The sequence below is a fragment of the Rhodococcus sp. 06-418-5 genome (genome assembly GCF_002258285.1).
Taxonomy (GTDB): Bacteria; Actinomycetota; Actinomycetes; order Mycobacteriales; family Mycobacteriaceae; genus Rhodococcoides.
In genome coordinates this window covers 285,885-399,150 of the sequence record NZ_NOYE01000037.1, presented here as the reverse complement: position 1 = coordinate 399,150, position 113,266 = coordinate 285,885, and the positions used below count along the sequence as shown (strand labels likewise).

Genomic DNA, 113,266 nt, shown 5'->3' with positions numbered 1-113,266 from the left:
CGGCAACCGCAGCGCCCCGGTTGTCGAGACCCCGGCCCCCGACGAGCCCGAGCCCGAGACGTCCGACGTCGCTCCGGCAGCGCCGCAGAGCAACGATGCGGCCGAGGACGCTGCACCCGCCGCCGTCTCCTCGCGGCCACAGCCGGCTCGGCCGCAGAGCACTCGCCCCACCCCGTTCCAACCGGCAGGCAAGCGCGAGAAACAGCAGCCGGAGCCGGAACTGTTGTCCGGTTCCACCACGGTTGCCGGTGACCTGCTGAACCGCTCGCACGACGACACCGAACGCGCCAGGCACCCGGTGGCACCGACGGCGGCTGCGACGCCGACGTCGGATCGGCTTCCGTACGGATCCACCCCGGCCGAGCAGAGTCGGACCCGCAAGCCGGTTGGCTTCCGCGCACCGCGGCAGGTCGAGGTGGCCGAGCCGAACACCGATGTCGCTCCGCGAGCAGCGGTCGTCGACGTCGACGACCTGACCAAGACCGTGGTGTCTCCGCGCCTCGCGCGCGTCGAGGACACCACAGCTGAGTCGGCGGGGGTCGAGACGTCCGCCGCCACCGAGGTCGTCGATCTCGTGAAGCCGGGGATCGACGACGAGCCGAAGACCGCGACCGACGTCGAAACCGACACGGCAACCGACGACGCACCGGACGCGGAGGCCGACAGCGCGACTGCGGCCTCGCGCACCGATCGACGGGCAGCGGCGGTCAAGGGCAAGGGCGGTGCCGTCCGGCAATGGCTGGTGCTGATCGGTCAGGCCGTGGTGTCGATCGCCGTCGGTGCGCTGCTGTTCAAGGGCTTCGAGCAACTGTGGGACGTGCTGCCGTGGGTCGCGCTGGTGCTGTCGGTGCTGGTCATCGTCGGGCTCGTCGCAGTGGTGAGAATTCTGCGGCGCACCGACGATCTGATGTCGATCGTCATCGCGATCGCCGTCGGCGTCTTCGTCACGCTCGGTCCGCTCGCCTTCCAGCTCAGTACCGGCTGAGCCGGCACGCCGATGGGTGCGCAGCGAATTCGGGTGGGACTGTCCACGGCCTCGGTCTACCCGCAGAACACCGAGGCGGCGTTCCGGTACGCAGCGGAGCTCGGGTACGACGGCATCGAGCTGATGGTGTGGGCCGAGTCGGTCAGCCAGGACGTCGACGCGGTGGCCGCGCTCTCGCGGGAGTACTCGATGCCGGTGCAGGCCATCCACGCGCCGTGCCTGCTGATCTCGCAGCGAGTGTGGGGATCGGATCCGGTCGCCAAACTCGCCCGGTCGGTCGAGGCGGCCGAGAAGCTGGACTCGGCGACGGTCGTGGTGCACCCACCGTTCCGGTGGCAGCGCAAGTACAGCGACGGCTTCGCCGATCAGGTCGCCGAACTCGAAGCGAACTCCCACGTGGTGGTCGCCGTCGAGAACATGTTCCCGATGCGGGCCGACCGCTTCTTCGGGCGCAAGGAGAAATCCGCACAGCGACTCGAACGACGCGGTGGTCCGGGCGCAGCCCTGTCGGCGTTCTCGCCGTCGTACGACCCGACCGACGTCGGCCACGATCACTACACGCTCGACCTCTCGCACACCGCCACCGCAGGCTCGGACGCGCTCGAGATGCTCGACCGGATGGGCGAGGGCATCGCGCACCTGCATCTGGCCGACGGCCGGGGCGCATCGGTCGACGAGCATCTGATCCCCGGTCACGGCAGCCAGCCGTGTGTCGAGGTATGCACCGAACTGGTGCGCCGCGGCTTCGAGGGTCAGGCAGTGATCGAGATCAACACGCAGAACGCGCGCACGGTCCCCGAACGATCGTCGATGCTCGGACAAGCACTGCAGTTCTCCCGCGCACACCTGTCCTGAGGCCGCCGGTAAGTTGTCGTCAATGAGTTCCGCCAGCCCCTTCAAGGCCGCCACCACCCTGACCGCGCTCGAGGTCGACGCCGACACCGCATCGTTCGCGGGCGCGATCGACTCCACCTGGACCATCGGTCCCAAGGTGCACGGCGGCGCGATGCTCGCGGTCTGCGCCGCAGCAGCGCGTCAGCAGATCGTCGGTACCGACCCGGAGCAGGCCGAGGTCCAGCCGCTCGCAGTGAGCGTCAGCTACCTGGCCGCACCCGATCCCGGCGAGGTAGCGCTGACGACCATCGTGCGCAAGCGCGGTCGCCAGGTCTCCCACGTCGACGTCGAGCTCACCCAGGCCGGACGCGTTGCCGTGCGGGCGGTGGTGACCCTCGGTCGTCCGGACTCCGACGAACCCCACCACGAGACACCGACGTCGTTGTCGTCGATGGCCGTCGAACCTCCCGCCGAGACACTCGCGGTGGCAGGCGATCATCCGATGGCGTCCATCGTGCACGTCGCCAAGGGCTGCGAGATGCGTATCGACGCATCGTCGGCCTCGTTCCTGACCGGTCAGCAGGGCGAGGCGGAGATTCGATTGTGGGTGCGCCCCTTCGCGGGCGACGAGGCCGACGTCGACACCGCCGTGCTGTTCGCGCTGATGACCGGAGACATCTCGGCCCCGGTGACCATGAACCGCGGAATGTTCGGTTGGGCTCCGACCGTGCAGCTGACGACCTACCTGCGACGCCGTCCGGCACCGGGGTGGCTGCGCGTGGCGGCGACCAGCACCGTCATCGGCAGCACCTGGTTCGAGGAGGACCACGTGGTGCTGGATTCGACCGGTGCCGTCGTGGTGCAGAGCAGACAGTTGGCGATGGTGCCGCGCTCGAACTGACATGGCAGGCTTGGCGTCCATGACGAGAATTGCAGTGATCGGCGGCGGACGGATCGGCGAGGCGTTGATTGCGGGACTCCTCGAGTCCGGCCACGCTGTGCGCGATCTGGTGGTCGCCGAGAAGTCCGAGGCCCGCGCCAAGGAGATCGCCGAGGAATTCGGAGTACTGACCACCACCGTCGGTGACGCATCCGAGGGTGCCGACGTGATCGTGCTGGCGGTCAAGCCGGCCGACGTCGAAGCGGCACTGAACGAGATCACGAAGATCGAACTCGACGGCGATCGCGAACAACTCATCGTCTCGCTGGCCGCAGGCGTCCCGACCGCCAAGTTCGAGCCCAAGCTCCCCGCCGGTTTCCCGGTCGTTCGGGTCATGCCCAACACCCCGATGTTGGTGGGGGAGGGCGTCAGCGTGTTGGCACCGGGCAAGTACGCCCGCGCCGAGCACCTCGAACTGGTGCGCTCGATCCTCTCGGCCGTCGGCAAGGTGGTCGTGGTCAAGGAGAATCAGCTCGACGCCGTGACGGCCGTGTCCGGCTCCGGCCCGGCCTATTTCTTCCTGGTGGCCGAGGCCATGATCGACGCGGGAGTAGGCCTGGGATTGAGCCGCGACGTGGCATCGGCGCTCGTGGTTCAGACGATGGTGGGGTCGGGGGCGATGCTCGATCGCTCCGACGAGAGCGCGAGCGAACTCCGATACGCCGTGACTTCTCCGGGCGGAACCACCGCCGCTGCGGTGCGCGAACTGGAGAGAAACGGCCTCCGAGCAGCGTTTTTCGATGCCCTCGGTGCCGCGAATGCCCGATCCGTTGAGATGGGCATCACAGCAGAATAAAAAATCTTTTCCCCACTCCCGTCGCAGTAACCCCATCTGTCCCTATAGGCTCGGGGGCAGCACGTGCGTGTCTGTTCGGCAGGAGGGGAAGCCTGCCGCATGAGACGTGCCGGAGGTATGTGGATTGATGGCGTCTATAAACAAGCCGTCCAAGGGTTCGTCCCCGGACGGTCAACCGGCTCTGGCCGGAACGCAGTTCCTCACGGTCGCCGAAGTGGCGACGCTGATGAGGGTTTCGAAAATGACCGTGTACCGGCTGGTGCACGGCGGAGAATTGCCCGCTGTACGGGTGGGTCGATCTTTTCGTGTGCACGCCAAGGCGGTCCACGACTATCTCGAGACCTCGTACTTCGACGCAGGCTAGTAGTGCACGTGGGGCCGGTTTCGTAAGTCCTGGTTCACACCGGTAGGATTGGCGCTCGTCGTGCCAGCCAGCCGGTGTGTAGCCGTGGGCGAGTACGTGGCCCCAGCGCCAGCTCGGTGACCGCAGCCCCAGGGCTTGGTTGTCAGGTAGGCGTACGCAAACGGCGTGCGCGAAAACGCTAGAGAAGAACGTGAGGACTCCCGCATGGGTTCAGTGATCAAGAAGCGTCGCAAGCGCATGTCGAAGAAGAAGCACCGCAAGCTGCTTCGTCGTACCCGCGTGCAGCGCAGGAAACTCGGCAAATAAGCCTGCCGTCATCTGCTTCACGAAGAAGCCCGTCACCGTCGGTGGCGGGCTTCTTCCGTTCGAAGAACGGGCTTTGCTTCTCACCCACCCGGACACCTACTGATCCAGTAGGCTTTGCAGCGGAACCGACGTTGGGGGTGCGCAGTGAGTCCGAGCGATCGTGGATCGACCGCGCCCCGAGTGGTCCTCGTGACCGGAGCGAGTCGATTCCTCGGCGGTTACCTCGTCACCAGGCTGGCCCAGAATCCGAACATCGAGCGCGTCATCGCCGTCGACGCCGTGTCTCCGAGCAAGGATCTGCTGCGCCGGATGGGTCGCGCGGAATTCGTCCGCGCCGACATCCGTAATCCGCTGATCGGCAAAGTGATTCGCAATGCAGGCGTCGATACCGTCGTGCACGCAGCGACCGTCGCCAAGCCTCCCAAATCCGGTGGCCGCGCGACGATGAAGGACCTCAACGTCATCGGCGCGATGCAGCTGTTCGCGGTCTGCCAGAAGTCACCGACCGTCGAGAGGGTCGTACTGCGTTCGTCGTCCTCGGTGTACGGCTGCAGCGCGAAGGACCCGGTGCAATTCACCGAGGAGATGAGTGCCCGACGCCCCCCGAGCGGTGCGTACGCGCGCGACACGATCGACATCGAGGGATACCTCCGTGGCCTCGGCCGTCGACGACCGGACATCGCGGTGTCGATCCTGCGCATGGCACCGCTGATCGGTCCGCGACTGAACGGCACCATCTCGCGCTACATGACCTCGCCGCTGATCCCCAGCATCGTCGGTCGCGACGCCCGCATGCAGTTGCTGCACGAAGAGGACGCCCTGGCTGCGCTCGAGCGCGCCACTCTCGGCGGGTCGGCGGGCACGTTCAACATCGGAGCCGACGGCACGATCATGCTCTCCCAGGCGATTCGCCGAGCCGGCCGCGTTCAGGTGCCGGTACCGTTCCCGCTCTTCAAGAGCGTCGGCCGCGCGCTGATGGGCGGCATGATGCGCGAGTTCACCACCGAGCAACTCGACTACTTCCACTTCGGCTGCGGACTCGACACCACCCGCATGCGGTCCGTCCTGGGATTCGAGCCGCGGTGGACCACGGTTCAGGCGTTCGACGACTTCGTCCGAGGCGCAGCGCTGCGGCCGGTCATCAGAACCGAATGGGTGGACAGCGTCGAGGATCGACTGGTCTCGGCCGTCGAGACGGGCGCGTCCACGGCGCGTGCACTGGCAGCACTGCCGCGTTCCGGAGCGGTGCGTAGTTCGGGAGGGGACGGGTGAGCGAAGTGGCCAAAGTGATTCCATTGCACGGCGGCCCCTCGGGACGCTCGGCCCGAGCGGCTGCGGGCTCGCGTGAGCGGCACCCCTCCGCCTACACCGATCCCCGAGAGCCGACGCCGTTGCTGGACCCGGCGCCTGCCGCCGCGTCGGCTGTGACGCCGTCGATACCGGCTCCGCTGCTGTCGATGATCGACGACACCAAGTCCACGATCGTCGACCAGATCTCCTCGGTCGCCGAGTTCGTACGCAGGCGGCTGGCCGGTGACTACAGCGTCGACGAGTTCGGCTACGACCCGCACTTCGCCGACGCGATCTGGCTTCCGTTGCTGCGGCCGCTGTTCGACAAGTGGTTCCGCGTCGAGGTCAAAGGCATCGAGAACATTCCGTCCGACGGCGGCGCACTGGTCGTTGCCAACCATGCAGGCGTGGTGCCCGTCGATGCGTTGATGGCGTCGGTCGCCGTGCGCGATCACCACCCGGCGCACCGGCCTCTGCGAATGTTGGCCGCCGACATGGCATTCGAGATGCCCGGCGTCGGCACGATCGCCCGCAAGGCCGGGCACACGCTGGCCTGCAACCCCGACGCCGAGCGTCTGCTGCGTACCGGCGAGGTCGCCGCGGTGTTCCCCGAGGGGTTCAAGGGCATCGGCAAACCGTTCAGTGAGCGCTACAAGTTGCAGCGATTCGGCCGCGGCGGATTCGTCTCGGCTGCGCTGCGGACGGGTGTGCCGATCATCCCGTGCTCCATCGTCGGCTCGGAGGAGATCTACCCCAAGATCGGCGACATCGCACCGCTGGCCCGACTGATGGGCATGCCCTACTTTCCGGTCACGCCCTTCTTCCCGCACCTCGGTCCGCTCGGTCTGATTCCGATGCCGTCCAAGTGGTACATCGAATTCGGCAAACCGATCCCCACCGACGGGTACGACTCCACCGCGTTCGAGGATCCGATGGTGCTGTTCGAGTTGACCGACCACGTCCGCGAGACCATCCAGCACACGCTGTATCGACTGCTTGCCAAGAGGCGCAACGTCTTCCTGGGTTAGACGCTCGGGTTACCCTGTGGCAGTGCATATCCGCGACACCACCGCTGCCGATCTACCCGAGATTCTCGACATCCACAACGATGCGGTCGCCAACACCACCGCCATCTGGGACGAGGAACAGGTCGATCTCGCCGATCGCACGGCCTGGTTCGAGGGCCGGATCGCCGCGGGATACCCGGTCCTCACCGCAGAGGTCGACGGACGGGTGGCCGGATACGCGTCGTACGGGCAGTGGCGGGTCAAGAGCGGCTATCGGCATTCGGTGGAACACTCGGTGTACATCCACCGAGACTTCTACCGTCGCGGACTGGCCAGTGCGCTCCTGAGCGAACTGATCGAGCGGGCCGAGGCGAGCGAGGTGCACGTGCTGGTCGGGTTCATCGAATCCGAGAACACCACGTCGATCGCACTGCACGAGAAACTCGGGTTCGTCACCGTCGGGCAGATGCCGCAGGTGGGCGTGAAGTTCGGTCGCTGGCTGGACCTGACGCTGATGCAGCTCACGCTCTGACCGTCGTCACCGGGATGGATCAGGCCTTGCGACGGCCGATCACCGCGGCGAGCCCACCGCCCACCGCTCCCAGGGCCAACGCCGTGGGCACTCCGATCTTGGCTGCCTTGCGTCCGGTGCGGTAGTCGCGGATCTCCCAACCCCGGTTCTTGGCCAGCTCACGCAGGTCGGTATCGGGGTTGATCGCCACGGCGGTGCCGACCAGGGAGAGCATCGGCACATCGTTGTGGCTGTCCGAGTACGCGGTGCAGCGCTTGAGGTTGAGACCTTCGCGCACCGCCAGCGAACGCACCGCGTGCGCCTTACCGATGCCGTGCAGGATGTCGCCGACCAGACGGCCGGTGAACACCCCGTCCTTGCTCTCGGCGACCGTTCCCAGAGCCCCGGTCAAGCCGAGGCGCTTGGCGATGATCTGGGCCAGTTCGAGAGGAGTGGCCGTCACCAGCCAGACCTGCTGACCGGCGTCGAGGTGCATCTGCGCGAGAGCCCGGGTACCGGCCCAGATCTTGTCCGCGATCAACTCGTCGTAGATCTCCTCACCGAGCCGGGTCAGCTCCGAGGTGGGACGGCCGGTGATGAACGAGAGCGCCTTCTCGCGGCCACTGGCCACGTCCTCGCTGTTCTCCTTGCCGCTGACCCTGAATTTGACCTGCTGCCAAGCGAATTGGGCCAGATCGCCGCTGGTGAAGTACTTTCGCGCGGCCAACCCGCGAGCGAAGTGAATAATCGACGCGCCCTGCACCATCGTGTTGTCCACGTCGAAGAAGGCGGCAGCAGTCAGATCCCGCGGAACGGCCGCCTCGGACTCGATCTGCAACGCCAGGGCGGCATCGGCACTGGCCTGGCCTGCCACGTTGGCGCGGACCTCGGCGTCGGTCGGACCGAATGGATTGCGAATCCTGCGGATGCGGCGTTTGAACTGCTTGTCCTCGCTCGGATCGTTGGTATCGACCATGTCGATATCGGGCGTGTTCTCGATCGGCAGGTCTGTTCCCCCGTCGCTCACCATGTCCACCTCCCAGTCGAGTCGCTCGCCGCAAGCCTAGTCGGGGTCGTCCGGACGACAGGCGAAGGGCAGTACTGCGCGCCCGTCGTTCGGCCCCCGATCGGACCGGGGACTGTGACCTTCGTCTCCACCGAGCTCGTGTCACAGTGGATTCATGCAGACGACTCCCACCGGCGTGGCTCTTCTCACCCGCGCAGGCTGCCATTCCTGCACGCACGCGTTCGAGGTCTTGAGCGAGGTGTGCCGCGAATTCGACGTGCCGGTCACCGTCGTCGACGTCGACGAGGCGGCAGCGGAATCGCCTGACCTGCGTGCGGAGTACGGGGATCGAGTGCCCGTGGTACTCCTCGACGGCATCGAACACAGTTACTGGGAGGTAGACGTGCCGCGGTTGCGAGCCGATCTCACCCGGGCAGGACACCCTAAGAACGTGTGATTGCTCTCGCGTGTGCAGGTGAGGGCCGGTGTGCGCAACTTTGTTCATTCGTTCACAAGCAGTTACCGTGGTGTGAACAGCGTCCGTGAAATAGACACGAACGCAGGATCAGCGTGAAGACCGGCATCGACGCCGTTCGGACGAGGAGCCCCAGACGTGACCGAAGAGCGCCCGTCGCCCAGCGGCGTAGAGCGGGTCATCCCTCAGGCTACGGTCACCCGTCTGGCGACGTACCTGCGGGTCCTCTCCATCCTCGCAGACGAGGGCGTTCTCATCGTCTCCAGTGAAGAACTGGCCACCGCAGCAGGCGTCGGATCGGCCAAACTCCGCAAGGATCTGTCCTTTCTCGGCCCCAACGGCGTTCGCGGAGTCGGCTACGACGTGGCGCGCCTGCGCGCCAAGATCGACAGCGCACTCGGACTCGATCGCGGCCATCGCGTCGTCCTGGCCGGAGTCGGCAACCTCGGACAGGCGCTGGCCGGCTACGGCGGATTCGCCCGACGCGGCTTCACGATGGTCGGACTGTTCGACAACGACCCGGCGCGCGTCGGCATCGACATCGACGGACTGACCGTCCGGCACGTCGACGAACTCGTGGTCGCCTGCCGTGAACTCGAAGCCACCATCGGCGTCATCGCCACCCCCGAGGAATCCGTGCACAGCGTCGCCGAGCAACTCGTCTCCGGTGGCGTCGAATCCATCCTGAGCTTCTCGCCGATGGTTCTCGACGTCCCCGAGCATGTCGAGGTGCGGCGCGTGGACCTGGCAGTGGAGATGCAGGTGCTCTCCTTCAACAGCTCCCGCAACGTCTCGGGACCGACCGACATCGACGGTCCGGCCATCGTCACCGCCCCCCGGCCGCAGCCGGTATCGCCGCCCCCGCTCACGTCAACGGCACGCCTCGGCCGCAGTCACGGCCCGCGCATCGCCGGCAATCCAAGCCCAGTCAACAGTTCGACAAGAAACGGATCGGTGATTGCACCGTGAGTGTCCTTCTCGTCGGGATTTCGCACCGTAGCGCTCCCGTCGCAGTTCTCGAGCGTGTCGCCATCACGGACACCGATCGCCCGAAACTGACCGACAAGCTGATGGCCAGCGGAAGCATCTCCGAGGTCATGGTGGTGTCCACCTGCAACCGGGTCGAGATCTACGCCGTCGTCGACGCCTTCCACGGCGCGCTGACCGCCGTCGGCGAAGTTCTCGGCGAACACTCAGGGCTCGAGATCGCGGACCTGACCAAGCACGCGTACGTCCGCTACAGCGAGGCCGCCGTCGAGCACCTCTTCGCCGTGGCCAGTGGCCTCGACTCGATGGTCATCGGCGAGCAGCAGATCCTCGGCCAGATCCGTTCGGCCTACGCCGCCTCGGACGGCCAGCAGGCCTCGGGCCGCGTGATGCACGAACTGGCTCAGCAGGCCCTGCGCGTGGGCAAGCGCGTGCACAGCGAAACCGGAATCGACGCCGCCGGAGCCTCGGTGGTCTCGGTAGCCCTCGACCGCGCCGCCGACAAGTTCGACGGTTCCCTCGCCGGCCGCAAGGCCGTCGTCCTCGGAGCCGGAGCGATGGGCGGCCTCGCCGTCGCCCACCTCGGCCGCGCAGGCATCGGCGCGCTGACCGTCGTCAACCGCACCCGCGAGCGAGCCGACCACCTGGCCGAGAACGCCGTCTCCAACGGGATCGCAGCAACCTCGGTCGCCATCGAGGACCTGGCCGACGCAGTCGCCGAGGCCGACATCCTCCTCACCTGTACCGGAGCGGTGGGGGCCGTGGTCTCCATCGCCGACGCCCACCTCGCGCTCGCCCGCCGCGGCTCGGATCGACCGTTGGTGATCTGCGACCTCGGTCTGCCGCGCGACGTCGACGCCGCGGTGTCGGGTCTGCCGGGCGTCACCGTCTTCGACATGGAGTCCCTGCAGCGCGATCCTGCTGCCGGTGCCGCAGCCAACGACGCCTCGGCCGCCCGCGAGATCGTATCCAGTGAACTCTCGGGTTACCTTGCCGGACAACGACTTGCCGAGGTCACCCCCACCGTCACGGCGCTGCGCCAGCGCGCTGCCGAGGTGGTCGAGGGAGAGCTGCTCCGTCTCGAATCGCGACTGCCAGGGCTCGACTCGCCGCAGCGCGACGAGGTGGCGCGCACCGTGCGCCGCGTCGTGGACAAGCTCCTGCATTCGCCCACCGTGCGGGTCAAGCAGCTCGCCAGCACACCGGGTGGAGATTCCTATGCCGCTGCGCTGCGGGAGTTGTTCGAGCTGAGCCCCGGCTCGGTCGATGCCGTCGCCACACCCATGGAGATCGGCTCGCTGGAACTGGTGGACGATTTCACCGCCAGCCGCACCGATCTACGCTCGGACTCCTACCCCGGCGGAACCACCGGTCAGGAGCGTGCCGAATGACCGCCGTCGTCAAGATCGGTACTCGCGGAAGCCTTCTCGCGACCACCCAGGCCGACACGGTTCGGGTGGCCCTCGCGGCAGCCGGAGTCGAAGCGGAACTGGTGATCGTCAAGACCGCAGGCGACCTGTCTGCTGCTCCCGTGCAGACGATCGGCGTCGGCGTCTTCACCGCGGCGCTGCGTGAGGCATTGGCCGACGGCACCGTCGACATCGCGGTGCACTCGTACAAGGATCTGCCGACCGCGGCCGACGACCGGTTCACCATCGCCGCCATCCCGGCTCGCGAGGACCCGCGCGACGCCCTGGTGGCCCGTGACGGACTGGTACTCGGTGAATTGCCCGCCGACGCGAAGGTCGGCACGTCCGCCCCGCGTCGTATCGCTCAATTGCGCGCTCTCGGACAGGGATTGGACGTTCAGCCGTTGCGCGGCAACCTCGACACGCGGATCGGGAAGGTGGCGTCGGGTGAGCTCGACGCCGTCATCGTCGCCCGCGCCGGACTGGCCCGCATCGGCCGACTGGACGTGGTCACCGAAGCACTCGACCCGGTTCAGTTGCTTCCGGCACCCGCCCAGGGTGCGCTCGCCGTCGAATGCCGCGTCGAGGACACCGATCTCGCGGCGGCCATCGCCACCCTCGACGACGCGCACTCACGTGCCGCGGTGGCAGCCGAACGCGGACTGCTCGCCGAACTCGAAGCCGGCTGCACCGCCCCGGTCGGCGCGATCGCCGAGGTCGTCGAATCCATCGACGAGGACGGCCGAATCTTCGACGAACTGTCCCTGCGAGGCTGCGTCGCCGCCATCGACGGCAGCGACACCATCCGCGCGTCGATCGTCGGATCACCCGAGCGAGCCGAGGAGCTGGGCCGGGAATTGGCCCGCGAACTGCTCGATCTCGGTGCGCGCGAACTCGTTTCGGTCACCGAACCGGCACAGGCCGATTCTCGTCTACGGGGTGGATCTCATGTCTAGGGCCATAACGGCACCCGTCCGCGGACGCGCCAAACGCAAGGCGACCCGTCCCGTGGTGCGAAGAGAGTCGATCGCCACCGCTCGACTGATTCCGAAACGGGGCACCGCAACCCCGATAGAACTGCAGTACCCACACAAGACAGCACTGGAGAACAACCGATGAGCCCAGTCCGCAAGAACACCAACGGACGGATCCTGTTCGTGGGATCCGGGCCGGGTGACCCGGCTCTGCTCACGGTCCGGGCACGGGAAGTGCTCGGAGCGGCCGAGCTCGCATTCACCGATCCCGACGTCGACAAGGGCGTCACCGCCCTGGTCGGTGCCGACGTTCCGCGTGACCCGGAGACGGGCGAGAACGGTGTCGAGGTTCGTCCGGCACTCGGCGAACCGGCCGAGGTCGCCAAAACCCTTCTCGCCGAAGCCAAGAACGGCCACGACGTGGTTCGCCTGGTCTCCGGTGATCCGCTCACGACCGACTCGGTGATCGCCGAGGTCGGCGCCGTCGCACGCACGCACGTGCCGTTCGAGGTGCTCCCCGGCCTGCCCGCAGGATCGGCCGTGCCCAGCTACGCCGGAATGGCACTCGGCTCGGGTCACACCGAGGCCGACGTCCGAGGCGAGGTCGACTGGGCAGCTCTTGCTGCCGCCCCCGGCCCGCTGGTACTGCACGCAACATCGGGTCACCTGGCCGAAACCGCCAGTGCCCTCGTCGAACACGGCCTGGCACCGCAGACACCCGCGGCCATCACCGTCCGCGGCACCACCCGTCAGCAACGCACCGTCGAGGCCACCCTCGCCACCCTCAACGACGCCGGATCCGAGCTCGTCGGATCCCTCGTCGTCACCGTCGGCAAGGTCGTCTCGGGTCGAAACAAGATGTCCTGGTGGGAATCTCGCGCACTGTACGGCTGGACCGTGCTGGTACCTCGCACCAAGGATCAGGCAGGGGAGATGAGCGATCGCCTCGTCACCCACGGTGCCATCCCTATCGAGGTTCCGACCATCGCCGTCGAGCCCCCGCGCAGCCCGGCCCAGATGGAACGCTCCGTCAAGGGCCTGGTCGACGGTCGCTACCAGTGGGTCGTCTTCACCTCGACCAACGCCGTTCGCGCGGTGTGGGAGAAGTTCGAGGAGTTCGGTCTGGACGCTCGCGCGTTCTCCGGCGTCAAGATCGCCTGTGTCGGTGAGGCAACCGCGGCGAAGGTGCGCTCGTTCGGCATCAACCCCGAACTCGTGCCCTCGGGTGAGCAGAGCTCGCTCGGACTGCTCGAGGACTTCCCGCCGTACGACGAGGTCTTCGACCCGGTCAACCGAGTCCTTCTGCCGCGCGCCGACATCGCCACCGAAACGCTCGCCGAGGGGCTGCGCGAACGCGGCTGGGAGATCGACGACGTCACGGCCTACCGCACCGTTCGGGCGGCACCGCCCCCCGCCGAGACCCGCGAGATGATCAAGACCGGCGGCTTCGACGCAGTGTGCTTCACGTCGAGCTCCACCGTCCGGAACCTGGTCGGCATCGCCGGAAAGCCGCACGCTCGCACCCTGGTGGCGTGCATCGGCCCCAAGACCGCCGAGACGGCCGTCGAATTCGGTCTGCGCGTGGATGTGCAGCCCGAGTCGGCACAGGTCGGACCGCTGGTCGAGGCTCTCGCCGAGCACGCGGCTCGCCTGCGGGCCGAGGGCGCACTGCCCCCGCCGCGCAAGAAGTCGCGCCGCCGGTAACCCGGCCGCCGATCTCACGCTCAGCACACCCGGTCCGTAAGGAGTTCGCTTGTTCCCCACCGACCGTCCCCGACGCCTGCGCCGCACCCCGGCACTGCGTCGACTCGTGGCCGAGACCTCGCTCGAGGCACGGCATCTGGTGCTGCCGATGTTCGTGGCCGACGGCATCACCGAGCCTAGGGCGATCAGCTCGATGCCCGGGGTGTACCAGCACACGCTGGATTCGCTGAGCGCTGCGGCCGAGGAGGCCGTCGCGGCCGGCGTCGGCGGCGTGATGCTGTTCGGAGTACCGAGGGCCGAGGACAAGGACGAAACCGGCTCGGGGGCAACCGACCCGGACGGAATCCTCAATCGCGGCCTGGCGCGGCTGAAGGCCGACCTCGGGGATTCGACGGTCATCATGGCCGATACCTGCCTGGACGAGTTCACCTCCCACGGGCACTGCGGAGTCCTGGGGGAGAACGGTTCCATCGACAACGACGCCACCCTGCTGCGCTACGTCGACATGGCCGTCGCACAGGCGGATTCCGGTGCGCACCTGCTCGGACCGAGCGGAATGATGGACGGGCAGGTCGGGGCCATCCGCGCCGGACTCGACGCTGCAGGCCACGTCGAGGTCGGTCAGCTGGCGTATTCGGCCAAGTACGCCTCGGCCTTCTACGGCCCGTTCCGCGAAGCAGTGGGGTCCTCGTTGCAGGGCGATCGCCGGACGTACCAGCAGGACGCGGCGAACCGCCGCGAGGCCACCCACGAGGTGGAACTCGATCTCGCCGAGGGTGCCGACATGGTGATGGTCAAGCCGGCGATGTCGTACCTCGATATTCTTCGCGACGTCGCCGAGATGTCACCGGTTCCGGTTGCGGCGTATCAGATCTCCGGGGAATATGCCATGATCACCGCCGCCGCTCAGAACGGGTGGATCGACCGCGACGCAGCGGTGCTGGAATCGCTCGTCGGCATTCGACGCGCCGGTGCCGATGTCGTACTGACCTATTGGGCTACCGAAGTGGCGGGCTGGTTGTGAACGAATTTCCTCCGAACAACAACCCGGACGGCACCAACCCAGACAGCAACAGGCCGGGCAACCCACCGCCGCAGCCGGATTGGCAGCGCTGGGAGCTCGAGCACGGGTTCCCTCAGACAGGACCGGAGCTCGAGCCGACCCCGCGTCCGGCGCCCGTCGACGTAGAGACCGCACGCCACCTGTGGTGGGGAGTGGCGCTGATCGGGGCGCTCTCGGCGCTGTTCTCGGTGTGGACGCTGTTCGGGGCGCGCGAGGAATTCGCGCAGTCCCTGCTCGACGACCTCGCAGCGCAGGACGCAGCCGCCGACATGACGGTGGAGTCCACGCAGTCGATGGTGACGGTGATGCTCGTCGTCACGGTGTTCGTGGTCATCGGTTTCGGGGCGTTGTTCCTGCTCTGGGTCGAGCGAATGCGCGTAGGCAAGATGTGGGCGCGCATGCTGCTCACCATCATCGGATCGTTCACGGTGTTCACCATGGTCCTCGAACTGTTCGCCATTGCGTCGAGCGCAGGAGCGATGAACATCGTGATGAGTGTGCTCGGCATCGGCCAGGGAGTGCTGGCCGCCGGGGCGATCTATCTGATGCACCGTCGGGAATCCAACGAATACTTCGTCGCTTCGGGGCAGCGGTAGTTTCAGAACTCGATAGTTTTGGGCGCGTTCGAGGCTGCCGTACCGGCTGTGTGACTAGCATCACTGTCGATATCGTCTCGAGTGATCGGAACCGACATGGCAGAGCACACCCCTGCAGCAGCGAGCATCACGCAGCCGACCGCAGCACCGGCCGTCGATCGCGAGCCCTGTCCCGCCGAGAGCGGTCGCCCCGGCTGGGCCCTGCTCGGGCTGCTGCTCGCCGTCTCGGCCGCCATCGCAATCATGGCACTGGGAATTTCTGCAGGCTGAGCACGTCGCGTCGGCGCGGAAATCTCTGCCGGCCGAACGCACAGCTCGCCCCCGGTGGCAGGATGTCTGGCGTGAGCGCAGACACCGACACACCGATCGCCCGGCCCCGAGTGGTTTCCGCCGCCTACTGGCTGTGGCTGACCTCCGCGGTGCTGCTGATCGTCGTGTGCATGATCGCCCTGACGCTCCCCGCCGACCAGATAAGAGCCTCGTTCACCACCGGCGGCGCGACGGACGAACAGGTCGATTCCTTCCTGACTGTCTTTCGTGGACTCGGCGTGATCTTCGGTGTGGTCGGGCTGGCCGTTGGCCTGATGTCGGGCCCGGTCCGGGGCGGAGACCGCCGTTTCCGACGCGCCCTGGTCGCTCTGTCCGGAGCCACCGCGCTGCTGCTGACCTTCGCCGCGCTGGTGTTTCCGTTCGTGCTGCTGGTAATCACGGTCGCGTTGGTGGTCGCAGCGGTCCTGGTCTATCGGCCGTCGGCACGGGAGTGGTTCATCCGTGAGCAGTGATACCCCCATCGACGAGACCGTGCTCTTCCACGAGCCCGGTGGCCGGTGGCGGATGCTGGCCTGGGGGCCGGTGTTCTGCCTCGTGGTACTCGCGGTCGAGCTCGCATCAGGACCGGTGGTCCACTGGTTCGCTCTCGCTCTCTTCTCGCTGATTCTCGTCGGTTTCACGTACGTCCAGCTCCGCGCCGCGCGGATGCACGTCAGCGTGGAACTCACCACCCGTCGGCTGCGCCAGGGAACCGAGACCGTCGACCTCGACGAGATCGACGACATTCTGCCCCCTGCCGAGTACGCCGACGGCGAATACGAGCCGAAGAAGTGGGAGACCGCGCGGGTACTCGGCGAGCTGTCGGGCGTCCCGCGCAAGCGGCACGGCATCGGGCTGCGTCTGGTGGGCGGCGGACTGGTGCAGGCCTGGGCGAAGGACGACGACGGTCTGCGCGCGGCTCTCGAAACGGCGAAGCGGGAGTACCTGTGAGGAAGTCCCTCGGGTGGGCGGAGTTGGTGCTGGCTCTGCTCGCGGTGATCGGAGCGGTCGCGTGCTGGAACGCCGGGGTGCGCACCACGGAGTTTCCTGCGGTTCCGGAGGTGTCCCCGGCGTATTCGGGGACGTTCTACTCGGGGTCCTGGATCGCGCTGGCCGCTCTTGCCGCCATCGTGGCCGGACTGTTGACGGTCGACGGCGTCCGTCGACTCGTGTCCGGAGGCGCACCCCCTACCGGGTAGGGGTATCATTGCGGACATGAGCAGCTACAGCGCCGAGCAGGACGACCTGCTGAAGCGATTGCGTCGTATCGAGGGCCAAGTGGCCGGGATATCGAGAATGGTCGCAGACGATCGCTACTGCATCGACGTTCTCACCCAGGTGTCCGCAGTGACCAAAGCTCTGCAGTCGGTGTCGTTGAAGCTGCTCGACGCCCACCTCGCTGGATGCGTGGTGGAAGCCGCGAAACACGGCGGACCCGAGGCGGACGCGAAAGTGAAAGAGGCCTCCGAGGCCATCGCGCGCCTGGTTCGTTCCTGACTCGAGAGGGAAGAGTGAAGATGCAGACGACATATTCGGTCGAGGGCATGACGTGCGGGCACTGCGCCGCATCGGTGACGGAAGAGGTATCGGAGATCTCGGGAGTCACCGGCGTCGACGTCGATGTGGATTCCGGTGCGGTCGTGGTGAGCAGCGATTCGACGCTCGACACGGCGGCGGTGGACGCCGCAGTCGCCGAAGCCGGGTATCGACTGGTGTCCTGACACACTCGGTCGGTGGTTCGGAAGTCGCGAAAACGGTGATACCGGAAAAATGGGACTCATCGAACATCGCCAGGAGCGCTCGTGAAGAAACCTGCCACCGGCGCAGCCGTCCTCGCCATGAGCGTCGCCCTGGTGGCGGCCTGTTCGGCGGACACCACCGACCAGGGCAGTAGCGCAGAGCCGAGCGAGTCGTCCGCGACCGCGTCGCAGAGCTCTTCCGACGCTGCTCCCTCCCCGGCCGCGCCTGCCGGGCCGCTGCCGAACCTGTCGGTCACCACCGTGCTCGATGGCCTCGACAAACCGTGGGACGTGGTGGTCGCTCCCGATGGAACGGTGCTGACGGGGGAGCGCTCCGGCCGGTTCGTCATCCGCGACTCGGCCGGAGTCCAGCGTGAACTGAATGCGGACCTCGGCGATCTCTACGCCGCCGGTGAGACCGGACTGATGGGGATCGCATTGGCTACCGATTTCGCTGCGTCGCGAACGATCTACACCTGTCAGGGTGTGCGCGGCGACGACGGTAACCACATCGGCGTGATGTCGTGGACCGTGGACCCGCAGTGGACGGCCCTCACGCGCACCGGCACCCTCGTCGACGACATTCCCGTTGCCGACGGCGGGCGTCACGGTGGCTGCCGCATCCTGGCCCATCCCGATGGCACGCTCTACATCGGCACCGGGGACACGGCGAGCCCCACTGTTCCTCAGGATCGAAACTCACTGGGCGGCAAGGTGTTACACGTCAACACAGACGGCACCGCCGCAGCCGATGCCCCGGATCGGATCTTCACTCTCGGTCATCGCAATGTGCAGGGACTGGCGATCCGTCCCGGAACCGACCAGATCTTCGAGGTCGAGCAGGGGACGAGCCGAGACGACGAGCTGAACCTGTTGGTGCCGGGCGGCAACTACGGTTACCGCCCCGATCGACGGTCGTCGGTCTACGACGAATCGGTCCCCATGACCGACCCCGACCGGGTTCCCGGTGCCCTGCCCGCAGTGTGGAGTTCGGGTGATCCCACCATCGCCACCCCCGACGTCACGTTCACCGACGGTGAGCAATGGGGTTCCTGGAACGGTGCGGCGGTGATCTCGAGTCAGCAGGGCGAGAAGCTCGTCTTCCTGGCACTGTCGGACGACGGAACCGAGTACGTCGCCGAGGCGGACGCACTGGAGGGCACGTACGGCAGGCTGCGGTCGCTGACCCCCTTCGGCAGCGACGGCGGCTTCCTGCTCACCACCGACAACGGCTCCGACGACCAGGTGCTGCTCGTCACCCCCGAGGTCGGCTGACCAGGGGTTGCCGCCACTACCTGGGACCGGGGATTGCCGTGGATTCGCTCTGCTGCCGGGAACCGAATCGCGTCATGAGTCGGCGGTTTGCCCGAAGAGTGTGTTTAAGATCATGTGATACCGGTCATATCGGGCCGGTCGCGGATCGTCGTCAGGAGTGTGGATGAACAAGCTGGTGTCCAGTTCCGGAGTGATAGCTGCCAGCGTCTTCCTGACGCTCGCCGGTACGACCACCGCGACGGCGCAGGCCGACCCGCTCCCCGATCTGACGGTCACCACCGTGCTCGACGGACTCGCCAAGCCCTGGGATGCGGTGGTCGCGCCGGACGGAACGGTGCTGACGGGAGAACGCTCGGGACGGTTCGTGATCCGCGACGTCGGCGGTGCCACCCGCGAACTGGCCGCGGACCTCGACGACCTGTACGCGTCCGGCGAGACGGGCCTGATGGGCATAGCTCTCGCGACGGATTTCGCCGCATCCAGAACCATCTACACGTGCCAGGGTGTGCAGGGCGGCGGTAGTGGCGATACCGGTAGCGCCGGAACCGGAAGTGCGGGCGGCGCGAGCGAGAACCACATCGCCGTGCTCTCGTGGACCGTGGATCCGGAGTGGACCGCTCTGACCCGCACCGGCACCCTCGTCGACGACATTCCCGTTGCCGACGGCGGGCGTCACGGTGGCTGCCGCATCCTGGCCCATCCCGACGGCACCCTGTACGTCGGGACCGGAGACACGGCGACGCCGACTGTTCCGCAGGATCGGAATTCGTTGGGCGGCAAGGTGTTACATATCAATGCAGACGGCACCGCCGCAGCCGACGCCCCGGATCGCGTCTTCACTCTGGGACATCGGAACGTGCAGGGCCTGGCGATTCGACCCGGCACCGGTCAGATCTACGAGGTGGAGCAGGGCACGACCCGAGACGACGAGATGAACCTGCTGGTGCCCGGCGGCAACTACGGCTACCGCCCCGATCGACTCCCGTTCATCTACGACGAGTCGGTACCGATGACCGATCCGACCCGCGTGCCCGGTGCACTCGCCGCCGTGTGGAGCTCGGGTAGTCCCACCATCGCCACGCCCGGTCTGACCTTCGCGAACGGCGCGGGATGGAGTTCCTGGAACGGGGCCGCGGTGATCTCGAGTCAGCAGGGCGAGAAGCTGACGTTTCTGAAGCTGTCCGAGGACGGCACGGAATACATAGACGAGGCCGACGCCCTGGTGGGTACGTACGGTCGACTGCGCTCGCTCACCAGCTTCGGCGACGACGGCGCATTCCTCCTGACCACCGACAACGGATCGGACGACAAGGTCCTGCTGGTCACCCCCGCTGCCGACTGATGTGCGGCCCCGAGGTCATCGAGACCGTTCACCGCAGAATCGGCCGTAGGGCGCTGTTCGGATCGTTGGGAGCCGCCGCGTTGACCGTCGCGACGGCCGGGGCGGTGCGCGCCGAACCCGTAGTCGGTTCGGCGATTCCGGCGGGCCGCCTGGTCGATCTGACCCACACCCTGAGCCCGACGTTCCCGGTGTGGCCGGGCAGCGAACCGTTCACGATGCGGCCGGTCGCCGCCTACGAACTGGGCGGGTTCCTGGTGAACGAACTCTCGTACTGGGAGCACACGGGAACGCACATCGATGCCCCGGCGCACCGCATTCGGGGCGGCGCGACGGCCGACATCCTGCCCCTGGAGGATCTGATCGCACCGCTGGTGGTGGTGGACATCTCCGCCCGGGCCGCGTCCGACCCCGAGGCCGTGGTGACGAGCGAGGACATCGCGCAGTGGGAGCGCGAGCACGGCCGGATTCCGGACCGCGCGTTGGTGGTGATGCACAGTGGCTGGCAGAACAGGCTGGCCGAACGTGCGGCCCCCGGCTTCGGCGCGGACGCGGCGCAGTTGCTGGCACGCGAGCGGGGCATCGTCGGAATCGGAGTGGACACCCTGAGCCTCGACCGGATGAACGACCGCGAATACCCGGCTCACACAGCGGTTCTCGGGGCAGGCCGATACGGAGTCGAGGCACTGGCAAATCTGGACGCGGTGCCCCCGGCAGGGGCGACGGTCGTCGTCGGCGCACCGAAGCACGCAGGCGCGACCGGCGGTCCCTGCCGGGTCTTCGCAGTGACTCCCGGCTGAACCCGGCTACGCGTCAGTGCGCGTGACTGGGGTTCGCGGCCGGCTCTTCCTCGGTTCCGGCCCCGGGCTCACCGAGCATTGCAGCACCGACCAACGCCTCGGGCACTCCGAAACCGTCGACGAGCAGTTCGGCGTGCGGACGCAGGGTGCGGCACCGCTCGTTGATGGCGCGGGTGACGGCCTTGGATCGCTCGGTGGACAGGTAGCGGTGTTCGATGAACCAGGCCTTGTCCGCCTCGATCACCGACAGCGCGTAGAGGTCGCAGACCTCGTCGAGTAGATCCTTGGTGGTGGAGTCCTCGCACGATTCGATGCCGGCGATGAATGCCTCGAAGATGATCCGATCGATGTGCGCGCTCGCGGCATGCAGAACGTGATCCTGCACCGCGTTGAACGCCTCGAACGGGCTGGTCTCCTTGGACTTGGACTGCAGCCGGCGGGCGACGGTGGAGAGCAGGTACTCCTCGCGATCCTCGAACATCTTGACCTGGGTGCCGCGGTTGAACAGCGAGCCCTCTTCCTCGTTGTCCTGACGCCGATCGAGGATGGTCTGCATGATCGCTTGGGCCGCAGTGCGTTTGACGACGCGGTCGCCCACCATGTCGGCGGCGAACTTGACCCATTCGACCGGGCTCATGGACTTGACGTCGTCGGCGTACGCGGTGAGCAGCTCCTTCGCGACCAGCTGCGTCAACACATGATTGTCGCCCTCGAACGTGGTGAACACGTCCGTGTCGGCCTTGAGCGAGATCAGCCGGTTCTCGGCCAGATAGCCTGCGCCGCCGCACGCTTCGCGTGCCTCCTGAATCGCGGCGGTGGCGTGCCAGGTGTTCGCCGCCTTGAGGCCGGCAGCCCTCGATTCGAGCTCGCGCTGCTCCTCGGCGTCGGGATTGTCCGAGGTCTGCAGCTCGTGCATCTTCGAAACGAGCTCGTTCTGCGCGAACTGCAGGGCGTAGGACTTGGCGATGAGTGGGAACAGTCGACGCTGATGCACCAGGTAGTCCATGATCAGGACCTCCTGATCGGAATCGGGCGCGGAGAACTGCCTGCGCTGCAACGCGTATCGCGTCGCGATGTCGAGGGCGACACGGGCAGCCGCCGCGGCACTGCCGCCGACCGTGACACGTCCGCGGATCAACGTGCCGAGCATCGTGAAGAACCGTCGAGACTTGTTCTCGATCGGGGAGGAGTACGTACCGTCGTCGGACACGTCGGCGTACTTGTTGAGCAGATTGTCTCGCGGGATGCGGACGTGATCGAACATCAGGCGGCCGTTGTCGACTCCGGGAAGACCGCCCTTGTACTGGCAGTCCGAGGTGGTGACACCGGGCAGGTCGTCACCGTTCTCGTCGCGCAGTGGAACGAAGAAGCAGTGCACGCCGTGGCTCTCGGGCTCCTCGCCCGGGCCTGCGGTGATGAGTTGGGCGAACACTGCGGCGACCGTCGCCGTTTCGGCGGCACCACCGATGTAGTCCTTGCGCGAGGACGGCGTGGGGGAGTTGATGACGAACTCGTCGGTCTTCGGGTCGTACGTCGCCGTGGTCTCGAGCGACTGCACGTCACTGCCGTGTCCGGTCTCGGTCATGGCGAAACAGCCGAGCAGGTCGAGACTGATGATCTTGGGGACGTAGGCCTCGTGGTGGCGTTCGGTGCCGAGATTCTCGATGGCACCGCCGAACAACCCCCACTGGACGCCGGCCTTGACCATCAGCGACAGATCGCTCATCGCGAGCATCTCGATCATCGTCACCGCTGCACCGACATCACCGGTGCCGCCGTGCTCCTTCTTGAAGCCGTTGTCGGCAGCGCCTGCAGCGGCGAGAAGCTTGAGCTGTTCCATCGCCTTGGTGCGGGCGATGACGGTGTTCGGCGTGTAGTGCGGACGGAACTCGTCGCGGGCAAGCTGCCTGCGCGCCTCGTTCTTCACATCTCGCCAGCGGCCGTCCAGAGTGTTCCGAAGGTGATCCGTTGTGGTTGCCATACTCGACGGTAACCTTTTGCAGCCGCCTGTGAAGGCCGGAAACTCAGACCGGCCAGACGAATTCTTTCCACACCGCGCGGACGGTGCGCCAGAAGCCCGATTTCGCGTACGGACCGTCGTGGAACAGGGACGCGCAGTTGTCCTCCAGAGCCCTGTTCACCAGGGGGCTGAAGTCGGTGAACTCACCGACCAGGAACTCCTTGAAGCCCTCCGGCCACGCGTACTGGGCTGGTTCGTGTTGTGCCTCCACGACCGCGAGTGTAATGCAGCAGTAACACCGATGTTACAAATCCCACTCACTTCAGCAGTGCGAAAGCCTGCTGGGCGACGAGGAACGCGTAGCTGGACGGGATCGGATCGATCGCGCCGTCGGCCCGGAACTGCTCGGTGACGATCCAGTCCTGACCGGCGGCATCGGTGGCCAGGAATGCGCCCGCCAGATCGCCGGGAGCGCTGCCGCCCTTGAACCCCGAATACGGCCACAGCGCCGCATCGAGCTGCACCCCCGGAGTGATCGCCAGGATGCGACGGTTCTCCTCGGCCGAATCGCTCGTCGCCAGGTAACCCATCGCGGCACAGACGTCCTGCGCGTTGGCGAACCACTCGACCCCGTCGGCCGACGCCGGGTTGTCGACGAAGTTCTCGAAGTCGATCTCGAGCGGCCTCGCGTCCGCCTGCTCGAGCAGCTCGGCCCGGGCGTCGGGGTCGGCCTCGGACCACTCGGCCCGCATGTTCGGGTTGCCGAACCCGATGACGAAGAACTGCCGAGTGTCCATCATCGGCGTCATCACCGACGGATCGTGATGACCCATGACCGAGAGCTGACGCTCGACCCGGTCGCGGCCGAGGCGATCCATCAACAGATCCGTTGCGGTGTTGTCGGACAACGAGATCATCTTCTCGGCCGCGTCGCGGACCGACACCTTCGTGCCGTCGGGCAGATTCTGCAGTTCGCCGGACGGCGCGCTCTTGGTGGCGTCGCGAACGGTGAGCTGCTCGTCCCATCGGACCGTGCCTGCCTCGATCTCGTCGGTGAGAGCGCCGAGGACGTACAACTTGAACACCGACCCGAGGGGCAGCACCGAGTCCGCATCGGTGGAGTAGATCGACTCGCAGTCGCCGCCGTTGAGCCGTGACGCGCTGTAGGAGTAGTTCGGAGCCACTTTCGACAGTGCCGCGTCGAGATCGTCGAACGACGAGATCCTGGGCGTGTCCGGCCGGGCCAGGAAGCCGTCGAGCTTGCCGTCCGCACCGATCGACGTCGTGATCGTGGCCGGGATGCCTGCGGTGGTGAAACGCAGAACGCCGGAATCGGGACCGGCCTCGAACCCCATGGCCACGTTCGGGGCGCCTGCGCGCAGCTGTTCCAGTGGCCCGGCGAGACCACCCAGCGGAGCGACGGCCTCGGCCAGCTCGGGTCCGGTGACGGCGTCGACCTCGGCGGGGTCGGGTGCCTCCTCGGCGTTGATCCATCGCAGGATGCGTTCGTTGAGGGCACCGACGGGGGTGGAGGTGTCGACGGCGAAGTCCGGAACGGTCGTGGTGGGCACGGGCGCTGCGGACGTGCCCCCGCAGGCGGCAAGCGTCAGCGTCGCGGCCACGACCACCCCCACGAGTCTCGTCACGGTCCGCGTCGTCATGCTGCGATGCTAATGGATTCGGACATTTCGCCACCTCGCCAGTCTCGGGACGGCCGGTCGGGTGCTGTGGCAGTGTGCTCTGGCGTGCTGACTTCCGAAGACGTCCGTCGACTCGACTCCGACCATCTCTGGCACCCCTACAGCCGGTTTCCGGCGAGTGCGACGCCGCTGGTGGTCGACAGTGCGTCGGGCGTGCGGCTGACGTTGGCCGACGGTCGGCAGCTCATCGACGGCATGAGTTCGTGGTGGGCGGCAGTGCACGGCTACCGCCATCCGGTGCTCGACGCCGCCGCGCACGATCAGCTGGGCCGGATGAGCCACGTCATGTTCGGCGGACTGACACACGCTCCGGCCGCCAGGTTGGCCGAGTTGCTGGTCGACATCACCCCCGCCGGGCTCGACAAGGTATTCCTCGCCGATTCCGGCTCGGTCTCGGTCGAGGTCGCGGTGAAGATGGCGCTGCAGTACTGGCGTGGGCGCGGCGAGAACGGCCGCACGCGGCTGTTGACCTGGCGCGGCGGGTACCACGGAGACACCTTCGCTCCGATGAGCGTGTGCGACCCGGACGGCGGGATGCACACGCTGTGGACCGATGTATTGGCGAAGCAGGTGTTCGCTCCGGCCCCGCCCGTGGAGTTCGACGCCGACTACGTCGCCGAATTCGAGAAGATACTCGGTGAACACGCGAGCGAACTGGCGGCGATCATCGTCGAGCCGATAGTGCAGGGCGCCGGTGGGATGCGGTTCCACGACCCGCGCTACCTCGTGGAACTACGCCGCCTGGCCGACGAGTACGGCCTCCTGCTGATCTTCGACGAGATCGCCACCGGCTTCGGCCGAACCGGCGAGTTGTTCGCAGCCGACCACGCCGGCGTCGCGCCCGACATCATGTGCATCGGCAAGGCGTTGACCGGCGGATATCTGACCCTGGCGGCCACGCTGTGCACCACCGAGGTGGCCGAGACGGTCTCGGGCGGCGAGGCCGGCGGCCTGATGCACGGGCCGACGTTCATGGGCAATCCGCTCGCGTGCGCGATCGCGGTGGCCTCGGTGGAACTGTTGCTCTCGCGTGACTGGCGCGCCGAGGTCGCCGCTCTGGCGTCGGGACTGGCCGCCGGCCTCGCGCCGGCCCGGTCGCTGTCGGGAGTCGCCGATGTTCGCGTTCTCGGCGGCATCGGCGTCGTCGAGATGCACAGTCCGGTGGACATGGCACGGGCCACGGCAGCGGCCGTCGACGCGGGAGTGTGGCTGCGTCCGTTCGGGCGCCTGGTGTACGCGATGCCGCCGTTCATCTGTACCGATGCGGAGGTGGCTACCATCGTCGAAGCCCTGGTGGCGGTGGCGCGCGACCATACTTGAACGGCGTTCAAGTATGGTGCTGCCATGACCGCTCTGGACTGGCTCGACGCCACCGCGCACGCCCGACGCGAGACCGGTCTCGAGCGCATCGTCATCGCCCGCACCGCCGAGGACGACATCCTCGATCTGGCGTCGAACGACTACCTCGGACTGTCCAGGCATCCGGCCGTCATCGACGGAGCCTGCGCCGCTGTGCGCCGATGGGGCGGCGGATCCACCGGATCGCGGCTGGTCACCGGGACGACGACCGCACACGAGCGCCTCGAGGAGGATCTCGCGGAGTTCGTCGGAGCCGAGGCCGGACTGGTGTTCTCCTCCGGTTACACCGCCAATCTCGGGATCGTGACGGCACTGGCGGGCCGAGACGCGCTGGTGATCTCCGATGCCGCGTCGCACGCCTCGCTCATCGATGCCTGCCGCCTGTCGCGGGCCCGGGTGGCCGTCGCTCGGCATTGCGATACCGGCTACGTCGACCAGCTGTTGCGCGAGCGTCGCGAACAGCGGGCCCTCGTGGTGACCGATTCGGTGTTCAGCGCCGACGGAGATCTCGCGCCTCTGGCCGAGCTGTACGCGGTGTGCCGGAGACGGAACGCGGTACTCGTCGTCGACGAGGCGCACGGATTGGGTGTACGCGGGGACGGTGGCAGGGGAGCCGTCCACGAAGCAGGCCTCGCCGGAGCGCCGGACCTGGTGATCACCGCAACGCTGTCCAAGGCCCTCGGATCGCAGGGTGGAGTGGTGCTCGGGCCGGCAGCGGTGCGCACGCAGGTGATGCACGGTGCACGCACGTTCGTATTCGACACCGGACTCGCACCCGCCTCCGTCGGAGCGGCGTCGGCCGCGCTGACCGTCCTGCGGGGCGAACCCGACCGGGTGCACTCGATCGGTATACGTGCAACACAACTCGCCGCCGCAGCCGGCGTCGAACCGACGACATCGGCGGTCGTTCCGGTGATCCTGGGCGACGCACAGCGGGCAGTGCGCGCGGCGGCGGACTGCCTCGAGCTCGGCGTCCGCGTCGGATGCTTCCGGCCGCCGTCGGTTCCGGCCGGCGGTTCTCGACTGCGACTGACCGCGCGCGCCGATCTCACCGACACCGACATCGATCGTGCCGCGTCGGTCCTCGCGGCGGTGTCGAATGCGGCGGTTGTGTGGTGACGGTTCTGCTGGTGACCGGAACGTCGACCGGCGTCGGCAAGACCGTGATCACCGCGGCACTCGCGGCGGCAGCGCGGGCAGGCGGGCGATCCGTCGCGGTGTGCAAGCCGGCGCAGACCGGCGTCGGAGACGGTTACCCTGACGAAGCCGATATCGATGTGGTGCAACGCCTTTCGGGCGTTCGGGGAGTGGAGCTGGCGCGGTATCCCGAGCCGCTGGCCCCGGACGTCGCTGCCCGCCGATCGGGTCGGCCGATGCTCGAACTCGACGCTGTGGTCGACGCCGTGCGCGAGCTCGACGCAGCCAACGACCTCGTGCTGGTCGAAGGCGCAGGGGGAGTGGCGGTGCGTCTGGGCGCAGGAGGGTTCACCGTGCTCGACGTCGCCTGGGCCATGTCTGCGCCGATCGTGATCGTGGCCGGTGCGGAGCTGGGAACGCTCAACCACAGTGCTCTGACCGTTGCGGCAGCGCGGGCGGCCGGCGTCGACTGCGCAGGTCTGGTGATCGGGTCGTGGCCCGCCGCACCGAGCCTGGCCGCGCGGGTCAACCTCGACGAGCTGCCGCTCGTGACGGGTGTCGGGCTCATCGCGTGTATCCCGGAGGAGGCGGGTCTGCTCCCGTTGCGCGCTTTCGAAGCCGTGGCGCTCGGTGCCTTCGGTGAGTTTGTCGAGTCTTTACTCGGGTACCCGGCATAGATCGACTGCCGGTCCGGCAGTCGAGAACATGGGAGTCCGCCAATGAGCACCACAGTATGGATCATCGTCGCAGTAGTAGTCGTACTCGTCGTCGTTGCCCTCGCCGTCGTCGTCGCACGCAAGGGCAAGGAACGTAAGAGGTTGGAAGCGAACGAGATTCGCGAAAAGGCAGCCAACGACGCAGCAATCGTCGAAGAGCGTGAACTGCTGGCCAGGGAAAGCGAGGCCAAGGCACGCCGGGCCCAGGCAGAAGCGGATGTCAAAGCAGCCGAGGCCGACAAGCTCGCGCAGCAGGCTCAGTCACATCAGGGTGTTGCGGCGAAGTCGCGCGATGAGCTGGACGCCGAATTCGCTCGCGCGAACGAACTCGATCCGGACGTCGATCACCGATCGGGTGCCAAGGCCGCACACACGGACAACGACGGCCGGTCGGATGATCACGATCGAGCGCATCACCGCGGGGCAGACATCGGCGAGACCTTCCCCGGCCGGCACGACTCCGGGACACGAAACGCCGCTGATCGTGATGCCGCCACGCACACCAGCGCCGACCCGCGTAGCACCGGGGAGAAGGTTCGCGACACCGTCGACCCACGCACGGACAACGGACACCACCGCACGAACTGACAGCGAGAAGCTGCTGCCGTCCGGGGCGAGCCCGGCACGATCGGTACTAACCGGTCGAATTGTGCGGTAGTTCGAGTTCGACGACGTCGTGCTCGCCGAGGTCCGGTCGCTCGTTGGTGATCTTGGCCTTGGCGTAGGCCAACAGGTTCGAGACCTTCGACCCAGGGGTGGACCAGTACTCGGCTCCCTCAGCGGCCACGTGGATCAGGTCGACCTCGCGCGAATCGGGGTTCTTCTCGAACCACGCGGCCGCTCGGGTGTTCCACAGTTCCTCGGCCTTGGTGGTGTTGTCGACCACCGCGGCCGTACCGGACAGCGACACCCAGCCCTCGCCGGACTGGAACGAGACGTTGACGGTCGGGTTCGCCGCGATGTCGCTCACCTTCCGCGAATCGTGAGCGGCGAAGAACCACAGGTCGCCGTCGAACTCGGCTTCCTGCAGCGCCATCGGGCGCGAGATGAGGTGACCGTCTCGGCCGACGGTGGTGAACATGCAGAGCCCGGCTTCGGACATCAATTCGGCGACTTTGCTGACGCCATCGGTGTTGGTCATCGGCACCGATTACCCGGCGCACTCGCCGTTCAACCACCGAAACAGGCCGATCCCCCGCTTTCCGGATTATTACGCCCTGTAGTTGGTGATTTCACCGAACCTGGGACACTGGAAGTCGTGACTGTTTCCCCCGGCAACGACGCCCCCGTATCGGCCCAACTCTTCGCCCGCGCGAGCGCGGTCATTCCCGGCGGCGTCAACTCGCCGGTACGTGCCTTCGCGTCGGTCGGCGGAACGCCCCGCTTCATCACGCAGGCCAGCGGATACACCATGACCGACGCCGACGGAAACTCGTACGTCGACCTCATCTCGTCCTGGGGTCCGATGATCCACGGACACGCCCACCCGGCCATCGTCGAAGCCGTCCAGAAGGCAGCCGCGACCGGCCTGTCGTTCGGTGCACCCACGCTCCGCGAAATCGAACTCGCCGAGGAAATCGTGCGTCGCGTCGGCCCCGTCGACCAGGTTCGTCTTGTGAATTCGGGCACAGAGGCCACCATGAGCGCGGTGCGTCTGGCTCGCGGCTTCACCGGCCGCACCAAGATCGTCAAGTTCTCCGGCTGCTACCACGGCCACGTCGATGCCCTCCTGGCCGACGCAGGCTCGGGGCTCGCCACGCTCGGACTGCCGACCTCGCCCGGCGTCACCGGCGCACAGGCGTCGGACACCATCGTCGTTCCCTACAACGACCTCGCCGCCGTCACCGCGGCCTTCGAGGCCAACCCGGGCCAGATCGCGTGCATCATCACCGAGGCAGCCGCAGGCAACATGGGCGCCATCCCGCCGGTCACCGGCTTCAACGAGGGACTGCGCCGCCTCGCGACCGAGCACGGCGCACTGCTGATCATGGACGAAGTGATGACCGGCTTCCGCGTCAGCGCGTCCGGCTGGTACGGCATCGACGGAATCGCAGGCGACCTCTACACCTTCGGCAAGGTCATGTCCGGCGGATTGCCGGCCGCGGCATTCGGCGGTCGAGCGGACGTGATGGCCTATCTCGCGCCCGCCGGACCGGTGTACCAGGCAGGCACGCTCAGCGGTAACCCCGTCGCCGTCGCGGCCGGACTGACCAGTCTGCAACTGGCCGACGCAGCCGTCTACGAGAAGCTGCAGACCAACTCGCAGCGACTCGGAACACTGCTCGGCGACGCCCTCACCGCCGAAGGCGTCACCCATCACGTGCAGTTCGCGGGCACTATGGTGAGTGTGTTCTTCGCCGATGGACCCGTCACCGACTACGCGCAGGCCAAGGCCGCGCAGACGTGGCGATATCCGGCGTTCTTCCACGCCTTCCTCTCCCGCGGGGTGTACCCGCCGCCGAGTGCATTCGAGGCCTGGTTCGTCTCCGCTGCCCTCGACGACCGAGCCTTCGAGATCATCGCCGACGCGGCCCCGGCCGCCGCGAAAGCCGCAGCTGCCGCCACCGCAACGAACTGATTCACCACCCGACTAGCGAGAAACAGGACCCCGACGTGACCGAGGCCCCCGCAACACATCCGCACTCGACGACGCGCACCATCGTGCACGTCCTCCGGCACGGCGAGGTGCACAACCCCAAGGGCATCCTGTACGGGCGGTTGCCGGGCTTCAAGCTGTCGGTGACCGGCCAGTCGCAGGCCAAGGCAGTGGCCGATGCGCTCGCAGGCCACGACATCACCCACGTCGTGGCATCACCTCTGCTGCGCGCGCAGCAGACCGCCGCGCCGATCGCAGCGGCCCACGGTCTGTCGATCGCCGAGGACGAGAACCTCATCGAAGCAGGCAACGAATTCGAGGGCCTGCGCGTGGCCGTCGGTGACGGTGCCCTGCGCCGACCACGGCACTGGTGGAAGCTGCGCGACCCGTTCACCCCCTCCTGGGGCGAGCCGTACCTGCAGATCGCGCACCGCATGCTCGCCGCCGTCAACGCGGCCCGCGTCGAAGCCGTCGGGCACGAGGCCGTGTGCGTGAGCCACCAGCTCCCGGTGTGGACGCTGCGCCGGTTCCTGCAGGGCGACCGGCTCTGGCACGACCCGCGCAATCGTCAGTGCGGGCTCGCGTCGCTGACCTCGCTCGTCTACGAGGGCGATCAGCTCGTGGACCTCGTCTACTCCGAGCCCGCGGGAGCATCCGATCCGAGGATCACCGGTGCGTAGATTTTTCCTCGCCGTCTGTGCAGCGTCTGCCATCGCTCTTGTCGCAGGATGCTCGACCGGCACCGACGCGGTGGCGCAGGGCGGCACTTTCCAGTTCGTCTCACCCGGCGGGCAGACCGACATCTTCTACGAGCCCGACGAACGCGGCACAATCGGCGAACTGTCCGGGCCGGATCTGATGACCGAGGGCAAGACGACCTCGTTGTCGGACTACGACGGTGACGTCGTGGTTCTCAACGTCTGGGGCCAATGGTGCGGTCCGTGCCGCGGTGAGGCCGACGACCTCGAGGACGTCTACGAGGCCACCAAGTCCCTCGGCGTCGAGTTCCTCGGCATCAACGTGCGCGACGAGTCGCAGACCGCCGCACAGGACTTCGTGGTCAGCAACAACGTGAGCTACGCCTCGATCTACGACCCGCCCATGCGCACTCTGACCGCGCTCGGCGGCGTCCCCACCTCCGTCATTCCGACGACCGTCGTGCTCGACCGACAGCACCGAGTCGCAGCAGTGTTCCTGCGTGAGCTGCTCGCCGAGGACCTGCAACCCGTCGTCGAACGCGTGGCAGCCGAGGAGCCAGTGCAGCAGTGAACGTGACTCACCTGGCCGGGATCGGCGCGAGTTTCCAGGAAGCTGCGGCCTCCGGGCCACTGATCCTGGCCCTCGGAGCCTGCGTGCTGGCCGGGCTCGTCTCCTTCGCGTCGCCGTGCGTGGTGCCCCTGGTGCCCGGCTACCTCTCGTACCTCGCCGGAGTCGTCGGAGCCGACGCTCCGGCCGTCAGCGCCGACGAGGCAGCTGTGCAGACGAAGGTGCGCAGCGGTCGATTGCGCGTCGCCGGGGCGGCGGGACTGTTCGTTCTCGGATTCACCGTCGTCTTCGTTCTCGCCACCGCGTCGGTGTTCGGGGCGATCTCCGTTCTGGCGATCAACCGCGAACTGCTCACGCGAATCGGCGGCGTCGTCACCATCGCCATGGGCCTGGTGTTCGTCGGACTGATCCCGGCCCTGCAGCGCGATGTGCGCTTCGAGCCGAAACAGATCGGCTCACTGGCCGGAGCACCGCTGCTCGGCGGCGTCTTCGCACTCGGATGGACCCCGTGCCTCGGGCCGACGCTCGCGGGCGTCATCTCGTTGGCCGCAGGTACCGACGGTACGACGGCAGCGCGCGGCGTCGTCCTGATCGTGGCGTACTGCCTCGGTCTCGGCTTACCGTTCGTGATCCTCGCGTTCGGTTCGGTCAGCGCGCTGCGAGGCGTCGGCTGGCTACGTACACATGCACGACAGATACAGGTGTTCGGCGGAATCATGTTGATAGCAGTAGGAATTGCACTGGTCACCGGTGCCTGGGATCAGTTCGTCGGCTGGGTGCGCGACGCCTTCGTCTCCGATGTGGTGTTGCCGATATGACCGCCGACACCGAAGAGCGCACCGAAGCGTCGCCGCCGCACAAGCAATCGGTGCTGGGCAGGGGAGTGGCCCTGGTTCGCAACACCTGGCGCGGCCTGACCAGCATGCGCACCGCGCTGGTTCTGCTGTTCCTGCTGGCCTTCGCCGCGGTGCCCGGTGCCCTGGTGCCGCAGCGCAGCCTCAACGCGGGCAAGGTCGACGAGTACATCGCCAACCGCCCGACCCTGGGCCCGATCATGGACAAGCTGGAACTGTTCGACGTCTTCGGCAGCTTCTGGTTCACCGCGATCTACGCACTGTTGTTCATCTCGCTGATCGGCTGCATCCTGCCGCGCTGCATCGAGCACGCGAAGCAACTGCGCACCAAGCCGGTTCGCGCGCCCCGTAACCTCTCCCGCCTGCCGCACCACACCCGCTACGACGTCGACGGAACGCCGGAGGAGATCGCCGCACAGGTGCGCGCTCAGTTGCGCGGTTGGCGCGTCGCCCAGAGAACCGAGGACAGCGGAGCAGTGACGCTGTCGGCGGAGAAGGGCTACGTCCGCGAACTCGGCAACCTCGTCTTCCACCTCTCCCTCGTCGGACTGCTCGCTGCCATCGCCATGGGCAAGCTGCTCGGCTACGAGGGCAACCGCATCGTCATCGCCGACGACGGCCCGGGCTTCTGCACCTCGACCCCGGCGAACTACGACTCGTTCCGCGCAGGCAACCTCGTCGACGGCACCGACCTCGAGCCGCTGTGCGTGCGCGTCAAGGACTTCACCGCCGACTACCTCGACACCGGCCAGGCCGAGATGTTCACCTCCAACATCGAGTACCAGGCGGGCCAGGACCTCACGAACAACGTCTGGCGCGACGACCAACTTCAGGTCAACCACCCGCTGCGCGTCGCTGGAGACCGCGTCTACCTGCAAGGGCACGGGTACGCACCCACCTTCACCGTGACGTTCCCCAACGGCGAAACCCGCACCGACACCATCCAATGGCAGCCGACGGACGCCACGACCTTCCTCTCCAGCGGAGTGCTGCGCGTCGACCCGCCCGGCGGCCTGTATCCCGACCCTCTGGACCGCCGCAAGAATCAGATCGCCATCGAGGGTCTGTTCGCGCCGACGGCGTCGTTCCACGGCAGCCTGCTCTCGTCGAGCTTCCCCGCCACGAACGACCCCGCCGTCGCCATCGACATCTACAAGGGCGACACCGGACTCGACACCGGACTGCCGCAGTCCATCTTCTCGCTCGATCAGGAAATGATCGCCCAGGGCAGACTCGTGAAGCAGGACCGCGTCAACCTGATGCCGGGAGAATCCGCGACCCTGAGCGACGGAACGATCGTCACGTTCGACGGAGCGAAGGAATTCGTCAACCTTCAGGTCTCGCACGACCCGGCTCAGACCTGGGTACTCGTCTTCGCGCTCACGATGATGGGCGGACTGCTCGTCTCACTGGTGATCAAACGTCGCAGAATCTGGGTCCGACTCACCGCCGACGCCCAGGCACGACGTACTGTAGTAGACCTCGGCGGACTTGCACGCACCGATCAGGCGGGGTGGGGCGAAGAGTTCGACCGCCTGTGCACCCGCCTGCTCGGCGATACCTCGAAACAGGAGAACTGACCGATGCCGATCAACGAGACCCTCTCGCAGTACAGCGACTGGTCCTTCGAATCAGCGTTCACCATCTACGTGCTCGCATTCGTCCTGCTCATCGCCCAGTACGCCTCCGCCAAGGCGACGGCAGTACAAGCCAAGGAGCTCGTCGGTGCCGGTGCCCCCATCGCCGACAGCCGACCCGGACGCGTCGTCGAAACACCGAAGCGACCGCTGTCCGAACGACTCGCAGGCATGGGCTTCGCGTTGCTCGCCCCAGCCCTCGCCCTGCACGTCGCCTCGGTGGTACTCCGCGGCTTCGCCACCCACCGCTTCCCGCTCGGCAACATGTACGAGTTCGTCACCATGGCCACGGCAGCCGCCGCCCTGACCTCGGTGATCGTGCTGCGCAAGAAGACGATGCGCCCGATGCTCGTGTTCGTCCTCGCGCCCATCATCGTGCTGATGTTCTTCGCCGCCACCAAGCTCTACGCCGACGCCGCACCGGTCGTCCCCGCTCTGCGCTCGTACTGGCTGCCCATCCACGTCACCATCGTCAGCGTCGGAAGCGGCATCCTGCTGGTCTCCGGCGTCGCGAGCCTGCTGTTCCTGCTCCGCATCAAGCAGCCCCTGGGAGAGGAAAGCGTCGGGTTCTGGGGCAAATTCGCCTCCAAGCTGCCCGACGCCCAAGCTCTCGACCGACTCGCCTACAAGACGACCATCGTCGCCTTCCCGCTCTTCGGAGCAGGCGTCATCCTCGGCGCAATCTGGGCCGAAGCCGCATGGGGACGTTTCTGGGGCTGGGACCCCAAAGAGACCATGTCGTTCATCACCTGGATCATCTACGCCGCCTACCTGCACGCCCGCGCCACCTCCGGATGGCGCAACACCCGCGCAGCGTGGATCAACATCGCCGGATTCACCGCCATGCTCTTCAACCTCTTCATCATCAACATGGTGGTCTCGGGACTGCACAGCTACGCGGGACTGAACTGACCTTCGCTCGTTCCACAGCCTCCACGCTGGACCTCCAGCTGGTAGCGTCCGATCCGGCTCGATGGGGGACACATCCGAGCTCGGATCTTCGATGTGGGACGCGAACTGGGGGGAATCGGTCATGGCCGATCGGCACGAGGACAACTGGCAACCCGTCCGGCCACTGGACGACGATGTACCGGAAGATCACGCAGCTCCGCCCACGGGATCCGAACCGATCGCCGTCGCAGCGACGACGGAGGCCACCCCCACACCGCCGCGCGAGCCCTTTCGATCGACCCCCATCACCATGCCGCCCGAAAGCATCTCGAACCCGCCCGCGCCGCAGTCCGAGACCGCGCCGACACCGCCGCCGAATCCTGCACCGCGCGCTTCCCGACCGAAAGACCCGTCTGGGCCGGTAGAAGGTGACGGCAAGAATGCCGGGGTCGCCGCGACCCCGGCCGAGGAAGGCCAGGCCGCGACGGCAACACCGACGACACGGGTGCAAGCGCCGAAGGCTCCCGTGGCACCGATAGTGAAACCGACTCCTCCACACACGGCCCCCGAAGCGAGCCCGCCCGTCGCGTCGGCACCACCCCCGCCGCACGGTCCGGTGCCTTCGGGCCCGGTGCCTTCGGGCCCGTTGCCTCAGAACTCGGCTCCTCAGAACTCGGTTCCGCAGAACTGGGCCCCTCAGAACTCGGTTCCGCAGAACTCGGTGCCTCAGAACTGGGCCCCTCAGAACGCGGGGCCCCAGAACCAGTGGGCTTCGCACAATCAGTTGGCTCCGCAGAATCAGGCTGGGCCGCAACACAATTGGGCACCGCAGAACCACGGCGATCCGCAGCAGCACTCGGTGGCGGAGGCTCAGTGGCATACCCAGAATCAGTGGAACCCTCAGACACAATGGGGACCTCAGCCCGGCCAGTGGCCCGGTCAGCCGCATCCTGGTCAGCCGCAGCAGCTCAGGCAAGCCCCGGGTGACGCGATGGTGGTCGCACCGGCACCGGCACCGGCACCGGCGGCCTTCGACCCGAGTCGGTCGGCGGAGCAGCAGGTCTCCTCACTCGATCTCGGTAGTTCGTTGCTCGTCCGATCGGGAAATGCGCCGCCGCTGGGAGGGTGGCGTCGTGCGTTGTATCTGATGACGGGTGGTCGTGTGGATGTCGGAAACAGTGCCGCCCAGCAGCGACGCTCGGCCTTGACCGCGCAGGTGGATCGGCCTCTTGTCGGATGCCATCGCGTCGCGGTGCTGTCGCTGAAGGGCGGTGTCGGCAAGACCACGACGACGGCCACCCTCGGCTCGACGTTCGCCGAGATTCGAGGTGATCGGGTGATCGCGATCGACGCCAACCCCGATCGTGGAACGCTGGGTCAGAAGGTGCCGCTCGAGACGACCTCCACCGTCCGTAATCTGTTGCGCGACATACAGTCTCTGGACCGCTACAGCGATGTGAGGGCATACACGTCGCAAAACGTGCATCGACTGGAGGTGTTGGCATCCGATTCGGATCCGGCAGCCTCGGAGGCATTCAGCGGTGAGGATTACGATCGCGCGGTGTCGCTGTTGGAGAAGTTCTACAGCATCGTCATCACCGATTGCGGCACCGGTCTGATGCACTCGGCGATGGAAAGAATTCTCGAGGGAGCCGACACTCTGGTGGTGGTCAGCTCGGGGTCGGTGGACGGTGTGCGCAGCGCGTCGGCAACGCTGGATTGGCTCGATGCGCACGGCTACCGGGAACTGGTCGCCACATCGGTTGCGGTCGTCAACGGCGTTCGGCAGAGGGCCGGAAAGGTCGACCTGCAGAAAGTTGTCGAACACTTCGAGCAGCGTTGCGCTCGGGTTCGCACGATCCCGTTCGACCCGCATCTCGAGGAGGGGGCGGAAATCGAACTCGATCGTCTTCGTGGGCGCACGCGAAAAGCACTACTGGAAGTCGCGGCGGCGGTAGCGGCGGGATTCCCCGACGCGCCCACCGCTGCCCTACGCAACTGAGAACCACCGGACCTATTCGCTGGGTTCGGTGCCGGCCTCGGTTCCGTCTTTCCCTCCGCGGCGAGCCTCACGGTTGATCCGCCACAGAAAATCGGGATCGTCATCGGGTCCCACAGTGCGGGTGGGTGGAGCCTGCGTACTGGGTCCGAATGCCTTCCAGAACAGCACGATTACTGCCACCAAGCCGATCAACGCCAAAAGATAGATCACGACGCACCTCCTACTACGAGAGTAGCTGTGATGCAACCACCTCCGCACCCGTGGAGCGTCGAAGATTCCTGAGAATGTTCGATGAGTTCGTACGGGTGCGGATACTGCGGGTGGATCGGCCCCAGAGCCAGCCGATCAGTGGTGTGTGCCGGCTTCCGTCGTCAGTGAGGTCAGCAACTGCATGACCTCGGTCTCGCGGAATCGACGGTGCCCGCCCGGAGTGCGGAGGGATCCGAGGCGGCCGGCATGTGCCCAGCGCGTCACTGTCTTGGGGTCGACGTGGAAAAGCGCGGCTACCTGACCCGGAGTGAGCAGTGAGTCCTGAGCCTTGTGAAATGTGGGTGCGCTCATCTTGTCGTGTCCTCCTACGATGCGGTTCGGTGCATATGCGTCGAACCGGAGATATCGGTCTGCTGCGTTCGATCCCCATGGTTGCACTCGAACCCCTAGGTACTCGACTGATACAAGGTTGGTAAAGGGGAGGTAATGGACAAATCGGTCATGCCGGGGGTGGGTCGGAGTGGCTGCCGAGCCCGGTAGATTGGGACCCGTGAGCGACGCGACGAATGCCGAGAGCAACGATCCCACCAGCGGAAATGCCGCGCCAGGAAGGTCGGCGAAGAAGTCACTCGCCGTCAACCTCGGTGTCTACACCTTCGCGCGACTGGCGCTCGTCGTCGTGATCGCGGCCGTCATCGTCGGCGTCGGTTTACTCTTCGGCGTCGAGGTCCCGGTACTCGTGGCCGCGATTTTCTCGGTGCTGATCTCACTACCGCTCTCGCTGCTCCTGTTCAAGAACATGCGCATCCGCGTCAACGAGTCCATCGCAGCCGTCGACGAGGACAGGCGCGCCGCGCGCGCGGACCTGCAGTCGAAGCTGCGCGGTGAAGACGGCAAGAAGTGACCAGGTCGGTCGATCATTCGGGATCCCGGGCGTGGGTCGACAACGCGGTCCGGTTGATCGAGGCCGATTCCCAGCGCAGCGCCGACACGCACCTGCTGCGATACCCCCTCCCCGCGGCCTGGGGTATCTCGCTGTATCTGAAAGACGAGTCGACGCACATCACCGGCAGCCTGAAGCATCGGCTGGCTCGGTCGCTCTTCCTGTACGCGATCTGCAACGGCTGGGTCACCGAACGCACCACGGTGATCGAGGCCTCGTCGGGCTCCACTGCCGTCAGTGAAGCGTATTTCGCCGGACTGCTCGGACTGAAGTTCGTCGCCGTGATGCCACGCAGTACCAGTCCCGCCAAGATCGCACTCATCGAGTCTCACGGCGGAAGATGTCACTTCGTCGACAAGCCCGGTGAGATGTACACCGAGGCACATCGACTCGCGGCCGAGCCCGACAGTCACTACATGGACCAGTTCACGCACGCCGAACGAGCCACCGACTGGCGCGGAAACAACAACATCGCCGAGTCCATTTTCGACCAACTTCGGCTCGAAGAGTGCCCCATTCCCGACTGGGTGGTCGTCGGTGCAGGGACCGGAGGGACCAGTGCCACCATCGGCCGCTACATCCGATATCGAAGGCATGCAACGCAACTGGCCGTGGTCGACCCCGAGAATTCGGCGTTCATCGGCGGCTACGAGTCGGGAGATGCGGGCTACGAAACAGGGCGGTCCTCACGCATCGAGGGCATCGGTCGACCGCGCGTCGAACCCTCGTTCATCGGCCAGGTGATCGATCGAATGATCGCAGTACCCGACGCCGCCTCCGTGGCCGCCGCACGATTCACCTCGGACGCACTCGGCAAACGAGTGGGCGGATCGACGGGAACCAACATCTGGGGTGCGTTCGGATTGATCGCGGAAATGATCGCCGCCGGCCGCAGTGGGAGCGTGGTGACATTGCTGTGCGACGGCGGAGATCGGTATTCGCAGACCTACTTCGACGACACATGGGTCTCGAACCAGGGCATGGATCTCGACGAACCAACGGCAGCGCTCGAACAGTTCGTTCGTACCGGGGTGCTCTGAGCGGACCTACTTGCTCACCGCCATCGATGCCGCTGCAGTTGCGGCAGACACCGCGGCGACCGCCGGCCAGGCACCGATCTTCTTGGCCAGCGGGTGCGAGGCACCGAACGCGACGAGGTAGGTCCCGAGCAAGGCACCGGCACGGACCGAACCCGAGGATCTCTGCCAACGGGTCGTGCATACCACCCCGACGGCTGCGAGCACCGCTCCGCCGAGCTGACGATTGTGAGACTGCCGGGCAACGGCGAAGCCGCCGAGCAGACCGCCGGCAGCGAGCGCAGAAGTGGCAAGCGAGCTTCGAGTGTCGTTGGTGGACATGGCCATCACCCTAGCCGCGCCTGCACTCGGAGGCTTCTCGCCAGGTGGTCTCGTTGCTCGATCACCAAGCGCCGCAGGGCAGCCGGTGCCCACTCGTGCTCGGCGAGCCAGCTGTCCGCGGCCTCCGTCGACGACTGCTGCGGGAACAGACGGACCACGATTCGCCTGGCGATCTCGATGCTGCGCGAGGTCCACAACGAGGAGATGGTCTCGAAGTAACGATTGCCGTAGGGCTGGGTCAGATCCGGTCGGTGCCCGGCCCCGAAACCGGTGATGAAGGCGTCGAGAACGTCGTTGGACGCATCGTCGCGCTCGGTGATGGCAGTCCACGCCCTCGCCTTGACCTCGGCATCGGGTATCGCCGTCGATGCCGCGGTGTGTGCGGTGCGTCCCGACAAGGTGTTGTCGGTGGCCAGCTCGGCGTCGAGCTCGGCTGCGGTCGCGTTCCCGGTTGCGGCCAGGGCAAACCAGAACGACCAGCGCTGATCGGGATCGAGACGTAGACCTGGCACCGTCGCTGTGCCGTCGAGAAGTGCGCGCAGTTCGGCTGCGCGGGAACCGTCGAGTTGGGCGGCGGCCGCGGTGGCTCGCCCCCACACCAACTGGGCGTCGCTCCCCGGCTCGCTCGCGTGCAGTTGCGTCCACGACGCCTCGAGCCACTGCCGGGTCGGTTCGTCCCGTCGGTCCTCCGGGAGGTAGTGCTCGAGGGCGTGCGCCACGTTCGCGGTGACCGCCGACAGAAGGCCGATCTTGGGCTCGTTGGGCGCGAATCTGGTTGCGATGTCGATGTATTCGAGTGCGGACATCTCGGCGTCGCGGGTGGAGTTCCACAGTGCCGACCACACCAGGCCTCGGGCGAGGGGATCGACGATGCGATCGAGGTGGTTCCGCACGGTGGTGATCGAGCGCTCGTCGAATCGGATCTTGGCGTACGTCAGGTCATCGTCGTTGAGCAGCACCAGTGCGGCGTGGGGAAAGTCGACCGGCGTTCGTGCATCGGAGATGTCGAGTTCTCGGCGGTGGGTTCTCGTCAAATTCCCCGCTTCGTCGAGATCGTAAAGCCCGACGGCGATTCGGTGAGGCCGCGGGTCTGTCTGCTCGACGGCATCGCCGGTGTAGCTGAGCGTCGAGACGCCGGTGGTCTGCAGCCATGCTGCAGCCCAGGTATCGAGGTCGCGCCCGCTCGCCGCGGACATCTCGCTCAGTAGATCCGTCAGCGTGGTGTTTCCGAAAGCGTGGGTGCGAAAGTAGTTGCGGGAAGCGGCGAAGAAGGCATCTGCACCCACGAACGCTCCGAGTTGTTTGAGGACGCTCGCCCCCTTGGCGTAGGTGATGCCGTCGAAGTTGAGCTTCGCAGCCTCGAGGTCGGTGATGTCGGCGACGATAGGGTGGGTGGTCGGCAGTTGGTCCTGCAGATATGCCCACGCTTTTCGTCGGTTGGCGAAACTGACCCAGGCATCGGTGAATCGGGTCGCCTCGGCCGACGCGTACGCACCCATGAAGTCCGCGAAGGATTCCTTGAGCCACAGGTCGTCCCACCACTGCATCGTGACGAGGTCGCCGAACCACATGTGCGCCATCTCGTGCAGAATCGTGTTTGCGCGGGCCTCGTACTGGGCTTCGGTTGCCGCAGAACGGAATACATACGATTCGGTGAACGTGACCAGGCCGGGATTCTCCATCGCGCCGAGGTTGTATTCGGGGACGAAGATCTGGTCGTACTTTCCGAACGGGTACGGGTAGTCGAACTTGTCGTGAAAGAAGTCCAGCCCCCGCTTCGTGATGTCGAAGATGTCCTCGGCATCGAAGTATTCGGAGAGAGACGCCCGGCAGTACGCACCGAGAGGGACGGTGAGTTCGCCTCGCGTCCAGGACGATTGGACGCAGTGATACGGGCCTGCCGCAACTGCGGTGATGTACGTCGATATCGGCAGGGTCGGTACGAAAGTGGTGACCGAGTCGGCAGTGATTCCCTCGCGGTTCGACAGCACGATCCACGTCGGCGGAGCCGTGACCGTCAGGGTGAAGGGGGCTTTGAGATCCGGTTGCTCGAAGTTCGCGAACACCCGGCGTGCATCGGCCGGTTCGTACTGCGTGTAGAGATAGACGTTGTCGTCGACGGGATCGACGAATCGGTGCAGTCCCTCGCCAGTCCTGCTGTACCGTCCGTGCGCGCGAATCCGGACGATGTTGTGCTCGATGAGCCCGACCAGTTGAATGCGGGAGCCGTCGTAATCGACCGCCGCGTCGATGCCGTTGACGGTGACTTCGTCGACTGTCGCACCGATGAAATCCACCCATGTCGCAGCGGTCGTCGCGTCGAATTCGATGGTCGTCACGGTCTCGAAGGTGTCGAGGTCCATGTCTTCCGCGCGCAGAAGGTCCAGGTGAACGCGATAATTCACCCCGCTGATGTGGCGCGATCGCCTGCGAGTTTCGGTCCGGGTCAGATTCGCGGTGCTCACCGAACCAACCCTATGCGATGGAATCATCACAGAGTCGGCGCAGTGAAGTAGTGGCGTCCGAGTGGATCGACGATGTGCAACACCCCCTCCGGCAGCAATTCGGTGTGCCAGAGTTTGCGTGTTTTCAGGTTGTGGTGGAGCCGACAGCGCGGGCCGATGTTCGTCGGGATCGTCCAGCCGCCTCGCTTCGGATTCTGCCGGTCGAACTCGACGATGTGGTCCAGATCGCATCGGTCCGAAGGCACGTCGCAGCCAGGATGCAGGCAGTACGGATGGTCGGCTCGTACCCGCGCTGCGAGTGCCCTACTCGGTTTGTAGGACAGTGCCCCCGGCGGCGGAACCGTCATGCCTCCGTGTCCGTCGGGGTAGAGCGCGTGCTCGCCGAGAGGATTGCGCTCGACGACGGCCCGCCAACGTTCGATCAGCGTCCCTCCTCCCGGTCGCGGGCGCGGTCTATCACCGGGCGGCGACGCCTGGTCGGGTCGTGCTGTGTTCTCGGGTGGTGCTGTGTCCTCGGGTGGTGCTGTGGCCGGTGGCGGTTGCCCGATCGGTCCAACAGGCCCCTGCGGCGCGGAATCAGTACTCGCGCTGGATGTGTCGCCGGCCGAAGCGTCGGTCGCGCCAGTTGGCTGCGGGTCCTCGGACTCGGGAGTGGCGGTGTCACCACGAGCGATCAGGCACGTCGCGCACTGGCAGACCAGTGTTTCGCCACGCATCAAGGCAGTGTGTGCTTCGCCTCGTCGTTGATCGGGGGATCGAGGGTCCTCCGGGTGCAGTCGCGCGATCACGGCGTCGATTCGTGAAATCTGTTCGTCGGCTTGACCGTCGGTCATCACCGCGGTCAGGCTGGACAGGCCCCGTGCTCTTCTCCGCAACCGGATTCTCTTCTCCGTGCGCGCGGCACGCTTGCGCACGTCGCGGTCCCACTCCGGATCGGCCTCGGTGAGCAGCCGATCGATCTCGCGCCCCAGGGCACCGGGTGCCATCTCTCCGGCGGCCTTGAGAACCTCGGCTTCGATATCGACCACCGTGCTCGGACGAGCGTGGAGCAAGTGATCGTGAATCGTCCTGACCCGCTCCATGTCGAGCGAACCGTCGACGAATCGACGCTTCACCGACGGCTGCAATCGGCGCCACATCTGCACCCTGTTGTTGACCGATGCGAAGGTGGACGACAGAGCCGCTGCCAGCTCGCAGATCGCCGAACTGTAGAGATCCTTTTCGGTTACTCCCGTGTCCCACGGGGATGCGCATGCCGTTCGGCCGCGAACGTAATCGTCCATGAGGGACAGTTCCGATGCGGCAGCAGCGTTTATCCTTCGGCGCGCACCGAGGACGTCGGCGAGAGCAGAGTGATCGTCAGCCATCCACGTCGACTCGCGTAGCCCCATGTCACCCCCCCAGCGACGAAGGGCCGAACACGTATTCGACCCGATGCCGAGAAGTGTAGAACCGGCCACCGACAAGTTCTGCCGTCCTGTTCGAGCATCCGACGAGGTCGACTACCGCAATCACGCGAGTCCTCGACGCCCTGGACGTAGTGGCCGAGTCGATGGAGGGCGGTGTGTCCTCGCAGTGACGATGCCATAGAGCAGCAACGCCGCTACGCTTTTCCTCACGTGCAGGGGACTCCGGAGGAGGCGAAGTGAACACCTTCCAGAAATCGGCAGCAGCGTTCAACAGGGTTTTCATGGTCGTGATGAAAGCGCCCGTACTCGACAGGGTTCTCGGACGTTCGATGGGGATCCTGACGTACACCGGCCGAAGGTCCGGCAAGAAGATCTCGCTACCGCTGGCTATCGGCCGGAAAGGTGATCACCTGAAAGTCAGCGTGGCCATGCCGGACAAGAAGAACTGGTGGCGAAACTTCACGAACGACGGCGGTCGCGTCGACGTCGACCTCGGCGGCGTTCACTACTCCGGCCTGGCGACGGCGACCCGCGACGATCGCGGGCGGGTGACTGTCGACATCGCTTTGGATCGCTGACTGCACCGTATGCCAACGCGTCAACTGGGGTTGACACCAGCCTTCTGTCAACTTAGATTGACATCATGACCGAAGCCACTGCACTTGCCGCCGCAGCCGCCAGTTCCGATCCGGGGGAGGGGCTGCGTGCGGTAGCCGCTCTTCGGCGGTTGCTCGAGCGCCTGGAGGCCGTTCAGGTCCAGAACGCTCGACGCAACGGTTGGGCCTGGCAGGCAATCGCCGACTCGCTCGGAGTCAGCAGGCAGGCAGTCCACAAGAAGCACGGCGGAAAGGGAAGGTAGGCAACAATGTTCGAGCGATTCACCAAGTCGGCCAGATCTGTCGTCATCAGCGCTCAGGGTCACGCAGGGACTCTGCGCTCGCCCCGAGTGGAGCCTGTCCATCTGTTTCTCGGCGTGCTGTCCGTCGCCGGCGAGGAATTGAAGACGGCGCTGGGCGAGGCCGGGTTCACCGTCGACGGAGTGCTCGCGAACGTGCAGTCTCAGGATGCGTGTGCGTTGAGGTCCCTGGGAATCGACCTGGACGCTGTCGTCTCGACGATCGACTCCGCTCTCGGTTCGGGTGCGCTGGAGGGCGCACAGGCGTCACCGCATCATCTCCCTTTCGCCCCATCGGCGAAGGACGTGTTGAAGCTGTCGCTGAAGGAAGCCGTCGAACGACGGGACCGCGAGATCGGCGTCGAACATATTCTTCTCGGTTTGGTTCGCGGTGCCGATCCTTCGTTCAGCGAACTGGTGCAGCAGCAAGGTTCGCTCCAGCAGTTGCGATCGATCGTCTCGCTCGTTCGGACGTCGTAGCTCTTGGGCGTCCACGACCCTACGATGGCGCCATGAACTTCTTGATTCGGCTCGTGATCAACGCCGTTGCCATCTGGGTTGCCAAAGAATTCGTGGATGGCATCACTGTCACCAGTTCGGGGCGCGGCGACGGGTGGGACATCGTGGTGCTGCTCGGTATCGCGGCGGTGTTGACGATCGTCAATGCGTTCATCAAGCCGCTGGTGCAGCTGCTGTCCTTGCCGTTGCTGATTCTGACGCTCGGGCTGTTCACCCTCGTGATCAACGCGTTGATGCTGTTGTTGACGGGCTGGCTGTCGTCGCAGACCGGCTACGGTCTCGAGATCGTCGGGTTCGCCGCCGCGTTCTGGGGTGCGATCATCATCTCGATCGTGAACTTTCTGCTGGGTGCGTTGGTGCCGGACAAGCGTTAGGCGAAGGCCAACGCCACGCCGGTGCTCGCGCCCCAGACGAGCATCGCCAGGCCCGAATCACGCAGTGCCGGAATCAGCTCGAATCCGTGAGCTCCCTTGCGTACCGGGGAGTTCGCGCGAGCGGCGAAGGGCAGTGCGAGCAGGCCGACGAGTGCCCACGGGGTGCGAGCGATCAGAACGACGGTCATCGCGAACGGCACCACCAGTAGCGCGAGATGCAGGTAGCGGGTGCGGGCGTCGCCCAATCGCACTGCGAGGGTGAGCTTTCCCGACTCGGTGTCGGTGGGGATATCGCGAAGGTTGTTCGCGACGAGGACCGCGCTCGAGAACGAGCCGACTGCCACTGCTGCCAGTACTCCGGCCCAGTCGATCTGCTCGGCCTGTACGAACTGGGTGCCGAGGACCGCGACGAGACCGAAGAACACGAACACGGCTATCTCGCCGAAACCGCTGTAGCCGTACGGCTTCGAGCCGCCGGTGTAGTACCAGGCTCCGGCGATGCAGACCAGTCCGACGACGATCAGCCACCACGCGCTGGTCGCAGCCAGGACCAGTCCGGCCACAGCGCCGACGGCGAAGCAACCGATCGCGGCCTTCTTGACGGCCCCGGCGGACGCGGCCTTCGAGCCGACCAGTCTCAGGGGCCCGACTCGATCGTCGTCGGTGCCGCGGATTCCGTCGGAATAATCGTTGGCGAAGTTGACGCCCACGATCAGAGCCAACGAGACGACCAACGCCAGCAGCGCCTTCCACCACACTCCTCCGTCCAGCGACACGGCCGCACCGGTGCCGACGAGGACGGGGGCGATCGCATTCGGGAGTGTGCGCGGTCGCGCACCTTCGATCCATTGCGCAGTGGTGGCCATGAGCGACGATCTTTCCGTATCTGTCCGACGGGTGAGAACGCGGCCGGTCAGAACGGTAGGCGCGGCAATACCGGCAGCGGGATCACGGGCATCTGGACACCAGGAATCTGGGGCAGGGGCACCGTGGGGGCGGGCGGAGGTGCCGGCGGGTAGTAGTGCGGCTGCTGGTACTGCACGTAGGGCGCGGAATTCGCGGCAGCAGGCGCAGGTGCGGTGGTGGTCGGCGGGGGAGGTGGGATGTCGGGCGGCGGCGACGATGTGGGCGTCGTGGTCCTGGTGGCAGCGGGTGTAGTGGTCTGTGGAACCGATTCGCCGACGCTGGCGGGGGTGCTCAGTTGTTGATTCTCGTCGCTGGATCCGAGTGCGGTGAACAGTCCGATTGCGGCGATGACGCCCGCGATCGGCAGCGCGATCATGCCCAGTCGAGTCAGGGCGGGACGGTGCGAGACGACGGGCGGCACGTGGGTCGCGTCGACGTGGGTGGCGTGTACCGCGGCACCACCGGCGATGACCAGTTCGGGCCGGTCCGGGACGACGACCGGCAGTTGCAGGAATCGTTCGAGGGTGGCCCGGACCAACGGGACGTTGGACGTGCCGCCGATGGCGATGACGGCGTCGGGATAGAACTCGGCCTCCAGGCCGAGCCTGCGCACCGTCTCGGCGGCCTGTTCGGTGGAGCGTGCGATGGACAACTCGAAGATGTGCCGTTCGAGGAGAATGTGCTCGCCATCGGGTGTGCTGGTGGTCAGGTGCGAGGACAGAGCTTCCTTGATTCCGCGGCAGAAGGCCGTCAGCGCGCTGTCCTCGTCGGGAGAGTGGGGCGGACGCACTATGCCGAGTCCGAGTATGTGTTCACGGACCACTGAGTCGAAGGAGGCACCACTCATGGCGGTGGTCCGCGCCGAACCGTAGGAGCGGCCGGTTTCGACGTCCACGATGTCGACGTCGACTCCGGTCTCGCCCGCGTCGAACAGCGCGATCGTTCTATGGTGGGAGGGAAGCCCTGGGCGCAGGTACTCCATTGCCGCGCCGGTTCTGTCGATGAGATGGACGTCGGAGACGTACTCCTCGGCCAGCGCGTCGGCGATCCCGGTACGTTCCGCGGGGGTGCGATAGGCGACGCCGAGGGATTGGGGCGCGTCCGGGCTGTCGACGATGCCGCGCACGACGCGGGCGACGTCCGCGGCCGTGGGGGAGAGCTGCCAGTCGTCGAACGGGGTGCCGTCGGTCCATGCGCCGTCTTCGGTGGTCCGAGCCGTGCGAATGCCGCACGTGCCGAGGGACACACCCACTGACGAACGCATCGCTTCTCCGGCCTCTCCATTTCGGTGACGGTGTCCAGGTCTGACGTACTCGCCCTCGTGACAGGCGACGTGGACACTGTACCGTCTCACGGTTTGGTTAGAGGCTCGAAACAATCCGAACGTCAGGTCGAAGGGGTCGCGTCATCGGCCTACGATCTGGTGGCAGTGCCCATCGATATCGCGCATCCTCGGACGAAGGACCTCACGACCGACCTCCCGGTGGTGGGGATCCTCGGCGTCGTCGCGACCCGAATCGACAGCGAACTGGTTCCGGTACCGGGTGTGCGGGCGCAGGCCCTGTTGGTGGCCTTGGCGCTGTCACCGGGGCGGATACGGTCGGCACAGGCCCTCATCGACGAGGTGTGGCCGGGCGAGCCTCCCCGTTCGCCGAAGAACGCTCTGCAGACGCAGATCTCTCGGCTGCGGTCGGTGTTGCCCGCAGGTGTTCTCGAGAGCTACCGCGGTGGCTATCGGTTGGCGCTGGGCAGCGACGACACCGACCTCGGACGCGCCCGCGTCCTCACGCGGGCCGCGGAGGGTCGACTCGCAGCTTCGCAGTGGCAGGACGCCCTCGACGGTGTGCTCGACGCCTCTGGCCTGTGGCGAGGGGAGCCGGCGGAACCGGTCCGGGCGCAGGCCGAACTGCTCGAGGTCACGCTGAGGTCCGTCCAGATCTCGGCGTTGCTCGGGTTGCGCCGTTTCGACGACGCCATTCCGCTCGCGCGGGCGCGAGTCGCCGCGGACCCGACCGACGAGCTCGCCACCGCCGACCTGATGCGTGCACTGCACGGCGCGGGCAGATCCAACGATGCCCTCTCGGTGTTCGCGGCACTGCGATCCGAACTCGCCGACCGTCTGGGAACGGACCCCTCGCCGGCCGTGACCGCGTTGAACACCGAGATTCTGGGGCACACCGCGCCGAAGATGCTGCAGACCATCGGTCTGCGCGCCGCACCGAACGCACTGATCGGACGAGGCGAGGACCTCGACGCGATCGAGGTACTGCTCGGCAGTTCTCGCGTCACCACTGTCCTCGGACCCGGCGGCGCGGGTAAGACGCGGATCGCACACGAACTCGGTCGCCGCGCCGGTGCCCACATGTCGGTGGCTTTCGTCGAACTGGCATCGCTGCGCAGCGAAGAGGACGTCGCGTCGGCGATCGGAGCGACCCTGGGGCTCACCGAGGCCGACATCAAGGTCGGTGGCCTCCCGGTCACCCGGGTCCATTCGATTCGGGAACGACTGGTCGACGTCTTCTCGTCGCGGCGGGGATTGCTGATTCTCGACAATTGCGAGCACGTGATCGACGAGGTCGCGGTGGTGGTCGACGCCCTGGTGGCGTCGTCCGACGCGGTGACGGTGCTGGCGACGTCACGTTCCCCGATGGGGATCACGGCCGAGTCGGTCTTCCCGCTACCGTCGTTGGGTGTCGTCGGCTCGAATTCGCCTGCGACGGAACTGTTCTGCGTCAGGGCCCGGGCGGTCCGGCCGTCGGCGCGCCTCGAACCCGACGCGGTGAACCGATTGTGCCGCACCTTGGACGGACTGCCGTTGGCGATCGAACTGGCTGCGGCGCGGGTCAAGTCGATGAGCGTCGAGGAGATCGACGCGAGGCTCGATCGTCGCTTCACGCTTCTGAAATCGGCGGATCGAACCAGGCCGGAACGGCATCGGACGTTGCACGCCGTCATCGACTGGAGTTGGAATCTGCTCGACGCCTCCGAACAGGCGGCCTTGCGTCGATTGTGCCGGTTCCCGGCGGGATTCGATCTCGACGCGGCGAGGCAGGTGGCGCAATGGGCTGCGGTGGAGGATATTTCGGCTGCGCTCGACGGTCTGGTCGATCAGTCCATGCTCAGCGTGGTCGAATCGCCGACCGGAATTCGGTACCACATGCTCGAGACCGTCCGCGAGTACGGCGAGGAGCAGCTCGACGCCAGTGGCGAGGCCGAAACCGTCGCAGCTCGACTGCGGGAGTGGTCTGCGTCCGTCGCCGTTCGGGTGTCCGCGGGCTACTCGGGTGGGCGTCCGGCCGAGATGGTCGCCCTGATGGAGGCCGAACACGACAACCTGCTGTCGGTGATGAGACATTCTTTTGCGCAACAGTTTTCGGACCACGTGTGTACCTTGTTCTCGGTACTGGGCTACTTCTGGGCCATGCGTGGGGCGCATTCGGAGGTGCTCAACTGGGCAGACAGAGTGATGAGCAGCATGCGTGGCGGGATGGGCGGCACGCCCGACGACAATGCCGTGATGGCTCTGCTGGTGCTGGCAGCCCACTTCGCCTACGGCGGGAATCTACGTCGGGTAGCGCGCATTCGCACAGATCTCCGGCACCTGCTGAACAGTCGGTCAGCGGTGTCGCCGGGGTTGCGCTTCGACTCGGAGGTTGTGGTCCACCACGCCGGGGGTCGAGGTTTGGCCCGAAAACTGGCCCGTGCCGTTCGATCCGAGCACGACGACGTTCGCTGCAACGCGTACGTCGTTCGCTCGATGATGGCGCAGAACTCGGGTCGCCTGTACGAGTCGATCCGAGACGCGGAGCAGGCGCTCGCCATCGCGCGCCGTCGAGGCGATCTGTGGGCCGTCGGCTCGACGTCGCAGACGCTGGCGAGCTCGTACGGGCTCTCGGGTGACTACTCCCGGGCTGTGGAGTACTACCGAACCTCGGCCGACGTCATGTGGGAGCTGCACGCGTTCGAGGAGAGTATGCAGACGCGCGCTTTTCTGGCGATGGCGTTGATCGGAGCCGGTCGCGTGGACGAGGGACGCGAACTGATCGACGAGTTGGAGGCCGCGGCGCAGGGACAGGAGTTCACCCTCGATCCACCCTTGAGCGACGACGTCGGTGCCCGCTGGGATCACGCTCAGCAGCGGTCGAATTCCGCGTCGCTGACGGCGGTGCGGGCGGCGGCGGATCTCGAGGACGGTGCCGTCGAGCAGGGTCTCGGGGGTCTTCGTGCGGCGTTGGCGTTGGGCGGGTGGCCGTCCGAGGATCCGAGCGATCCGTTCATGACGATTCTGGTGTGTGCGGCTGTCGGTGCGCACGTTCTGCACGGGCGCGCCGAGGACATGGACGACGCGGTGGCTGCATTGACACGCAAGCCGTGGAATATGTTGGTACCGGGCGGTTTCTACGACGTTCCGATGCTCGGCGCAGTGGCGTGTGCGGTGGGTTCGTTCGAGATTCACCGCGGAAACCGGGCCGTGGGGGTGGAGTTGCTGGCGGTGTCGAGCAGGGCGGTGGGTCGGCAGGACTTTCCGTCGATGCGGATCGATCGACATGTGCGTGCGGCCCGAGCGGTTGCCGGTGACCGTGCGGTCGATGCCGGGCTCGCTCGGGCCGCTGTATTCACCAGAAACGGTGCGCTGCGCGAGATTCTGCGGTTGCTTCCACTCGTCTAGGCCTTGCGCATGTACATGCGGACGGTCAGTGGGGCGAAGATCGCGACGATGACGGCACCGCCGACGAGGGAGTACACGACGTGAATTCCGAAGTGCCCGTTGTTCGCCAGCTCACGAACGGCCGTCACCAGGTGCGAGACGGGGTTGACGTCGGCGAAGGCGCGCAACCAACTCGGCATGGTGCTGGTGTCGACGAAGGCGTTGGACAGGAACGTCAGTGGGAACAACACCAGCATCGAGATGCCCTGAACCGATGAGGCTTTGCTCATCAAGGTGCCCAGCAGTGCGAAGATCCAACTGATCGCCCATGCACAGAACATCACCAGCAGCACGGCTCCGAGTAGACCGAGGGCTCCGCCCGCCGGGTGGTAGCCCATCGCGAAGCCGGTGGCGAAGCAGACCACGGCGGCGATCAGGTAGCGGATGACATCGGCCATCAATGCTCCTGCGAGCGGGGAGATTCGAGCGATCGGGAGTGATCGGAATCGGTCGAAGACGCCCTTGTCCATGTCTTCTCGCAGCTGGGTGCCGGTGACGACGGACCCGGTGATGACCGTCTGGACCAGGATTCCCGGCACGATCATCGGCAGGTACGAGGTGACGTCGCCCGCAACCGCACCGCCGAAGATGTAGCTGAACATCAGGGTGAAGATGACCGGCAGCAACACCACGTCGGTGAGCTGTTCCGGATTGTGGCGGAGTTTGAGCAGCCCGCGGTATCCCATGGTGATCGACTGGGTGACGGTGCGGGCCAGACCGATGTGGCGCAGGACCGGTCGGTCGGCGGGGTCGATGTACGTCGAAGACCGTCGGGTGAGTGTTGTTGTCATGCTGCGTCCTCGTCTGCGCTCTTGCCGGTGAGAGTCAGGAAGACCTCGTCCAGGCTGGGTTTGGTGACGGTGATCTCGCCGACCTCGATGCCGAAGTCGCGCAGGCGAATCAAGATGTCCGGGGTCATCGACGTGTCCGTCATCGGTGCGGTCAGTCGAGCGGACTCGGGGCTGACCGACACATCTGTGCCCAGTTGCGTCGCGACGAGAGCTCGAGCGTCGTCGATCCGGTGTCGGTCCGTGAGAGTCAGAGACAGTGCGGAGGTGCCTACCGACGACTTGAGCCCGTCGGCGGTGTTCTCGGCGATGACACGACCGTGGTCGATCACCGCGATTCGATCGCACAGTTGGTCGGCCTCGTCGAGGTACTGGGTGGTGAGCAGGACGGTCGAGCCCTCGGCGACGAGTCGACGGATGGTGTCCCACATCTGCGCTCGGGTGCGGGGATCGAGGCCGGTCGTGGGCTCGTCGAGGAACAGCAACGGCGGAGCCGAGATCAGGCTCGCGGCCAGATCGAGGCGTCGACGCATCCCACCGGAGAACATCTTCAACGGTCGGTGTGCCGCCTCGGCCAGCCCGAATTCCTCGAGGAGTTCAACGGCTTTGGCCTTGCTCTCGCGGCGACCGAGCCCGAGCAGCCGGGAGAAGACGACGAGATTCTCGGTTGCGGTGAGATCCTCGTCGACCGAGGCGTACTGGCCGGTGACACCGACGAGAGACCGGACGGCGGTGGCGTCGGCGACGACATCGTGGCCGAAGATGCGGGCCGAGCCGCCGTCGGGTCGCAGGAGGGTGGCGAGCATGCGGACCGTCGTGGTCTTGCCCGCGCCGTTGGGGCCGAGGACGCCGTAGACCGCCCCGGTGGGAACGGTCAGGCCGACGCCGTCGACGGCGCGTTGCTTACCGAATGTCTTGACGAGGTTCTGGGCCTCGATTGCTGGTGTGGTCATGGGGCCAACCATCGCCCCGGGCGCTTGCACGACGCGTACGTCGCGCTTGCGTCCGCTGTCCGGCCAGGTCAGAGTGGGAGCGAGGTCTCCGTGAGCCCGACGCCGCCGGTGCCGCGGAGTTTTCTGAACCATTCGGTGCCGAACGTGGTGGCGAGGTCTTCCGGAGACATCTGCAGAAACGGTCCGAAGTCGCCGATCTGTGTTTCGTGGGCTTCCATCGCTGCCCGTTTGGCGTCCATCGCGCCGGACACGTCGACCACCGTCGTGATCTCGGTTTCCGGCAGACCGAAGGTTTCCATGTCCGGCGGTGAGGCTTCCTCGCCCCAGTGCGGATTGGCCTCCATCAGTCTGCGCATGTGATCGCGGTTGGTGGTGGTCTCGTACACGAAGCGAGTCTCGGCGATCTCGGTGGCGCGCTTGCCGACGACGTGAACCTGGATGTGGTCCGGGTGACCGTAGCCACCGTTCGGGTCGTAGATGGTGACGACGTCGGCCTTCTCTTCGAGCAGCACCTCGGCCAATCGCTGGGCCGCCGTGTCGACATCGACGTTGCAGAACGCGTCGGGGTTCGCGTTCTCTGCAGTGCCGGCCATACCGGAATCGGCATAGTGCAGCCGCACGATGCGGGCGACACCGAGAGCGGCCGCCGAACGATCCAGCTCGATGCGCCTGCGCTCGGCCAACGTCTCGCCCTCGGCGAGGATGCCGTCGGGGTATTCGCCGAGGGCACCGTCGGTGGCGGTGACCAGGACGACGCGATGGCCGGCGTCGGCGGCGAGGCGCATCACCCCGCCGGTCCCGAATACCTCGTCGTCGGGATGTGCATGGAAGCAAACCAGGACACTCATGTCCTGAATGCTTGCACGTCGAAGCAGGTGCAGCCCAGTCGGCCGAGAAATACGATCAGGACGTGACCACACGGCGGTTGGCCCGGATCGGCTCCTTCTGGCAGGACTCGCGAGCGGATCGGTACTGCCGCGCGCTCCGTCCCCTCGGCCTGTTGTTCGCCGTGGTGTTCTTCGCGCTGTCGATGACGCCGTCCCTGTTGCCCCGCGTCTGGTACCTGCAGGCGGTGGCCACCGGTATCAGCGTCGCGATCGGATACGGCGTCGGCTGCCTGATCGCGTGGGTGGTTCGAACCTGCGGGGTGTCGCCGGACTGGTCCGAGCAGTGGCGTCGACGCGGGTGGTGGGCGTTGGCTGTTGCTGCGGCGGTGGCCATTCCGTTGTTTCTGATCCTGGGATCGTGGTGGCAGCAGATCGTTCGCAAGCTCGTCGGTGTGGAGGACCCCGGCAGGCCGCTGTACGTCGCGGTACTGGTCGTCTCCCTGGTGGTGGCCGTTGCTGTCTTGGCGTTGGGTCGTCTGCTGCGGCGGGCTTCTCAGGCCTTGACGCGGTGGGGCAAGCAATACGTGCCGAAGCCGGTCGCACGGATCGCCAGCGTGATCGTCGTGGCCCTGTTGGTGGTGTTCGCCGTCAACGGCGCACTCGTTCGCGGCATCGTTGCGGTCGCGGAGCAGTCGGCCTCGACTGCGGACCGCGGGAACCACGAGGGCGTCGAGAAGCCCACAGCGGCCGAACTGTCTGGTTCGGACGCCTCGAACGAGGAGTGGGAATCCCTGAGGCAGGAGGGGCGACGCTTCGTCGTGTCCGGGGTATCACCGGACGAGATCAGTGAGTTCACCGGAAGGCCTGCGGTGCAACCGATCCGTGCCTACGCGGGCGTGGAGTCCGCGGACACCGTCGAAGGCGTCGCCGATCGGGTGGTGGCCGAGCTCGAACGCACCGGCGCATTCTCCCGCGCTGTACTGGGCGTCGCGACGACGACCGGACGCGGCTGGGTGAACGAAAACGTCGCTCGCCCTGTGGAATACCTGTACGACGGCAACTCGGCGATCGCGTCGATGCAGTACTCGTTTCTGAAGAGCCCGATGGCATTTCTGGCCGATCGGCAGACTCCGCAGGACGCCGGACGAGCCCTCTTCGAGGCGGTGTACGCGGTGTGGAGCGAACTCCCCGAGGATGCGCGACCCAAGCTGGTGTTGTTCGGTGAAAGCCTCGGTGCCTACGGCGGACAGGACGCGTTCAGCGGCGCGCAGGACATGATCGCGCGCATCGACGGTGCCCTGTGGGTCGGCAACCCGAACTTCACCCCCCAATGGGCACGCATCACGGCCGGACGCGACGCCGGTTCTCGCGAGATACTGCCCGTCGTCGACGGCGGCGAACACGTGCGCTTCGCGAGTTCGTCCGGTGATCTCGACATCGACGGACCGTGGGAAGCGCCGCGAATCGTGTACTGGCAGCATGCATCCGACCCGATCGTGTGGTGGTCACCGGACCTGATCCTGAACCGGCCCGACTGGTTACGCGAACCCCGCGGCACCGACGTCGACCCAGGAGTGCAGTGGTTCCCGTTCGTGACCTTCTGGCAGTTGACGTTCGATCAGGTCTTCTCCACCGACGTCGACGACGGACACGGCCACAGTTACGGAGCCGACGCCGTGAACATGTGGGCCGACATCCTCGAGCCGCCCGGCTGGTCCGACGCCGATGTGACGCGGTTGTACGAGAAAATGGCGGGCTGAGGCGTCGCGTGATCGGGTGTTCGGTTTACCGCCCACCTCTGCCGCAAACGCGCGCGCGTTCGCCGAACGCGCGCAGGTTCGCCACCTGTTCGGTCACTGTTTCGCGCGCACCTGGCAATTGCGCGCGCATTCGTGCGTGAAACAGTGCATTCCGTGCCGCCTGCCTCCGCCGGTCGACCCAGCGCCGACAACGACGTGTCGACGGTTCTCGACCTCGAACGAGAGCTGCAGACTGCCGAATGTCGACGCGACCGCAAGAGGCTTGCCCGTCTGCTCGCCGACGACTTCACCGAGGTCGGAGCGTCGGGCACGGTGTGGGACAAGTCGTCGATACTCGACATGCTCGGTACCGAAGGCTCCGTCGAGATCGAGATGATCGAACCCGTCGGACGGGTGATCGGTCCAGATTATGTTCTGCTGCAGTGGATTTCCCGAACGTCGAGGATGCGCGCCCGTAGAACCTCGCTGTGGCGGCGCACGAACACCGGATGGGAACTGGTGCACCATCAAGGCACGCCGCTCGAATGATCACTCCGGCGCAAACGCGCGCGCGTTTGCCGAACGCGCGCAGGTTCGTCACCTGTTCGCTCACTATTGCGCGCGCACCTGACAACTGCGCGCGCGTGTGCGGTCGACCGGGCGCCCCAGCGGCCGATCGAAGACCACCGCGCACAACCACTGTGCTCGACGAGAGTGCGCCGCAACCTAGAGTTTCTGCAGCACGGTGCGCAGTTCGGCCCTGTTCAGTTTTCCCGGACCTCGTGTGGGTAGTGAGTCGAGTAGATACAACTCGCGTGGTGCGGCGGTGATGTCGAGCGAGGCAGCAACGTGGGTGCGTAGGTCCGCCAATGTCACCGGAGCAGAGGCGACGACTGCGACCACCACTTTCTGGCCGAGTCGCTCGTCGGGCAATCCCACGACGGCGCATTCTCGTATTGCGGGGTGTGTTGCCAGTGCAGCCTCGACGACCTGCGGCACGACGGTCAGTCCGCCGGTCGAGATCGCTTCGTCGAGTCGTCCGGAGATGCTCAGGACCCCGTCGACGATGGTTCCGGCGTCGTCGGTGCGGAACCATCCGGGTTCGGCGAACGCCGGATGATCGGGTAGCCCGCGGTAGCCCGAGGCCACGGTCTTTCCACCCAGCACGACCCTGCCGTCGTCGATGCGTACGACGGTGCTGTGCAGTGGAACTCCGTCGTACACACAGCCGCCTGCCGTTTCGCTCATTCCGTAGGTCCGCACCAATCGGATGCCCGCGTCCTGTGCCTTCTCTCGCAGCGGTGCCGGTGTCGCGGCCCCGCCGAGGAGGACTGCGTCCAGTGAGGCGAGGGCCGCGATCGCTTCGGGGATCTCGAATGCCTTCACCAATTGTCCGGGGACCAGTGAGGTGTAGCGCAGGGGTCCCGACATCAGGCCAACCGCGTCGATCAGAGCGGAGGGATCGAAACCTGTCGACACGTCCATCACGACGGGCGAGGTTCCGGCGAGCACACTGCGAAGCAGTACCTGCATTCCGGCGATGTGGTGTGCGGGCAACGCCAACAGCCACGACCCCGGTCCGCCGAGTCGTTCCTCGGTGGCCGTCGCCGAGGCCACCAGTGCAGAAGCGGACAACATGGCTCCCTTGGGGACACCCGTCGTTCCCGAGGTCGCGACGACCAGGGCGACGCCGTCGTCGATGGGGGTTCCCGGTGCCAGCGCGTCGTGCAGGCGCTCGGTCTCACGCGGATCGTCGGTGGGCACGGGAAGCAGGGCCGGGCCGTCGCCTGCGAGCATGCGGCTCAGCCGCGGCATGATCTCCGCCGCCGCAGGCCCCGACGGAATGGATACGCTCTCGAGCACGGACTCGAGGCTAGTCGCACGGCTCGATCGCGGACGGGAGCACCTACGGGTCCGCGGTTGTCACCCGAGATCGAGTCGCTGTGGAACAGTGGAACATCGTGAAGGGATCGGGCATGGACGACGCGGTGTGGGCAGCTCTGTCGTACTTCGATTCCGTCGATCCCGCGCTCGCCGCCGACGCGCGTCTGGGCTGGGACGGTCTGGTGGATGTGTCTCCGCCCGCGGGCCCGACGCAACATTCCGTACAGACCTACCTGTGGGTGTATCTGCGTCACGCGGCCGAGGGGCCCGATCGCGCGGTCGACATCGCACATGCCCTCGGTGACCTGCTCGACCGGCTCGGACGCGTCGGATACGCGGAGATCGCCCGAAGCGCCGTCACCGAGGAGCTGGTGCGAGCACCCGACGACGCCGCGTGGTTGCAGCACTATCGCGCCGCCACCGAACAGTCGGGCATCGGTGCCGTCGATACCGAGCTCGTCACCTGGCAGGACGCCCCGACCGGTGTCGAGCGGGTCATCGTGGAAAAGATCGGCGAGACGCTGGAAGTGGCGACCATCGCCGGCGAGTTCGAGCCGTCGAAGCCCGGTGGGCGACCGCTCGGCACCAACGCTCTGGCCATGCGTCGACGCGGCGTCACCGATGCCGTGCTGACCTCCGATCGAGGCAAGGACGACTCCGAGGCAGTTCTGCTCGAACAGCTGCTCGACCACCGCATCGAGTTGTGGAGCAACTACAGCGCTCCGCGGGCCGAGCTGTATCTGGGGCTGCGCGAGGCGCTGCACGAGGCCGCCGAGCCGGTGTACGGGTGTGTGCGCAGGCTCGAGAGTTTCATCGGATGCGTCGGGGACGGCGTCGCGTTGACCGACGCCGGGTACCTGCCGGACGAGGTGGTGGCCGGCATCGCGAACACGGTGTTTCCTCCGGCCGAACGTCCGTTGTATGTCGGCCGCGAACTCGACACGGAGAAGGTACTGATCGTCCGACGCCTCCTGATGAGGGTGCGTCTGCTGCGTCGGTCCGCCGGGCGGTTGGTACCGACGGCCCGAACTCGGCAGCTCAGCTCCGACGGGCTGTGGCGCGTGCTCACCGCAGGCATCGTCGGCACCGAATATCACCCGGACACGATTGCCGCGGAGGTCGTTCTGGCTCGCATGATCGTCGGTCACGATGTCGCCGACGTGGAAGCGACGGCAGACGACCTGGCGCGTCTGCTGCGGGCCGAGGGGTGGACGCATTCCGGCGAGGAGCCTGCTGCCGAGCATGCCGAGCCGCTCGCTCGGACCCTGGTCGCCGAGTTGAGCGCCCTGGGGGCGTTCGAGTTGCCGGAACCGGCTCACGCGTCGGGGCCGCAGCCGTCCGGCTCGGTCGCGACGGACGAAGGCAAGCGACTCGCCGCGGCGGTGCTGCGGCATCGGCTGCTCCATACGCGCTATCCGTCGTTGTGACCGCTCTCGGATGGCCTATCGGTCGAAACTGCAGATGTGGCCCGGTTAAGCTCACCTGGATCCGGTTCCAGAACGGGCCCGGCGGTTCGTTGCGAGGTGATGCCGGTGGACGGTGAGGTCGCGGACACCGCGCGCTCTCGGTCTCGCCGGCAGAGCGACTCGGCTCGTCGATACCTCGATGTCGAGGCGACGACGCCCGCTCTGCGGTCGACGGTCGAATTCGCCGCACGCAGCGTCGGATTCGCCATCGCGCAGCTCAACGTGCTCGACGAAGACACTCAGTACACGCTGGTCAACGTCGGCGGACCGCCGGTGTCGACGGTCGTACGAGCCGACACCCTCTGCGACGACGTGGTGCGCTCCGGCGAACCCGCCGTCGTGGCGCACGGTCGCGTCCATGCCACCACCCGGCAGCGCGCCATCCTCGACGACAACGGCATCGCGTCCTACGCGTCGGTTCCGCTGCGCGGGCGCGAGGGCCTGGTGATCGGCACCCTCTGCCTGCTCGATCGCACGACGCGCTCGCTCTCGGGTGAGCAGATGCGCGAACTCGAACAGTTCGCGTCGGTGCTGGAGGAACAACTCGACCTGCATCGCCGCGTCGGATCGGGCGTCAGCCGGCTCGGGAGCGACAACGACATCGCCGACTCCATCGCCGACGGCCACATCGTCCCCTGGTTCCAATCGATCGTGGATCTGCGGACCGAGAAGATCGTCGGCTTCGAGGCCTTGGCGCGTTGGCATCACCCCACTCGCGGGATGGTGGTGCCTGCGGACTTCGTGCCGTTCGCCGAAGCCAGTGAACTGATCATCGACGTCGACCTCAGTGTGCTCGCGCAGGCCGCGGTCGAAATGAAGAAGTGGCACGTCCATCGTCCGGACCTGCGGCTGACCGTCAACATCTCGGGACGCCACCTGGCCCATCCCGACGGTGTCAGTCAGTTGCAGCGCGCCATCGCGTCCTCCGGGGTGTCGCCGTCGTCGATCTCGCTCGAGCTCACCGAGACCACCGCCGTGACGCCGGGGCCGTTGCTGCGCAGGCACATCGACGACGTGCATCGGCTCGGCTTCAGGGTGCTGCTGGACGATTTCGGTTCGGGCTGGTCCTCACTCGAACGGCTGGTGACCCTTCAGCCCGACGGTATCAAGATCGACGGGCACCTGACGCGATTCGTCGACACCGTGGCCGGACGGGCGATGATCAGGTCGTTGGCCGGAGTGGCGAAGGATCTCGATCTGACGATGATCGTCGAGGGCATCGAGAGTCGCGAACAGGCCGACGCTGCGCTCGAACTCGGGTGCACTCTGGCTCAGGGGTATCTGTGGTCGAGGCCGCAGTCGGCAACGGCGGTGCTGCGCGCGATCGCCGACGACGCGTCGACGGGCTAGCGGTTGTCCTTTCGCAGCGGATGATCCTGCGGGATCTGCACCAGCACGATGGGAATCGCGTCCGGATCCTCGATCCACATCTCGATCAGGCCCCACGGCTCGGTGCGTGCCTCACGCACGATCTCGATCCCGGCGGCCGTCAATTCCTCTGTAGCAGAGGCGATATCGCGTACCTGCAACCACAGCGCGCCGGAGAACGAACCCGATTCGTCGCCGCGATGATGCGCAGCGATCTCGAGCAGACCCTGACCCGCGAAGAACACCGTCCCGCCGGGGTATTCGCGACACACTGCCAACGACAGACCGTCACGGTAGAACGCGAGAGTCCTCTCGTAGTCGACGGGTCGCAGAATTGTCCGAGAAGCGAGGATGTCCACCCCGCATGGATACCACGGTCACCCGAGGTGGTTCCGCAGGCTCCACTCTCACAGTTGGGTCGTCGCGATTCGGTTACCGCCGGCAGCCTTCGCCTCGTACATCATCGAATCCGCCATCCGCGTTGCCCGCGTCACGACGTCGATGTTCTGATCCCACACCGGTGAACCCGCGTGCACGATCGCAGCCCCCACGCTGACCGTCACCGCAATCGGATCCTCGGGATCGCGCAGTGCTCGGCGCACCCCGTGGACCAGCGCGTCGATGTGGAGGCGGGACGTCGAGACGACGGCGAGGTACTCCTCCCCGCCGGTGCGTGCGACCACACCGTATTCGCCCAGATGTGCGCGTAGACGCTGGGCGACGCGCAGGATGACCGCGTCGCCTTCCTCGTGCCCGTACAGATCGTTCACCGATTTGAACCGGTCGATGTCGATCATCACTGCCGCCGAGCACTGATCCTTCTCTCGGCCGCGTGGCCACACACCGTCGATGGCAGCGTCGAGACCGCGACGATTGGCCAGGCCGGTCAACGGATCGAGCAACGAACGACGCGCATCGTCGGTCAGGATGGTGATCAACAGGTGCGAGACGAGCGGAACTGCGGCGATCGTGAGCAGCACGACGTTCGTCCGGAAGATCAGTGATGCGATGTCCACCTCCCCGCGGGAGTACGTCGCTGCGGCGCCAACGAGAGTGCATGTCACCGCGAACACCAGGTGCGCCAGCAGCCAGCGGGGGCTGAGGCAGAACGTGCAGAACGTTCCGATCACGGCGAACAGCGTGCACGTCAGCAGGGCGTCCGTGAGCGGGTTGATCCACAGCGTCGACGCCGTCCCCAGATCGGCGAAGACCGCAAAGGCCACCACCCCGAGCCGGCCGGGAAACGGTCTGATGATCCAGGCCGCGCTGACGGCCACGACCATGACGATCAGAGCCGATTTCCAGGCGATGGCGAGCGGGCTGCGTGTGGTGTCCTCGGAGAACAACGACACCACCGCCAGCACACCGAAATTGAGCGTCAGGCATGCCAACACCCACCGGATGATTCTTCCGGCGGGCCGGGAGTTCTGGAAGTCCGCCATCCAGCGATAGTCGTAGGGCTGGGTGAACCAGGCTCGCAGAGCGCCCGCAGCACTGTGGTGGTTTCGGCGGTTCGACGTCGAAATCACCGGTAGGTCAGAAGTATCGGGGGAACGGCGACCAGTCGGGCTCGCGCTTGTCGAGGAACGCGTCGCGACCCTCCACGGCCTCGTCGGTCATGTAGGCCAGGCGGGTGGCTTCACCGGCGAACAGTTGCTGACCTACCAGGCCGTCGTCCTGCAGGTTGAAGGCGTACTTCAGCATTCGTTGTGCCTGAGGTGATTTCGCGTTGATCTTGGCAGCCCACTCGATCGCGGTGTTCTCGAGCTCGTCGTGATCGACCACCTTGTTCACTGCGCCCATCCGGTGCATCTCCTCGGCCGAGTACGTCTCGCCGAGAAAGAATATCTCGCGGGCGAACTTCTGACCGACCATCTTCGCCAGATACGCACTACCGTAACCACCGTCGAAGCTGCCGACATCGGCATCGGTCTGCTTGAACCGGGCATGCTCGCGGCTCGCGAGAGTCAGATCGCACACCACGTGCAGGCTGTGCCCGCCTCCTGCCGCCCAGCCGTTGACCAAGCAGATGACCACCTTGGGCATGAAGCGAATGAGGCGCTGCACCTCGAGGATGTGCAGGCGTCCGGCGCGGGCCTTGTCGACGGTGTCGGCCGTCTCCCCGTCGGCGTACTGGTAACCACTGCGACCGCGAATGCGCTGATCGCCACCGGAGCAGAACGCCCAGCCGCCGTCCTTGCTGCTCGGACCGTTGCCGGTGAGCAGCACCGTTCCCACGTCGGAGCTCACCCGTGCATGCTCGAGGGCGCGGTAGAGCTCGTCGACGGTGTGCGGCCGGAATGCGTTGCGAATGTCGGGCCGATCGAACGCAACTCGCACGGTCGCGTCGGACACGTGGCGGTGATACGTGATGTCGGTCAGGTTTTCGAAGCCGGGAACGGGACGCCACAGTGCGGGAGTGAAGGTCACGGGCGCCAGCTTAACGGTGGCCGGGGTTGACTCCGTGCCGAACGGTCGGTGCAGCTAGCGTGCAGTCATGACCGACCCGATCGAGCTCGACCGAGATTCCGACCCCGAATACGACCACCACGGGGGCTTCCCGCGTTTCGTGCCGGCGAAGGTGGGCCCGGAGTACGGGCAGCTGCTCGAGGCGCTGCGCACGGTGCAGGACCTCGCGGTGTCCACCTCGTTGCCTGCCGACGTGACCGCGGCGGCAGCGGACAAGGCCAGGGAACTGATCGAGCTGTTGAGCCCGCACGTGGTGGCCGAGGGGCGTCAGACCGCCGGACGAGTTCCTCGGCTGCCCGGTCGCGGTTCGCTGCTGTTGCTGCCGTGGATCATCGAGAAGATCGACGCCGAGGGCGTGCGCAGCCGAGGCATGTTCCGTCGTTTCCACCTCGGTGGTAACTCCGCCGCGCACGGCGGCACTTTGCCGCTGCTGTTCGACGACCTCTTCGGCCTGATCCAGCACGCCTACGGCAGGCCCATCAGCCGGACGGCGTACCTGCACATCAACTACCGCAAGGTGACGCCGCTGAACACCGAGCTGGTCGTCGAGGGCGCGGTGGATCGGGTCGAGGGGCGCAAGACGTTCATCAACGCTCGGCTCACCGATCTCGACGGCACCCTGTTGGCCGACTGCGAGGCGTTGATGGTGCAGTTGCTCCCGGGGCAGCAATGATCCCCCCGATCGACGACGTTCTGGACGGCGCGCATGTGCTCTCGATGCCCATGCGGACCAAGTTCCGCGGCATCACCACCCGCGAGGTGATGCTCGTTCGTGGGCCGGCCGGGTGGGGTGAATTCTCACCGTTCCCCGAATACGACGACGTCGAGTCGGCACCCTGGTTGGCGTCGGCGATCGAGGCCGCGTGGGACGGCCCGCCGAGCCCACTGCGTCGACGCATCCCGGTGAATGCGACGGTCCCCGCCGTGGCGGCCTCGGAGGTGGCATCGGTGCTGAGCCGATCTCCCGGGGCCGAGACCGCCAAGGTGAAGGTGGCCGAGAAGGGGCAGACGCTCGCCGACGACGTCGCCCGGGTGCGCGCGGTGCGCGAGCTGGTCCCGCGGGTTCGGGTCGACGCCAACGGAGGCTGGACCGTCGACGAGGCGGTAGCGGCGCTGACGGCCCTGACCGCCGACGGTCCGCTCGAGTACGCCGAGCAGCCGTGCGCCACCGTTGCCGAACTCGTCGAACTTCGTCGCCGGGCTCCGGGAGTTCGCGTGGCAGCGGACGAGAGCATTCGCCGAGCCGAGGATCCGATGAAGGTCGTCCGGGCAGGCGGAGCCGACATCGCGGTGCTCAAGGTCGCCCCGCTCGGTGGGATGCGCGCGGTGCTCGAGCTGGCCGGCGAGCTGGGGGAGTACGGCGTTCCGGTGGTGGTGTCGAGTGCTCTGGATTCGGCGGTGGGAATCTCGGCCGGTCTGGCCGCTGCCGCGGCGTTGCCGCACCTCGAATTCGCCTGCGGTCTGGGAACGGGCGCACTGTTCGTTCGAGACGTCGCACCTGCGCCGGAGGTGGTCGACGGAACGTACCCCGTCGGCAGTCTCGAACCCGACGCCCAGGCGCTGATCGAGCTCGATGCCGATGCCGATCGCACGCAGTGGTGGATCGAGCGAGTTCGGCGTTGCCACGCCCTTCTGCGGTAGTGTTGCGCCCGGTCCGCGACGGGGCCGCTGACACATCTGGGAGGAAGTTCGAAGTGGTTGCTGCACTCAAGGATTCGCTGCTCGACGAGTCGAAGGCCGACGCTCTGCGCGTCGACGTTCTGGCTCTGATCGATGCCGAGGTCGCGGACAAGAAGGGCGCGAGTGGCCTCGCGGTCAAGGGGGGATACGGCGCAGTGAAGAAGGTCGGGCCGTCGTACATCGACAGCGCGGTCTCGGCTCTGTGGCCCGATTTCGTCGACAAGCTCGACCCGTTCTGGCAGTCGTACAACGCTGCCCCGCAGGGCACGTTCGGTGACTATCTCGTCGCCAACGGCGACGCCGCATCCGACGCGTTGCTCTCGGTCACCGATGCACGCATCGAGGAGACCGACAAGTCCGTCGTCAAGAAGTTCTACGGCAGCCTGCGTGGCTCGGCGAAGAAGAACGTCATCGAGGCACTGCCTCGCGTGGGTGACCTGGTCGCCAAGCACGCTTGAGCGGCTTCGCCGCATGTGAGTGGAAATTCGTAGCCTGCTACGAGGTGGGAGTGGAGCCCGCGGAACGACCCGAGGGCTCCACACTCACATGCGCGTAGCGCTCAATCGCTCCCAGTCGGCTTCGGTCTGATCCGCGTACAGCTGCGCGAAGCGGCACAGCGCCACCTCGAGGGCATCGGAATCACCCGCGTATCCCGAGATCATCGACGCGCCGCTGGTGCGTGCGTGACCCTTGGCCAGCAGACGGCCCACCACCCGTGCGTAGTCGACCAGCGCGGGTGCATCGATCGACGACAGGTCGATCGTTCCCTTCATGTTGCGGAACTGCCGTACGTAGTACTGACGTCCGGCGATGGTCGTCCAGCCCAGTAGCGGATCGCTGACGGTCTGCAGATCCTGCTGATACTCGACGACGCGTTGCCCCTGATGGTCGTGCCAGGCCGATTCGCCGTGCACGTACGGCGCAAGCACCGAGCGTCTGGCCTGCTTGAGCTGAAGAAACACCACGTCGTCCTCGCTGGTGCCCTCGAGCAGAGCCACATACGCCCGCAGGCCGACGCTGCCGACGCCCACCACGCGGTGCGCCACGTCGATCAACGTGTACCCACCGAGCACTCGACGCCAGTGCGGGGTCAGGGTGAGCAGATACTCGTCCAGTCCGACGGCGAGAAGTTCCTCGTCCTTCGCCGAGATGCGCGTGGTGATCGGCGGCTCCTCGACGATTCTGCGCTTGCCCTCGTGCTTCTCGGTGAAACGCGGCAGAACGCGGTCACTGGTGCGTCGACGCGCCTTCTTGGTGGCGCGTTTGATCTCCTTGCGCAGCGACCCTTCGGTGGCGTCACGCTGCAGCTTCTCGGCGGTCAGACGCTGGAACGAACGCGACATCAGCGGCTCGTCGGCAAGTCTGGCCACCTCTATGCGGTACGCGGACACACAGGCGGTGACGGCGTCACGGCACTGATCCTCGGTGCGGCCGTTCTGCCGCCCGGCTACCCAGATGCTCGCGGCGAGGCGTCGTAGATCCCACTCCCAGGCTCCCGGGTGGGCCTCGTCGAAGTCGTTGAGGTCGATGACGAGGTCACGTTCCGGTGAGGCGTAGAAACCGAAGTTGCCGAGGTGGGCGTCGCCGCTGATGACCGGGTTGATGCCGGTCGACGGCAGCATCGCCACGTCTCGGGCCATGACGATGGCCGTGCCGCGCAGAAAGCCGTAGGGGGACTCGATCATCCGCTCGAGGCGCGTCGGTATCAGCCACTCGATGCGGCCCTGGTGCGAGTAGTCGATCTGCTTGACCGGGTCGGGTCGATCCGGTGGTGCCGCCCAGTCACCCAGGGAGGCGATCGGAACCTTCTCGCGTAGGCGTCGACCCAGTTCGTAGCGCTCGGCGCGGGGGAGAGGACGGGCTCGCAGCGAGGCGAACGACGCGCCGTCCACCTCGACCGAGTCGGTGACGACCGTGTGACCTTTTCCCAAGCCGGACATGTGAGATGACACTAATCCAGTGCTATCCGGCGGCTTTACCGAACTTCCAGTATCCGGTGAAGCAGATGCTGGATTTCGGTACTGCGCGGTCGTTCACCAGGTATCTGCGCAGGCCCGTCGCCAGGCCCTGCTCACCTGCCACGTAGACGTACGGGGTGCCGCCGGGAAGTTCGGCCTGCTGCACGGCGGTCAGTGCGGCCTCGCCGGGTTTGGCATGCCGGTCGGGTCGGACGATCCAGTTCAGCTCGACGCCCGGCGGCACGTCCTGATGCTGGATGTCTGCCTCGGTGGGGACTTCGACGAACACCACGGCCCGCAGGTCCGCAGGCGAGGATCGCAGTATGCCGAGAATTGCCGGAGCAGCACTTTCGTCGCCGACGAGCAACTGCCACGAGGGTTCGGTGTCCGGGTTGTAGATGCGGCCCTCGTCGAGAATCGCGACGCGGTCTCCGGGTACGGCCTGCGCAGCCCACGACGACGCCGGACCTGCCTCGCCGTGTTCGCCGCCGTGTGCGACGAAGTCGACGTCGAGCTCCGCACCCTCGCTGAATCGGCCCTGGCCTGCGGGCCGGAAGTGGCGGACGGTGTAGTTGCGAACCACCGGTCTGGTGTCCTTGGAGAAGGTCAGATACTGGGCGTACCAGAGTTTGGAGGTCGTGCTGGGTATGCGGGGTTCGCCCTGCCCCGGTTGCGGCAGGAACAGTCGAAACCACTGGTCGTAGCCCATGTACCGGTAGTCCGCGAGCGGCTCGCCCCCGAGGGTGATTCTGACGAAACCGGAACTGATCTTCTCGGCGGCGAGGACGTGCAGACGGTAGAACGCCGGATGATCGGGTTTGACGTACTTGGCCATGCCGGTGAGATTAGTGGACCCTAACTCCGAATGGGGTCGCGTCGATTCACTCGGGTCGATCTCGTCGGTAGTGCTGGACGACCTTTGCTCCCATCGGCACCGCGAACAGCATCATGAACACTCGGATCACCTGCGCTGCCACGACGAACGTGACGTTCGCTCCGGTAGATGCCGCGATCGCCAGTACCGCGTACACCCCACCCGGGGTGGTGGCGAGGTAGCCCTCGTATCCGCTGGTGCCCGTCGACGAGGCCAACCACAGCCCCAGCAACGCGCACCCGACGGTGACGGCGATGATGAGCAGCAACGCGGACGGCAGCACCCGCGAGATGGACTTCAGGCTCGCGACGGTGAATCGCAGACCCGCTTGCCACCCGATCACGATGTACGCCGCCCACAGCAGCAACGTGGGAACCGATGCGTCGAACGAGAACCCGAGGACATCGGCGCACGTGGCGATGATCAGTGGGCCCAGCAATGCCGGGGCAGGAAAGCGCAGCGCACGCGCGAGCAGTACGCCGATCGCGCCGCAGACCAGCACGAAAACCAGGTCCACGTACAGCGGAGCTCCGGAATCGGCGATCGCGGTCGAGTGCCCTGGCTGCGCCCGGAACACCAGCGTCGCCACCAGCGGCAGGGTGGTGGTGACGAGAACGACCCGCAGGTACTGCACCACCGCAACGACGCGTTCGTCGCCGCCGAGTTCCTGGGCGATGGCCACCAGGCCCGACGCGCCGCCCGCGACCAGTGCCAGCGCACCGGTCAGTGAATCGATGTCCTTGCGCAGTCCCAGCAGCGCGCCCGCGGCGATGGACAACAGGAGCGTTCCGACGCATGCCAGCAGCACCGGCAACCACGCATCGCCCAGTGAGCCGAGTGTGTCTCGTTGCACCAGCGTCCCGATCTCGACGCCCAGCACCGCCTGAGCCGCCATGCCGAGCCGTCGCGGCAGCGGAGCGCGCTCGGTGCCCGTGGTCGGTGCCCAACCTGCGAGAGCGAAGACCACCCCCACCAGCAACGCGACGAACAGGGCTGCCGATGGAACCCCGAGGGCGTCCGCACCGACCGTCAGTCCGACGGTGACGAGAACCAGCAGCGACCAGCGAATCAAGAAGGGCGCTCGATTTCGCGAACCTCGGGCGGCAAGCCCCACTCGGTACGGCCGAGGCGGCTCAGCGGGGCGATGGCGTCGAACTCGGGGAGGCCGTCCTCGGCCAGATATTCGGGACGGACCGACAGAGCGACGACGGTGCCCATGACGACGAAGCAGTTACCCACTTCGACGACGCGATGCAGCGTCGCCTCGATGGCGATCGGAGCGGCGGCCACGCGCGGTGGTGTCACGACGGTGCTGGGCTCGCTCTCGATCCCGACGGCTTCGAATTCGCTGACGCCGTGGTCGAAGCTCGCCGAACTGCTGTTGACCTGATCCACCAACGGTGCCGTCGCCAGGTTCACGACGAACTCGCCCGTGGCCTCGATGTTGCGAAGACTGTCCTTGCGGGTCACCGAGGTGAACTGCACGACGGGCGGTACCACCGAGGACACCGTGAAGAAGCTGTAGGGGGCGAGGTTCGCCACACCGTCGGCGGAGACGGTGGAGATCCACGCGATGGGCCTGGGTACCACCGAAGCGGTCAGGAGCTGGTAGAAGCGACCGGGAGCGACCTCGTCGGGCCGAAAGACTGTACGCACACCTCAATACTGTCAAAGCCCGGTTGCGGCGGCTGACCGACGCATCTGACACTCTGGAAACTGTGAATCCGTCCACCGCACAGGCCACCGCAGTCGTCGACGAATTGGCGCGCAGCGGGATCCGAGACGTCGTGCTCTGTCCCGGCTCGCGGAACGCTCCGTTGGCGTTCGCGTTGCAGGAGGCGGACGTCGCCGGTCGTCTGCGGTTGCACATGCGGATCGACGAGCGAACCGCCGGCTTTCTGGCCATCGGGCTGAGCCTGGGCAGCGGTCAGCCCGTCCCTGTGGTGATGACGTCGGGAACCGCGGTCGCCAATCTGGGGCCTGCTGTCCTCGAAGCGAACTACGCGCGCATTCCGCTGATCGTCATCAGCGCCAACCGCCCGTACGAGATGCTCGGGACCGGCGCGAACCAGACCATCGAGCAGCTCGGCCTGTTCGGATCTCAGGTCCGCGCCACGATCAGCCTCGGGCTCGCCGAGGAAGGGCCCAAGCAGAACAGTCAGTGGCGCAGTGCGGTCTCACGGGTCATCGCCGCAGCGCGCGGCGCACGCTCCGGCAACGCGGGCCCGGTGCACTTCGACATCCCGCTGCGTGAGCCGTTGGTGCCTGCGATCGGAGACCCGGGTGCCCGTCCGGAGGGTCGGCCCGACGGAATGCCGTGGACCTCGACCACCCAGGCGACACTGGACGTTCCCGTCGAACTGGATCTGACGATCGACACCGTGGTCGTCTCCGGTCACGGCGGTGCCGTGCGTCCGGAGCTCGCCGGGCTGCCGACCGTCGCCGAGCCGACGGCGCCCCTGCACGGAATCCCGTTGCATCCCTTGGCTCTCGCGCAGTTGAGGCCGCGCCAGGCAGTCATCACCGGGCGGCCTACGCTGCATCGCCAGGTCTCGGCTCTGTTGGCCGACCCTGCGGTCGACGTCATCGCGCTGACCACCGGACCGCGCTGGCCCGACGTCTCCGGCAACGTCCTGGCCACCGGCACTCGCGCAGTCGCCACCGGCGCGCCCGACCCTGCCTGGATCGCGCGCTGCGCCGCTCTGTCCGAGAAGGCCGAACTGGCTGTGCACGAACAACTTCGAGAGCATCCCAAGCCGACTGGGCTGCACGTGGCCGACGTGGTGATGTCCGCGCTGCAGCCCGGAGACCAGCTGGTGCTCGGAGCCTCCAACCCCGTGCGCGACGCGGCCCTGGTGGCGACCCCGACCCCGGACGTGAAGGTTCTCTCCAACCGCGGCGTGGCCGGCATCGACGGCACCGTCTCCACGGCCATCGGTGCCGCGATGGCCGGAAAGCGCCGCACCATAGCGCTTCTCGGCGATCTGACATTTCTGCACGACGCAGCGGGCCTGCTCATCGGCACCGGTGAACCACGTCCCGACGACCTGACGATCGTGGTCGCCAACGACGACGGCGGCGGCATCTTCGAGCTCCTCGAACAGGGCGACCCGCAGTACGCGGGGGTGTTCGAGAGAGTGTTCGGCACACCCCACGGCATGGATCTCGGCGCGCTGTGCGGTGCCTACCGTGTGGAGCATCGACTGGTCGATTTGGCCGATCTGGCAACCGAACTCACCGGCCGTGCCACGGGAATCAGAGTGCTGGAAGTGACCACCGAGCGATCGGGACTGCGGGATCTGCACGCAGCGATCAGGGCGCGGCTGTAAAGGGGATCGAGTCGATGCCCGATCGTATCTTCGAGAATCCTCGATTGACGGCGATCTACGACGTGCTCGAGGGTGATCGCTCCGATCTGGACGTGTACGTGGCGGCAGCCGAGGAATCGAATGCGCGCCGAGTGCTCGACGTCGGCTGCGGGACAGGGACTTTGGCCTTGCGCCTGGCGGCTCGCGGGATCGCGGTCACCGCGCTCGATCCGGCCGCCGGATCATTGGCAGTGGCCCGACGCAAACCCGGTGCCGAGCAGGTCAGGTGGGTTCAGGGGCACTCCGGGGACCTACCGGCACTCCAAGTCGATCTGGTGACGATGACGGGCAATGTCGCGCAGGCCATCGTCGATGACGAGGATTGGTCGCTCACGCTGACACGAATCGGCGATGTACTGCGTCCGGACGGATGTCTGGTGTTCGAGACTCGCATTCCCGCACGCACGGCCTGGACCGAGTGAAACAAGCGAGACTCCTGTGCAGTGCGCGATATTCCGGGGGTGGGCCGGGTGGAAAGTTGGCTGGAGACCACCGAGGTCGATGGGCCCTTGGTCAGCTTTCGGTGGACGTACGTCTTCGCCGGTGACGGTGAGGTTCTGACGTCGGATTCGACGCTCCGGTTCCGCGAGCGTGAGGAGGTGGAAAGTGCCCTCGTCGATCATGGGTTCACAGTCGGCGAGGTGCGCGACGCGCCGGACCGGCCGGGGCGAGAGATGATCTTCTACGCGCACTCTGCAGCGGACCGGTAGCTTCTCGGCCGGGTTTACGATCGCTGCGTGCCCGCATCCGAAACGCGAGCACGTGTCAAGGCCGACAATCGGATCGAGGAGAACCAGTGGCGGGTGCTTTCGAGGTTCTGCTGGACGATGACCGCGCTCAGCTCGAGGCGTTCGTCGAGGAGTACCGGAACGCCCTGGACGCGATAGTCGACGGTCTCACCGAGGAGCAGGCGCGTGAACGGTTGGTCCCATCGGCCACAACGCTTCTCGGACTGCTCAAACATGTGACATGGATGCAACGGGTGTGGTTCGAGGAATGCATCGGGGGTAGGTCCAGGGTTGAGCTCGGCCTGGTTCGCAGTCCTGCGGAGTCCTTCGTTGTCGACGACCACGACACCATCGTCGGTGTCGTCGCGGCGCACAGACAGGCCTGCGCAACTGCTCGAGCGGTGGCAGCCGACGTGCCACTCGATGCCGTCGTAACGGGTCATCGCAGCGGGCCTCGTACGGTGCACTGGGTATATCTCCAGGTGCTGAGAGAATTGGCCCACCACTGCGGCCATGCCGACATCCTTCGTGAACAGATTCTCTCATCCTGAGGCACGAGGGTAGGTCGTCAGCCCTTCTGCGCCGCAACCCATTCGAGGGTTTCGCCGGTTTCCTGATCGATCATGTCCTTGATCATCTTGTTGATCAGGTCCTCGATCTTGCCGCCGACGAGTGGAATCTTCACCGTCGATTCGCCCTTGACGATCAACTTCGCACCGGTTCCGTCGGGTCGAAGGGACAGCGTGCCGTTCACCTTGGCCGGTAGACCGGTGGTGCCGCCGATGAGGGTTCCCTCGGCATGGTCGCCCTCGAGCGGACCCCAGTGATCGGTCCGGGAGACGATCAGCTTGCCTTTGATCACCTTCGTGACGAAGCCGGGGAGTTCGGAGGTGCCGACCTCTTCGGTGATGTCGACCGTCAGACCGCCGTCGTCGTGCTTGGTCATTTCGTACCCGTCCGTCTTCTTCGCCTTGGCGAAACGGGCTGCCCACTGGGCCTCGCTGGTGAGTGCTGCGTGCACGTCGGCGGGGGGATTGGACGATTCGACGGTGAACTCGAAGCTGCGCGACATGAGTGCAGACGCTACCCGAGCGGCGTCGTGTCGGCTGCGAAGTAACCTGATCGCTGTGACCGCTACCGACAGAGCCAGCCGAACGCTGTACCGGACCCGGCTGGTCGTGCTCGTGGTCGCCGGCGCGATTTCGGTCCTCGCCGTGCTTCTGGTGGTCGGAGCCTGGCGCAACGACGTCACCATCGATTCCGACAAGGGCACCGCCACCGCCGAAGTGCTGTCCGCGGGCAAGTTGCGCTCGGCCGTCAGCTTCATCACACCCGACGGCGTGACACACAACCCGGCGCTCGGCGTGCTGTACCCCACCAACCTCATCGCCGGTCAACGCATCGAGGTCGAGTACTACAAGGCAGACCCGGACGTCGAACTGGTGCGCGTCGCCGGCCGCGACGCTACCGTCGCTATCGTTCCGGCCGGGTCGGTCATCGTCGTCACCTGGCTGATCGCCGGGCCGGTGGTGTTCTGGTTACGACGCAAGGAGGCCCGGAATGCGTAATGCCAAGCAGTGGATCATCGCTGCCCTCGCCGCGGTGGCCGGGTTCACGCTGGTGAATTTCGGCAACATCGCGTCCTCGATCGTGGTCTTGGTGCTCGCCGTTGGGTTCGTTCTCGCCCTGACGACGCCGGTGCTGTACCCCCGGTCCCTGTCCGACGACGCCTCGCGCACTCTGGCGACTCGGAATTCGGTGCCGTTGGTCTACTGGCGTCCTGGATGCATCTTCTGCCTGCGGTTGCGGGTAGCGCTGCTGCTGCGCGGAAAGAAAGCCGTGTGGGTGAACATCCGCAAGGATCCGGCAGGAGTGGAGCCTGCGGAACGACCATTCAACGCTGCGGCCGCGCGGGTTCGGTCGGTCAACGACGGCAACGAGACGGTCCCGACCGTGTTCGTGGGCTCCGAACACCGCACCAACCCCGATCCGTCGTGGGTGCTCGCGCAATTCGTGTGACGTTGGCCCACACGTAACGTTGTCCATACCTGGCCGACTGCGGGGCCGCCCACACTGAGGACCGTGCGAGTAGCCATCGTTGCGGAATCGTTCTTGCCCAACATGAACGGCGTCACCCACTCGGTGATCCGTGTCCTCGAACACCTCGACAAGACGGGGCACGACGCCATCGTCATCGCCCCGGACAATCCGTCCGGCCCCAGAGCCGCGACGTGGCACGACGACGTTCCGGTGCACCGGGTGCCGTCGATCATGGTTCCCAAGGTCAGTTCGCTGCCCGTCGGAGTGCCGGGCCGCGGCATGGTCTCGGCGATGCGCGCCTTCGCCCCCGACGTCGTCCATCTCGCGTCACCGTTCCTGCTCGGAGCAGGCGGTCTCGCCGCCGCCAACCGACTGGATGTGCCTGCTGTTGCCGTCTACCAGACCGATGTCGCCGGTTTCGCCGCCAGTTACGGCCTCGGCCTGACGTCCAAGGCCGCGTGGCGCTGGACGAGGAGACTGCACCGCGGCGCCGCCCGCACCCTGGCACCGTCCACCTCCGCCGTCGACGCACTGGAGCTGCACGGAATTCCGCGCGTGCACCGATGGGCCAGGGGAGTGGACGCCGTTCGATTCGCGCCTTCGGCCGCGTCGGCCACCCTTCGCGACCAGTGGGGAGCCGGCGACAAACTGATCGTCGGCTTCGTGGGAAGGCTCGCCCCCGAGAAGCACGTCGATCGCCTCGCCGTGCTGGCCACCGACCCGTCGATCCAGCTGGTGATCGTCGGCGGCGGACCCGACACAGCGGCGTTGCAGACCCTGATGCCCGGCGCGATCTTCACCGGTCAACTCGGCGGCGACGAACTCGCGCGGGCGTACGCCAGCTTCGACATCTTCGTCCACCCCGGCGAACACGAAACCTTCTGCCAAGCAGTGCAAGAGGCCCTCGCCAGTGGCGTCCCCGTCATCGGACCCGACGCCGGGGGCCCGCGCGATCTGGTCTCGCACTGCCGCAACGGATACCTGCTGCCGGTCGACAAGTTCACCGAGCTGCTGCCCAGTGCCGTAGGTGCCCTCGCCGAACCCACCACCCGGGCACGATTCGGCGACGCAGCCCGCAAATCCGTTCTGCACCGAACCTGGCCGGCCATCTGCGACGAACTGATCTCGCACTACTACGACGTGCAAGGCATCACAGCTCCGCAGGTGCAGAAGATTGCGTAGCGTCTTCTGGTCGCTCCGCAGGCTTCGCTCCTGAGTAGTCTGGACTGCGTGGCCCAGACATCACGCGCAACCCTGGCAAAAGAGCCCCACGAGGTGGCGTCGATGTTCGACGGCGTCGCCCGTCGATACGACATCACTAACACCGTTCTCTCGTTCGGGCAGGACCGCAGTTGGCGCAAGCTCACTCGGCGAGCGTTGGATCTGAAACCCGGCGAGCGTGTTCTCGATCTTGCTGCAGGCACCGGTGTCTCCACCGTCGAACTCGGTCGCAGCGGAGCCTGGTGCGTGGCCACCGATTTCTCCAAGGGCATGTTGCAGGCCGGATTGCAGCGAGGTGTTCCGATGGTCGCAGGCGACGCGATGGCACTGCCCTACGCCGACGCCAGCTTCGATGCCGCCACCATCTCGTTCGGCCTCCGCAACGTCTCGGACTTCGATGCCGGACTGCGCGAGATCGCCCGCGTCACCAAGCCCGGCGGCAGGCTCGTCGTCTCGGAATTCTCCACGCCGGTGTTCGGTCCGTTCCGCACCGTGTACATGGAGTACCTGATGAAGGCGTTGCCGAAAGTCGCACGCGCGGTGAGCAGTAACCCCGACGCGTACGTCTACCTCGCCGAGTCCATCCGCGCTTGGCCGACGCAGGAACAGTTGGCGCAGCGCATCGCCGACGCCGGCTGGACCGACGTGCAGTGGCGCAACCTCACCGGCGGAATCGTCGCGCTGCACAAGGCAACTCGACCGTAGCGCGGTTCACGAGAACGGCGGCCGGGAATCCACTTTCAACGATCCGCTTCCCGATGCCCGCCACGTGCGCGCTACGAGGTCGCTGTCGGCCTCGGTGATGAGGTTGCCCATGCAGCGGACGGCAACTTTCATCAGCGCCCGCGAGCGCATGCCCACCGGTCCTGCAGCCGGTAGGAATCTCGGCACGGTCAACAGTCCGGCGAGGCGTCGGGCGATGGAGAAGGCCTGCCCGTAGTGCTCGCGCAGCAGGCTCGGCCACGCGTCGGTGAGGTCGGGGTGATCGAGCAGGTCGACGACCATGCGGCCGCCTTCGAGTCCGTAGTCGATGCCCTCGCCGTTGAGTGGGTTCACGCAGGCTGCGGCGTCACCGATGATGGCCCAGTTGGTGCCTGCGATGCCCGAGACCGCTCCGCCCATCGGCAGCAGCGCCGACGCCACCGAGCGCAGTTCCCCGCCGAGGTCCCATTCGCCGCGACGCTGGTGGGTGTAGAGGTCGAGAAGCGGGCGCAGCGCTCCGGGTGCAGGCCGCTTGGCGGTGGCCAAGGTGCCGACGCCGATGTTGATGGTCCCGTCGTTCAGCGGGAAGACCCAGCCGTAACCGGGCTGCAGAGTGCCTGCGGCGTCACGTAATTCGAGGTGTGAGCTGATCCATTCGTCGTCGCTGCGGCCCGAGTCGATGTAGGCGCGAGCCGCGACGCCGAACGCGGTGTCGCGATGCCACTGTCGCCCGAGTTGCTTGCCCAGAGTGGAACGAACACCGTCGGCGACGATCAGTGTGCGACAGGAGATCTCGTGGGCTCCGGTGGCTGTCTGCAGGGTCACAGAACGGACCGAATTGCCGTCGCGGTTGACGGCGACAGCCTTGGCTCCCTCGGCCATGACGGCCCCGGATTCGACCGCAGCGACGCGAATCCTGTCGTCCAATTCGGTTCTGGGGACGGCACTTCCGATGGTCGGCAGCGATCTGCTCGGCCACTCGAGTTGTAGTTCCTGGCCGAATCCGCTCAGTCGCAGTCCCCGGTTGCGCGCCTTGCCGCGCACCCACTCGCCCAGACCCAACTGATCTAGCTCGGCGACGGCACGTGGCGTCAACCCGTCACCGCACGTCTTGTCGCGGGGAAAGACTGCCGCGTCGGCCAGGACGACGTCGCGGCCGGATCGCGCGGCCCATGCCGCAGCGGACGATCCTGCGGGGCCCGCGCCCACGACCAGAACGTCGGTCGCGGTGGGTGGGACGGGGTGGGGGGTGCTCACGAGTTCCAGTATCCCGACCGGAGCGACTCGGTGCCGTGAAGGGGCTCCGGTTAACGCCGTGTGAACGCTTGTTTCATAGATTCAGAATCTATGGACGGATCGTTCATGGCGGGTCTAGCGTCTCCCACGTGCACCAACCGATCCTCCTCCTCGACTTCGACGGCACCGTCTGCCTCGGTGACGACCCGGTCTGGGCCTACGCCGACGCGGTGGCCGAATCTCTCGACCGCATCTCCGCCGCAACTCTTCGTGCCGGGTTGACGGCTTTCTTGGACCGCGGCGCGGGGGAGTACCTCGACGGCTACTCCGCCGTCCAGCAACTGTCGGTGGGAGTGGACGCTGCCGTTCTCGCCGCCGCCTACGCGCAGTCCCGCGAGCGCCTCGCCGCAGGTGAGCTCGAGGTGTGGGCACCGGCCGGGCTCGCGGATTTCGTCGATCGCGTCGGCGCCGACGTGGTTGTGGCCACCAATGCCCCGCGGCGCGGCGTGATCGAAACCCTCGACCGGCTCGGTCTGACCGCGGCTGTCGATCGTGTCGTCACCGACGCAGGCAAGCCCGAGAAGATGCCCGCGCTGGTGGACTCACTACTGGGCACGCGAGCACCCCATCTGTTGGCCAGTGTCGGCGACATCTGGCGCAACGACCTCGACGCACCGCATCGGCGCGGTGCCGTCACCGCTTACATCGACCGCCACGGTCACCCCCGCCCGGAAGCGACGTTCTCCGCCTCGTCGTTTCCGGCGTTGTACGACGAACTTCTCGAATGGTCGACCGATCCAGCAGCATTCGCACTCACCCACGAAGGACAGTCATGAGAATCCGCACTCCCTTGCTCGCGGTGGTTGCCACCGGACTGCTCACCGCCTCGCTCGCCGGATGCGGAGCCCGCGACGAGTCCACCACCGAATCCTCTGCTGCGTCGCCCTGTACCGGGTCCAGCTCGGCAGATGCAGCCGACCCGTCGGAGCTGACGCTGGCACTCGTCCCCTCGGGCGACGCCAACAAGCTCGTCGAAACCGTCAAGCCGCTGCAGGACGCGCTCACCGAGCGCCTCGGCATCCCGGTCCGAGGCGTCATCACACAGGACTACCAGGCGGCGGTGGAGGCCATCGGTGCCAACCAAGCCCAGATCGGCATGCTGCCGCCGCTGCAGATGGTGCAGGCCTGCAACAAGTACGGGGCCGAGCCGGCTCTGCAGACCGTGCGCAAGGGCAAGACCACCTACGCCGCGCAGTTCTACACCAATAACCCCGACAAGTACTGCGACGACGCTCCCGTCACCGGAGCCAACGGCCTGCTGTACTGCAACGGAACCGAAAGCGGCACGGGTCCGGCCGGACTGGACTCGCTGAGCAAGATGAACGGTGCCAAGACCGTCATGCTGCAGTCCGCATCATCGGCCGGATTCGTGTTCCCCTCCGCCGCATTGAAAGAGGCCGGCATCGACTCCACCACCGATCTGGACCTGACCCAGGTCACCTCGCACCCGGCCGCAGTGCTGTCGGTGAACAACGGCGACGACGAAGTGGGCGTGTCGTTCTGGGACGCCCGCGAGACCGTCGTCGCCGACACCCCCGATGTGGCGAAGAACCTGGTGGTGTTCGCACTGACCAACGAGATCCCCAACGACGGCGTCTCGATCAGCAGTTCGCTGAGCCCTGATCTGCAGCAGCGCATCTCGGACGCGATGGAGGACTACGCGTCCACCCCCGAGGGCGTCGAGGCCCTGACGGCGATCTACCAGATCACCGGTCTCGACAAGGCGGACCCCGCAGCGCTGCAGCAGGCGCAGACCGAGGCGGACTCCATCGGCCTGGGGAACTGATCGGATGAGCGGCGACGGCATCGCATTCGACAACGTCTCGGTCACCTACGCGGGCGGCCACACCGCGCTCGACGGAGTGACTCTGGGCATTCCGGCGGGTCAGATGGTTGCCGTCGTCGGCTTGTCCGGGGCAGGGAAGTCCACGTTGATCCGCACCATCAACGGCCTCGTGCCGGTCACCTCCGGCACCGTGACCGTCGGTGATCGCGCCGTGAACAATCTGAGCAGCAGAGGGTTACGCGATCTGCGCGGAGACGTCGGAATGATCTTCCAGGGCTTCAACCTCGCCAAGCGCACCAGCGTGCTGAACAACGTGATGATGGGCCGGCTGCACAGCTCGCCGATGTGGCGAACGCTGCTCGGTGCCTGGTCCGCGGAAGACACCGAACTGGGCATGCAGGCGCTCGAGCGAGTCGAGATAGTCGGCAAGGCCTACGCGAAGGCGTCGTCCCTCTCCGGCGGTCAGCAGCAACGGGTCGCCATCGCCCGGGCACTGGCACAGCAACCGCGAGTGATCCTCGCGGACGAACCGGTGGCCTCGCTCGATCCGCCGACGTCGCACGTCGTCATGCGAGACCTGCAGCGCATCAACGCAGAACTCGGCATCACCGTGGTGGTCAACCTGCACTTCCTCGATCTCGCCCGCCGCTACGGCGACCGGCTGATCGGGTTGCGCGACGGCAAGGTGGTGTTCGACGGCCATGGCCGCGACGCCGACGAATCGGTGTTCGAGAGCATCTACGGCCGCTCGCTGACCGCCGAGGACGTGCTGGAAGCCAAGGCAGAGCTGTGAGCGCTTCCGTTTCCACCCGGCCGGTGAAGCCGCGTTCGGCATGGAAAACCGTTGTGACACTTGCCGTCATCGGACTGATCACCGTCTGGGCGGGCGTCGGTGTCGGTGCCGACCTGGGTGACATCATCGACAACTGGGGCAACGCCACCGGCAAGCTGATCCAGTTGATGCAGCCGGACTACTGGTTCTTCCCCGAGACCGTCGACGCGATCCTCGAGACCCTGCAGATGGCCGTCATCGCGACCGCCATCGGTGCCGCGATCTCGTTCCCGGTGAGCTTCGCGGCCTCACGCGTGACCAACCCGAATCGGCCGCTCCTGACGGTCGTGCGCGGAATCATGAATGTCGTTCGCGCAGTGCCGGATCTGCTGTACGCGGCGGTGCTGGTCGCGGTGGTCGGCACCGGGGCGCTGTCGGGAATTCTGGCGCTGATCGTGTTCAACGTGGGCATCATCGTCAAGCTCGTCTCCGAGGCGCTGGACTCGGTCGATCGCGGACCGCAGGAAGCCGCTCTCGCGGCGGGTGGCTCCTGGATCGCCGCGGACCGCAGTGCCGTTGCGCCGCAAGTCTTTCCGGCCTTCGTATCGCAGAGCCTCTACACGTTGGAACTGAACGTGCGCGCCTCGGCGGTGATCGGACTCGTCGGTGCAGGCGGACTCGGCATGCTCATCGACAATGTTCGGACCTTCTACAAGTATCACCAGCTCAGCCTCATCATCCTGGAGATTCTCGTCATCGTCCTGGCATTGGAACTGCTCTCGTCCTGGGCCCGTCGAAAGTTGGTCGGATGACCGTCGTCGACCGCACCACCCGTGCCACTCCGGCCCGGCCGCGCAAACCACGCAACCCCCTGCGCACCGCCGTGTGGGTGGGCATCCTCGCCGTGTGCGCACTGTCGTTGTACGGCATCGAGATTCGCTGGGACAGATTGCTCGACCTGCCACAGAACCTGGTGCGCTACGCCGGCCTGATGTTCGCACCACCGGACGTGTCCGCACTCGGCAAGGCCGTCTCGGCCACCATCGAATCGGTGCAGATGGCCTGGTTCGGAACGGTGCTCGGCATCGTCGTGTCGTTTCCGCTGAGCTTCCTCGCAGCCGCGAACATCGGGCCTCTCTGGCTGCGATGGCCGCTGCGCATCGTGTTCGCCGTCATTCGTGCAGTCCCCGAGGTCGTCATTGCCATCCTCATTCTGTCCGTCACCGGGCTGACCGCGTTCACCGGCGCACTCGCGATCGCCATCGGCTCGGTCGGCACCCTCGGCAAGTGGGGCTACGAGGCCATCGAAGGCGCGGAGAAAGGTCCGGTCGAAGCGGCCCGAGCGGCAGGCGGCTCGACGGCCCAGATCGTGCGGTGGGGACTGTGGACCGACGTCGCACCCGAGGTGTTCGCCTTCTGGCTCTATCGCTTCGAGATCAACGTCCGTGCGTCGGCCATCCTCGGTCTGATCGGTGCAGGCGGCATCGGCAGCATGTTGGTGGACAACGTGCAGTACCGCCAGTGGGGTGCGGTCGGCATGCTGCTGATCGTCGTCGTGGTCATCACCGTGCTCATCGACCAGGTCTCCGGTCAGGTGCGTCGACGCATCATCGACGGGAGCTGGGGATGGCAGAGAAAAGTATGAGCAAGATATGAGCATGGATCTCGCGCCCGGTGGAGTCGTGCCGCACATCCGATCGATCATTCCGTCGTTGCTGCCCGCCGAGCGGGCCGTCGCCGAGGTGTTTCTCCGACGTCCCGCCGACATCGTCGAGATGTCCTCGCAGCAGGTCGCCGACGCGGCCGGGGCGTCACGGGCGTCGGTGGTGCGTACCTGTCAGAGTCTCGGCTTCGGCGGTTATCAGCAGCTGCGAGTCTTGCTCGCGCGCGATGCGGCCCGGGCGTTGCCCGCGCAGGAGCGGTCGGCGGACGGTCCGTTCGCGATCGTGACGGAGACCTTCGCCCACGTCGGAGATTCCATCGCGGCGATGACGGCACTGTTGACCACCGAGGATGTCACTCGCGCGGTGGCTGCGCTCGCCGGTGCCGAGTCCGTCGTGGTCATCGGCAACGGACTCTCGGCCGCGTTGGCCGCCGATACCGATGCCAGGATGCGTTCGGTCGGCCTGCGCTCGCACGCACCGACCGACTCGATCGCGCAGCAGGTCGCCGTCCGGCTCCTCACCGATCGCGATGTGGCCCTGATCATCAGCGGATCGGGTGCCACGAGCGCGTCGACCAAGGCCGCTCAGGCCGCACGGGAACGCGGGGCCACCGTGGTCTCGGTGACGTCGTTCGCTCGCTCGACCCTGGCGGCCGCGTCGGACATCGCACTGGTGGTGGGCATGCGTGACCTCAGCTTCCAGCGCGAACTCGCCGTGACCAGCAGAATTCCGCACGTGATCCTGCTCGAAGGTCTGATGGCCGCTCTGACCGACGCCTTGGGTGACAGAGCGTCGGCAGCGATGGCCGCGACGCTGGAAGTCATCTCCGGCAACCTCGGTGAGTGAAGCGTCACCTGTGGTCGGTGACACCGTCGCACCGGTGTGCACGCTAGGTTCACTACGGTAGAAGGCGAGCAGCGGCGCTGAAGTCGCTGCTGCCGGCATGTCGACGACAGGACAGGGACCAACATCGTGAGTACAGACGACGCTGCCGTAGCAACGGTCGTTGCCGGAGTCGACCTGGGTGACCCGGAGCTCGCGCGATCCGTCGCCGACGGCCTCGCACGCGTCGAAGAGCTGATGATCAGCGAGCTCTCCGACGGTGAGGAGTTTCTCACCGAGGCTGCGTTGCACCTGGCCAAGGCCGGCGGAAAACGATTCCGGCCCCTGTTCACCGTGCTCACCGGCCAGCTGGGACCGTCGCCGACCGATCCGGCGATCGTCACCGCGGCCACGGTCGTCGAACTGGTCCACCTGGCGACGCTCTATCACGACGACGTCATGGACGAGGCGTCGATGCGTCGAGGTGCCGAGAGTGCGAACTCACGCTGGGGTAACAGTGTGGCGATCCTCGCGGGCGACTACCTGTTCGCGCACGCGTCTCGTCTGGTGTCCACCCTTGGACCCGACGCCGTGCGCATCATCGCCGAGACCTTCGCAGAACTCGTCACCGGTCAGATGCGCGAGACCATCGGAGCCAAGAGCACCGACGATCCCGTCGCGCACTATCTGAAGGTCGTGTGGGAGAAGACCGGTTCGCTCATCGCATCGTGTGGACGCTTCGGCGGAACCTTCAGCGGCGGCGATGCCGAGCACGTGGGACGACTCGAGCGCCTGGGCGACGCGGTAGGTACCGCCTTCCAGATCTCCGACGACATCATCGACATCTCCTCGGCCACCGAGCAGTCCGGCAAGACTCCCGGCACCGACCTGCGGGAGGGCGTACACACTCTGCCGGTGCTCTTCGCGCTGCGCGAGGACGGTGCCGACGGCGATCGACTGCGCGAGATCCTCGCCGGTCCGGTCACCGAGGACGCTCTGGTCACCGAGGCTCTCGAGCTGCTGCAGCGGTCACCGGGAATGATCTCGGCCAAGAGGACACTCGGCGAATACGCCGCTCGGGCACACGCAGAACTCGCACTGCTGCCGCAGGGACCGGCCAACGATGCGCTCGGCCGGTTGGTGGACTACACCGTCGAACGCGTGGGCTGACGACCGGGGAACTGCCGGTCGGGGTGTTTTCGTTGATCGGGTAGTAGCACCCGGTACGAGGAGGCACTTCGGACATGAACGGTTACGCGAACGGCGCAAAGACATTCGGCCTGCTGGTCGGGATGTCGGCGCTCATCGTCTTCATCGGCTCGCTGTTCGGTAACGCGACCATTCTGATCGGCTCGATCGTCCTGGCGGTTGGCGTCAACGGTTACGCGTACTTCAACAGTGCGAAGATGGCCCTGCGATCGATGCACGCGGTGCCGGTGAGCGAACTCGAGCAACCGGCGATGTATCGAATCGTGCGGGAGTTGGCGACGACGGCTCATCAGCCGATGCCTGCGCTGTACGTCAGCCCCACCAACAACCCCAACGCGTTCGCCACCGGACGCAATCCGCGCAACGCCGCGGTGTGCTGCACCGAGGGCATTCTGCGCATCCTCGACGAGCGTGAACTACGAGCGGTGCTCGGTCACGAGCTCTCGCACGTCTACAACCGCGACATTCTGATCTCGTCGGTGGCCGGGGCGATGGCTGCCGTCATTTCGGGCCTGGCCAACCTGGCCTTCTTCGCCAACGTCTTCGGCGGACGCGGCAACGGAGGCGCGAACCCGATCGCGCTGCTGCTGGTGTCGATGCTGGGGCCCATTGCGGCCACCCTGGTACGGCTCGCGGTCTCTCGCTCGCGTGAGTATCAGGCAGATCAGTCGGGAGCCGAGCTGACCGGAGATCCGCTGGCGCTGGCCTCGGCGCTCCGCAAACTCGAGCGGGGAGTGCAGTTGGCACCGTTGCCGCCCGAGCCACGATTGGCAGCCGAGTCGCATCTGATGATCGCCAATCCGTTCCGCATCGGCGACAAGGCGGGTCGACTGTTCGCCACCCACCCGCCGATGGCCGACCGCATCGAGCGACTCGAGCGGATGGCCGGCCACCGGCCGTACTGACGGGGCCTGCGGGAACGACCCATGTGAGCAGAAATTCGTAGCACGCTACGAATTTCTGCTCACATGCGGCGAAGCCGCTCTAGCGGTAGTTGACGAACTGCAGTGCGATTCCGAAATCCTCGTTCTTGAGCAGCTGCTGGATGGCTTGCAGGTCGTCGCGCTTCTTGCTGCTCACGCGCAGTTCGTCGCCCTGGATCTGGGCCTTGACGCCCTTGGGGCCGTCGTCGCGGATCTTCTTGGTGATCTTCTTCGCGTTCTCGGTGGTGATGCCCTGCACGAGCTTGCCGGTGACCTTGTAGACCTTGCCGGACGCGGCCGGATCGTTGGTTTCGAACGCCTTGAGGGAGACATCGCGTCGGATGAGCTTCTCCTTGAACACGTCGAGGGCGGCCTTGACCTTCTCCTCGGATTCGGAGGTGATCACGATGGTCTCGGACTCGCCGCTGCCGGACCATTCGATGCTGGTGTCCGATCCTCGGAAGTCGAAGCGGGTCGCCAGCTCCTTCGCGGCCTGTCCGAGAGCGTTGTCCACTTCCTGTCGGTCGACCTTGCTCACTACGTCGAAGGACGAATCAGCCACTTCTCACACTCTCCAGTCGAATCGAAATGTTGTTTGGCGGTGGTGTCGGTCCACATCCCGCAGGGACTTTATCGGCCCGCTACCGACCGTATCCACCCGGTTTGCGTTCCGGGGGGACGTTCGTTGTATTCTTCTCACCGCGCCGAAGAGCAGTACGGGCTTCGATCGCATCACGGCAGATTGCCCGAGCGGCCAATGGGAGCGGACTGTAAATCCGTCGGCTTATGCCTACGTAGGTTCGAATCCTACATCTGCCACACCTGGAACCCCGGCGAGGATTTTCCTCGCTGGGGTTTCCATGTGAAGAGGGACATGTTGGGCTCGCTGACCACGCAATTTGGTACTGGGCGCTCCGAATGTGTAACCTCTTGAAGGCTTCAGCGCACGGCAACATGCGTAGTTGCTCGCCCCCTTAGCTCAGTCGGTAGAGCGTTTCCATGGTAAGGAAAAGGTCAACGGTTCGATTCCGTTAGGGGGCTCGCTGGATTGGATGGCTCGACGTCGCGTTCCCCGCGTGGGATGGTGGACGGTGAGCACCTGAGGCGGTGTAGCTCAGTTGGTAGAGCAAACGACTCATAATCGTTGCGTCGCCGGTTCAAGTCCGGTCACCGCTACACAGTAGGCAAGCACGACCCGTAGCACTCATGAACAGTCCTGATTGACCCTGATCAGATTTACCCGAAAGTAGGCGTCCAGTGGCCTCCTCCACCGATGTGCGGCCCAAGATCACCTTGGCCTGCGAGGTTTGCAAGCACCGCAACTACATCACGAAGAAGAACCGTCGGAACGATCCCGACCGCATCGAGCTGAAGAAGTTCTGCTCCAACTGCGGCACGCATCGGGCTCACCGCGAATCTCGCTAGTTCCGCTCGGCTCGCTGGTTCGCAGATCCGTTCACCAGTCGGCGCCCGGCGTTAGGACACACTTCTCCCCCTAACGGCTCTTGCGTCCAGGGTAGAAAAGGTTGTCTTTCCGTGTCACAAGCTCAGCACGACGTCCCGGCCATGGATGCGTCCGCTCACGCGGCGTCCATGGTCGGTTCTCATTTCCGCGTCGACGACTTCTACGAGGTCGGCCGCGAGAAGGTTCGTGAGTATGCGCGTGCCGTCCAGGATTTTCATCCCGCGCATCACGACGAGGACGCAGCGAAGGGCCTCGGCTACGACGGTCTCATCGCGCCCTTGACCTTCGTTTCGCTGCTCGGAATCATGTCGCAGACTCGGATGTTGCAAGAGGTCATCACGGGATACGACCCGAGTCAGATTCTGCAGACCGATCAGAGGCTGGAATTCCATCGCCCGCTCCAGGTGGGCGATCGAATCTTCTGCGACGTGTATCTCGAGTCGTTCCGGCAGATGAGCGGCAGCGACATCATGACCACCAAGAACATCATCACCGATCAGAACGGCGATCTCGTTCAGACGACCTGGACGACCATCGTGGCGCGTACCGGCGGTGAGATCGACGAGAACATCGCCCATGCGGTGAAGGAAGTGATCAGGCATGGCGCTTCGTAACTTCGACGACGTGTCGGTCGGCGACGAGCTTCCCGAGCGCGTCGTCTCGCTCACCCGTGGTGACCTGGTGAACTATGCGGGCGTGTCCGGCGATCCCAACCCGATCCACTGGAGCGACGAAGTCGTCGAGTTGGCCGGATTGGACGACGTCATCGCTCACGGGATGTTGACGATGGGTCTCGGTGCCGGTTTCGTCACCTCGTGGCTCGGCGACCCGGGTGCGGTCACCGAGTACAACGTGCGCTTCACCAGTGCGGTGCTCGTCCCGGTCGATTCGCCTGCGTCGGTGGAGTTCACCGGCAAGATCAAGGCAACCGACGCCGAGACGCGAACCGCGACCGTGGCCATCGTCGCGAAGTCCGCCGGCAAGAAGATCTTCGGGCGAGCCACCGCAACGGTGCGCTTGGCCTGAGCACGGGTCGGTCCGGTCGAGCTCGTTCACGGCCGGGACGACGGGATTTATCTGTTCCGAAGGGTGTGCAGTACACTGAGATTTCTGGGGTAATTCGGCGCTCTGCGCTGCCCGCGTCCTCTTCCAGAGGTAGTGCGGACGGTGACCGGCCGAATGGACACCAGAGCGGCCGAGAAGTTTCGGCCGAAGGGGCGTAGCTCAATTGGTAGAGCAACGGTCTCCAAAACCGTAGGTTGCAGGTTCAAGTCCTGTCGCCCCTGCCCAAGGTGTCAGCAACTGAGAGGAACGACGTGAGCGAGGAGCGCGGTAAGCGCGACGGTCGATCGGAGGAGTTCGAGAACTCTTCGGCTTCAGACGACGTCGCACCTGGCTCCGAGGGCCGTCCTTCCGATGCTGATACCACTGCCGGTGAATCCGCTGCAGACGCTGTGATGCCCACCGGCAAGCGATCGACCAGCAGGTCCCGCGGCAGCGCTGCGGGCGTGTCGATGTCCAAGGCTCCGGCCGCGTCCACCACGCCGGCGAAGGTCAAGACCGGTAGGACTCGATCGGGCAAGGTCAAAGCCGACAAGCGGCCGAACGTGTTTCTGCGTCTGTTGCAGTTCTTCCGTGAGGTCGTCGCCGAGCTTCGCAAGGTCATCTGGCCGAACAAGAAGCAGATGGTCACCTACACCACCGTCGTGCTCGTCTTCCTGACGTTCATGGTCGCGTACATCAGTGGCCTCGACGTGCTCTTCATTCAGGGCGTCGGCTGGCTGTTCGGCTGACCGATCGCAGCTGCGTGACCTATCGACGATCGAACCGAGCAGGAAACTAGAGAAAGGGTGCTGACGTGAGCACGCCGCACAACGACGCCACCGAAGTGGCCGCATTCGACGCCGATGTCGAGGCGACCAAGCAGGGCCTCGAAGCGGAGCAGGCCGCTCAGGACCGCGAGACCGACGAAGCAATCAAGGCCGATGTCGCCGCTGCCGCCGGTGAGGACGTCCCCGCCGAAGACGGCGAGACTGCCGACGCAGATGTGACAGCCGAGCCCGAGGATCCCGTTGCCGAGATGAAGGCGGCTCTGCGCCGCGCTCCCGGTGACTGGTACGTCATCCACTCGTATGCCGGATACGAGAACAAGGTCAAGGCGAACCTCGAGACCCGCGTGCAGAACCTCGACGTCGGTGACTACATCTTCCAGGTGGAAGTTCCCACCGAAGAGGTCACCGAGATCAAGAACGGTCAGCGCAAGCAGGTCAACCGCAAGGTTCTGCCCGGCTACATCCTCGTTCGCATGGAGCTCAACGACGAGTCCTGGGGAGCGGTCCGCAACACCCCGGGCGTCACCGGCTTCGTCGGTGCCACTTCGCGGCCGTCACCGTTGACCATCAACGAGGTCGTCAAGTTCCTCATGCCGCAGGAAGGTGCCAAGAAGGACGCGAAAGCGACCGCAGGCGCAGCCGATCAGGGCGGCGACACCACGTCGAAGCCGGCCATCGAGGTCGACTTCGAGGTCGGCGAGTCGGTGACCGTCATGGACGGCCCGTTCGCCACCCTCCCCGCCAGCATCAGCGAGGTCAACGCCGAGCAGCAGAAGCTCAAGGTGCTGGTATCGATCTTCGGCCGTGAGACACCGGTCGAGCTCGGCTTCACGCAGGTCTCCAAGATCTAGTAGCCGAGCACACAGACTTGCAGTAGCAACCGCAAGAAACCCGAGCGAATACAAGGAAAAAGAAATGCCCCCGAAGAAGAAGAAGCTAGCCGGGATCATCAAGCTTCAGATCCAGGCCGGTGCCGCCAACCCGGCACCGCCCGTCGGCCCCGCGCTGGGCCAGCACGGCGTCAACATCATGGAGTTCTGCAAGGCGTACAACGCCGCGACCGAGTCGCAGCGCGGCAACGTCGTGCCGGTCGAGATCTCGGTCTACGAAGACCGCACGTTCGACTTCAAGCTGAAGACTCCCCCCGCTGCCAAGCTGCTGCTCAAGGCCGCAGGCGTGGCGAAGGGCTCCGGCGAGCCGCACAAGACCAAGGTCGCCAAGGTGACCATGGACCAGGTGCGCGAGATCGCCAAGACCAAGCAGGAAGACCTCAACGCCAACGACATCGATCAGGCCGCGAAGATCATCGCCGGCACTGCTCGCTCGATGGGCATCACCGTCGAAGGCTGATTCTCAGCCGTCAAGCAAGACACGTGGGAGAGCCGGCCAGGCTCGTCAACCACACTGAACTCGAACGAAGGACAGTAAGACATGGCAAAGCGCAGCAAGGCCTACCTCGAGCAGGCCGCAAAGATCGACCAGGACAACCTCTACTCGCCTCTCGAAGCCGCGAAGCTGGCCAAGGAGACCGCGTCGAGCAAGTTCGACCCCACCGTCGAGGTCGCAGTGCGTCTCGGCGTCGACCCTCGCAAGGCCGACCAGATGGTGCGCGGCACCGTCAACCTTCCCCACGGCACCGGCAAGACCGCTCGGGTTATTGTTTTCGCCGCTGGTGAGAAGGCTGCAGAGGCCGAGGCAGCAGGAGCCGACGTCGTCGGCGCAGAAGATCTGATCGAGCGCATCCAGGGCGGATTCCTGGACTTCGACGCCGCGATCGCCACCCCGGATCAGATGGCCAAGGTCGGCCGTATCGCCCGTGTCCTCGGACCGCGTGGCCTGATGCCGAACCCGAAGACGGGCACGGTCACCAACGATGTGACCAAGGCCGTCAACGACATCAAGGGCGGCAAGATCAACTTCCGCGTCGACAAGCAGGCCAACCTGCACTTCGTCATCGGCAAGGCCTCGTTCGACGAGACCAAGCTGGTGGAGAACTACGGCGCAGCGCTGGACGAGATCCTGCGTGCGAAGCCGTCGTCGGCCAAGGGTCGTTACGTCAAGAAGGTCACCGTCTCGACCACCACCGGACCCGGCGTCCAGGTCGATCCGAACCGCACGCGCAACCTCCTCGAGGACGACGCGAACGCGTAAATCAGTTCAGCATCATCACGAAGGCCGGCACCGATTCATCGGGTGCCGGCCTTCGTTGCGTGATGAGGTCCGTGGTGCTACGCAGCTCGCGCGAAATTGGCCAGGATGATCCCGGCGATGCGGTCCAGCAGTGCTGCGGGCAGGTCGTGGGCCATGCCGTCGATCAGCGTCAACTCGGCCCCGGGGACGGCACGGGCGATGGCCTTGCCGCCCGACGGTCGCACCAGTTTGTCCGCGGTGCCGTGGATGACCGTGGTGGGTGCGGTGATCTTCTTCGCGTACGGCCGCAGACTGCCGGTGCCGGTGATGGCGGCCATCTGCCGGACGACACCGGACGGGTTGTAGTTCCGCTCGTACATCACCTGTGCGATCTCGAGCTGCTCTTCGGGCGGAGTGCGGTAGCCAGGGGAGCCGATCGCGGCGAGCGTCTTGGCCGAGTGCGCGATGATCTCGTCCTTGGTGGCGTCCTTCCCGACGCCGCCGATGAGCGGCAGCAGAGCGCGTGGGTCTGGGGGCGGCAGGAACGGCTCGTTGGTGCTCGAGAAGAGGATGCCGACAGACTTCGTTCGGTCGGGATAACTTCCGGCGAACACCTGGGTGATCATTCCGCCCATGGAGGCACCGACGACGTGCGCCGAGTCGATGTCGAGATGGTCCAGCACGCCGACGGCGTCGGCCGCCATGTCCGTGATCGTGTACGGCACGTCCGAGGACATCCCGAACTCGTGCCGGATCAGCCGAACGATCTGGGAACCTCGTACCTTCTGCCCGGTCATCTTGGTGGACAACCCGATGTCGCGGTTGTCGATGCGGATCACCCGGTAGCCGGCGTCGACGAGACGGGTGCAGAAGTCCATGGGCCACAACGTCAATTGCGCGGACAGGCCCATGATGAGCAACACTGCTGGATCGTCGGTCGACCCCATGTCCTCGTACGCGATCTCGACGGAGTTCGTCGGTGCGACACCTTGTTCGATTCTCATGGTCTCGTTCCTACCAGCCTGGCTCACCGAGTACCGGCACCACCAGGTAGCTCGGATTGTCCGGGTCGATGTCGATGTCCTGTCGGCGCAGTCGCGTACGCACCAGATCCGGCAGAATCGGGATGAACCGCGGTGTGTCGGTGGCGAATACGCTCACGCGGAGGCGGTGGCCGGATGCGATGACGGCTTCGGTGGTGAGGATGTCGATGTCGAGATCGATGGGTCGGCCGACGGGCACCGGGAGCAGCGCTGCCTCGGTGAGCGGATGGTACGGGCGGGTGTAATCGCCGTTCGGGGCGAACAGTGAGCGTTCGTCATCGACGGCACGGCGTGACGCGAGCAGGGCACCGTTGCTCAGCACGATCGACCGGCCGCTCGGGGAGACGTCGCAGACCATGACGGCCCACATCGCTTCCGGCGCATGGCAGACGACGCGCACATGCAGATTCATGGGGCCGGACAGTACGGTGTCCGACTCGGCAGGCGCGGTGGTGAAGGTGACTGCGCCGCCCTCGGCGAATCGATTGTCGTAGGTGAAGCCGCCGCCCAGGACTGCCGTCACACCGGCGAGAACCTGTGTGGTGTCCCGAGATACGACGGCTCGCAGCGAGGGGCGCACCGTCAGGACATCGGACTCGGCGGTCGGCAGGCCGGTAAGGCTGCCGTCGGCGACGGCGTGGGGCGCGGTGCCCGATGCCGCTGCCGACAGGTAGAGCCGGCGCGGTTGCGCCTGGGGAGCCGGAAAGCGCCCGTGCGCAGTCCAATTGCCGCCCTGCTGACGCAGGGTGACGGGGCCGTAGTTCTCGATTCCGTTGTCGACGTCGCGCAGCCACTTGTCGAACCAAGCGCGTTCGAGTACGTCCAGGCGAGGTGGAAAGCCCGGCTCGCCGAACCCGATTCCCGGGTTGCCGTGGTATCCGTCGCCGACGAGCAGCTGCTTGTATCCGCGTTCGAGAGGGAGGCGGTTGTAGATGTCGGGTGCGGACCCGCCGAAGATGTCGTGCCAGCAGCCGTACAGAAATGTCGGTGCCGCGATGTCTTCGATGACGGCATCGATGGTGTCGTAGTACTCGTTGTCGTAGATTCGCGGATCTCCGCCCGAGACAAAGCCTTTGGCCAGGTCGAGCAGATTCGTGGCCGGGGATCGAGCACGATCGCGGAGCCAGGCGAGCGGGTCGATTCCGCCGATCGCAGGTGCCCATTTGAGCCCGTTGACGGCCGCGAGCCACAGCGGAATGAACGCCGAGGTGGCACCTCCGGTGGCGAAGATCTCGCGCACGATGTCCACCGACCCCTCGACCGCGAACACCGCGTCGAGGCCTGCAGGCTGCTTGGCTGCGGCCTGCAGGGCGTTGATGGCGGAGTACGAGATTCCGGCCATCCCGATTCTGCCGTTGCACCATTTCGTGCGTCGGGCCCATTCGATCACCTCGAGCGAGTCGAGCTGTTCCCGGCGGCCGAGCACGTCCCAGGTGCCCGAGGAACTTCCGGTGCCGCGGACGTCGACGATCATCTGCACGTACCCGCTGCGCACGAGATGACGGTTGACCGAGAGCAGGTCGGCCGCCCCGCCCGCTACCACCCGGGTGAGCTCGGTGATGCCGTCGAACCTGGTTCCGGTCAGGTCGAACGCGGACGAGAAAGCTCGGATCGCACGACCCAGAACGGGGGTCTCGAGGATGGTGTCGATGCCCTTGATCAGCAGCTTGTTGTAGGGCGTGAGGTTCAGGACGGTGGGAAACGCGCCCTCCACCGCCCGTCCCGACGCGTCCGCGGGGCGAAAGACGTATGCGCGCAGCACAGTTCCGTCGCTCATCGGAATGCGGACGTTCGCCGCGACCGACACTCTCGGGTAGCGCGGCTCCTCGCGCACGATCGCCGCCCATGCAGCCGCAGCGTCCCCGCCGCTCGGATCGCGTACGGGTTGCAGGAGGGGGTGTGGCTCTACGGCAGTCATGAAGACCGATTAGACCTTCGAACGACCCATCTTGTCCTGCATAACGCGTTTCGGTCGTAACGCGTACCAATCAGAACGCCGACTTTCTGTGTCTTGTTGGGAATCCTCTCAACGGCAGTTGAGCGTCACTGTGGGCTATACCAGACTTTCTCGGTCATCCGGTTGTCCGGCTCCGTCATTGCTAACGTCTGCCCGTCCGAGTGATGTGGGACACCGACCGTTGCAGGGGAGCACGAATGCACGTAGAAGCATTGTTCGGAGACGGATCGTTGCGTCCGATCTGGCCGCACGCAGACGCTTTGATCACCAACGAATGCCCGGGGCTACGGTTCGCCGGGAAGTACGCCGACGTCGTTGCTCTGAGCAACGGCGATCCGACGGCGCTGCGACCGTTCGTCGACGAGGACACTCGCAGACGGGTGGCAGACATGGCAGCGCCGCGCACCGATACCGCACTCGTGTTCGGAGCCAACGGCTTTCTCGGTGCTCACCTGATCGGCCGCCTTACTCGTGATTCCGCCGTCGAGGTCGTCTACGCGATGGTTCGTTCCACCGAGGAAGAGACGGCTCTCGAGCGTCTGCAGCGCACGTTCGATCAGTACGAGATCGTGGTGGACGCCGGCAAGATCCGCATCGTCGAGGGCACGCCGACGAAGTTCCGGTTCGGTCTGGACAAGGCCGCCTACTACGACCTGGCTGCCGGAGTGGGGCAGATCTTCAACTGCGCCAGTTCGACCGACTACACCGAGAGCTACGCCGAGCTGCGCGACGACTGGTTCGTCAGCGTGCTGCGCATCCTCGAATTCAGCATCACCTCCACCCGTAAGCACCTGACGTACGTGGGAAGCATCGGTGCCCACCTGTACCAGAAGCCCGAGGACTTCCGTCGTCCCGATTCGTGGTGGTACTCCGGATACGCGCAGATGAAGTGGGTCAACGCAACGCTGCTGGGCTGGCTGTCGATGTCGGACACCTACTCCGTCACCCTGTGCGAAGCCCCCTACATCCTCGGCAGTACCGAACTCGGGCGTGATCCTGGCCGGGTCTACAGTTTCTGGCGGATCATCGAACTGGCGATCGCTGCCGGTGCCATCTGGGACGGCCCTGGCATGAACTACGTTCCCGTCGACGTGATGTGTGACGTGATGGCGAGCAACTCGCTGCGCGGTCATCCTCTGACGAGGCTGTTGCCGAGCAATCCCACCGGCTACGGTCACGATCTCTATGCCGAACTGTTGGGGCTCGATCTGGTGAGTTGGGACGAGTTCAAGGAGCGCGTCAGCGTACGCATCTCACCTCGGTTCGCCGAGACGATGCTGGCCGACAACATCGACAAGCTCATGCGCCTGGTGCACAAGCCCGAGGCCATCCTGCCGGTCGACCACGACATCTCGTGGTGCGATCACCGTCGCCTCTTCGAGCTCTACTTCGACAAAGCACAGCTCAAGACGCTCACGCCCGCCGCCGTCAACTGACGTGTCGGAGGGATTCGAACCCACCTCGGTGCGCCTACGGGACGTACCCATCGGCCGTGAGGTGACCAACGGCGTTCTCTCGCTCGGGTTCTACGTGGTGTGCGGCCTGATCGGGCTGCTGCCCGCCTCTGTGCGGATCCGGGCGGCCGATGCCTTCGTGACCTGGTCGGAGAGCGTCGACGAACAGCGGCACAGCTGATGTCGTGGATTCGGTGGACACTCGGCCTCGCCGTGGTGCCGGCAGCTCCGTTCGGGCTGTTCGTGTACTGGCGAACGCGGTTCTTCTTCCGTGATCCGCACCGCGAACCGCCCGCCGATCCGCGGTCGGTGGTCGCGCCGGCCGACGGGTTCGTCACGTACGTCAAACGCGTGGAGGCGGGCAGTACCGCGTTCGCCGTCAAGAAGGGGCGGACGATCGTTCTCGACGAGATCGCCGGAGTCAGCTCGACCGACAGCGGTTACCTGATCGGGATCTACATGTCCGAATACTCGGTGCACCGCAATCGAATTCCGGTTGCGGGCACCGTCGGCATGCGTCGCCATCGGTCGGCTGCACCGTTCAACAAGTCGATGGCCAGGGTCGGCGCGAACCTGTTGACCCGACGCACTCCGTACGACGAGGGCTGCGACTACCTGCTCACCAACGAGCGGCTCACCATCTCGATCGAGCACGAGTCCGGTGCCGTGGTGACGGTGACGCAGATTGCCGATCTCTGGGTCGACCGCATCGTCGCGCACGTCGCCGTCGGTGACACCGTCGAACGCGGCGAGCAGTACGGGATGATCCGCTTCGGTTCTCAGTGCGATGTGTTCGTGCCGGACGCACTCGTCGACGAGATCACCGTCCGGCCAGGCAATTACGTGTTCGCCGGGGAGACGACGGTGGCCCGTTCACCGATCCTCGTCGACGGCAGTCAACAGAACGAAGAGGAACGATGATCACGATCGAAGAGGTCGACGGCAAAGCAGGCTGGCGCGAGTTCGAGGCCGTCTCCGACCTGGTCTACCAAGGCGATCCGCACCGCCTTCCCGACGAGTCGATAGACCTGCGTCGAGTGCTCATCGCACCGCCGTCCTCGGTCGCCGCCACTCGCATCACGAAAGCATTCCTGGCGCGCGAGAACGGAATCGCCGTCGGCCGCATCGTGGCCATCCACGACCTGTCGTTCACCGAGTACACGGGGGAGTCGATCGGCTTCTTCGGCTTCTACGAGGCCGTCGACGATCACGACGTTGCGAGAGCATTGCTCGACGCTGCGGCGCAATGGCTTTCGGCTCGCGGGCTCGCGACCATCTCCGGACCGTTCGGGCCGTCGATGTTCTACAGCGCAGGCATCGTCGTCGACGAAACACCGGCACTGCCGCTGGTGGGCATGCCGCACAATCCGCACTACTACGCCGCCCACTTCGAGAAGTGGGGTCTGATGGCGGTCAAGGACTTCTACAGCTACCTCTTCGACGACCCGTGCATCATCTACAACGACCCCAAATACGCGCGGCACATGCAGATCTTCGAGAAGATCAAGGCGCGATCCGACGTGACGTTCCGGTCGATGAAGTACCGGACGCTGCGGCGCGACGCGCGCATCGTGCGGGACCTCTACAACAAGACGTTCGTGAACTTCTGGGGCTTTTCGCCGCTGTCCTACACCGAGCTGTTCGAGTTGCTCAAGATGATGCTTCCGGTCATCGACCGCAGGCTGACCCTGCTGGCCGAACTCGACGGCAAGCCCGTCGGCTTCCTGATGGGAATCCCGGACGTCAATCAGGCCGCCGCGAAGGCGGCGCACCTGAAGTCTCGCTGGGCGCGAGACCTGGTGACGCTGTGGCACGTCAAGCGTCCGGGTCGAACCGAGGTCATCGACGGCGTGCGGGTGGACATGCTGTTCGTCGATCCCGATTGCCCCGATCGAGCCGTGTCCTCCCTGCTGATCATGGAGATGTCGGTGCGCATGCGCGACCTCGGGTTCACTCGCGTCGAAGCGGCTCCCGTGCTCGATGACAGTCCGTGGATGAGGGGCTCGGTCCTGACCCGAACGAAGCTCGCTCCGCATCGCACCTACCGCATCTTCAGCCGGGAGTTGACGTAGATGACCGACACGATCTCGCGATTCGACCCGCAGGTGACGAGGGGAAACATCGGCGACCGGTGGGGTCGGCTCGTGGCGCGTCGGCGTTGGGTGGTGCTGGCGATCTGGACGCTGCTGGCGGTGGGATCGGCGGTTCTGTATCCGGCGCTGCAGAATTCGCTGGTCGGAGCCAACTTCTCGGTGCCGGGCACCGAATCGAGCCGGGCCGACGATCTGATCGAGCGCCACTTCGAGTCGTTCGGATCGGAACAACTCGTCGTCACGTTCACCTCCGAATCGGTGAACACATCCGACCCGGCGTTCCGTGAGCGAGTGGGGGAGGTCGTGGGTCGGCTCCGGCAGTCCCCGGACGTGCTGCGGGTCGTCGACCCCTACGAGACCGCGGGCTTCGTCCCAACGATTTCGCAGGACGGCACGTCGGCGCTGGCGTTCGTCGGTATCGGCGGAGAGGCGAGCGATCGGATCGCGGTCGCAGAACGCGTGCAGGAGATGATCGACGCGGCATCCGGCGACGGCGTCGAGGTGGCGGTGACGGGGTATTCCCCGATGACGGTCGATCTCACCCGCGTCGAATCCGCGGATGCCGTACGGGCCGAGAGCATCGGTCTTCCCATCGCTTTCGTGGTTTTGATCCTGGCGGTGGGGTCGGTGGTCGCAGGCATCGTGCCGTTGGTCTCCACCGGCATCGGCGTGCTGGCGGCATTCGGAATGTTCGCGCTGTTGTCCAACGTGATGACGTTCGACGTTCTCGTCACCACCGTCGCGGCGATGTTCGGTCTGGGTCTGGGAATCGACTACGCGCTGTTCATCGTCAGTCGATTCCGGGAGGAGATCGGGCGAGCCGGACCCTCGGACGATCCGGACCGGACGGAGCGCGCCGTCGGGGCGGCCATGGGTACCGCCGGGCACACCATCGTCATCTCCGGACTGGTCGTGTTGATCGCACTCGGAGCCCTGGCCATCGTCGATGTCCCCGCGGTACGCAGCATCTCGTTGGTCGTCGCACTCACCATCGCCACCGTGGTCGTGGTCGCCTGGACCCTGCTGCCGGCGATTCTCGCGGTACTGGGCACGCGCATCGGAGCCTGGTCGCTGCCGCGCAGATTCCAACCCCCGTCGGTCGACGAGCACGACGCCGCGGTGCCCACGTGGTGGTCGAGATGGGCGCAGCACGTCATCGAGCGCCCGTGGCGTTACACGGCCGCGTCGGCCGCGGTCCTCCTCGTCTGCCTGATTCCCATCGGTTCCATCTCGTACGGTGTCGACCTCGGTGCCGAAGCGCTGAGCGCCGAACCGTCGGGACGGGCCAACACGGTCCTGACCGAGAAGTTCGCGCCCGGGACCATCTCACCCATCACCATCGTGTTCACGGGTGAGAACGACAGTCCGTTGGAACCGCAGCAGATGGCCACCGTCAACGCCTTCGCCGACTCCGTGCGCGGGGACGATCGCGTCGCCTACGCTTTGGCGCAGCCGGAGGCCGGGCGGTCGCTGCTGATCGTGGTTCCGTCGGTGCCGATCGACTCGACTCAGGCCTCCGATCTCGTCGGATCCCTGCGTGAGCAGGCGGTCGCCGCGGGCGAGACGGACGGCACGAGCGTCTCCGTGGGTGGCACCACCGCACTGGTGGTCGACGCCTCCGACGAGATCTCGGGCAAGTTCGCCTGGGTCGTCGCCGCTGTTCTCGCCTTCTCGCTCGTGTACTTGGCAGTCGTCTTCCGCAGCGTGGTGATTCCGCTCAAGGCGGTCGCCATGAACCTGCTCGTCACCGGAGCAGCGTTGGGTGCGACCGTCGCCGTCTTCCAATGGGGTTGGGGGTCGAGCCTTCTCGGCTTCGAGAGCCCGGGCTACATCCAGGTGTATCTACCGGTGACGGTGTTCGCGGTGGTCTTCGGCCTGTCGATGGACTACGAGGTGTTCCTCATCGGCCGCATGCGTGAGGTGTTCGTGCGGGGAGCGAGCAACGACGTGGCCGTCGTCGACGGCATCGAGCACACCGCCAGGCCGATCACGGCCGCCGCCGCGATCATGATCGCCGTGTTCGCCAGCTTCCTCACCGCCGACGTTCTCGAGCTCAAACAGTTCGGCTTCGCTCTCGCCATTGCAGTGCTGTTCGACGCGGTGCTGGTGCGGATGATGATGGTGCCCGCGATGATGAAGCTCTTCGGTGAGCGGAACTGGTGGCCCGGGTCGAACCGCAGGAGAGTCGACTCCGGGCGCTACGAGGCCGTCGGCAGCTGAGCGCTCGCCAGGATTTCGCCGCCGGCCGAGCGGATCTCGATGTCGGTCACGTCCTGGCGCAGTACCGCGGCGTTCATGCGGCACTCGATGGTGATGTCACTACCGAGAAACGTGCCGGACGGGCGCTCGACACCCGACCGGTCGACGAGAACCACCTCGTACGGTCCACGATCGGAGATGCCCTCCATCTCCAGAACGGTCTCGGTGCCCCAGGTGTGGGCGACCAGACCTCCTTCTACGTCGACGCTCGGCGCACTCGTCGTGAACGCGACTTCCTCGTACGCGCCGAGGGTTCCGGGTGGACCGGTGATCGCGGTGGGTGGATCCGCGGGCTGGCGGTAGGCGTCCACCCCGAGCACGGCCCCACCGCCGACCACCACCCCCACGATCGCGGCCGCAGCGGCCAGACCTGCCGATCTGCGCTGCACACCGAATCGCTGCATACCGAATCGCTGCATACCGGATTGCGGCGATCCGGATCGCTCTCGCGGGGAGCGGCCCGTCGCGACGAGGATTCGCTCGCGCAGGTCGGGTGGCGTCGCGGATTCGAGCCAGGGCTCGGTCGGTCCACGGCGGCCCAGGATGTCCGTCATCTCGCGCAATTCGGCGATCTCGGTGTCGATCGTGGGGTCCGCCGCAGCGAGTTCGCGTAGTTCGGCGGCTTCGGCGTCGTCGAGATCGTCGCCGACGGCAGCGGCGATCAACTCGGCTCGGCGATCGGGTGATGCGCTCATGATTCCTCCTGTCCGTCGAGGTGGTCTCGTAGGGCCCGCAGTGCATAGAAGGTGCGGGTGCGCAGTGTTCGTACGGCAACTCCGGTCGATTCCGAGAGTTCGGCGTAGGTGCTGCCGCCGAGGTGCACTGCGACGACGACCTGCCGATGCTCGGGGGAGAGCAGGGCGAGTGCGGCGATGATTCGGAGCCGCTCGTCGACGTCGGGACTGGTGTCACGCGTGACCCCGCCCGACCCCCGATCGATGTCCTCGATCCGGTCCGACGCCGGCGTCGGCATCCTCGTCAGCGACCGTTGAACGTCGACGATCACATTGCGTTCGATGGCGAACAACCACGTTCGCAGCGACCCGCGACTCGGCTCGAATCGGGATCGCGCTCGCCATGCCCGAAAGAAGGTCTCCTGAACGCAATCCTCGGCCAGAGTTCTGTCGCGCAGAGCGTTGACGGCGAACCCGAGCATGGCCGACGCGTGCTCGTCGTACGCGGCAGCGACGTCGAAGTCCAGTTCGATCACGCTCCCGATGCTCATGACAGTGGTTACGTCGGTGGACCCTCGGACGTTCACGACGAGGGCGGAAAATATTTCTTTACCGAGCTTTGAACATTCTGGCATCGGCACTCGTACACCTTGCACGGGCTCGCTTGCCCGATACTCCCACGGAAGGCACACGAGATGACCAGACGCTCGATTCCACGCCCGGCCACGTCGATCCGATCCACCGCCACAGCGCTCGTCGGTGGTACCGCGGCCCTGATGCTGTTCGCCGCTGCCCCGGCCGGTGCCGATACGCCTGTCGCCGAACCGGATTCGTTCACCAGCGCGTTCACGGCCATGGCCACTCCCGACCAGGTGCTCAACGGTGAGGGCGTCGCCACTCCGGGGCAGCCCGGCGCGATGGGTACCTTCACGCTGCGCATCAACTCCGACCTCGACATCGTCTGCTACGACATTGCGCTCGAAGGTGTCACCGGCGACTACATGAGCCCGGCCAAGACCGCCACGCACATTCACCAGGCTGCGGCGGGCGCAGCAGGACCTCCGCGTCTGGCATTCCCGAACCCGACGCCCATCGGCGACGGCCCACGCACCAGCAGCGGCTGCATGCAGGGACCGTTCACCACCGGGCTCACTCCGGCCGGTGCCACCGCCGACAGCGGTACCGGATTCACGCTCGATCGGATCGAAGCCGATCCCGCGGCCTTCGCCGCCGACACTCACACCGTCGATTTCTCGGCGGGAGCGGTGCGCGGCCAGCTCACGCAGATTCCGGTCGGGTCCGTCGCGACCGGAGGCGGTGGATCGGCGCTCGCGGCGGCCGATTCGGCGTCGAGTTCGGTGCTGCCCGTCGTCGGTGCAGTGGCTCTGGGTGCGATGGTCGTCGCGGGCGTGACGTTCGCGGCTCGACGTGAGGTGCGGAGCTGAGATATTCGGTTCTGATCGCGGCGGCGGCGGCGGCGGTGGTGGTGGGTTGCTCCTCACCGTCACCGTCACCGTCGCCGTCGCAGCCGTCACCACCGGCCGTCCCCGTGTCCTCGCAGCCGTCGTCGGGCACTGCCCCGACTGCGCCCGCAGTGGACTCGGTGACACCGGCCCCGACGCGGGTGAGCGCTGTGGACATCGGTCTCGACGAGCCGTTGATCGGCCTGGGGCTCACCGAGTCGGGGGAGATGCAGGTGCCCACCGACTACGACGACGTCGGGTGGTTCACCGGAGGTGGCCGACCCGGTGCGATCGGCAGTCCGACGGTGATAGCCGGGCACGTCGACTCGACGACCGGTCCTGCGGTGTTCGATCGCCTCTCGGAACTCGGAACCGGAGATGTCGTCGAGGTCGAGGACGAGGCGGGTGGCCGAGCCGCCTACCGAATCGATCGGATCGGTGACTACGGCAAAGCCGAGTTCCCGACCACACTGGTCTTCGGAGCGGTGCCTGCCGACGAGATTCGGCTCATCACCTGTTCGGGTGACTTCGATGCAGCAGTGGGCAGCTACGAGCGCAACCTTGTTCTCTACGGGGTGCGCATCTGACGGTGCGAACGCCGAACGTTTTGGAGTTGGCACCGAACGTGTTGTAGCCTTATCGACGGTCCGGAACACGAATGCTCGCACTCGTGCCCTGATCGCCCAATCAAGTTCTACCCAAGACCGTTGGTCACCGCCTTCTCGAAGGATTCACTTCCGGGAGTTGCGCGGTTGAAGGTCCGAGATCGCTTCGGACGGCCCACGCAGGAGAACGAGGTAGGGAACCTGTATGCAGCCCTCGTGGCTGCCCGCTCGTTCACGCCCCGTGTGCTTCTTGCGCCGGGGCGTTCGTCGTTTTCCGGCCCTCTCGCGATCGACACAACTTCCCACGAGAGGAGGCGAAGTATGGCAAAGCCCGAAAAGGTCTCAGCAGTATCGGAGATCACCGAACAGTTCAAGGGTTCGACGGCTGCCGTCGTCACGGAATACCGTGGTCTTTCGGTGTCCGGTCTGACTCAGCTCCGGCGTGCGCTCGGCGAAGGTGCCACGTACTCCGTCGCCAAGAACACCCTGGTCAAGCGCGCAGCAGCCGAGGCCGGCATCACCGGCCTCGACGACTTGTTCGTCGGACCGACCGCCATTGCATTCATCAAGGGCGAGCCGGTCGACGCAGCGAAGGCCATCAAGGCCTTCGCCAAGGACAACAAGGCCTTGATCGTCAAGGGCGGCTACATGGACGGCGCAACGCTGTCCGTGGACGAGATCAACAAGATCGCAGACCTCGAGTCGCGCGAAATCCTGTTGGCCAAGCTCGCCGGCGCCATGAAGGGCAACTTGTCGAAGGCTGCAGGCCTGTTCAACGCTCCCGCATCGCAGTTCGCGCGTCTGGCGTTCGCGTTGCAGGAGAAGAAGGCTGCCGGCGCACCCGCCGCGGCCGAGGCACCTGCAGAAGCAGAAGCACCGGCGGAAGCTCCCGCCGAAAGCTGATCCGCTGGTATCGGCGAACAGCTCAGCTCCACACCATCACCGAACACCAGTCGCGGATCAGCGACCAGGTACTTACAGGAAGGACCCGCCACCATGGCGAAGCTCAGCACCGAAGAATTGCTCGACCAGTTCAAGGAGCTCACCCTCCTCGAGCTCAGCGAGTTCGTGAAGGCATTCGAGGAGACCTTCGAGGTCACCGCAGCCGCTCCCGTCGCCGTCGCCGCTGCCGGTGCACCGGCAGCCGGTGGCGCTGACGCTGCCGAGGAGCAGGACGAGTTCGACGTCGTCCTCGAGTCGGCCGGCGACAAGAAGATCCAGGTCATCAAGGTCGTCCGTGAGGTCGTCTCCGGCCTCGGCCTGAAGGAAGCCAAGGACCTCGTCGAGAGCGCTCCGAAGGCAATCCTGGAGAAGGTCGCCAAGGACGCAGCCGATGCTGCCAAGGAGAAGCTGGAAGCTGCCGGCGCGAAGATCTCCGTCAAGTAAGACCGCTTCGTTGCAGTCGTACTTCACGCTCTGAATTCGAGAGCGAGTCGAGGGGCCGTTCCCACTCAGGTGGGGGCGGTCCCTTTTCTGTGTTTCCGGCAGCTCCGACCGAGTCGTCGTTGTGATCGGTCACGGACTCCGCCGGATCGCGTGACACCCGCTCCGCGCCGCTGTTTACTCGACCTCGCCGAAGTCCGAAGCGTTCCGAAGGGTTTCGGCCGTCATTTTTTGTGGTGTGTCACAGCTTCCTCACGCAGGGACTTGTCACAGTTCTGGCGAGTCGGCGTCCGTGTCGCGTGAGATGAGCCACACTGATGCAAGCTCTACAGCCTGACTCGGGGAAGTTCTTACTGGGCGGTAAGCTCCTGTGTCGGAGCGGACACGTGCATGGGTTACAGTGACGCAACCCACATCTGGGTCGATGTGTACGAATTGTGGAGGTCAGCGTGGGAGTCGAGGTTTCGGTCGAGGGATTGACCAAGTCTTTCGGGGTACAGAAGATCTGGCAGGACGTGACGTTGACCCTGCCGAAGGGTGAAGTCAGTGCTCTGCTCGGTCCGTCCGGTACCGGCAAGTCGGTCTTCCTGAAGTCGCTGATCGGTCTCCTGCGTCCCGAGCAGGGCAAGATCTTCATCGACGGAACCGACATCCTGCAGTGCTCCTCGCGAGAGCTCTACGAGATCCGCAAGCTGTTCGGGGTGCTGTTCCAGGACGGCGCACTGTTCGGCTCGATGAACCTCTACGACAATGTCGCGTTCCCGTTGCGTGAGCACACCAAGAAGTCCGAGTCCGACATCCGCAAGATCGTGATGGAGAAGCTCGAACTGACCGGTCTGCTCGGTGCCGAGGACAAGCTGCCCGGTGAGATCTCCGGCGGTATGCGCAAGCGCGCCGGACTGGCCCGCGCCCTCGTGCTCGACCCCGAGATCATCCTGGTCGACGAGCCGGACTCGGGCCTCGATCCCGTTCGCACCACCTACATTTCGCAGACCCTGATCGACATCAACGCCGAGATCGATGCCACGATCCTGATCGTGTCGCACAACATCAACCTCGCCCGGACGGTGCCCGACAACATCGGTATGCTCTTCCGTCGCCAGCTGGTCATGTTCGGCCCGCGCGAGGTGCTGCTGACGAGCGATGAGCCGGTGGTCAAGCAGTTCCTCAACGGAACCATGATCGGCCCGATCGGTATGTCGGAGGAGAAAGACGAGGCGCAGATGGCGCAGGAGCAGGCCATGGTCGACGCCGGGCACCACGCCGGTGGTGTCGACGACGTCGAAGGCATCGTGCCGCAGATGAAGGCCACTCCCGGTACTCCGGTGCGTCAGGCCGTCGGGCGTAGGCAGGAACGGGTGCGCCAGATCATGCACACCCTGCCGCACAACGCGCAGGTCGCCATCCAGGAGAGCCTCGACACCACCGATCCGGGTCAGCAGCCGGTGTACGCAGGCCGGCAGGGCTACGACGAGCAGGGCTACGACCAGCAGGGGTACGACCAGCAGGGATATGGCCAGCAGGGCTACAACCAGCAGGGGTACAACCAGCAGGGTTACGACCAGCAGGGCTACGACCAGCAGGGCTACCAGGCTCCGACTCAAGGTCGGGGTCAATAGCAGACATGGCGGGATCGAAGAAGTCCGCGTTCGCTCCGGCGAACGCCGCTCTGACACAAGCCGGCAATATCGTCGAACTGTTCGTCGAGGTCGTCCGAAACACCTTTCGTAGGCCGTTCCAGTTTCGAGAGTTCATCGAACAGGCCTGGTTCATCGCCAGCGTCACCATCTTGCCGACGGCGCTCGTCGCAATTCCGTTCGGCGCGGTCGTCTCGCTGCAGACCGGATCGCTGATCAAGCAACTCGGTGCCGAGTCGTTCACCGGTGCGGCCAGTGTGCTGGCGGTCATTCAGCAGGGCAGTCCGATCGTGACCGCGCTGCTGGTGGCCGGTGCCGCCGGCTCTGCAGTCACGGCCGACCTCGGCTCGCGCACCATTCGCGAGGAGATCGACGCCATGCGGGTGTTGGGCATCGACCCCGTGCATCGTCTCGTCGTTCCGCGAGTGCTCGCGATGATCCTCGTCGCACTGTTGCTCAACGGGCTGGTCTCGGTCGTCGGTATCGCAGGCGGATACTTCTTCAACGTGATCCTCCAGGGTGGTACCCCCGGTGCGTATCTGGCGTCCTTCGGTGCGCTGGCGCAGCTCCCGGATCTCTATGTCGCAGAAGCCAAAGCGGCGATCTTCGGACTGATCGCGGGCATCATCGCCTCCTACAAGGGGCTCAATCCCAATCCCGGACCCAAGGGCGTCGGCGAGGCAGTGAACCAGACGGTTGTCATCACGTTCCTGCTGCTCTTCTTCGCCAACCTGATCCTGACCCTGGTGTATCTCCAGGTCGTCCCAGCAAAGGGAGCGTAACCGCGATGACGATCGCACGAGGTCGCGGTGACCGCACGCTGATGCGCGTCAAGCGCGTCGGCAATGCCCCACTGAACGTGCTCGACCGCGCCGGCGAGCAGATGTCGTTCTACCTTCGGGCCATCGGGTGGATTCCCAAGACCGCTGTGCACTACAAGAAGGAGGTGCTCCGCCTTCTGGCCGAGGTCACCTTCGGCAGTGGCGCGCTCGCGGTCATCGGCGGAACCATCGGCGTGATCGTGATGATGTCCGGCTTCACCGGCATCGTCGTCGGTCTGCAGGGTTACGCCGCACTCGAGCAGCTCGGTAGCTCCGTACTCACCGGCTTCCTGTCCGCATACGTCAACACCCGTGAGATCGCGCCTATCGTCGCCGGACTCGCGCTGTCGGCCACTGTCGGCTGTGGCTTCACGGCCCAGCTCGGTGCCATGCGGATCTCGGAGGAGATCGATGCCCTCGAGGTGATGGCGGTTCCCAGCGTGCCGTTCCTGGTGACCACCCGCATGATCGCCGGCTTCGTGGCCGTCATCCCGCTCTACATCGTCGGACTGCTGGCGTCGTACGTCGCGTCCCGAGGGATCAGCACCATCTTCAACGGGCAGTCCACCGGGTCCTACGACCACTACTTCAACCTCTTCCTACCTCCGGAAGACGTGTTGTATTCGTTCCTGAAGGTGTTGATCTTCGCCTTCGTCCTGATCATGATCCACTGCTATTACGGCTACCACGCCTCCGGCGGACCTGCCGGTGTCGGCGTCGCAGTGGGCCGTGCCGTTCGTACCGCGATCGTCACGATCGCGGTGCTGGACTTCTTCTTGAGCCTCGCCATCTGGGGCACGACCACCACAGTGAGGGTTGCGGGATGATCGACTCGCCGTCGCGACTGAAGCGAGTACTGCTCGGTTTGGCGTTCTTCCTGGTGCTCATCCTGTTCCTGGGATGGAGCATCACGTCCTACAACAAGACGTTCAAGTCGGTGGTGAACGTCAGTCTCGAAACCGACTCCGTCGGCAATGCACTGCCGATGAACGCGGACGTCAAGGTCCGCGGAATGATCGTCGGTGAGGTGCGCTCGGCATCGACCGTCGACGGCGTGGTCACCTCGCAGCTCGCGATCGACCCGGACAAGGCTCCACTGATTCCGTCCAACGCCACGGCGCGGTTGCTTCCCAAGACGCTGTTCGGTGAGCGATACGTCTCGCTGATCGTGCCCGAGAACGACTCGGCGTCGCCGATCACCGACGGTACGGTCCTGCGTCAGGACACCAGCGGAAACGCCATCGAGGTCGGGCAGTTGCTCGACGGACTGCTCCCGCTGCTGCAGGCGATTCCGCCGCAGGATCTGGCCAACACCCTCGGGTCGTTGGCGCAGGGCCTCAGCGGACGCGGCGAGCAGCTCGGACAGACCATCGACAACCTGACCAACGTCGTCTCCGGTCTGAACACCGAGCTGCCCAACATCCAGCAGACGCTCGTCGGGCTCGCCGACTTCTCCCAGACGTACGCGGACGCTGCGCCCGAGTTGATCTCGGCACTGGACAACCTGCGGACGACGGGCAACACCGTGGTGGAGCGGCAGTCCAGCCTGGAAACGCTGTACGGTTCGCTGACCTCTGCGTCCTACACCACCGCGGACTTCCTGCAGACCAACTCCGAGAATCTGATCGGATTGGCCGCGAACTCGCGGGAAGCCCTCGAGCTGCTGGCCGAGTTCTCCCCGACGTTCGGCTGCACGTTCACCCAGTTCGCCGAAGGTGCCAGGCGCGGCAAGGTCGTGCTCGGCGAGGGCGACGAGTACCCCGGCATCAACGTGTCCGCATCGTTCGTCAACCCGAAGGGCCGTTACTTGCCGAACCAGGACGAGCCGCGCTTGTTCGACGATCGCGGAGCCACCTGCTTCGAGCCTGCTGCACCGGGTGAGTTCTTCCCGCAGTATCCGGGAGGTTCGATCAACGACGGTTCCTACCAGGTGCCGACCCGCAACCCGGGCCCGCAGGTGATCGAAGGACAGGGACCCCCGAAGTCGGCTCAGAGCTCCATCGTTCCCGCCGTTTCCGCGTCTGCGCAGCCGGCGAGTTACGAGGGCTCGGACTTCGAGCGTGACACTCTCGCCGTGATCTACGGACAGGCGAGTGGTGTTGCACCGGACAGTATTCCGTCGTGGGCGGCCGCTATCGGCGCACCGGCATTGAGGGGAGTGGAGGTGACCGTGCCATGAGAGGCCTTCTCGCGCCGATCATCAAGTTGATCGTGTTCGCCGTGATCACGATCCTTGCCACGGCCACCCTCGCCTTCACCATCGCCAATTCCAGCGGTGGCGGCGGCACCAAGTTCTCGGCGATCTTCACCGACGTCACTTCGCTCAACGAGGGCGACGAGATTCGTATCGCCGGCGTTCGCGTCGGCCAGGTCGACTCGATCGAGATCGCCAACGAGCGCGAAGCCAAAGTGGACTTCACCCTGAGCAGTCGTGATTGGCTGCCGGCCAGCTCGACGGCGACCATCCGGTTCAGGAACCTGGTCGGTCAGCGCTACATCGCCATCGAGCAGGGCTCGGGGGACCAGGGGCAGAAGATCACCGAAGGTGCGACCATTCCGTTGGAGCGGACCAAGCCTGCGGTGAATCTGACCACGCTGTTCGACGGTTTCCGGCCGCTGTTCACCACGCTCAGCTCCGACGACGTCAACAAGCTGTCGTACCAGATCATCCAGGTGTTCCAGGGGGAGTCGGGCACCATCAACGAGTTGGTGACCAACACGGCGACCCTGACGAACACCGTCGCCGACAAGGATCAGGTCATCGGCCAGGTCATCACCAATCTCAACAACGTGCTGGCGACGGTCAACCAGAACGACGGCCAGCTCGACAGCCTGATCGTCAACACCCAGCAGCTCGTCTCGGGTCTGTCGGCCGATCGTGATGTGGTCGGCTCGGCCGTCACCTCGCTCGCCGGTCTGACCAACGCGACCGCCGACCTGCTCGAGCCGACCAGGCCGTCGATCCAGGGATCGGTGACTGCGTTGAACACACTGTCCGAGACGATCAACCGCCGCAGCGACGACGTCGACGCTGTCCTCGGAAATCTGCCCGTCAAACTCGACAAGCTCATTCGCACGGCCCAGCAGGGATCCTGGTTCACGTTCTACCTCTGCGGCATCGACATCGTCGCCGGACCGGGTAACTCGCCGAACCTGAATCTGCCGACCGGGCTTCCGACCGTCAACCAGCCGCTGTACACGAACTCGGCAGAGCGTTGCAAAGCTGGGGGGATCAAACAATGACATCTCGTCGTAGTCCGGCCACCATCGGTGCACTGGGCATCGCCATCATCCTGCTCGCCACGATGTCGGTCTTCTTTCTCGACCGGCTCCCGATCATCGGTGCCGGCTCGGTGTACACCGCCGAGTTCAGCGAGGCAGCGGGTCTCAAGCCGTCGAACGAAGTTCGCATCGCGGGCGTCAAGGTCGGCAAGGTGACCGACGTGCGTCTCGAAGGCGACCGAGTACTCGTGGACTTCACGGTGCAGGACGCCTGGGTCGGTAACGAGTCACGGGCCGCCATTGCGATCAAGACCCTGCTGGGACAGAAGTACCTCGCGCTGGACCCGAGCGGGCCGGACACACTGAGCCCCAAGGACCCGATCCCGCTCGAGCGCACCACGTCCCCGTACGACGTCATCGACGCGTTCTCCGATGCGGCGTCGACCATCAACGACATCGACACCGATCAGCTCGCGACGAGTATGCGGACTCTGTCCGAGGCGTTTTCCGAGACGCCTCCGAACATCCGTGCCTCGCTCGACGGCGTCACCCGGTTGTCGCAGACCGTGGCCAGCCGCGACGAGGAGCTCAAGAAGCTGTTCGAGGCCACCGGCGAGACGTCGAAGGTGTTGGCCGACCGCAACGAGCAGTTCAACAAGCTGATCACCGATGCCGGTCCGCTTCTCGAAGAGCTCAACAACCGCCAGCAGGCGATCTCGCAGCTGCTCACCGGCACGCAGCGCGTGTCGCAGGAGCTGACCGGTCTCGTTCGCGACAACGAGGCGACCATCAACCCGATGCTGCAGCAGCTCAACGGCGTCATCGAGATCCTGCAGCGCAACAACGACAACCTCGACCGCGCGCTCGAGCTGTACGAACCGTTCATTCGGCTCTACACGAACGTCACCGGCAACGGTCGATGGCTCGACATCACGCTGGCCAACCTCACACCTCCCGGAGTTCCGTTGATACCTGGCTACCGCCAGCCCTCGCTCGACAAGTTGCCGGGGGAATGATGACAGACACGCAGGCAGCACCGAGAAACAAGAACAAGCTCGCGCTCATCGCCGTCGTCGTGATCGTGGCGCTGGTGTTGGCCGTCGCCGGCTGGTGGCTGTTCACCAGGGCCGGTACGACCAAGATCACCGCGTACTTCGACAAATCGGTCGGCATCTACTCCGGCTCCGAGGTGCGGGTGCTGGGCGTCAAGGTCGGCACGGTCGACTCCGTCACGCCGCTCGGTGACGACGTCGAGGTCGTGCTTCGTGTCGACCGCGGGATCGACATTCCGGCCGACGCCAAGGCCGTACAGGTCAGCCCGTCGCTCGTCGCCGATCGCTACGTCCAGCTCTCGCCCGTCTACACCGGCGGCGACACCATGGCCGACGGCACGACGATCGGTCGCGATCGCACCGCCACCCCCGTCGAGGTCGACGAGTTGTACAAGTCCATCAACGACCTCTCGACCGCCCTCGGTCCCGACGGTGCCAACAAGGACGGCGCGCTCACCGACCTGGTCAACACCGGCGCGGCGAACCTCGACGGCAACGGTGAAGCGTTGGGCGACAGCATCACTCAGCTCTCGGCTGCCGGCCGCACGCTGAGCGACTCGCGCACCGACGTCTTCGACACGATCAAGAACCTGCAGACGTTCGTCAGTGCCCTGGCCGTCAACGACCAGCAGGTACGCAACTTCAACACCCAGTTGGCCGACCTGACCGGTTTCCTGTCGGGCCAGCGCGAGGACCTGGGAGCTGCACTTCAACAGCTGTCGGTCTCGCTCGGCGACGTGGCGACGTTCGTCGCGGACAACCGGACCGAACTGACCGATGCCGCAAACGGTCTCGTGGTTCCGACTCAGACGCTCGCCGACAAACGTGAGCAGCTGGTGCAGACGCTCACATTGCTGCCGCTGGCCATCAGCAACCTGGTGAACGCCTACGACGCGGAGTCAGGCACGCTCGCCTCGCGCGCCAACCTCCAGAACGAGACGCAGGATCCGCTCGGCACCGTGTGCCGGCTCATCGATCTCGGCAAGCTCGTTCCCGGCGATCCGCGCTTCGAGGCCCTCGGTGCGCAGATCCAGCCGATCATCGATCAGTGCGCCAACATCACCACGATGATCCAGGCCCCGATCGCCGACCAGAACCGGATCGTGCTGCCGTTCGGTGTTCTCACCAACGACATCGAGCAGAACGTGTCCGTTCCCGGCACCGTTCCCGGCGTCGTCTCGCCGAGGCTCGGAAACAGCACGATGCCCGGACTGGAGCAGTCGTACATCGGAGGTGGGGGACAGTGAGAACCTCTGTGAAACGGAATCGAGCTCGTGTGAAGCGTTCCTTGGTCGTCGGAGCGGGCGTCTGTGTGGTCGCTCTGTCGGCCGGAGCCTGCTCGTCGGCAGGCATCTATGCCATCCCGCTTCCCGGCGGTGCCGATGTCGGTGACAACCCGTTCAACCTGACGGTGCAGTTCGACGACGTGCTCGACCTCGTCCCGCAGTCGACCGTCAAGGTCGACGGTGTGGCCGTCGGCCGGGTCGACTCCATCTCCGTGCCGAACGAGGGGTGGACGGCCGATGTCGAGGTCATCCTCAACTCCGACGTGGATCTGCCCGCCAATGCGATCGCATCGGTGCAGCAGACCAACCTGCTCGGTGAGAAGTTCGTGCAGCTCTCGGCACCTCCCGGTGACGAGTCGGCAGCGCGGCTGCAGGACGGCGACACCATTCCACTCGATCGCACCCGTCACGCCACCGACATCGAGCAGGTACTCGGCGCGCTGTCGCTGCTGCTCAACGGTGGCGGCGTCGGGCAGCTCTCGCCGATCATCAAGGAACTGAGCACGGCTTTCGACGGTCGCGAAGGCAGGACCAAAGAGCTTCTGCAGCAGGCGAACACGCTGATCGACGGCCTCAACCAGCAGCGGGACGACATCACCCGTGCCATCGATGGTCTCGACACTCTCAGCGGCCGCGTCAACACGCAGACCGACAAGATCGACGCAGTGCTGAAGGACTTGCCGATCGCCACCGAAGTTCTCGAGCAGCAGCGTCCGCAGCTGACCGAGATGCTCGGCGCGCTCGACCGACTCGGAGCCGTGGGCACCGACGTGATCGACCGTTCCAAGGACGATCTGATCGCAGACCTGCGGGCACTGCGCCCGACGCTGCAGGCCCTGGCCGATTCGGCGGACGACGTGGTCACCTCGCTCGCGGTCATCCCCACGCTGCCGTTCGCCGACGGCACCGAGAAGATCATCGAGGGCAACTCCGCGAACCTGTTCCTCTCACTGGACCTGTCGATCGGAACTGCGCTGCGCAACTTCGGCGTCGGTGAAGGCGATCCGGTCTACATCCAGCCCAAGTACGGCAACACGCTGCCGGTGGTCGACCCGTCGAATCCGTACTACAACGGAAACGGACCTCGGCCGGGTTGGCCGACGATCTCACTGCTGCCGTTGCCGCCGATCATCCCGTCACCGGTTCCCGGCCCGGGTGCACCTGCGAACGAGCAGGCGGCTGCAGCCGCTGCGCCCGCACCTGCCGATCCGTTGGCACCGTTGAACGATCTGCTCGAGCGATTCGGAGTTGGACAGTGAGATCGAGACTGGTTCGTATTCAGTTGGTCCTATTCGTCGTCGTAGCGGTTCTGGGTCTGGTTTTCGTCGGTGCCAAGTACGTACGCCTGGACAACATGCTCGGCTTCGGGCAGTACCAGGTCGATCTGAACCTGGCCGATTCCGGTGGCATCTTCTCCAACGCCGAGGTCACCTACCGAGGTGTCCCGGTGGGAACCGTCGGAGATCTGGAACTGACGCAGGACGGTGTCCGTGTCGCACTGATGCTCGACAACGGCGGGCCCGACATCCCGGCCGACACGAAGGCCGTCGTGGCCAACCGGTCCGCGATCGGTGAGCAGTACGTCGACCTCCAGCCCGAGACCGATCAGGGTCCGTTCCTGGTCGACGGTTCGCAGATCGCTCAGGCCGACACCACCACACCCGTGCCGGTGGAGGACGTCCTCGCCAACACGAACACGTTGGTTCGATCGGTGCCGCTCGACACGTTGACGCGAGTGGTCAACGAGCTCGGCGTGGCATTCGACGGCAAGGGCACGGATCTCGCATCCCTCGTCGATTCGCTCGGGAACATCTCCGAGGCAGGCAACGAGGCGCTGCCGCAGACGCTTGCTCTGGTCCGTGACGCGGTACCGGTGCTCGACACGCAGTCCGAGCAGTCGGATCTCATTCGTGAGTTCAGCACCAGTCTGGATCAGGTGACGGCTCAGTTGAAGTCCAGCGATCCCGACATCCGCCGCCTGATCGACACGGGTACCGCGGCAGGCGATCAGCTCGGTGGTCTCATCACCGATGCAGGTCCGGCGCTGACCACCGACATCAACAACCTTGCGCTGGTTGCCGCGCAGGCCGAACCGCGTTACGTCGCGCTTCGTCCGTTCCTGACGTTCCTGCCTGCCCTCGGTGCCGGTATCTCGACGATCGTCCCGAACGACGGCACGATCCATCAGGGTCTGTTGCTCGAGGTCAACAATCCGCCGCCGTGCACGGTCGGCTACGAGGGAAGCCAGGCGATCCTCGACGAGGAGAAGCGGAAGAACCCGAACTTCGATCCGACTCGGGAGAACTACCCGCTGAACCTCGACGCGAACTGCGCTACACCGCAGGGCAGCGTGACGGGTGTGCGTAGCGCGAACCGCATCGTGTTCGCCGATCCGGACGTGCCGCAGCCGTGGGACCTCAAGCCCAAGGTCGATCCGGAGAAGCTCAACCTCAACCCCATCGCCACCCAGTTGGCACCGCTGATCGGCGTGACGCCGAAGTAGTGGAATCGGTGAAACTGCTGCTCAGCACTATCGTCGGGCCGAGGGCGGTTCGGCCGGATATTACCGAGTAGTAGGGTGGAAAGTGTGAACTCGAGCACCGAAGCCCTGGAGTCCCCAGCGACTCCAGGGCGCAACAAGACCGCGAAAATCCTGTTTGCCGTCGTGACCGTGATCGCCGTGGCCGCCCTCGCAGCGGCAGTGTTCTTCGGGTACGGCTGGGGCAACGCGCTTCTGAGCCAGAAGCCCACCGCGGACACCAGGGACGCGGCGCTCACCGGAGCACAGCAGGCGGCAGTCAACCTCAACACCGTCGACGCGGCGCAGATCGATCAGTCGTTCGACAACATGAAGTCGTCCATCACCGGCGACCTGATGCTCAACGACCTCGAGCAGACGCGGTCGGGCATCACCGATCAGGTTCGTCAGTCCGGTGCCAAGAGCGAGGCCGAGGTCCTACACGGCACGCTGACGGAGCTGAGCACGGACGAGAACACCGCCACTGCTCTGGTGGTCATTGCGACGACCACCACCTGGCCCGATCGCGTCGAGCGAAGCAAGCTGACGATGCGTCTGGCCATGGAGGAGGTCGACGGGGTGTGGAAGACCAACAAGGTCGACCCCATCGGTTCACGGATCTCGCTCGACAACCCGAACACCAACCCCGTCGTCCCGACCGATCCGGGCGGCCCCGCCGACCCGAACGCGGCCGACCCCAGTGCGGAAGCGACGCCGGCTCCCCAGCCGGACACCGGCGGCAACTGAGGTACCCGGCAGTGGTGTCTTCCGTCTGTACCGAAGTGAGTTTCGAAGGAGTTCTGTAGTGCCTCCCCAGCGTCGCAAGATCGTTCCACCCACCACCACCAGCAAAGTACGCCGCAAGGTGGCCGGCACCGGGAAGCCGACTGCTGCATCCACCGTCACGGGCTCGACCACCGAGGGATCCGCTGCCGACGACAAGACGGCTGTCACGACTCCGCCGCCGAGCACGCCGATTCTCGACAAGCCCGCAACGGACAAGCCCGCAACGGACAAGCCTGTTCTCGACAAGCCTGCACTCGACAAGGCCGCGGCCGAGGAACCCGCACTCGACAAGCCTGCAGAAGGCGAATCTGCCGACGAATCCACCGCAGCCGAGTCGTCCACCGCCGCAGAGTCGTCCACTGTCGCTGGCTCGTCCACCGCGTCGGGGTCGGGTATCGGCTGGAAGCACGTGATCGTCGTCGCGGTCATTGCCGT

124 protein-coding genes and 4 tRNA genes (2 of these 128 only partly in view) are annotated in these 113,266 nt (G+C 65.8%); 98 read left to right on the top strand and 30 right to left on the bottom strand.

The window, feature by feature from the left end; all coding sequences use genetic code 11:
• From CH274_RS27120 to CH274_RS27080, 9 genes are all read left to right on the top strand, one after another.
• Positions 1-985, top strand: partial view of a hypothetical protein gene (locus tag CH274_RS27120; protein ID WP_094646858.1) — the 3' portion only. 170 nt of this gene lie to the left of the window's left edge; 985 of the gene's 1,155 nt are visible here — the last part of the coding sequence; its start codon lies off the left edge, out of view; the stop codon is at positions 983-985.
• A 12-nt stretch (positions 986-997) separates the two neighbouring features.
• Positions 998-1,840 carry a sugar phosphate isomerase/epimerase family protein gene (locus tag CH274_RS27115; protein WP_045198902.1) on the top strand — a complete coding sequence of 281 codons (843 nt, stop codon included), beginning with the start codon at positions 998-1,000 and terminating at the stop codon, positions 1,838-1,840.
• Between the two features lie 22 nt (positions 1,841-1,862).
• Positions 1,863-2,720 (top strand): thioesterase family protein, encoded by an 858-nt coding sequence (locus CH274_RS27110; protein WP_094659431.1) that lies wholly within the window; start codon positions 1,863-1,865, stop codon positions 2,718-2,720.
• Between the two features lie 19 nt (positions 2,721-2,739).
• The gene (gene proC, locus CH274_RS27105; protein WP_032394165.1) at positions 2,740-3,555 is read left to right on the top strand and encodes a pyrroline-5-carboxylate reductase; all 816 of its coding nucleotides are present in this window, start codon (positions 2,740-2,742) and stop codon (positions 3,553-3,555) included.
• 127 nt (positions 3,556-3,682) lie between these two features.
• Positions 3,683-3,919, top strand: coding sequence for a helix-turn-helix domain-containing protein (locus CH274_RS27100; RefSeq protein ID WP_008713658.1), 237 nt, complete (start codon positions 3,683-3,685; stop codon positions 3,917-3,919).
• A 204-nt stretch (positions 3,920-4,123) separates the two neighbouring features.
• Entirely contained in the window at positions 4,124-4,225 is a 102-nt protein-coding gene (locus CH274_RS27095; protein ID WP_003402602.1) for a 30S ribosomal protein bS22, read from the top strand.
• A gap of 144 nt (positions 4,226-4,369) precedes the next feature.
• Complete coding sequence (locus CH274_RS27090; protein WP_254924033.1) at positions 4,370-5,497, top strand: NAD-dependent epimerase/dehydratase family protein; 1,128 nt, start codon at positions 4,370-4,372, stop codon at positions 5,495-5,497.
• Positions 5,494-6,543 (top strand): lysophospholipid acyltransferase family protein, encoded by a 1,050-nt coding sequence (locus CH274_RS27085; protein WP_094659430.1) that lies wholly within the window; start codon positions 5,494-5,496, stop codon positions 6,541-6,543. The genes CH274_RS27090 and CH274_RS27085 overlap by 4 nt, the downstream gene beginning before the upstream one ends.
• Positions 6,544-6,565: 22 nt before the next feature.
• Positions 6,566-7,054, top strand: coding sequence for a GNAT family N-acetyltransferase (locus tag CH274_RS27080; protein ID WP_045200986.1), 489 nt, complete (start codon positions 6,566-6,568; stop codon positions 7,052-7,054).
• A gap of 19 nt (positions 7,055-7,073) precedes the next feature.
• Here the strand turns inward: CH274_RS27080 and CH274_RS27075 are convergent, their stop codons facing one another.
• Entirely contained in the window at positions 7,074-8,009 is a 936-nt protein-coding gene (locus CH274_RS27075) for an HAD family hydrolase (protein ID WP_256993725.1), read from the bottom strand.
• A 205-nt stretch (positions 8,010-8,214) separates the two neighbouring features.
• Here CH274_RS27075 and CH274_RS27070 point away from each other — a divergent pair, with 205 nt between their 5' ends.
• The 17 genes from CH274_RS27070 to CH274_RS26995 all read left to right on the top strand — a co-directional run bounded on the left by CH274_RS27070 (position 8,215) and on the right by CH274_RS26995 (position 20,709).
• Entirely contained in the window at positions 8,215-8,496 is a 282-nt protein-coding gene (locus CH274_RS27070) for a glutaredoxin family protein (protein ID WP_032393880.1), read from the top strand.
• A 156-nt stretch (positions 8,497-8,652) separates the two neighbouring features.
• Complete coding sequence (locus CH274_RS27065) at positions 8,653-9,483, top strand: redox-sensing transcriptional repressor Rex (protein ID WP_094659429.1); 831 nt, start codon at positions 8,653-8,655, stop codon at positions 9,481-9,483.
• On the top strand, positions 9,480-10,892 hold the full coding sequence (locus tag CH274_RS27060) for a glutamyl-tRNA reductase (protein ID WP_032393882.1): 1,413 nt from the start codon (positions 9,480-9,482) through the stop codon (positions 10,890-10,892). Before CH274_RS27065 ends, CH274_RS27060 begins: the two co-directional genes overlap by 4 nt.
• Positions 10,889-11,866, top strand: coding sequence for a hydroxymethylbilane synthase (hemC, locus tag CH274_RS27055; RefSeq protein ID WP_032393883.1), 978 nt, complete (start codon positions 10,889-10,891; stop codon positions 11,864-11,866). Before CH274_RS27060 ends, hemC begins: the two co-directional genes overlap by 4 nt.
• Complete coding sequence (locus CH274_RS29425) at positions 11,859-12,029, top strand: hypothetical protein (protein ID WP_156516050.1); 171 nt, start codon at positions 11,859-11,861, stop codon at positions 12,027-12,029. The genes hemC and CH274_RS29425 overlap by 8 nt, the downstream gene beginning before the upstream one ends.
• Positions 12,026-13,588: a uroporphyrinogen-III synthase gene (locus CH274_RS27050; RefSeq protein ID WP_032393884.1), complete on the top strand. Its 1,563-nt coding sequence runs from the start codon at positions 12,026-12,028 to the stop codon at positions 13,586-13,588. The genes CH274_RS29425 and CH274_RS27050 overlap by 4 nt, the downstream gene beginning before the upstream one ends.
• A 49-nt stretch (positions 13,589-13,637) precedes the next feature.
• The gene (gene hemB / locus CH274_RS27045; RefSeq protein WP_094659428.1) at positions 13,638-14,612 is read left to right on the top strand and encodes a porphobilinogen synthase; all 975 of its coding nucleotides are present in this window, start codon (positions 13,638-13,640) and stop codon (positions 14,610-14,612) included.
• A complete protein-coding gene (locus CH274_RS27040; protein ID WP_094659427.1) occupies positions 14,609-15,247 on the top strand; it encodes a hypothetical protein in 639 nt (212 codons plus the stop codon). Before hemB ends, CH274_RS27040 begins: the two co-directional genes overlap by 4 nt.
• A gap of 96 nt (positions 15,248-15,343) precedes the next feature.
• Entirely contained in the window at positions 15,344-15,517 is a 174-nt protein-coding gene (locus tag CH274_RS29420) for a hypothetical protein (protein ID WP_155290783.1), read from the top strand.
• A 71-nt stretch (positions 15,518-15,588) separates the two neighbouring features.
• Positions 15,589-16,029, top strand: a complete 441-nt coding sequence (locus CH274_RS27030; protein WP_052049245.1) for a hypothetical protein — start codon at positions 15,589-15,591, stop codon at positions 16,027-16,029.
• Positions 16,030-16,081: 52 nt separating this feature from the next.
• Positions 16,082-16,507, top strand: coding sequence for a hypothetical protein (locus CH274_RS27025; RefSeq protein ID WP_045200992.1), 426 nt, complete (start codon positions 16,082-16,084; stop codon positions 16,505-16,507).
• Entirely contained in the window at positions 16,504-16,755 is a 252-nt protein-coding gene (locus CH274_RS27020) for a hypothetical protein (RefSeq protein ID WP_032393889.1), read from the top strand. The genes CH274_RS27025 and CH274_RS27020 overlap by 4 nt, the downstream gene beginning before the upstream one ends.
• A 16-nt stretch (positions 16,756-16,771) precedes the next feature.
• On the top strand, positions 16,772-17,053 hold the full coding sequence (locus CH274_RS27015) for a metal-sensitive transcriptional regulator (RefSeq protein WP_032393890.1): 282 nt from the start codon (positions 16,772-16,774) through the stop codon (positions 17,051-17,053).
• Positions 17,054-17,073: 20 nt separating this feature from the next.
• Positions 17,074-17,277, top strand: a complete 204-nt coding sequence (locus CH274_RS27010; RefSeq protein WP_032394170.1) for a heavy-metal-associated domain-containing protein — start codon at positions 17,074-17,076, stop codon at positions 17,275-17,277.
• A gap of 117 nt (positions 17,278-17,394) precedes the next feature.
• The gene (locus tag CH274_RS27005; protein WP_094659607.1) at positions 17,395-18,570 is read left to right on the top strand and encodes a PQQ-dependent sugar dehydrogenase; all 1,176 of its coding nucleotides are present in this window, start codon (positions 17,395-17,397) and stop codon (positions 18,568-18,570) included.
• 163 nt (positions 18,571-18,733) lie between these two features.
• Positions 18,734-19,912, top strand: coding sequence for a PQQ-dependent sugar dehydrogenase (locus CH274_RS27000; protein ID WP_094659426.1), 1,179 nt, complete (start codon positions 18,734-18,736; stop codon positions 19,910-19,912).
• Positions 19,912-20,709, top strand: coding sequence for a cyclase family protein (locus tag CH274_RS26995; RefSeq protein ID WP_094659425.1), 798 nt, complete (start codon positions 19,912-19,914; stop codon positions 20,707-20,709). Before CH274_RS27000 ends, CH274_RS26995 begins: the two co-directional genes overlap by 1 nt.
• A gap of 13 nt (positions 20,710-20,722) precedes the next feature.
• Here the strand turns inward: CH274_RS26995 and CH274_RS26990 are convergent, their stop codons facing one another.
• From CH274_RS26990 to CH274_RS26980, 3 genes are read right to left on the bottom strand one after another with little or no spacing between them, the layout of a single operon-like run.
• A complete protein-coding gene (locus CH274_RS26990; protein ID WP_032393893.1) occupies positions 20,723-22,690 on the bottom strand; it encodes an acyl-CoA dehydrogenase family protein in 1,968 nt (655 codons plus the stop codon).
• Positions 22,691-22,733: 43 nt separating this feature from the next.
• Positions 22,734-22,940, bottom strand: coding sequence for a hypothetical protein (locus CH274_RS26985; RefSeq protein ID WP_045198931.1), 207 nt, complete (start codon positions 22,938-22,940; stop codon positions 22,734-22,736).
• Between the two features lie 46 nt (positions 22,941-22,986).
• Positions 22,987-24,330, bottom strand: a complete 1,344-nt coding sequence (locus CH274_RS26980; RefSeq protein WP_094659424.1) for a serine hydrolase — start codon at positions 24,328-24,330, stop codon at positions 22,987-22,989.
• Between the two features lie 87 nt (positions 24,331-24,417).
• Here CH274_RS26980 and CH274_RS26975 point away from each other — a divergent pair, with 87 nt between their 5' ends.
• Genes CH274_RS26975 through CH274_RS26960 form a run of 4 tightly spaced genes read left to right on the top strand, consistent with a single transcriptional unit; the run spans position 24,418 to position 28,169 of the window.
• Positions 24,418-25,689, top strand: coding sequence for an adenosylmethionine--8-amino-7-oxononanoate transaminase (locus tag CH274_RS26975; protein ID WP_373453954.1), 1,272 nt, complete (start codon positions 24,418-24,420; stop codon positions 25,687-25,689).
• 24 nt (positions 25,690-25,713) lie between these two features.
• On the top strand, positions 25,714-26,847 hold the full coding sequence (locus CH274_RS26970; RefSeq protein WP_094659423.1) for an 8-amino-7-oxononanoate synthase: 1,134 nt from the start codon (positions 25,714-25,716) through the stop codon (positions 26,845-26,847).
• A complete protein-coding gene (gene bioD / locus CH274_RS26965; protein WP_094659605.1) occupies positions 26,844-27,542 on the top strand; it encodes a dethiobiotin synthase in 699 nt (232 codons plus the stop codon). Before CH274_RS26970 ends, bioD begins: the two co-directional genes overlap by 4 nt.
• Before the next feature lie 42 nt (positions 27,543-27,584).
• A complete protein-coding gene (locus CH274_RS26960; RefSeq protein WP_094659422.1) occupies positions 27,585-28,169 on the top strand; it encodes a hypothetical protein in 585 nt (194 codons plus the stop codon).
• Between the two features lie 46 nt (positions 28,170-28,215).
• On the opposite strand, the gene CH274_RS26955 is transcribed toward CH274_RS26960, so the two are convergent.
• Complete coding sequence (locus CH274_RS26955; protein ID WP_032394174.1) at positions 28,216-28,722, bottom strand: pyridoxamine 5'-phosphate oxidase family protein; 507 nt, start codon at positions 28,720-28,722, stop codon at positions 28,216-28,218.
• A 117-nt stretch (positions 28,723-28,839) separates the two neighbouring features.
• Here CH274_RS26955 and hemL point away from each other — a divergent pair, with 117 nt between their 5' ends.
• The 7 genes from hemL (at position 28,840) to CH274_RS29855 (ending at position 36,827) form a co-directional block, all read left to right on the top strand.
• The gene (hemL, locus tag CH274_RS26950) at positions 28,840-30,159 is read left to right on the top strand and encodes a glutamate-1-semialdehyde 2,1-aminomutase (RefSeq protein ID WP_032393897.1); all 1,320 of its coding nucleotides are present in this window, start codon (positions 28,840-28,842) and stop codon (positions 30,157-30,159) included.
• Positions 30,160-30,194: 35 nt separating this feature from the next.
• The gene (locus CH274_RS26945; RefSeq protein ID WP_032393898.1) at positions 30,195-30,857 is read left to right on the top strand and encodes a histidine phosphatase family protein; all 663 of its coding nucleotides are present in this window, start codon (positions 30,195-30,197) and stop codon (positions 30,855-30,857) included.
• Positions 30,850-31,446, top strand: a complete 597-nt coding sequence (locus CH274_RS26940) for a TlpA disulfide reductase family protein (protein WP_045198940.1) — start codon at positions 30,850-30,852, stop codon at positions 31,444-31,446. Before CH274_RS26945 ends, CH274_RS26940 begins: the two co-directional genes overlap by 8 nt.
• Positions 31,443-32,261: a cytochrome c biogenesis CcdA family protein gene (locus CH274_RS26935; protein WP_373453948.1), complete on the top strand. Its 819-nt coding sequence runs from the start codon at positions 31,443-31,445 to the stop codon at positions 32,259-32,261. Before CH274_RS26940 ends, CH274_RS26935 begins: the two co-directional genes overlap by 4 nt.
• Positions 32,258-33,877, top strand: coding sequence for a cytochrome c biogenesis protein ResB (gene resB / locus CH274_RS26930; RefSeq protein WP_094659421.1), 1,620 nt, complete (start codon positions 32,258-32,260; stop codon positions 33,875-33,877). The genes CH274_RS26935 and resB overlap by 4 nt, the downstream gene beginning before the upstream one ends.
• A gap of 3 nt (positions 33,878-33,880) precedes the next feature.
• Positions 33,881-34,846 carry a c-type cytochrome biogenesis protein CcsB gene (gene ccsB / locus CH274_RS26925; RefSeq protein WP_032393902.1) on the top strand — a complete coding sequence of 322 codons (966 nt, stop codon included), beginning with the start codon at positions 33,881-33,883 and terminating at the stop codon, positions 34,844-34,846.
• A gap of 763 nt (positions 34,847-35,609) precedes the next feature.
• Positions 35,610-36,827: a nucleotide-binding protein gene (locus CH274_RS29855; RefSeq protein WP_373453953.1), complete on the top strand. Its 1,218-nt coding sequence runs from the start codon at positions 35,610-35,612 to the stop codon at positions 36,825-36,827.
• A gap of 12 nt (positions 36,828-36,839) precedes the next feature.
• Here the strand turns inward: CH274_RS29855 and CH274_RS26915 are convergent, their stop codons facing one another.
• Both CH274_RS26915 and CH274_RS26910 read right to left on the bottom strand, forming a co-directional pair.
• Positions 36,840-37,037, bottom strand: coding sequence for a hypothetical protein (locus CH274_RS26915; RefSeq protein WP_032393904.1), 198 nt, complete (start codon positions 37,035-37,037; stop codon positions 36,840-36,842).
• A gap of 135 nt (positions 37,038-37,172) precedes the next feature.
• A complete protein-coding gene (locus CH274_RS26910; RefSeq protein WP_008713732.1) occupies positions 37,173-37,388 on the bottom strand; it encodes a BldC family transcriptional regulator in 216 nt (71 codons plus the stop codon).
• A gap of 199 nt (positions 37,389-37,587) precedes the next feature.
• On the opposite strand from CH274_RS26910, the gene CH274_RS26905 reads away from it, so the two are divergent.
• Together CH274_RS26905 and CH274_RS26900 are read left to right on the top strand one after the other, a co-directional pair.
• Entirely contained in the window at positions 37,588-37,941 is a 354-nt protein-coding gene (locus tag CH274_RS26905) for a DUF4229 domain-containing protein (protein ID WP_082074078.1), read from the top strand.
• A complete protein-coding gene (locus tag CH274_RS26900) occupies positions 37,938-39,020 on the top strand; it encodes a PLP-dependent cysteine synthase family protein (protein ID WP_094659420.1) in 1,083 nt (360 codons plus the stop codon). Before CH274_RS26905 ends, CH274_RS26900 begins: the two co-directional genes overlap by 4 nt.
• Positions 39,021-39,026: 6 nt before the next feature.
• On the opposite strand, the gene CH274_RS26895 is transcribed toward CH274_RS26900, so the two are convergent.
• Genes CH274_RS26895 through CH274_RS26885 form a run of 3 tightly spaced genes read right to left on the bottom strand, consistent with a single transcriptional unit; the run spans position 39,027 to position 43,170 of the window.
• A complete protein-coding gene (locus CH274_RS26895; RefSeq protein WP_094659602.1) occupies positions 39,027-39,338 on the bottom strand; it encodes a hypothetical protein in 312 nt (103 codons plus the stop codon).
• Positions 39,339-39,343: 5 nt separating this feature from the next.
• Positions 39,344-41,803, bottom strand: coding sequence for an aminopeptidase N (pepN, locus tag CH274_RS26890; RefSeq protein WP_094659419.1), 2,460 nt, complete (start codon positions 41,801-41,803; stop codon positions 39,344-39,346).
• Positions 41,804-41,829: 26 nt separating this feature from the next.
• On the bottom strand, positions 41,830-43,170 hold the full coding sequence (locus CH274_RS26885; RefSeq protein WP_179275875.1) for an HNH endonuclease signature motif containing protein: 1,341 nt from the start codon (positions 43,168-43,170) through the stop codon (positions 41,830-41,832).
• Between the two features lie 278 nt (positions 43,171-43,448).
• Between CH274_RS26885 and CH274_RS26880 the strand changes: the two genes are divergently transcribed.
• The 4 genes from CH274_RS26880 to CH274_RS26865 all read left to right on the top strand — a co-directional run bounded on the left by CH274_RS26880 (position 43,449) and on the right by CH274_RS26865 (position 45,000).
• The gene (locus CH274_RS26880; RefSeq protein ID WP_094659417.1) at positions 43,449-43,790 is read left to right on the top strand and encodes a nitroreductase/quinone reductase family protein; all 342 of its coding nucleotides are present in this window, start codon (positions 43,449-43,451) and stop codon (positions 43,788-43,790) included.
• 65 nt (positions 43,791-43,855) lie between these two features.
• Positions 43,856-44,071 (top strand): hypothetical protein, encoded by a 216-nt coding sequence (locus tag CH274_RS26875; protein WP_032393909.1) that lies wholly within the window; start codon positions 43,856-43,858, stop codon positions 44,069-44,071.
• A gap of 6 nt (positions 44,072-44,077) precedes the next feature.
• Positions 44,078-44,587: a Clp protease N-terminal domain-containing protein gene (locus CH274_RS26870; protein WP_094659416.1), complete on the top strand. Its 510-nt coding sequence runs from the start codon at positions 44,078-44,080 to the stop codon at positions 44,585-44,587.
• A 32-nt stretch (positions 44,588-44,619) separates the two neighbouring features.
• Complete coding sequence (locus CH274_RS26865; RefSeq protein ID WP_032393911.1) at positions 44,620-45,000, top strand: phage holin family protein; 381 nt, start codon at positions 44,620-44,622, stop codon at positions 44,998-45,000.
• Here CH274_RS26865 and CH274_RS26860 read toward each other — a convergent pair.
• Entirely contained in the window at positions 44,997-45,866 is an 870-nt protein-coding gene (locus CH274_RS26860) for a 1,4-dihydroxy-2-naphthoate polyprenyltransferase (RefSeq protein WP_032393912.1), read from the bottom strand. The genes CH274_RS26865 and CH274_RS26860 overlap by 4 nt on opposite strands.
• A gap of 47 nt (positions 45,867-45,913) precedes the next feature.
• Positions 45,914-47,170, bottom strand: a complete 1,257-nt coding sequence (locus tag CH274_RS26855) for an Hsp70 family protein (protein ID WP_094659415.1) — start codon at positions 47,168-47,170, stop codon at positions 45,914-45,916.
• A gap of 159 nt (positions 47,171-47,329) precedes the next feature.
• Between CH274_RS26855 and CH274_RS26850 the strand changes: the two genes are divergently transcribed.
• A complete protein-coding gene (locus CH274_RS26850) occupies positions 47,330-50,575 on the top strand; it encodes a BTAD domain-containing putative transcriptional regulator (RefSeq protein ID WP_143546651.1) in 3,246 nt (1,081 codons plus the stop codon).
• On the opposite strand, the gene CH274_RS26845 is transcribed toward CH274_RS26850, so the two are convergent.
• The 3 genes from CH274_RS26845 to CH274_RS26835 form a co-directional block, all read right to left on the bottom strand.
• Complete coding sequence (locus tag CH274_RS26845) at positions 50,572-51,405, bottom strand: ABC transporter permease (protein WP_094659413.1); 834 nt, start codon at positions 51,403-51,405, stop codon at positions 50,572-50,574. The two genes, CH274_RS26850 and CH274_RS26845, sit on opposite strands and share 4 nt — an antisense overlap.
• A complete protein-coding gene (locus tag CH274_RS26840) occupies positions 51,402-52,355 on the bottom strand; it encodes an ATP-binding cassette domain-containing protein (protein ID WP_256980466.1) in 954 nt (317 codons plus the stop codon). The genes CH274_RS26845 and CH274_RS26840 overlap by 4 nt, the downstream gene beginning before the upstream one ends.
• 68 nt (positions 52,356-52,423) lie before the next feature.
• Positions 52,424-53,203 (bottom strand): PIG-L family deacetylase, encoded by a 780-nt coding sequence (locus tag CH274_RS26835; RefSeq protein WP_094659411.1) that lies wholly within the window; start codon positions 53,201-53,203, stop codon positions 52,424-52,426.
• A 62-nt stretch (positions 53,204-53,265) separates the two neighbouring features.
• On the opposite strand from CH274_RS26835, the gene CH274_RS26830 reads away from it, so the two are divergent.
• Positions 53,266-54,942, top strand: coding sequence for an alpha/beta hydrolase (locus tag CH274_RS26830; protein ID WP_256993707.1), 1,677 nt, complete (start codon positions 53,266-53,268; stop codon positions 54,940-54,942).
• A 153-nt stretch (positions 54,943-55,095) separates the two neighbouring features.
• On the top strand, positions 55,096-55,470 hold the full coding sequence (locus CH274_RS26825) for a nuclear transport factor 2 family protein (RefSeq protein WP_094659410.1): 375 nt from the start codon (positions 55,096-55,098) through the stop codon (positions 55,468-55,470).
• Positions 55,471-55,647: 177 nt separating this feature from the next.
• Here the strand turns inward: CH274_RS26825 and menE are convergent, their stop codons facing one another.
• Complete coding sequence (menE, locus tag CH274_RS26820) at positions 55,648-56,736, bottom strand: o-succinylbenzoate--CoA ligase (RefSeq protein WP_094659600.1); 1,089 nt, start codon at positions 56,734-56,736, stop codon at positions 55,648-55,650.
• A gap of 146 nt (positions 56,737-56,882) precedes the next feature.
• On the opposite strand from menE, the gene CH274_RS26815 reads away from it, so the two are divergent.
• Positions 56,883-58,232 carry a hypothetical protein gene (locus CH274_RS26815; RefSeq protein ID WP_094659599.1) on the top strand — a complete coding sequence of 450 codons (1,350 nt, stop codon included), beginning with the start codon at positions 56,883-56,885 and terminating at the stop codon, positions 58,230-58,232.
• 105 nt (positions 58,233-58,337) lie between these two features.
• Positions 58,338-59,621 (top strand): sensor domain-containing phosphodiesterase, encoded by a 1,284-nt coding sequence (locus CH274_RS26810; protein ID WP_256993706.1) that lies wholly within the window; start codon positions 58,338-58,340, stop codon positions 59,619-59,621.
• Here the strand turns inward: CH274_RS26810 and CH274_RS26805 are convergent.
• The 3 genes from CH274_RS26805 to CH274_RS26795 are packed head-to-tail and all read right to left on the bottom strand — an operon-like array spanning position 59,618 to position 62,069.
• On the bottom strand, positions 59,618-59,998 hold the full coding sequence (locus tag CH274_RS26805) for a VOC family protein (protein ID WP_032393920.1): 381 nt from the start codon (positions 59,996-59,998) through the stop codon (positions 59,618-59,620). The genes CH274_RS26810 and CH274_RS26805 overlap by 4 nt on opposite strands.
• 48 nt (positions 59,999-60,046) lie before the next feature.
• Positions 60,047-61,168 (bottom strand): GGDEF domain-containing protein, encoded by a 1,122-nt coding sequence (locus tag CH274_RS26800; protein WP_256993705.1) that lies wholly within the window; start codon positions 61,166-61,168, stop codon positions 60,047-60,049.
• A 7-nt stretch (positions 61,169-61,175) separates the two neighbouring features.
• Positions 61,176-62,069, bottom strand: coding sequence for a 1,4-dihydroxy-2-naphthoyl-CoA synthase (locus CH274_RS26795; protein WP_094659408.1), 894 nt, complete (start codon positions 62,067-62,069; stop codon positions 61,176-61,178).
• Positions 62,070-62,136: 67 nt separating this feature from the next.
• Here CH274_RS26795 and CH274_RS26790 point away from each other — a divergent pair, with 67 nt between their 5' ends.
• Genes CH274_RS26790 through CH274_RS26780 form a run of 3 tightly spaced genes read left to right on the top strand, consistent with a single transcriptional unit; the run spans position 62,137 to position 64,246 of the window.
• A complete protein-coding gene (locus tag CH274_RS26790) occupies positions 62,137-62,781 on the top strand; it encodes a PaaI family thioesterase (RefSeq protein ID WP_094659407.1) in 645 nt (214 codons plus the stop codon).
• Complete coding sequence (locus CH274_RS26785) at positions 62,778-63,749, top strand: o-succinylbenzoate synthase (protein ID WP_094659406.1); 972 nt, start codon at positions 62,778-62,780, stop codon at positions 63,747-63,749. Before CH274_RS26790 ends, CH274_RS26785 begins: the two co-directional genes overlap by 4 nt.
• A 53-nt stretch (positions 63,750-63,802) precedes the next feature.
• On the top strand, positions 63,803-64,246 hold the full coding sequence (locus tag CH274_RS26780) for a DUF6918 family protein (protein ID WP_032393924.1): 444 nt from the start codon (positions 63,803-63,805) through the stop codon (positions 64,244-64,246).
• Between the two features lie 84 nt (positions 64,247-64,330).
• On the opposite strand, the gene CH274_RS26775 is transcribed toward CH274_RS26780, so the two are convergent.
• From CH274_RS26775 to CH274_RS26760, 4 genes are read right to left on the bottom strand one after another with little or no spacing between them, the layout of a single operon-like run.
• Positions 64,331-65,728, bottom strand: coding sequence for a DUF2252 domain-containing protein (locus tag CH274_RS26775; RefSeq protein ID WP_094659405.1), 1,398 nt, complete (start codon positions 65,726-65,728; stop codon positions 64,331-64,333).
• A gap of 22 nt (positions 65,729-65,750) precedes the next feature.
• Positions 65,751-66,581: a siderophore-interacting protein gene (locus CH274_RS26770; protein ID WP_094659404.1), complete on the bottom strand. Its 831-nt coding sequence runs from the start codon at positions 66,579-66,581 to the stop codon at positions 65,751-65,753.
• Between the two features lie 46 nt (positions 66,582-66,627).
• A complete protein-coding gene (locus tag CH274_RS26765) occupies positions 66,628-67,692 on the bottom strand; it encodes an AbrB family transcriptional regulator (protein WP_094646909.1) in 1,065 nt (354 codons plus the stop codon).
• The gene (locus CH274_RS26760; protein WP_032393928.1) at positions 67,689-68,276 is read right to left on the bottom strand and encodes a flavin reductase family protein; all 588 of its coding nucleotides are present in this window, start codon (positions 68,274-68,276) and stop codon (positions 67,689-67,691) included. Before CH274_RS26760 ends, CH274_RS26765 begins: the two co-directional genes overlap by 4 nt.
• 62 nt (positions 68,277-68,338) lie before the next feature.
• On the opposite strand from CH274_RS26760, the gene menD reads away from it, so the two are divergent.
• The 4 genes from menD (at position 68,339) to CH274_RS26745 (ending at position 71,267) form a co-directional block, all read left to right on the top strand.
• A complete protein-coding gene (menD, locus tag CH274_RS26755) occupies positions 68,339-69,949 on the top strand; it encodes a 2-succinyl-5-enolpyruvyl-6-hydroxy-3-cyclohexene-1-carboxylic-acid synthase (protein ID WP_094659403.1) in 1,611 nt (536 codons plus the stop codon).
• A gap of 14 nt (positions 69,950-69,963) precedes the next feature.
• Positions 69,964-70,410: a class I SAM-dependent methyltransferase gene (locus CH274_RS29540; protein ID WP_218829244.1), complete on the top strand. Its 447-nt coding sequence runs from the start codon at positions 69,964-69,966 to the stop codon at positions 70,408-70,410.
• 21 nt (positions 70,411-70,431) lie between these two features.
• A complete protein-coding gene (locus CH274_RS29535; RefSeq protein ID WP_218829243.1) occupies positions 70,432-70,698 on the top strand; it encodes a hypothetical protein in 267 nt (88 codons plus the stop codon).
• Between the two features lie 86 nt (positions 70,699-70,784).
• On the top strand, positions 70,785-71,267 hold the full coding sequence (locus CH274_RS26745; protein WP_082322361.1) for a DinB family protein: 483 nt from the start codon (positions 70,785-70,787) through the stop codon (positions 71,265-71,267).
• 17 nt (positions 71,268-71,284) lie between these two features.
• Here CH274_RS26745 and CH274_RS26740 read toward each other — a convergent pair whose 3' ends face one another.
• Positions 71,285-71,788: a DUF2505 domain-containing protein gene (locus CH274_RS26740; protein WP_094659402.1), complete on the bottom strand. Its 504-nt coding sequence runs from the start codon at positions 71,786-71,788 to the stop codon at positions 71,285-71,287.
• 55 nt (positions 71,789-71,843) lie between these two features.
• Between CH274_RS26740 and CH274_RS26735 the strand changes: the two genes are divergently transcribed.
• From CH274_RS26735 to CH274_RS26720, 4 genes are all read left to right on the top strand, one after another.
• Entirely contained in the window at positions 71,844-72,284 is a 441-nt protein-coding gene (locus CH274_RS26735) for a DUF3592 domain-containing protein (protein ID WP_179275874.1), read from the top strand.
• Entirely contained in the window at positions 72,277-72,735 is a 459-nt protein-coding gene (locus CH274_RS26730; RefSeq protein WP_094659401.1) for a glutaredoxin domain-containing protein, read from the top strand. The genes CH274_RS26735 and CH274_RS26730 overlap by 8 nt, the downstream gene beginning before the upstream one ends.
• Positions 72,736-72,798: 63 nt before the next feature.
• Positions 72,799-73,938: a glycosyltransferase family 4 protein gene (locus CH274_RS26725; protein ID WP_179275873.1), complete on the top strand. Its 1,140-nt coding sequence runs from the start codon at positions 72,799-72,801 to the stop codon at positions 73,936-73,938.
• A gap of 48 nt (positions 73,939-73,986) precedes the next feature.
• On the top strand, positions 73,987-74,682 hold the full coding sequence (locus tag CH274_RS26720; protein WP_082073920.1) for a demethylmenaquinone methyltransferase: 696 nt from the start codon (positions 73,987-73,989) through the stop codon (positions 74,680-74,682).
• Between the two features lie 6 nt (positions 74,683-74,688).
• Here the strand turns inward: CH274_RS26720 and CH274_RS26715 are convergent, their stop codons facing one another.
• Entirely contained in the window at positions 74,689-75,936 is a 1,248-nt protein-coding gene (locus CH274_RS26715) for a geranylgeranyl reductase family protein (protein WP_094659400.1), read from the bottom strand.
• A 128-nt stretch (positions 75,937-76,064) separates the two neighbouring features.
• On the opposite strand from CH274_RS26715, the gene CH274_RS26710 reads away from it, so the two are divergent.
• The 8 genes from CH274_RS26710 (at position 76,065) to htpX (ending at position 83,133) form a co-directional block, all read left to right on the top strand.
• The gene (locus CH274_RS26710) at positions 76,065-76,751 is read left to right on the top strand and encodes an HAD family hydrolase (protein ID WP_094659399.1); all 687 of its coding nucleotides are present in this window, start codon (positions 76,065-76,067) and stop codon (positions 76,749-76,751) included.
• Positions 76,748-77,761, top strand: a complete 1,014-nt coding sequence (gene phnD, locus CH274_RS26705; RefSeq protein ID WP_032393936.1) for a phosphate/phosphite/phosphonate ABC transporter substrate-binding protein — start codon at positions 76,748-76,750, stop codon at positions 77,759-77,761. Before CH274_RS26710 ends, phnD begins: the two co-directional genes overlap by 4 nt.
• Before the next feature lie 4 nt (positions 77,762-77,765).
• Positions 77,766-78,554: a phosphonate ABC transporter ATP-binding protein gene (gene phnC, locus CH274_RS26700; RefSeq protein ID WP_094659398.1), complete on the top strand. Its 789-nt coding sequence runs from the start codon at positions 77,766-77,768 to the stop codon at positions 78,552-78,554.
• Positions 78,551-79,345 (top strand): phosphonate ABC transporter, permease protein PhnE, encoded by a 795-nt coding sequence (phnE, locus tag CH274_RS26695; protein ID WP_179275872.1) that lies wholly within the window; start codon positions 78,551-78,553, stop codon positions 79,343-79,345. The genes phnC and phnE (CH274_RS26695) overlap by 4 nt, the downstream gene beginning before the upstream one ends.
• Entirely contained in the window at positions 79,342-80,178 is an 837-nt protein-coding gene (phnE, locus tag CH274_RS26690; RefSeq protein ID WP_094659397.1) for a phosphonate ABC transporter, permease protein PhnE, read from the top strand. Before phnE (CH274_RS26695) ends, phnE (CH274_RS26690) begins: the two co-directional genes overlap by 4 nt.
• Before the next feature lie 13 nt (positions 80,179-80,191).
• Complete coding sequence (locus CH274_RS26685; RefSeq protein ID WP_179275871.1) at positions 80,192-81,043, top strand: MurR/RpiR family transcriptional regulator; 852 nt, start codon at positions 80,192-80,194, stop codon at positions 81,041-81,043.
• 126 nt (positions 81,044-81,169) lie between these two features.
• Positions 81,170-82,189 carry a polyprenyl synthetase family protein gene (locus tag CH274_RS26680; protein ID WP_032393941.1) on the top strand — a complete coding sequence of 340 codons (1,020 nt, stop codon included), beginning with the start codon at positions 81,170-81,172 and terminating at the stop codon, positions 82,187-82,189.
• Positions 82,190-82,263: 74 nt separating this feature from the next.
• Complete coding sequence (htpX, locus tag CH274_RS26675) at positions 82,264-83,133, top strand: zinc metalloprotease HtpX (protein WP_045199000.1); 870 nt, start codon at positions 82,264-82,266, stop codon at positions 83,131-83,133.
• A gap of 79 nt (positions 83,134-83,212) precedes the next feature.
• Here the strand turns inward: htpX and CH274_RS26670 are convergent, their stop codons facing one another.
• The gene (locus CH274_RS26670) at positions 83,213-83,713 is read right to left on the bottom strand and encodes a YajQ family cyclic di-GMP-binding protein (protein ID WP_032393943.1); all 501 of its coding nucleotides are present in this window, start codon (positions 83,711-83,713) and stop codon (positions 83,213-83,215) included.
• Between the two features lie 174 nt (positions 83,714-83,887).
• On the opposite strand from CH274_RS26670, the gene CH274_RS26665 reads away from it, so the two are divergent.
• From CH274_RS26665 to rplA, 11 genes are all read left to right on the top strand, one after another.
• Positions 83,888-83,970 (top strand) — tRNA-Tyr (locus CH274_RS26665).
• A 149-nt stretch (positions 83,971-84,119) separates the two neighbouring features.
• Positions 84,120-84,192 (top strand) — tRNA-Thr (locus tag CH274_RS26660).
• Positions 84,193-84,254: 62 nt separating this feature from the next.
• Positions 84,255-84,327 (top strand) — tRNA-Met (locus tag CH274_RS26655).
• 81 nt (positions 84,328-84,408) lie between these two features.
• Positions 84,409-84,576: a 50S ribosomal protein L33 gene (gene rpmG, locus CH274_RS26650; protein ID WP_027498281.1), complete on the top strand. Its 168-nt coding sequence runs from the start codon at positions 84,409-84,411 to the stop codon at positions 84,574-84,576.
• A gap of 141 nt (positions 84,577-84,717) precedes the next feature.
• Positions 84,718-85,230 (top strand): (3R)-hydroxyacyl-ACP dehydratase subunit HadA, encoded by a 513-nt coding sequence (hadA, locus tag CH274_RS26645; protein ID WP_045199004.1) that lies wholly within the window; start codon positions 84,718-84,720, stop codon positions 85,228-85,230.
• A complete protein-coding gene (gene hadB / locus CH274_RS26640; RefSeq protein WP_032393945.1) occupies positions 85,217-85,642 on the top strand; it encodes a (3R)-hydroxyacyl-ACP dehydratase subunit HadB in 426 nt (141 codons plus the stop codon). Before hadA ends, hadB begins: the two co-directional genes overlap by 14 nt.
• Before the next feature lie 187 nt (positions 85,643-85,829).
• Positions 85,830-85,902 (top strand) — tRNA-Trp (locus CH274_RS26635).
• A 30-nt stretch (positions 85,903-85,932) separates the two neighbouring features.
• Positions 85,933-86,409 carry a preprotein translocase subunit SecE gene (gene secE / locus CH274_RS26630; protein WP_094659395.1) on the top strand — a complete coding sequence of 159 codons (477 nt, stop codon included), beginning with the start codon at positions 85,933-85,935 and terminating at the stop codon, positions 86,407-86,409.
• A gap of 65 nt (positions 86,410-86,474) precedes the next feature.
• Positions 86,475-87,299, top strand: a complete 825-nt coding sequence (nusG, locus tag CH274_RS26625; protein ID WP_094659394.1) for a transcription termination/antitermination protein NusG — start codon at positions 86,475-86,477, stop codon at positions 87,297-87,299.
• A 64-nt stretch (positions 87,300-87,363) separates the two neighbouring features.
• Positions 87,364-87,798 carry a 50S ribosomal protein L11 gene (gene rplK / locus CH274_RS26620; RefSeq protein ID WP_008713829.1) on the top strand — a complete coding sequence of 145 codons (435 nt, stop codon included), beginning with the start codon at positions 87,364-87,366 and terminating at the stop codon, positions 87,796-87,798.
• 81 nt (positions 87,799-87,879) lie between these two features.
• Positions 87,880-88,599, top strand: a complete 720-nt coding sequence (gene rplA, locus CH274_RS26615; RefSeq protein WP_027498276.1) for a 50S ribosomal protein L1 — start codon at positions 87,880-87,882, stop codon at positions 88,597-88,599.
• Between the two features lie 77 nt (positions 88,600-88,676).
• Here rplA and CH274_RS26610 read toward each other — a convergent pair whose 3' ends face one another.
• Both CH274_RS26610 and CH274_RS26605 read right to left on the bottom strand, forming a co-directional pair.
• Positions 88,677-89,582, bottom strand: coding sequence for an alpha/beta fold hydrolase (locus CH274_RS26610; RefSeq protein WP_094659393.1), 906 nt, complete (start codon positions 89,580-89,582; stop codon positions 88,677-88,679).
• Positions 89,583-89,592: 10 nt separating this feature from the next.
• Positions 89,593-91,539, bottom strand: coding sequence for a CocE/NonD family hydrolase (locus CH274_RS26605; protein ID WP_094659392.1), 1,947 nt, complete (start codon positions 91,537-91,539; stop codon positions 89,593-89,595).
• Positions 91,540-91,775: 236 nt separating this feature from the next.
• On the opposite strand from CH274_RS26605, the gene CH274_RS26600 reads away from it, so the two are divergent.
• The 5 genes from CH274_RS26600 to CH274_RS26580 are packed head-to-tail and all read left to right on the top strand — an operon-like array spanning position 91,776 to position 97,345.
• The gene (locus CH274_RS26600) at positions 91,776-93,014 is read left to right on the top strand and encodes an SDR family oxidoreductase (RefSeq protein ID WP_045199011.1); all 1,239 of its coding nucleotides are present in this window, start codon (positions 91,776-91,778) and stop codon (positions 93,012-93,014) included.
• A gap of 1 nt (position 93,015) precedes the next feature.
• Positions 93,016-93,213: a hypothetical protein gene (locus tag CH274_RS26595; RefSeq protein WP_032393950.1), complete on the top strand. Its 198-nt coding sequence runs from the start codon at positions 93,016-93,018 to the stop codon at positions 93,211-93,213.
• On the top strand, positions 93,213-93,953 hold the full coding sequence (locus CH274_RS26590; protein ID WP_094629496.1) for a phosphatidylserine decarboxylase: 741 nt from the start codon (positions 93,213-93,215) through the stop codon (positions 93,951-93,953). The genes CH274_RS26595 and CH274_RS26590 overlap by 1 nt, the downstream gene beginning before the upstream one ends.
• Entirely contained in the window at positions 93,950-95,104 is a 1,155-nt protein-coding gene (locus tag CH274_RS26585) for a hypothetical protein (protein WP_094659391.1), read from the top strand. Before CH274_RS26590 ends, CH274_RS26585 begins: the two co-directional genes overlap by 4 nt.
• The gene (locus tag CH274_RS26580) at positions 95,105-97,345 is read left to right on the top strand and encodes an MMPL family transporter (RefSeq protein ID WP_094659390.1); all 2,241 of its coding nucleotides are present in this window, start codon (positions 95,105-95,107) and stop codon (positions 97,343-97,345) included. It begins immediately after the preceding gene.
• Here the strand turns inward: CH274_RS26580 and CH274_RS26575 are convergent.
• Positions 97,324-98,079 carry a hypothetical protein gene (locus tag CH274_RS26575; protein ID WP_094659389.1) on the bottom strand — a complete coding sequence of 252 codons (756 nt, stop codon included), beginning with the start codon at positions 98,077-98,079 and terminating at the stop codon, positions 97,324-97,326. The genes CH274_RS26580 and CH274_RS26575 overlap by 22 nt on opposite strands.
• Positions 98,076-98,594, bottom strand: coding sequence for an RNA polymerase sigma factor (locus tag CH274_RS26570; protein WP_256993704.1), 519 nt, complete (start codon positions 98,592-98,594; stop codon positions 98,076-98,078). The genes CH274_RS26575 and CH274_RS26570 overlap by 4 nt, the downstream gene beginning before the upstream one ends.
• A gap of 159 nt (positions 98,595-98,753) precedes the next feature.
• On the opposite strand from CH274_RS26570, the gene CH274_RS26565 reads away from it, so the two are divergent.
• From CH274_RS26565 to CH274_RS26495, 15 genes are all read left to right on the top strand, one after another.
• Positions 98,754-99,503 (top strand): CHRD domain-containing protein, encoded by a 750-nt coding sequence (locus CH274_RS26565; protein WP_094659387.1) that lies wholly within the window; start codon positions 98,754-98,756, stop codon positions 99,501-99,503.
• Between the two features lie 104 nt (positions 99,504-99,607).
• The gene (locus CH274_RS26560) at positions 99,608-100,108 is read left to right on the top strand and encodes a class F sortase (RefSeq protein WP_256993703.1); all 501 of its coding nucleotides are present in this window, start codon (positions 99,608-99,610) and stop codon (positions 100,106-100,108) included.
• 339 nt (positions 100,109-100,447) lie between these two features.
• Entirely contained in the window at positions 100,448-101,029 is a 582-nt protein-coding gene (gene rplJ / locus CH274_RS26555) for a 50S ribosomal protein L10 (protein WP_032380459.1), read from the top strand.
• A gap of 93 nt (positions 101,030-101,122) precedes the next feature.
• A complete protein-coding gene (gene rplL, locus CH274_RS26550) occupies positions 101,123-101,512 on the top strand; it encodes a 50S ribosomal protein L7/L12 (RefSeq protein WP_032393957.1) in 390 nt (129 codons plus the stop codon).
• Between the two features lie 446 nt (positions 101,513-101,958).
• The gene (locus CH274_RS26545; RefSeq protein ID WP_179275870.1) at positions 101,959-103,128 is read left to right on the top strand and encodes an ABC transporter ATP-binding protein; all 1,170 of its coding nucleotides are present in this window, start codon (positions 101,959-101,961) and stop codon (positions 103,126-103,128) included.
• A gap of 5 nt (positions 103,129-103,133) precedes the next feature.
• Entirely contained in the window at positions 103,134-103,928 is a 795-nt protein-coding gene (locus tag CH274_RS26540; RefSeq protein ID WP_032393959.1) for an MlaE family ABC transporter permease, read from the top strand.
• 5 nt (positions 103,929-103,933) lie between these two features.
• Positions 103,934-104,794 (top strand): MlaE family ABC transporter permease, encoded by an 861-nt coding sequence (locus CH274_RS26535; protein WP_027498223.1) that lies wholly within the window; start codon positions 103,934-103,936, stop codon positions 104,792-104,794.
• The gene (locus CH274_RS26530) at positions 104,791-106,146 is read left to right on the top strand and encodes an MCE family protein (protein WP_032393960.1); all 1,356 of its coding nucleotides are present in this window, start codon (positions 104,791-104,793) and stop codon (positions 106,144-106,146) included. The genes CH274_RS26535 and CH274_RS26530 overlap by 4 nt, the downstream gene beginning before the upstream one ends.
• Positions 106,143-107,210 (top strand): MCE family protein, encoded by a 1,068-nt coding sequence (locus CH274_RS26525; protein ID WP_032393961.1) that lies wholly within the window; start codon positions 106,143-106,145, stop codon positions 107,208-107,210. Before CH274_RS26530 ends, CH274_RS26525 begins: the two co-directional genes overlap by 4 nt.
• Entirely contained in the window at positions 107,207-108,205 is a 999-nt protein-coding gene (locus CH274_RS26520) for an MCE family protein (RefSeq protein WP_032393962.1), read from the top strand. Before CH274_RS26525 ends, CH274_RS26520 begins: the two co-directional genes overlap by 4 nt.
• On the top strand, positions 108,205-109,488 hold the full coding sequence (locus tag CH274_RS26515; RefSeq protein ID WP_032393963.1) for an MCE family protein: 1,284 nt from the start codon (positions 108,205-108,207) through the stop codon (positions 109,486-109,488). The genes CH274_RS26520 and CH274_RS26515 overlap by 1 nt, the downstream gene beginning before the upstream one ends.
• Before the next feature lie 29 nt (positions 109,489-109,517).
• On the top strand, positions 109,518-110,786 hold the full coding sequence (locus tag CH274_RS26510) for an MCE family protein (RefSeq protein ID WP_032393964.1): 1,269 nt from the start codon (positions 109,518-109,520) through the stop codon (positions 110,784-110,786).
• A complete protein-coding gene (locus CH274_RS26505; protein WP_032393965.1) occupies positions 110,783-112,030 on the top strand; it encodes an MCE family protein in 1,248 nt (415 codons plus the stop codon). The genes CH274_RS26510 and CH274_RS26505 overlap by 4 nt, the downstream gene beginning before the upstream one ends.
• 84 nt (positions 112,031-112,114) lie before the next feature.
• On the top strand, positions 112,115-112,792 hold the full coding sequence (locus CH274_RS26500; protein ID WP_256978877.1) for a hypothetical protein: 678 nt from the start codon (positions 112,115-112,117) through the stop codon (positions 112,790-112,792).
• A 58-nt stretch (positions 112,793-112,850) separates the two neighbouring features.
• Positions 112,851-113,266 carry the start of a hypothetical protein gene (locus tag CH274_RS26495; protein ID WP_094659384.1) on the top strand. 445 nt of this gene lie beyond the right edge of the window, so only the first 416 of its 861 coding nucleotides appear in the window; the start codon lies at positions 112,851-112,853; the stop codon falls past the right edge of the window.

Bases quoted from the DNA above. Each gene is read 5' to 3' on its own strand.
- CH274_RS27115 (WP_045198902.1), top strand. From the start codon at position 998: ATGGGTGCGCAGCGAATTCGGGTGGGACTGTCCACGGCCTCGGTCTAC.
- CH274_RS27110 (WP_094659431.1), top strand. From the start codon at position 1,863: ATGAGTTCCGCCAGCCCCTTCAAGGCCGCCACCACCCTGACCGCGCTC.
- proC (WP_032394165.1), top strand. From the start codon at position 2,740: ATGACGAGAATTGCAGTGATCGGCGGCGGACGGATCGGCGAGGCGTTG.
- CH274_RS27100 (WP_008713658.1), top strand. From the start codon at position 3,683: ATGGCGTCTATAAACAAGCCGTCCAAGGGTTCGTCCCCGGACGGTCAA.
- CH274_RS27095 (WP_003402602.1), top strand. From the start codon at position 4,124: ATGGGTTCAGTGATCAAGAAGCGTCGCAAGCGCATGTCGAAGAAGAAG.
- CH274_RS27075 (WP_256993725.1), bottom strand. From the start codon at position 8,009: ATGGTCGATACCAACGATCCGAGCGAGGACAAGCAGTTCAAACGCCGC.
- CH274_RS27070 (WP_032393880.1), top strand. From the start codon at position 8,215: ATGCAGACGACTCCCACCGGCGTGGCTCTTCTCACCCGCGCAGGCTGC.
- hemC (WP_032393883.1), top strand. From the start codon at position 10,889: ATGACCGCCGTCGTCAAGATCGGTACTCGCGGAAGCCTTCTCGCGACC.
- CH274_RS29425 (WP_156516050.1), top strand. From the start codon at position 11,859: ATGTCTAGGGCCATAACGGCACCCGTCCGCGGACGCGCCAAACGCAAG.
- CH274_RS27050 (WP_032393884.1), top strand. From the start codon at position 12,026: ATGAGCCCAGTCCGCAAGAACACCAACGGACGGATCCTGTTCGTGGGA.
- CH274_RS29420 (WP_155290783.1), top strand. From the start codon at position 15,344: ATGGCAGAGCACACCCCTGCAGCAGCGAGCATCACGCAGCCGACCGCA.
- CH274_RS27025 (WP_045200992.1), top strand. From the start codon at position 16,082: ATGCTGGCCTGGGGGCCGGTGTTCTGCCTCGTGGTACTCGCGGTCGAG.
- CH274_RS27015 (WP_032393890.1), top strand. From the start codon at position 16,772: ATGAGCAGCTACAGCGCCGAGCAGGACGACCTGCTGAAGCGATTGCGT.
- CH274_RS27010 (WP_032394170.1), top strand. From the start codon at position 17,074: ATGCAGACGACATATTCGGTCGAGGGCATGACGTGCGGGCACTGCGCC.
- CH274_RS27005 (WP_094659607.1), top strand. From the start codon at position 17,395: ATGAGCGTCGCCCTGGTGGCGGCCTGTTCGGCGGACACCACCGACCAG.
- CH274_RS27000 (WP_094659426.1), top strand. From the start codon at position 18,734: ATGAACAAGCTGGTGTCCAGTTCCGGAGTGATAGCTGCCAGCGTCTTC.
- CH274_RS26995 (WP_094659425.1), top strand. From the start codon at position 19,912: ATGTGCGGCCCCGAGGTCATCGAGACCGTTCACCGCAGAATCGGCCGT.
- CH274_RS26990 (WP_032393893.1), bottom strand. From the start codon at position 22,690: ATGGCAACCACAACGGATCACCTTCGGAACACTCTGGACGGCCGCTGG.
- CH274_RS26980 (WP_094659424.1), bottom strand. From the start codon at position 24,330: ATGACGACGCGGACCGTGACGAGACTCGTGGGGGTGGTCGTGGCCGCG.
- CH274_RS26970 (WP_094659423.1), top strand. From the start codon at position 25,714: ATGACCGCTCTGGACTGGCTCGACGCCACCGCGCACGCCCGACGCGAG.
- CH274_RS26960 (WP_094659422.1), top strand. From the start codon at position 27,585: ATGAGCACCACAGTATGGATCATCGTCGCAGTAGTAGTCGTACTCGTC.
- CH274_RS26955 (WP_032394174.1), bottom strand. From the start codon at position 28,722: ATGACCAACACCGATGGCGTCAGCAAAGTCGCCGAATTGATGTCCGAA.
- resB (WP_094659421.1), top strand. From the start codon at position 32,258: ATGACCGCCGACACCGAAGAGCGCACCGAAGCGTCGCCGCCGCACAAG.
- ccsB (WP_032393902.1), top strand. From the start codon at position 33,881: ATGCCGATCAACGAGACCCTCTCGCAGTACAGCGACTGGTCCTTCGAA.
- CH274_RS26910 (WP_008713732.1), bottom strand. From the start codon at position 37,388: ATGAGCGCACCCACATTTCACAAGGCTCAGGACTCACTGCTCACTCCG.
- CH274_RS26895 (WP_094659602.1), bottom strand. From the start codon at position 39,338: ATGTCCACCAACGACACTCGAAGCTCGCTTGCCACTTCTGCGCTCGCT.
- CH274_RS26885 (WP_179275875.1), bottom strand. From the start codon at position 43,170: ATGGCTGACGATCACTCTGCTCTCGCCGACGTCCTCGGTGCGCGCCGA.
- CH274_RS26875 (WP_032393909.1), top strand. From the start codon at position 43,856: ATGACCGAAGCCACTGCACTTGCCGCCGCAGCCGCCAGTTCCGATCCG.
- CH274_RS26870 (WP_094659416.1), top strand. From the start codon at position 44,078: ATGTTCGAGCGATTCACCAAGTCGGCCAGATCTGTCGTCATCAGCGCT.
- CH274_RS26865 (WP_032393911.1), top strand. From the start codon at position 44,620: ATGAACTTCTTGATTCGGCTCGTGATCAACGCCGTTGCCATCTGGGTT.
- CH274_RS26860 (WP_032393912.1), bottom strand. From the start codon at position 45,866: ATGGCCACCACTGCGCAATGGATCGAAGGTGCGCGACCGCGCACACTC.
- CH274_RS26855 (WP_094659415.1), bottom strand. From the start codon at position 47,170: ATGCGTTCGTCAGTGGGTGTGTCCCTCGGCACGTGCGGCATTCGCACG.
- CH274_RS26845 (WP_094659413.1), bottom strand. From the start codon at position 51,405: ATGACAACAACACTCACCCGACGGTCTTCGACGTACATCGACCCCGCC.
- CH274_RS26840 (WP_256980466.1), bottom strand. From the start codon at position 52,355: ATGACCACACCAGCAATCGAGGCCCAGAACCTCGTCAAGACATTCGGT.
- CH274_RS26835 (WP_094659411.1), bottom strand. From the start codon at position 53,203: ATGAGTGTCCTGGTTTGCTTCCATGCACATCCCGACGACGAGGTATTC.
- menE (WP_094659600.1), bottom strand. From the start codon at position 56,736: ATGCCGCGGCTGAGCCGCATGCTCGCAGGCGACGGCCCGGCCCTGCTT.
- CH274_RS26790 (WP_094659407.1), top strand. From the start codon at position 62,137: ATGACCGACCCGATCGAGCTCGACCGAGATTCCGACCCCGAATACGAC.
- CH274_RS26785 (WP_094659406.1), top strand. From the start codon at position 62,778: ATGATCCCCCCGATCGACGACGTTCTGGACGGCGCGCATGTGCTCTCG.
- CH274_RS26775 (WP_094659405.1), bottom strand. From the start codon at position 65,728: ATGTCCGGCTTGGGAAAAGGTCACACGGTCGTCACCGACTCGGTCGAG.
- CH274_RS26770 (WP_094659404.1), bottom strand. From the start codon at position 66,581: ATGGCCAAGTACGTCAAACCCGATCATCCGGCGTTCTACCGTCTGCAC.
- CH274_RS29540 (WP_218829244.1), top strand. From the start codon at position 69,964: ATGCCCGATCGTATCTTCGAGAATCCTCGATTGACGGCGATCTACGAC.
- CH274_RS26740 (WP_094659402.1), bottom strand. From the start codon at position 71,788: ATGTCGCGCAGCTTCGAGTTCACCGTCGAATCGTCCAATCCCCCCGCC.
- CH274_RS26730 (WP_094659401.1), top strand. From the start codon at position 72,277: ATGCGTAATGCCAAGCAGTGGATCATCGCTGCCCTCGCCGCGGTGGCC.
- phnD (WP_032393936.1), top strand. From the start codon at position 76,748: ATGAGAATCCGCACTCCCTTGCTCGCGGTGGTTGCCACCGGACTGCTC.
- phnC (WP_094659398.1), top strand. From the start codon at position 77,766: ATGAGCGGCGACGGCATCGCATTCGACAACGTCTCGGTCACCTACGCG.
- phnE (WP_094659397.1), top strand. From the start codon at position 79,342: ATGACCGTCGTCGACCGCACCACCCGTGCCACTCCGGCCCGGCCGCGC.
- CH274_RS26685 (WP_179275871.1), top strand. From the start codon at position 80,192: ATGGATCTCGCGCCCGGTGGAGTCGTGCCGCACATCCGATCGATCATT.
- htpX (WP_045199000.1), top strand. From the start codon at position 82,264: ATGAACGGTTACGCGAACGGCGCAAAGACATTCGGCCTGCTGGTCGGG.
- hadA (WP_045199004.1), top strand. From the start codon at position 84,718: ATGGATGCGTCCGCTCACGCGGCGTCCATGGTCGGTTCTCATTTCCGC.
- hadB (WP_032393945.1), top strand. From the start codon at position 85,217: ATGGCGCTTCGTAACTTCGACGACGTGTCGGTCGGCGACGAGCTTCCC.
- rplK (WP_008713829.1), top strand. From the start codon at position 87,364: ATGCCCCCGAAGAAGAAGAAGCTAGCCGGGATCATCAAGCTTCAGATC.
- rplA (WP_027498276.1), top strand. From the start codon at position 87,880: ATGGCAAAGCGCAGCAAGGCCTACCTCGAGCAGGCCGCAAAGATCGAC.
- CH274_RS26610 (WP_094659393.1), bottom strand. From the start codon at position 89,582: ATGAGAATCGAACAAGGTGTCGCACCGACGAACTCCGTCGAGATCGCG.
- CH274_RS26605 (WP_094659392.1), bottom strand. From the start codon at position 91,539: ATGACTGCCGTAGAGCCACACCCCCTCCTGCAACCCGTACGCGATCCG.
- CH274_RS26600 (WP_045199011.1), top strand. From the start codon at position 91,776: ATGCACGTAGAAGCATTGTTCGGAGACGGATCGTTGCGTCCGATCTGG.
- CH274_RS26590 (WP_094629496.1), top strand. From the start codon at position 93,213: ATGTCGTGGATTCGGTGGACACTCGGCCTCGCCGTGGTGCCGGCAGCT.
- CH274_RS26585 (WP_094659391.1), top strand. From the start codon at position 93,950: ATGATCACGATCGAAGAGGTCGACGGCAAAGCAGGCTGGCGCGAGTTC.
- CH274_RS26580 (WP_094659390.1), top strand. From the start codon at position 95,105: ATGACCGACACGATCTCGCGATTCGACCCGCAGGTGACGAGGGGAAAC.
- CH274_RS26575 (WP_094659389.1), bottom strand. From the start codon at position 98,079: ATGAGCGCATCACCCGATCGCCGAGCCGAGTTGATCGCCGCTGCCGTC.
- CH274_RS26565 (WP_094659387.1), top strand. From the start codon at position 98,754: ATGACCAGACGCTCGATTCCACGCCCGGCCACGTCGATCCGATCCACC.
- rplJ (WP_032380459.1), top strand. From the start codon at position 100,448: ATGGCAAAGCCCGAAAAGGTCTCAGCAGTATCGGAGATCACCGAACAG.
- rplL (WP_032393957.1), top strand. From the start codon at position 101,123: ATGGCGAAGCTCAGCACCGAAGAATTGCTCGACCAGTTCAAGGAGCTC.
- CH274_RS26540 (WP_032393959.1), top strand. From the start codon at position 103,134: ATGGCGGGATCGAAGAAGTCCGCGTTCGCTCCGGCGAACGCCGCTCTG.
- CH274_RS26535 (WP_027498223.1), top strand. From the start codon at position 103,934: ATGACGATCGCACGAGGTCGCGGTGACCGCACGCTGATGCGCGTCAAG.
- CH274_RS26530 (WP_032393960.1), top strand. From the start codon at position 104,791: ATGATCGACTCGCCGTCGCGACTGAAGCGAGTACTGCTCGGTTTGGCG.
- CH274_RS26525 (WP_032393961.1), top strand. From the start codon at position 106,143: ATGAGAGGCCTTCTCGCGCCGATCATCAAGTTGATCGTGTTCGCCGTG.
- CH274_RS26520 (WP_032393962.1), top strand. From the start codon at position 107,207: ATGACATCTCGTCGTAGTCCGGCCACCATCGGTGCACTGGGCATCGCC.
- CH274_RS26515 (WP_032393963.1), top strand. From the start codon at position 108,205: ATGACAGACACGCAGGCAGCACCGAGAAACAAGAACAAGCTCGCGCTC.